116 protein-coding genes and 1 tRNA gene are annotated in these 115,343 nt (G+C 40.7%); 23 read left to right on the top strand and 94 right to left on the bottom strand.

Going from position 1 to position 115,343, the window contains the following annotated elements:
- The first annotated feature begins 260 nt into the window (after nt 1-260).
- Nucleotides 261-1,484 carry an HDOD domain-containing protein gene (locus HC000_RS05215; RefSeq protein ID WP_179807121.1) on the top strand — a complete coding sequence of 408 codons (1,224 nt, stop codon included), beginning with the start codon at nt 261-263 and terminating at the stop codon, nt 1,482-1,484.
- A gap of 63 nt (nt 1,485-1,547) precedes the next feature.
- On the opposite strand, the gene HC000_RS05210 is transcribed toward HC000_RS05215, so the two are convergent.
- The 10 genes from HC000_RS05210 to ccmA are packed head-to-tail and all read right to left on the bottom strand — an operon-like array spanning nt 1,548 to nt 9,258.
- Complete coding sequence (locus HC000_RS05210) at nt 1,548-2,279, bottom strand: VacJ family lipoprotein (protein WP_179807120.1); 732 nt, start codon at nt 2,277-2,279, stop codon at nt 1,548-1,550.
- Between the two features lie 9 nt (nt 2,280-2,288).
- Complete coding sequence (ccmI, locus tag HC000_RS05205) at nt 2,289-3,530, bottom strand: c-type cytochrome biogenesis protein CcmI (protein WP_179807119.1); 1,242 nt, start codon at nt 3,528-3,530, stop codon at nt 2,289-2,291.
- Nucleotides 3,531-3,992 (bottom strand): cytochrome c-type biogenesis protein, encoded by a 462-nt coding sequence (locus HC000_RS05200; RefSeq protein WP_179807118.1) that lies wholly within the window; start codon nt 3,990-3,992, stop codon nt 3,531-3,533. It abuts the gene before it with no gap.
- On the bottom strand, nt 3,992-4,561 hold the full coding sequence (locus HC000_RS05195) for a redoxin family protein (protein WP_179807117.1): 570 nt from the start codon (nt 4,559-4,561) through the stop codon (nt 3,992-3,994). The genes HC000_RS05200 and HC000_RS05195 overlap by 1 nt, the downstream gene beginning before the upstream one ends.
- Complete coding sequence (locus HC000_RS05190) at nt 4,558-6,528, bottom strand: heme lyase CcmF/NrfE family subunit (RefSeq protein ID WP_179807116.1); 1,971 nt, start codon at nt 6,526-6,528, stop codon at nt 4,558-4,560. The genes HC000_RS05195 and HC000_RS05190 overlap by 4 nt, the downstream gene beginning before the upstream one ends.
- Before the next feature lie 2 nt (nt 6,529-6,530).
- Nucleotides 6,531-7,010: a cytochrome c maturation protein CcmE gene (ccmE, locus tag HC000_RS05185; RefSeq protein WP_011327519.1), complete on the bottom strand. Its 480-nt coding sequence runs from the start codon at nt 7,008-7,010 to the stop codon at nt 6,531-6,533.
- Nucleotides 7,010-7,210, bottom strand: a complete 201-nt coding sequence (gene ccmD / locus HC000_RS05180; RefSeq protein WP_179807115.1) for a heme exporter protein CcmD — start codon at nt 7,208-7,210, stop codon at nt 7,010-7,012. Before ccmD ends, ccmE begins: the two co-directional genes overlap by 1 nt.
- Before the next feature lie 2 nt (nt 7,211-7,212).
- On the bottom strand, nt 7,213-7,950 hold the full coding sequence (locus HC000_RS05175; protein WP_011327517.1) for a heme ABC transporter permease: 738 nt from the start codon (nt 7,948-7,950) through the stop codon (nt 7,213-7,215).
- A 1-nt stretch (nt 7,951) separates the two neighbouring features.
- Nucleotides 7,952-8,638 carry a heme exporter protein CcmB gene (gene ccmB / locus HC000_RS05170; RefSeq protein ID WP_011327516.1) on the bottom strand — a complete coding sequence of 229 codons (687 nt, stop codon included), beginning with the start codon at nt 8,636-8,638 and terminating at the stop codon, nt 7,952-7,954.
- Nucleotides 8,638-9,258 carry a cytochrome c biogenesis heme-transporting ATPase CcmA gene (gene ccmA, locus HC000_RS05165; protein WP_089367884.1) on the bottom strand — a complete coding sequence of 207 codons (621 nt, stop codon included), beginning with the start codon at nt 9,256-9,258 and terminating at the stop codon, nt 8,638-8,640. The genes ccmB and ccmA overlap by 1 nt, the downstream gene beginning before the upstream one ends.
- 113 nt (nt 9,259-9,371) lie before the next feature.
- Here ccmA and HC000_RS05160 point away from each other — a divergent pair, with 113 nt between their 5' ends.
- Complete coding sequence (locus HC000_RS05160; protein ID WP_179807114.1) at nt 9,372-11,474, top strand: flagellar hook-length control protein FliK; 2,103 nt, start codon at nt 9,372-9,374, stop codon at nt 11,472-11,474.
- A gap of 3 nt (nt 11,475-11,477) precedes the next feature.
- Nucleotides 11,478-11,786 carry an EscU/YscU/HrcU family type III secretion system export apparatus switch protein gene (locus tag HC000_RS05155; protein WP_011327513.1) on the top strand — a complete coding sequence of 103 codons (309 nt, stop codon included), beginning with the start codon at nt 11,478-11,480 and terminating at the stop codon, nt 11,784-11,786.
- A 30-nt stretch (nt 11,787-11,816) separates the two neighbouring features.
- Here the strand turns inward: HC000_RS05155 and HC000_RS05150 are convergent, their stop codons facing one another.
- The 31 genes from HC000_RS05150 to HC000_RS05000 form a co-directional block, all read right to left on the bottom strand.
- Nucleotides 11,817-12,218 carry a DUF2802 domain-containing protein gene (locus tag HC000_RS05150; RefSeq protein WP_179807113.1) on the bottom strand — a complete coding sequence of 134 codons (402 nt, stop codon included), beginning with the start codon at nt 12,216-12,218 and terminating at the stop codon, nt 11,817-11,819.
- Nucleotides 12,219-12,236: 18 nt separating this feature from the next.
- The gene (locus tag HC000_RS05145; RefSeq protein ID WP_011327511.1) at nt 12,237-12,734 is read right to left on the bottom strand and encodes a chemotaxis protein CheW; all 498 of its coding nucleotides are present in this window, start codon (nt 12,732-12,734) and stop codon (nt 12,237-12,239) included.
- 24 nt (nt 12,735-12,758) lie between these two features.
- Nucleotides 12,759-13,508: a CheW domain-containing protein gene (locus tag HC000_RS05140; RefSeq protein ID WP_179807112.1), complete on the bottom strand. Its 750-nt coding sequence runs from the start codon at nt 13,506-13,508 to the stop codon at nt 12,759-12,761.
- A gap of 3 nt (nt 13,509-13,511) precedes the next feature.
- Complete coding sequence (locus HC000_RS05135; RefSeq protein ID WP_011327509.1) at nt 13,512-14,282, bottom strand: ParA family protein; 771 nt, start codon at nt 14,280-14,282, stop codon at nt 13,512-13,514.
- A gap of 12 nt (nt 14,283-14,294) precedes the next feature.
- Nucleotides 14,295-15,254 (bottom strand): flagellar motor protein MotB, encoded by a 960-nt coding sequence (locus HC000_RS05130; RefSeq protein ID WP_179807111.1) that lies wholly within the window; start codon nt 15,252-15,254, stop codon nt 14,295-14,297.
- An 8-nt stretch (nt 15,255-15,262) separates the two neighbouring features.
- Nucleotides 15,263-16,027, bottom strand: coding sequence for a flagellar motor protein (locus tag HC000_RS05125; protein ID WP_058372798.1), 765 nt, complete (start codon nt 16,025-16,027; stop codon nt 15,263-15,265).
- Nucleotides 16,020-17,195 (bottom strand): chemotaxis response regulator protein-glutamate methylesterase, encoded by a 1,176-nt coding sequence (locus HC000_RS05120; RefSeq protein WP_179807110.1) that lies wholly within the window; start codon nt 17,193-17,195, stop codon nt 16,020-16,022. The genes HC000_RS05125 and HC000_RS05120 overlap by 8 nt, the downstream gene beginning before the upstream one ends.
- Nucleotides 17,196-17,246: 51 nt before the next feature.
- The gene (locus HC000_RS05115) at nt 17,247-19,424 is read right to left on the bottom strand and encodes a chemotaxis protein CheA (RefSeq protein ID WP_179807109.1); all 2,178 of its coding nucleotides are present in this window, start codon (nt 19,422-19,424) and stop codon (nt 17,247-17,249) included.
- 15 nt (nt 19,425-19,439) lie between these two features.
- Nucleotides 19,440-20,201 (bottom strand): protein phosphatase CheZ, encoded by a 762-nt coding sequence (locus tag HC000_RS05110; protein ID WP_011327504.1) that lies wholly within the window; start codon nt 20,199-20,201, stop codon nt 19,440-19,442.
- 15 nt (nt 20,202-20,216) lie between these two features.
- Nucleotides 20,217-20,600: a chemotaxis response regulator CheY gene (cheY, locus tag HC000_RS05105; protein WP_011327503.1), complete on the bottom strand. Its 384-nt coding sequence runs from the start codon at nt 20,598-20,600 to the stop codon at nt 20,217-20,219.
- Between the two features lie 40 nt (nt 20,601-20,640).
- A complete protein-coding gene (locus HC000_RS05100) occupies nt 20,641-21,351 on the bottom strand; it encodes an RNA polymerase sigma factor FliA (protein ID WP_011327502.1) in 711 nt (236 codons plus the stop codon).
- 26 nt (nt 21,352-21,377) lie between these two features.
- On the bottom strand, nt 21,378-22,238 hold the full coding sequence (locus HC000_RS05095) for a MinD/ParA family protein (protein ID WP_011327501.1): 861 nt from the start codon (nt 22,236-22,238) through the stop codon (nt 21,378-21,380).
- On the bottom strand, nt 22,231-23,721 hold the full coding sequence (gene flhF, locus HC000_RS05090) for a flagellar biosynthesis protein FlhF (RefSeq protein ID WP_179807108.1): 1,491 nt from the start codon (nt 23,719-23,721) through the stop codon (nt 22,231-22,233). The genes HC000_RS05095 and flhF overlap by 8 nt, the downstream gene beginning before the upstream one ends.
- A 20-nt stretch (nt 23,722-23,741) precedes the next feature.
- Nucleotides 23,742-25,853, bottom strand: a complete 2,112-nt coding sequence (gene flhA, locus HC000_RS05085) for a flagellar biosynthesis protein FlhA (protein ID WP_058372793.1) — start codon at nt 25,851-25,853, stop codon at nt 23,742-23,744.
- A gap of 72 nt (nt 25,854-25,925) precedes the next feature.
- Complete coding sequence (gene flhB / locus HC000_RS05080; protein WP_089367878.1) at nt 25,926-27,056, bottom strand: flagellar biosynthesis protein FlhB; 1,131 nt, start codon at nt 27,054-27,056, stop codon at nt 25,926-25,928.
- Between the two features lie 9 nt (nt 27,057-27,065).
- Nucleotides 27,066-27,845, bottom strand: coding sequence for a flagellar biosynthetic protein FliR (fliR, locus tag HC000_RS05075; RefSeq protein WP_011327497.1), 780 nt, complete (start codon nt 27,843-27,845; stop codon nt 27,066-27,068).
- Nucleotides 27,846-27,847: 2 nt separating this feature from the next.
- Entirely contained in the window at nt 27,848-28,117 is a 270-nt protein-coding gene (gene fliQ / locus HC000_RS05070) for a flagellar biosynthesis protein FliQ (RefSeq protein ID WP_011327496.1), read from the bottom strand.
- A 41-nt stretch (nt 28,118-28,158) separates the two neighbouring features.
- Nucleotides 28,159-28,899, bottom strand: a complete 741-nt coding sequence (fliP, locus tag HC000_RS05065) for a flagellar type III secretion system pore protein FliP (RefSeq protein ID WP_011327495.1) — start codon at nt 28,897-28,899, stop codon at nt 28,159-28,161.
- Nucleotides 28,900-28,903: 4 nt separating this feature from the next.
- The gene (gene fliO, locus HC000_RS05060) at nt 28,904-29,287 is read right to left on the bottom strand and encodes a flagellar biosynthetic protein FliO (RefSeq protein ID WP_041454360.1); all 384 of its coding nucleotides are present in this window, start codon (nt 29,285-29,287) and stop codon (nt 28,904-28,906) included.
- On the bottom strand, nt 29,284-29,682 hold the full coding sequence (gene fliN, locus HC000_RS05055) for a flagellar motor switch protein FliN (RefSeq protein ID WP_011327493.1): 399 nt from the start codon (nt 29,680-29,682) through the stop codon (nt 29,284-29,286). Before fliN ends, fliO begins: the two co-directional genes overlap by 4 nt.
- 20 nt (nt 29,683-29,702) lie before the next feature.
- Complete coding sequence (gene fliM / locus HC000_RS05050; protein WP_011327492.1) at nt 29,703-30,794, bottom strand: flagellar motor switch protein FliM; 1,092 nt, start codon at nt 30,792-30,794, stop codon at nt 29,703-29,705.
- A gap of 9 nt (nt 30,795-30,803) precedes the next feature.
- Nucleotides 30,804-31,334, bottom strand: a complete 531-nt coding sequence (gene fliL / locus HC000_RS05045; RefSeq protein ID WP_179807107.1) for a flagellar basal body-associated protein FliL — start codon at nt 31,332-31,334, stop codon at nt 30,804-30,806.
- 57 nt (nt 31,335-31,391) lie between these two features.
- Nucleotides 31,392-32,972, bottom strand: coding sequence for a flagellar hook-length control protein FliK (locus HC000_RS05040; RefSeq protein WP_179807106.1), 1,581 nt, complete (start codon nt 32,970-32,972; stop codon nt 31,392-31,394).
- Between the two features lie 168 nt (nt 32,973-33,140).
- Complete coding sequence (fliJ, locus tag HC000_RS05035) at nt 33,141-33,590, bottom strand: flagellar export protein FliJ (RefSeq protein WP_041454359.1); 450 nt, start codon at nt 33,588-33,590, stop codon at nt 33,141-33,143.
- Nucleotides 33,590-34,924, bottom strand: a complete 1,335-nt coding sequence (fliI, locus tag HC000_RS05030; RefSeq protein ID WP_011327488.1) for a flagellar protein export ATPase FliI — start codon at nt 34,922-34,924, stop codon at nt 33,590-33,592. Before fliI ends, fliJ begins: the two co-directional genes overlap by 1 nt.
- An 18-nt stretch (nt 34,925-34,942) precedes the next feature.
- Nucleotides 34,943-35,758 (bottom strand): flagellar assembly protein FliH, encoded by an 816-nt coding sequence (gene fliH, locus HC000_RS05025; RefSeq protein WP_226898005.1) that lies wholly within the window; start codon nt 35,756-35,758, stop codon nt 34,943-34,945.
- Nucleotides 35,759-35,761: 3 nt separating this feature from the next.
- Nucleotides 35,762-36,802 (bottom strand): flagellar motor switch protein FliG, encoded by a 1,041-nt coding sequence (gene fliG, locus HC000_RS05020; protein WP_011327486.1) that lies wholly within the window; start codon nt 36,800-36,802, stop codon nt 35,762-35,764.
- The gene (fliF, locus tag HC000_RS05015; protein WP_179807105.1) at nt 36,795-38,510 is read right to left on the bottom strand and encodes a flagellar basal-body MS-ring/collar protein FliF; all 1,716 of its coding nucleotides are present in this window, start codon (nt 38,508-38,510) and stop codon (nt 36,795-36,797) included. The genes fliG and fliF overlap by 8 nt, the downstream gene beginning before the upstream one ends.
- A gap of 20 nt (nt 38,511-38,530) precedes the next feature.
- Nucleotides 38,531-38,863 carry a flagellar hook-basal body complex protein FliE gene (fliE, locus tag HC000_RS05010; protein WP_041454357.1) on the bottom strand — a complete coding sequence of 111 codons (333 nt, stop codon included), beginning with the start codon at nt 38,861-38,863 and terminating at the stop codon, nt 38,531-38,533.
- A 160-nt stretch (nt 38,864-39,023) separates the two neighbouring features.
- On the bottom strand, nt 39,024-40,484 hold the full coding sequence (locus tag HC000_RS05005) for a sigma-54 dependent transcriptional regulator (protein WP_179807104.1): 1,461 nt from the start codon (nt 40,482-40,484) through the stop codon (nt 39,024-39,026).
- Nucleotides 40,481-41,593, bottom strand: coding sequence for an ATP-binding protein (locus tag HC000_RS05000; protein ID WP_089368937.1), 1,113 nt, complete (start codon nt 41,591-41,593; stop codon nt 40,481-40,483). Before HC000_RS05000 ends, HC000_RS05005 begins: the two co-directional genes overlap by 4 nt.
- A 146-nt stretch (nt 41,594-41,739) precedes the next feature.
- Here HC000_RS05000 and HC000_RS04995 point away from each other — a divergent pair, with 146 nt between their 5' ends.
- Nucleotides 41,740-42,330 (top strand): DNA-3-methyladenine glycosylase I, encoded by a 591-nt coding sequence (locus tag HC000_RS04995; RefSeq protein WP_179807103.1) that lies wholly within the window; start codon nt 41,740-41,742, stop codon nt 42,328-42,330.
- A 313-nt stretch (nt 42,331-42,643) separates the two neighbouring features.
- Here the strand turns inward: HC000_RS04995 and HC000_RS04990 are convergent, their stop codons facing one another.
- Nucleotides 42,644-44,077, bottom strand: a complete 1,434-nt coding sequence (locus tag HC000_RS04990; RefSeq protein ID WP_179807102.1) for a sigma-54 dependent transcriptional regulator — start codon at nt 44,075-44,077, stop codon at nt 42,644-42,646.
- Between the two features lie 372 nt (nt 44,078-44,449).
- On the opposite strand from HC000_RS04990, the gene fliS reads away from it, so the two are divergent.
- Both fliS and HC000_RS04980 read left to right on the top strand, forming a co-directional pair.
- Nucleotides 44,450-44,851 (top strand): flagellar export chaperone FliS, encoded by a 402-nt coding sequence (gene fliS, locus HC000_RS04985; protein ID WP_179807101.1) that lies wholly within the window; start codon nt 44,450-44,452, stop codon nt 44,849-44,851.
- 6 nt (nt 44,852-44,857) lie between these two features.
- Entirely contained in the window at nt 44,858-45,157 is a 300-nt protein-coding gene (locus HC000_RS04980) for a hypothetical protein (protein ID WP_179807100.1), read from the top strand.
- 393 nt (nt 45,158-45,550) lie between these two features.
- On the opposite strand, the gene fliD is transcribed toward HC000_RS04980, so the two are convergent.
- From fliD to HC000_RS04900, 16 genes are all read right to left on the bottom strand, one after another.
- Nucleotides 45,551-46,963, bottom strand: a complete 1,413-nt coding sequence (gene fliD, locus HC000_RS04975) for a flagellar filament capping protein FliD (RefSeq protein ID WP_179807099.1) — start codon at nt 46,961-46,963, stop codon at nt 45,551-45,553.
- 80 nt (nt 46,964-47,043) lie between these two features.
- A complete protein-coding gene (locus HC000_RS04970; RefSeq protein ID WP_179807098.1) occupies nt 47,044-47,460 on the bottom strand; it encodes a flagellar protein FlaG in 417 nt (138 codons plus the stop codon).
- Nucleotides 47,461-47,598: 138 nt separating this feature from the next.
- The gene (locus HC000_RS04965; RefSeq protein ID WP_179807097.1) at nt 47,599-49,023 is read right to left on the bottom strand and encodes a flagellin; all 1,425 of its coding nucleotides are present in this window, start codon (nt 49,021-49,023) and stop codon (nt 47,599-47,601) included.
- Nucleotides 49,024-49,612: 589 nt separating this feature from the next.
- Nucleotides 49,613-50,869 (bottom strand): flagellar hook-associated protein FlgL, encoded by a 1,257-nt coding sequence (gene flgL, locus HC000_RS04960; RefSeq protein WP_179807096.1) that lies wholly within the window; start codon nt 50,867-50,869, stop codon nt 49,613-49,615.
- Between the two features lie 2 nt (nt 50,870-50,871).
- On the bottom strand, nt 50,872-52,884 hold the full coding sequence (locus HC000_RS04955; RefSeq protein ID WP_179807095.1) for a flagellar basal body rod C-terminal domain-containing protein: 2,013 nt from the start codon (nt 52,882-52,884) through the stop codon (nt 50,872-50,874).
- 1 nt (nt 52,885) lies between these two features.
- Entirely contained in the window at nt 52,886-53,881 is a 996-nt protein-coding gene (flgJ, locus tag HC000_RS04950) for a flagellar assembly peptidoglycan hydrolase FlgJ (protein ID WP_179807094.1), read from the bottom strand.
- 127 nt (nt 53,882-54,008) lie between these two features.
- On the bottom strand, nt 54,009-55,103 hold the full coding sequence (locus tag HC000_RS04945) for a flagellar basal body P-ring protein FlgI (protein ID WP_011327470.1): 1,095 nt from the start codon (nt 55,101-55,103) through the stop codon (nt 54,009-54,011).
- A gap of 12 nt (nt 55,104-55,115) precedes the next feature.
- On the bottom strand, nt 55,116-55,799 hold the full coding sequence (gene flgH, locus HC000_RS04940) for a flagellar basal body L-ring protein FlgH (RefSeq protein ID WP_011327469.1): 684 nt from the start codon (nt 55,797-55,799) through the stop codon (nt 55,116-55,118).
- A 16-nt stretch (nt 55,800-55,815) separates the two neighbouring features.
- Nucleotides 55,816-56,604, bottom strand: coding sequence for a flagellar basal-body rod protein FlgG (gene flgG / locus HC000_RS04935; RefSeq protein ID WP_011327468.1), 789 nt, complete (start codon nt 56,602-56,604; stop codon nt 55,816-55,818).
- Between the two features lie 21 nt (nt 56,605-56,625).
- A complete protein-coding gene (locus tag HC000_RS04930) occupies nt 56,626-57,369 on the bottom strand; it encodes a flagellar basal body rod protein FlgF (RefSeq protein ID WP_011327467.1) in 744 nt (247 codons plus the stop codon).
- 239 nt (nt 57,370-57,608) lie between these two features.
- Complete coding sequence (flgE, locus tag HC000_RS04925) at nt 57,609-58,973, bottom strand: flagellar hook protein FlgE (RefSeq protein WP_179807093.1); 1,365 nt, start codon at nt 58,971-58,973, stop codon at nt 57,609-57,611.
- 49 nt (nt 58,974-59,022) lie between these two features.
- Complete coding sequence (locus tag HC000_RS04920; protein ID WP_011327465.1) at nt 59,023-59,700, bottom strand: flagellar hook assembly protein FlgD; 678 nt, start codon at nt 59,698-59,700, stop codon at nt 59,023-59,025.
- A 13-nt stretch (nt 59,701-59,713) separates the two neighbouring features.
- Complete coding sequence (flgC, locus tag HC000_RS04915) at nt 59,714-60,145, bottom strand: flagellar basal body rod protein FlgC (RefSeq protein ID WP_011327464.1); 432 nt, start codon at nt 60,143-60,145, stop codon at nt 59,714-59,716.
- Nucleotides 60,146-60,150: 5 nt separating this feature from the next.
- Nucleotides 60,151-60,558 carry a flagellar basal body rod protein FlgB gene (gene flgB, locus HC000_RS04910; RefSeq protein WP_041454356.1) on the bottom strand — a complete coding sequence of 136 codons (408 nt, stop codon included), beginning with the start codon at nt 60,556-60,558 and terminating at the stop codon, nt 60,151-60,153.
- A 628-nt stretch (nt 60,559-61,186) separates the two neighbouring features.
- The gene (locus HC000_RS04905; protein WP_179807092.1) at nt 61,187-62,017 is read right to left on the bottom strand and encodes a protein-glutamate O-methyltransferase CheR; all 831 of its coding nucleotides are present in this window, start codon (nt 62,015-62,017) and stop codon (nt 61,187-61,189) included.
- 20 nt (nt 62,018-62,037) lie between these two features.
- Nucleotides 62,038-62,973 (bottom strand): chemotaxis protein CheV, encoded by a 936-nt coding sequence (locus HC000_RS04900; protein WP_011327460.1) that lies wholly within the window; start codon nt 62,971-62,973, stop codon nt 62,038-62,040.
- 138 nt (nt 62,974-63,111) lie between these two features.
- Here HC000_RS04900 and flgA point away from each other — a divergent pair, with 138 nt between their 5' ends.
- The 3 genes from flgA (at nt 63,112) to flgN (ending at nt 64,640) form a co-directional block, all read left to right on the top strand.
- A complete protein-coding gene (gene flgA, locus HC000_RS04895; protein ID WP_011327459.1) occupies nt 63,112-63,819 on the top strand; it encodes a flagellar basal body P-ring formation chaperone FlgA in 708 nt (235 codons plus the stop codon).
- A gap of 76 nt (nt 63,820-63,895) precedes the next feature.
- Nucleotides 63,896-64,216 (top strand): flagellar biosynthesis anti-sigma factor FlgM, encoded by a 321-nt coding sequence (flgM, locus tag HC000_RS04890; protein WP_179807091.1) that lies wholly within the window; start codon nt 63,896-63,898, stop codon nt 64,214-64,216.
- Nucleotides 64,209-64,640: a flagellar export chaperone FlgN gene (gene flgN / locus HC000_RS04885; protein WP_011327457.1), complete on the top strand. Its 432-nt coding sequence runs from the start codon at nt 64,209-64,211 to the stop codon at nt 64,638-64,640. Before flgM ends, flgN begins: the two co-directional genes overlap by 8 nt.
- Nucleotides 64,641-64,743: 103 nt before the next feature.
- On the opposite strand, the gene HC000_RS04880 is transcribed toward flgN, so the two are convergent.
- Complete coding sequence (locus HC000_RS04880) at nt 64,744-65,202, bottom strand: LPP20 family lipoprotein (protein ID WP_011327456.1); 459 nt, start codon at nt 65,200-65,202, stop codon at nt 64,744-64,746.
- Nucleotides 65,203-65,357: 155 nt separating this feature from the next.
- Between HC000_RS04880 and HC000_RS04875 the strand changes: the two genes are divergently transcribed.
- Nucleotides 65,358-66,551 carry a flagellar assembly protein FlgT gene (locus HC000_RS04875; RefSeq protein WP_011327455.1) on the top strand — a complete coding sequence of 398 codons (1,194 nt, stop codon included), beginning with the start codon at nt 65,358-65,360 and terminating at the stop codon, nt 66,549-66,551.
- Here the strand turns inward: HC000_RS04875 and HC000_RS04870 are convergent.
- Nucleotides 66,548-67,450 (bottom strand): LysR substrate-binding domain-containing protein, encoded by a 903-nt coding sequence (locus HC000_RS04870; protein WP_179807090.1) that lies wholly within the window; start codon nt 67,448-67,450, stop codon nt 66,548-66,550. The two genes, HC000_RS04875 and HC000_RS04870, sit on opposite strands and share 4 nt — an antisense overlap.
- A gap of 113 nt (nt 67,451-67,563) precedes the next feature.
- On the opposite strand from HC000_RS04870, the gene HC000_RS04865 reads away from it, so the two are divergent.
- Together HC000_RS04865 and HC000_RS04860 are read left to right on the top strand one after the other, a co-directional pair.
- Nucleotides 67,564-68,292 (top strand): glutathione peroxidase, encoded by a 729-nt coding sequence (locus tag HC000_RS04865; protein WP_179807089.1) that lies wholly within the window; start codon nt 67,564-67,566, stop codon nt 68,290-68,292.
- Nucleotides 68,293-68,362: 70 nt separating this feature from the next.
- On the top strand, nt 68,363-69,811 hold the full coding sequence (locus tag HC000_RS04860) for a dihydrolipoyl dehydrogenase (RefSeq protein WP_179807088.1): 1,449 nt from the start codon (nt 68,363-68,365) through the stop codon (nt 69,809-69,811).
- Nucleotides 69,812-70,307: 496 nt separating this feature from the next.
- Here HC000_RS04860 and HC000_RS04855 read toward each other — a convergent pair.
- The 11 genes from HC000_RS04855 to rppH form a co-directional block, all read right to left on the bottom strand.
- Nucleotides 70,308-70,382 (bottom strand) — tRNA-Arg (locus HC000_RS04855).
- Between the two features lie 58 nt (nt 70,383-70,440).
- Nucleotides 70,441-71,100, bottom strand: coding sequence for a FlgO family outer membrane protein (locus HC000_RS04850; RefSeq protein WP_179807087.1), 660 nt, complete (start codon nt 71,098-71,100; stop codon nt 70,441-70,443).
- Between the two features lie 11 nt (nt 71,101-71,111).
- Entirely contained in the window at nt 71,112-71,804 is a 693-nt protein-coding gene (locus HC000_RS04845; protein ID WP_179807086.1) for a FlgO family outer membrane protein, read from the bottom strand.
- Between the two features lie 13 nt (nt 71,805-71,817).
- Entirely contained in the window at nt 71,818-72,411 is a 594-nt protein-coding gene (locus tag HC000_RS04840) for a FlgO family outer membrane protein (RefSeq protein ID WP_179807085.1), read from the bottom strand.
- Nucleotides 72,412-72,462: 51 nt separating this feature from the next.
- Nucleotides 72,463-73,116: an SPOR domain-containing protein gene (locus tag HC000_RS04835; RefSeq protein ID WP_179807084.1), complete on the bottom strand. Its 654-nt coding sequence runs from the start codon at nt 73,114-73,116 to the stop codon at nt 72,463-72,465.
- A gap of 178 nt (nt 73,117-73,294) precedes the next feature.
- Nucleotides 73,295-74,173 (bottom strand): UTP--glucose-1-phosphate uridylyltransferase GalU, encoded by an 879-nt coding sequence (gene galU / locus HC000_RS04830; protein ID WP_179807083.1) that lies wholly within the window; start codon nt 74,171-74,173, stop codon nt 73,295-73,297.
- 23 nt (nt 74,174-74,196) lie between these two features.
- On the bottom strand, nt 74,197-75,048 hold the full coding sequence (locus HC000_RS04825; protein ID WP_011327444.1) for a thymidylate synthase: 852 nt from the start codon (nt 75,046-75,048) through the stop codon (nt 74,197-74,199).
- A 10-nt stretch (nt 75,049-75,058) separates the two neighbouring features.
- A complete protein-coding gene (gene lgt / locus HC000_RS04820) occupies nt 75,059-75,862 on the bottom strand; it encodes a prolipoprotein diacylglyceryl transferase (protein WP_089367854.1) in 804 nt (267 codons plus the stop codon).
- Between the two features lie 12 nt (nt 75,863-75,874).
- The gene (locus HC000_RS04815; RefSeq protein WP_179807082.1) at nt 75,875-76,684 is read right to left on the bottom strand and encodes a sulfite exporter TauE/SafE family protein; all 810 of its coding nucleotides are present in this window, start codon (nt 76,682-76,684) and stop codon (nt 75,875-75,877) included.
- A 67-nt stretch (nt 76,685-76,751) separates the two neighbouring features.
- Nucleotides 76,752-79,016: a phosphoenolpyruvate--protein phosphotransferase gene (gene ptsP / locus HC000_RS04810; protein WP_058372750.1), complete on the bottom strand. Its 2,265-nt coding sequence runs from the start codon at nt 79,014-79,016 to the stop codon at nt 76,752-76,754.
- Between the two features lie 28 nt (nt 79,017-79,044).
- Nucleotides 79,045-79,563, bottom strand: coding sequence for an RNA pyrophosphohydrolase (rppH, locus tag HC000_RS04805; protein WP_008111786.1), 519 nt, complete (start codon nt 79,561-79,563; stop codon nt 79,045-79,047).
- A 426-nt stretch (nt 79,564-79,989) separates the two neighbouring features.
- Between rppH and mutH the strand changes: the two genes are divergently transcribed.
- Nucleotides 79,990-80,661 (top strand): DNA mismatch repair endonuclease MutH, encoded by a 672-nt coding sequence (gene mutH, locus HC000_RS04800; RefSeq protein ID WP_011327439.1) that lies wholly within the window; start codon nt 79,990-79,992, stop codon nt 80,659-80,661.
- 412 nt (nt 80,662-81,073) lie between these two features.
- Here the strand turns inward: mutH and eno are convergent, their stop codons facing one another.
- The 5 genes from eno to rlmD all read right to left on the bottom strand — a co-directional run bounded on the left by eno (nt 81,074) and on the right by rlmD (nt 88,567).
- Nucleotides 81,074-82,372: a phosphopyruvate hydratase gene (gene eno / locus HC000_RS04795; RefSeq protein WP_011327438.1), complete on the bottom strand. Its 1,299-nt coding sequence runs from the start codon at nt 82,370-82,372 to the stop codon at nt 81,074-81,076.
- Nucleotides 82,373-82,481: 109 nt separating this feature from the next.
- Nucleotides 82,482-84,116, bottom strand: coding sequence for a CTP synthase (locus HC000_RS04790; protein WP_179807081.1), 1,635 nt, complete (start codon nt 84,114-84,116; stop codon nt 82,482-82,484).
- Between the two features lie 160 nt (nt 84,117-84,276).
- Nucleotides 84,277-85,074 carry a nucleoside triphosphate pyrophosphohydrolase gene (gene mazG / locus HC000_RS04785; protein ID WP_179807080.1) on the bottom strand — a complete coding sequence of 266 codons (798 nt, stop codon included), beginning with the start codon at nt 85,072-85,074 and terminating at the stop codon, nt 84,277-84,279.
- A gap of 2 nt (nt 85,075-85,076) precedes the next feature.
- Nucleotides 85,077-87,233 carry a GTP diphosphokinase gene (relA, locus tag HC000_RS04780; protein ID WP_179807079.1) on the bottom strand — a complete coding sequence of 719 codons (2,157 nt, stop codon included), beginning with the start codon at nt 87,231-87,233 and terminating at the stop codon, nt 85,077-85,079.
- A gap of 8 nt (nt 87,234-87,241) precedes the next feature.
- Nucleotides 87,242-88,567, bottom strand: a complete 1,326-nt coding sequence (rlmD, locus tag HC000_RS04775) for a 23S rRNA (uracil(1939)-C(5))-methyltransferase RlmD (protein WP_179807078.1) — start codon at nt 88,565-88,567, stop codon at nt 87,242-87,244.
- A gap of 102 nt (nt 88,568-88,669) precedes the next feature.
- On the opposite strand from rlmD, the gene barA reads away from it, so the two are divergent.
- A complete protein-coding gene (gene barA / locus HC000_RS04770) occupies nt 88,670-91,426 on the top strand; it encodes a two-component sensor histidine kinase BarA (protein ID WP_179807077.1) in 2,757 nt (918 codons plus the stop codon).
- A 62-nt stretch (nt 91,427-91,488) separates the two neighbouring features.
- Nucleotides 91,489-91,857 (top strand): VOC family protein, encoded by a 369-nt coding sequence (locus HC000_RS04765; protein WP_086995046.1) that lies wholly within the window; start codon nt 91,489-91,491, stop codon nt 91,855-91,857.
- A 135-nt stretch (nt 91,858-91,992) separates the two neighbouring features.
- Here HC000_RS04765 and pdxJ read toward each other — a convergent pair whose 3' ends face one another.
- The 10 genes from pdxJ to rpoE all read right to left on the bottom strand — a co-directional run bounded on the left by pdxJ (nt 91,993) and on the right by rpoE (nt 100,557).
- The gene (pdxJ, locus tag HC000_RS04760) at nt 91,993-92,724 is read right to left on the bottom strand and encodes a pyridoxine 5'-phosphate synthase (protein WP_011327431.1); all 732 of its coding nucleotides are present in this window, start codon (nt 92,722-92,724) and stop codon (nt 91,993-91,995) included.
- Nucleotides 92,725-92,746: 22 nt separating this feature from the next.
- Nucleotides 92,747-93,439 (bottom strand): DNA repair protein RecO, encoded by a 693-nt coding sequence (gene recO / locus HC000_RS04755; protein WP_011327430.1) that lies wholly within the window; start codon nt 93,437-93,439, stop codon nt 92,747-92,749.
- Nucleotides 93,440-93,461: 22 nt separating this feature from the next.
- The gene (gene era, locus HC000_RS04750; protein WP_011327429.1) at nt 93,462-94,394 is read right to left on the bottom strand and encodes a GTPase Era; all 933 of its coding nucleotides are present in this window, start codon (nt 94,392-94,394) and stop codon (nt 93,462-93,464) included.
- Complete coding sequence (gene rnc / locus HC000_RS04745) at nt 94,384-95,061, bottom strand: ribonuclease III (RefSeq protein WP_041454353.1); 678 nt, start codon at nt 95,059-95,061, stop codon at nt 94,384-94,386. Before rnc ends, era begins: the two co-directional genes overlap by 11 nt.
- Nucleotides 95,062-95,063: 2 nt before the next feature.
- A complete protein-coding gene (gene lepB / locus HC000_RS04740) occupies nt 95,064-95,999 on the bottom strand; it encodes a signal peptidase I (protein WP_058372740.1) in 936 nt (311 codons plus the stop codon).
- Nucleotides 96,000-96,015: 16 nt separating this feature from the next.
- A complete protein-coding gene (gene lepA / locus HC000_RS04735) occupies nt 96,016-97,806 on the bottom strand; it encodes a translation elongation factor 4 (protein ID WP_011327426.1) in 1,791 nt (596 codons plus the stop codon).
- A 122-nt stretch (nt 97,807-97,928) separates the two neighbouring features.
- Entirely contained in the window at nt 97,929-98,378 is a 450-nt protein-coding gene (locus HC000_RS04730) for a SoxR reducing system RseC family protein (RefSeq protein ID WP_011327425.1), read from the bottom strand.
- A gap of 20 nt (nt 98,379-98,398) precedes the next feature.
- Nucleotides 98,399-99,352: a MucB/RseB C-terminal domain-containing protein gene (locus HC000_RS04725; protein ID WP_179807076.1), complete on the bottom strand. Its 954-nt coding sequence runs from the start codon at nt 99,350-99,352 to the stop codon at nt 98,399-98,401.
- 4 nt (nt 99,353-99,356) lie between these two features.
- Nucleotides 99,357-99,974 carry an anti sigma-E factor RseA C-terminal domain-containing protein gene (locus tag HC000_RS04720; RefSeq protein WP_011327423.1) on the bottom strand — a complete coding sequence of 206 codons (618 nt, stop codon included), beginning with the start codon at nt 99,972-99,974 and terminating at the stop codon, nt 99,357-99,359.
- A gap of 1 nt (nt 99,975) precedes the next feature.
- Entirely contained in the window at nt 99,976-100,557 is a 582-nt protein-coding gene (rpoE, locus tag HC000_RS04715; RefSeq protein WP_011327422.1) for an RNA polymerase sigma factor RpoE, read from the bottom strand.
- A 244-nt stretch (nt 100,558-100,801) separates the two neighbouring features.
- Between rpoE and nadB the strand changes: the two genes are divergently transcribed.
- Nucleotides 100,802-102,409, top strand: coding sequence for an L-aspartate oxidase (nadB, locus tag HC000_RS04710; RefSeq protein ID WP_179807075.1), 1,608 nt, complete (start codon nt 100,802-100,804; stop codon nt 102,407-102,409).
- Here nadB and HC000_RS04705 read toward each other — a convergent pair.
- Nucleotides 102,387-102,641, bottom strand: a complete 255-nt coding sequence (locus HC000_RS04705) for a hypothetical protein (RefSeq protein WP_310735834.1) — start codon at nt 102,639-102,641, stop codon at nt 102,387-102,389. The genes nadB and HC000_RS04705 overlap by 23 nt on opposite strands.
- 154 nt (nt 102,642-102,795) lie before the next feature.
- Entirely contained in the window at nt 102,796-103,047 is a 252-nt protein-coding gene (locus HC000_RS04700; protein ID WP_011327419.1) for a succinate dehydrogenase assembly factor 2, read from the bottom strand.
- Nucleotides 103,048-103,211: 164 nt separating this feature from the next.
- Between HC000_RS04700 and ygfZ the strand changes: the two genes are divergently transcribed.
- The gene (gene ygfZ / locus HC000_RS04695) at nt 103,212-104,123 is read left to right on the top strand and encodes a tRNA-modifying protein YgfZ (protein WP_089367843.1); all 912 of its coding nucleotides are present in this window, start codon (nt 103,212-103,214) and stop codon (nt 104,121-104,123) included.
- Nucleotides 104,124-104,135: 12 nt separating this feature from the next.
- The gene (locus HC000_RS04690) at nt 104,136-104,621 is read left to right on the top strand and encodes a peptidylprolyl isomerase (protein WP_011327417.1); all 486 of its coding nucleotides are present in this window, start codon (nt 104,136-104,138) and stop codon (nt 104,619-104,621) included.
- 67 nt (nt 104,622-104,688) lie between these two features.
- Here HC000_RS04690 and HC000_RS04685 read toward each other — a convergent pair whose 3' ends face one another.
- The 3 genes from HC000_RS04685 to HC000_RS04675 form a co-directional block, all read right to left on the bottom strand.
- Nucleotides 104,689-105,165, bottom strand: coding sequence for a hypothetical protein (locus tag HC000_RS04685; protein ID WP_179807074.1), 477 nt, complete (start codon nt 105,163-105,165; stop codon nt 104,689-104,691).
- A 45-nt stretch (nt 105,166-105,210) separates the two neighbouring features.
- Nucleotides 105,211-105,993, bottom strand: a complete 783-nt coding sequence (locus HC000_RS04680; RefSeq protein ID WP_086995029.1) for a DUF481 domain-containing protein — start codon at nt 105,991-105,993, stop codon at nt 105,211-105,213.
- A 79-nt stretch (nt 105,994-106,072) separates the two neighbouring features.
- Nucleotides 106,073-106,393 carry an HI1450 family dsDNA-mimic protein gene (locus HC000_RS04675; RefSeq protein ID WP_011327414.1) on the bottom strand — a complete coding sequence of 107 codons (321 nt, stop codon included), beginning with the start codon at nt 106,391-106,393 and terminating at the stop codon, nt 106,073-106,075.
- A 548-nt stretch (nt 106,394-106,941) separates the two neighbouring features.
- On the opposite strand from HC000_RS04675, the gene HC000_RS04670 reads away from it, so the two are divergent.
- From HC000_RS04670 to HC000_RS04655, 4 genes are all read left to right on the top strand, one after another.
- A complete protein-coding gene (locus HC000_RS04670) occupies nt 106,942-107,733 on the top strand; it encodes a crotonase/enoyl-CoA hydratase family protein (protein ID WP_179807073.1) in 792 nt (263 codons plus the stop codon).
- 67 nt (nt 107,734-107,800) lie between these two features.
- Nucleotides 107,801-108,154 carry a CidA/LrgA family protein gene (locus HC000_RS04665; RefSeq protein ID WP_179807072.1) on the top strand — a complete coding sequence of 118 codons (354 nt, stop codon included), beginning with the start codon at nt 107,801-107,803 and terminating at the stop codon, nt 108,152-108,154.
- Entirely contained in the window at nt 108,147-108,890 is a 744-nt protein-coding gene (locus tag HC000_RS04660; protein WP_179807071.1) for an LrgB family protein, read from the top strand. The genes HC000_RS04665 and HC000_RS04660 overlap by 8 nt, the downstream gene beginning before the upstream one ends.
- A 37-nt stretch (nt 108,891-108,927) precedes the next feature.
- A complete protein-coding gene (locus tag HC000_RS04655; RefSeq protein WP_179807070.1) occupies nt 108,928-109,755 on the top strand; it encodes a mechanosensitive ion channel family protein in 828 nt (275 codons plus the stop codon).
- Nucleotides 109,756-109,773: 18 nt separating this feature from the next.
- On the opposite strand, the gene HC000_RS04650 is transcribed toward HC000_RS04655, so the two are convergent.
- The 3 genes from HC000_RS04650 to HC000_RS04640 all read right to left on the bottom strand — a co-directional run bounded on the left by HC000_RS04650 (nt 109,774) and on the right by HC000_RS04640 (nt 114,442).
- A complete protein-coding gene (locus HC000_RS04650) occupies nt 109,774-110,835 on the bottom strand; it encodes a CNNM domain-containing protein (protein WP_179807069.1) in 1,062 nt (353 codons plus the stop codon).
- Nucleotides 110,836-110,877: 42 nt separating this feature from the next.
- The gene (locus tag HC000_RS04645; protein ID WP_179807068.1) at nt 110,878-112,230 is read right to left on the bottom strand and encodes a magnesium transporter; all 1,353 of its coding nucleotides are present in this window, start codon (nt 112,228-112,230) and stop codon (nt 110,878-110,880) included.
- 544 nt (nt 112,231-112,774) lie between these two features.
- Complete coding sequence (locus HC000_RS04640) at nt 112,775-114,442, bottom strand: methyl-accepting chemotaxis protein (RefSeq protein ID WP_179807067.1); 1,668 nt, start codon at nt 114,440-114,442, stop codon at nt 112,775-112,777.
- 482 nt (nt 114,443-114,924) lie between these two features.
- Between HC000_RS04640 and HC000_RS04635 the strand changes: the two genes are divergently transcribed.
- The gene (locus tag HC000_RS04635; RefSeq protein ID WP_257025428.1) at nt 114,925-115,275 is read left to right on the top strand and encodes a hypothetical protein; all 351 of its coding nucleotides are present in this window, start codon (nt 114,925-114,927) and stop codon (nt 115,273-115,275) included.
- Nucleotides 115,276-115,343: the final 68 nt, after the last annotated feature.

The raw sequence follows: 115,343 nt of genomic DNA, 5'->3' as shown, positions 1-115,343 counted from the left end.
TCTTAAAATATTATAGTTAAGACAGTATTGGGATAAAAACCATTCTCTGTCACTATAGCATGGGTAATAGTTAAAATTCCAACATGTCAACTTTAGTGAATTAAAAACAAACAAAGCGTATATATTTAAATCAAAACCTCTGTAACTTATTAAAAGTATGTTATTAATCTAAGATAAGCTTATTTACATCATGCTATTTTTAATGTTTTGCCATATATTGTTACAATCAATAGTTATTTTTTATCTATACGGAATTTTTTATGTACTTTTACGCTGCACGCCAACCGATCTTAGATCGCGATAAAAAGCTTATTGGCTATGAATTACTATTTCGTGATGGTGTAAATAACGTGTTTCCCGATATAGATGGAGATGAGGCAACAACACGCCTAATAGAAGGCAGCCAGTTTAATTTTGGCCTTGAGGATTTAACTGACAATAAACCAGCATATATCAATTTTACTCTAGAAACTTTACTAAAAGGCTACCCTACTTTACTGAGTAAAGACGCTGTGGTGGTAGAGATACTCGAAACGGTGCAACCTGGTAAGCGTTTACTTGCTATTGTTAAAGACTTAAAAGAAAAAGGTTATACATTAGCCTTAGACGACTACATTCATCAACCTGTGTGGCGCCACTTTTATCCATTTATTGATATTATAAAAATTGACTTTTTAACCTGTAATATAGAAACAATTAAAACAATTATTGATGATTTAAAACCTTATCCACATCTAAAATTACTTGCTGAAAAAGTTGAAACCCATGAGGTGTATAACCAAGCATTGGAACTTGGCTTTGATTATTTTCAAGGGTTTTTCTTTTCAAAACCAGAGATGATCCAAAGTAAAGCGCTTCCCCCCTCTGGTATGACATTAGCCGAACTACTTTATGAGACCTCAACGCTTGATATGGATCTAAAAAAGATCACCGATATATTTGAGCGAGATGTAAATCTATCTTATAAGTTACTGCGTTATTCAAACTCTGCAGCATTTGCTAGACGTGCAAAAATAAGCACAATAAAACAAGCGCTTATCACCCTTGGTGCCAATGAAATTAAAAAGCTTTTATCTTTATTATTTGCAGCGCAAGTTTCAACAGATAAGCCTATGGAGCTAATTAGGTTATCGCTCACTCGGGCGCGTTTTAGTGAGTTACTGGCTATTTCGCATGGTAAGTTTAAAGACACTGGAATGGTTTTTTTAACCGGCATGATGTCGCTTATGGATGCTATTTTAGATGAAAGCATGCAAAGTGTGATGCAAAAGCTGCCATTATCTAATGAGATTAAAGCCGCTTTACTTAATGATGAGGGCTTGCTTGCAAGCTACTTAAACTTGGTTAAGTTTTATGAGCAAGGCAACTGGCTGGCAGCTAATCAGATCAGCCAACAACTTGGTTTAGATGATAAAGTACCCGATGCTTACCACGAAGCAATTAGCTGGGTGAACGAGCAAATGCAGTTAATGAGCAATGTTTAATAACAACTTTCTAATCACTAATGAGAAAATAAAACGCCAGCATTGCTGGCGTTTTTAATAGGTTTACAAACTTTCTAAAAAATCTTCATCAAAGTCATCAGGCTCTTCTTTGATTGGCGGGTTACCGTCGTAAAGTTCGTATAATTGGCGTTGAAAATAAATATCTTTAATGAATAAGTAAGGGTCTAGTGAATCGTTCAATAAACCTTCTTGCGCAATTAGTGATGCACGGGCCTCAACAGCCTTTAAAGCAAACACTATAATTGTTTGTGGTGTAGTTAACGCTATTTCAGGTAAAACAAAGTTATCAACCACATCACCGGTTAAGTTACGCGCTGTAGAAGGCCCCATAGCAGGTAGCATCAAGTAAGCACCATCCCCTGCTCCCCATACACCTAATGTTTGCCCAAAATCCTCATCTACATGTTCTAGCCCTAATGAGCTGGCCACATCAAATAACCCAAAAACACCTACGGTCGAGTTAACTAAAAAGCGCGCTAAGCTAACACTGGCATTACTTGGTTTACCCTGTAAGCCTGCGTTGATCATATCTACCGGTGCACTAATATTATTAGTAAAATGCACTAAGCTTTGACGCACTGGTACAGGAGTCACCGTGATATACCCTACGGCGGCCGGTCTTAATATATATGTGTCTAAAACATCCATATTAAAATCGTATATTGGGCGGTTAATATTTTGTAGTGGATCGCGCTCGTCCTTTTGGCTATCAGGTACTTGTGCACACCCGGCCAGCACTAACAAAAATATATAAATTAAACCATGTTTTAACATCGCATATCCTTAAGGTATTAATGTGTCTATTTGCAGTTGCAACTGACGGGTACTTTCACGTTTTAACGCTGCTGAATGCCCTTCTAACTCACCGCTACTTGGCATTACTGAGTCATCATTAGAGATACGTGCAGTAATAACTATATCTTCTGCGCTTGACAAGTTTAACCCTGCAACCATAGAGTTTGCATCACTTAGTTCAACTGTAATAGGAAATTGATACTCGTTAAGCTTAACAACCGCTATTGGCATTGGAGAGCCATTTAACGCTTTTGCAAAAACAAATAAAATTCCGTTTTCAGGTTGTTTATTTTTAAGCTCTGTACTTATATTTACTGTCACTTTAATTGCTGCACTCTTTGTAACGTCAACATTTTGTGCTTGCTGTTGTTCTATCTCACTAATACGCTGCGCAATCATATTATAGCGGGTATCTGCTTTATCCATACTGGCAAGTAATACTTCAAACGCTGCTTTTGCTTGTACCCAATCTTTACGTTCGTAAGCAATGAGTGCCAATAAAGAAATAGCATCTAAATTTTGCGGCTCTTCTTGCAGTACTTTTGAAAGCATACCTGCAGCACGTGTCATGCTTGCTTCACTGCCCTCAAGTAACAGCACTTGGCTGTAACTAATAAGCACCTGCATATTGGCAGGATTCATTTGCAACGCTTTATCAAACGACTGCTGCGCCATATCAAATTCGTTCAATGACATAGCCACACGGCCCAGTAACATCCAAGCAATTTCGTCATCCCCCGTTTGGCTAAGCTTAGTTCGCAGTGCCAATGCAAATGCTTGCAGCTCGTTTTCACTCAGCGGCTCGCCTTTTTGCATAACAGCTCGCTCACCGTACTCTGCCAAGTTATCCATAGCATCGTGCCAAGCCGATATTTGCTGCTGATTACCGGTCATAGAGTAAAAAATACCGGTTAGGGCAATCACAAACGCACCGCCTGTTAAGGCAAAAATACGATTATTACCACGGCTATTAAGTGACTTTTCTGGAGAGAGCTCATTGAGTAAGCGACGTTTGAGCTCGATCACTGACTCACTGTGATTTTGTGCATCAATTCGCTGGTTTTCTAAGTCGTTTTGTAGCTCAACTAAACGCTGTTCATAAATACTAATAAGTTCTGCGTTCGCATTGTGCGTAATGGTTTTAACACGCTCTTTTTTTAAAAAAGGCAACATCACAAACAACAGTGCGATAAGTGTGAGTAAAGTAAAAGACGCCCACATTAAAATCATTTAACTTTGCTCCTGACGTTTATTTTTAGCAATTAATTTAACTAATATTGCTTCGTCGTTGTTGCTCCAGCTTTGTTTTACCGATGCTTTGCGTTGGCGAATAACAATAAAACCAAAACCAAAAATTACAATCAATACCGGTAAAACCCACAGCACTAAAGTTGCAGGGGTTACTGGTGGATCGTAATGTACAAAGTAGCCATAACGATCGATCATATAATCTATTACTTCGTCTTTCGTTTTACCATCTTTTACTAAAGCTAATACTCGCTCGCGTAAATCTTTTGCTACTACCGCATCAGAGTCGGCAATATTTTGATTTTGACACTTAGGGCAACGTAACTCTTTGGTTAGCTCTTCAAAGCGAACCGCTTGCTCGTTACTGTCAAATTGGTAACGGTCTTGCTGAGCAAGCGCCCCCATACTGACAAAAAGGCTAAGGGTTAATAACAACCACTTCATTATTTGAGCTCCTGCATAATTGGTGCAAACTTAGCACGCCACACTCGCGGATTTATATCACCAATATGGTGTAACAAAATGGTGCCGCTTTTATCAACTAAAAAAGTCTCTGGCGCACCCGACACACCTAAATCTAACGACAGTGTGCGATGTAAATCTAAAATATTAAACTGATATGGGTCGCCAGCACGCGTTAGCATATTGGTTACGTCACTACGCAGTGCTTGCATATCAAATGGCCCGTCAAAATCGGCATCGTAACCTTGCACATAGTACAAGCCTATAATTTTAACGCCTTGCTCGCGCAATTTAGTTAAGTAGCCTAGCTCTGCTAAACATGTAGGGCACCAGGTACCCCATACATTTAATAAATAAACCTCACCTTTTAACTGCTCATTGCTCCACAGCTTATTATCTTGCATTAGATCTGGCAGGCTAAATTCTGGCATAGATTGCCCTAATCGCCCTGTTTGTATTTCCCTTGGGTTAGCAAATAACCCTTGGAATAAAAACACACAAATAAAAGCAAAAACCAGTAACGGTGCTATAGCTAAAAGCTTACGATTCATGCTTCGCTCTCCGCTGTTTCTTTTGTTGATTGAGGCGATGAGGTGCGATAGCGTTTATCAAATAAAATTACAAACCCTGCTAACGAAATTAATATACCGCCAATCCACATCCAACGCACAAATGGCTTATGATAAATTCGTAATGACCACGCGCCTTCGCTTAATTGCTCACCTAACGCTAGGTATAAATCGCGTGTGAAGCCTGCATCAATTGCTGCTTCTGTCATAAACTGCATACCAATATCGTAACGGCGTTTTTCGGCATGTAACTGAGTAACTAGCTTGTTATTTTTTAATACCGATACAACACCCGCATGGCCACTGTAATTAGCCCCGCGAACATTTTTTACCCCTTCAAAGCGGTATTGATACTGATTAAGCTGCACCGTATCACCTGGTTTCATTGATACGTCGCGCTCAACAGAGTATGCCGAAGTAAGGGTTACGCCAGCAATTACAAAGGCAATACCTATATGGCCAAGTACCATAGCCCAATAACCTAAACCTAAGCGTTTAAAGCCTTCTTTAAAGGTGCTATGAACGGTAACTTTACTGTACAAATCAATACCCGTTGTAATTACAATCCATACTGCTAACGTGGTTGCTAATAAGGTAAGCGGTGCAATCACATCATAGCTAGAGAATAACCAAGCAAAGGTAATAATAATGCTAACTAATACACCCATTAGTATTTTATTTTGTAAAAACGCCCATTTATTTTGCTTCCAGCGTAAAAACGGCCCAATACCCATTAAAATAGCAAATGGCACTAACAGTATTGCAAACATCTTATTAAAAAATGGTTCGCCAATTGAAATGCTGCCTAAGCCCATTTCTTTGTGTACCATAGGTAATAAAGTACCTAGTAATACAATTAAAGTAGCAACCACTAAAAATATGTTATTTAGCCACAGTGCTACTTCGCGCGATACTAATTTGTAACGCCCTTCGCTTCGCACTTGCGATACGCGCATGCCATAAAGTGCTAATGCGCCACCAACAACAATCGCTAAAAAAGCCAGTATAAATAAGCCTCTATCAGGGTCAGTCGCAAAGGCATGCACAGATACAATAATACCTGAGCGCACAATAAAGGTGCCCAGTAAGCTAAGCGAAAATGCTGCAATTGCTAACAGCACTGTCCATGATTTAAATACACCACGTTTTTCTGTCACACTCAATGAATGTAAAAGTGCCGTTGCTACTAACCAAGGCATTAAAGATGCATTTTCTACTGGATCCCAAAACCACCAACCGCCCCAGCCAAGTTCTGAATACGCCCACCAACTTCCTATGGTAATACCTAAAGTTAAAAAGCCCCACGCGGTCATAGTCCAAGGACGAGACCATTTGGCCCAAGTATTATCTAGCTTGCCAGTTAAAAGTGCCGCAATTGCAAAAGCAAACGCTACAGATAGCCCTACATAACCCATATAAAGTAACGGCGGGTGTATGATCATACCCGGATCTTGTAGTAGCGGATTTAAGTCGCGCCCCTCTACCGGAAAATAAGGTAATAAACGCTCAAATGGGCTTGAAAGCAATAAGGTGTACATCATAAAGCCAACACCTAAAAAGCCAAGCACACCAAGTACACGAGCACGCAATACCCAAGGTAGTGCTTTAGAGCGCAGTGCAACAACAGCTGTCCAACCTGCTTGCATCAATAACCATAATAAAATAGCGCCTTCGTGCCCACCCCAAGTTGAGGTTATTTGATAATACCAAGGCAAAGAGCTACTTGAATGATACGCCACATATGCAACCGTAAAGTCATTTGTAAGGCTGGCATAAATAAGGGCGGCAAACGAAATAAATACAAATACAAATTGCCCTACCGCTAACGAAGGGGCAGCACGCATTAAGCGTAAATTACCGGTATGTGCCCCCCACAGCGGAAAAACACATAATAAAACGCTTAGCACCATGGCAAGCGTTAAAGAAAAATAACCAAGTTCTGGGATCATTATTAATTACCACTATCTAGGTTGTATTTAGGTTTCTCGTGTTTAATTCCTTTTAACGCTTCTGCCACTTCAGCAGGCATGTATTCTTCATCATGCTTAGCAAGTACTTCAAATGCTTCTATTACATTGGGCTCCACAAGTACACCTTGTGCAACTATGCCTTGGCCTTCGCGAAATAGGTCAGGCAAAATCCCCTGATAACGCACTACCACGGTTGGGCCTGTATCAACTAAAGTAAAGCTTACTTTTAAACTTTGCTCATTGCGCTCTACCGAACCTGGTACAACCATGCCACCAATGCGTAGCTTTTGGCCTATTTGTGGTTTTTCTTTATTGGGGCCTTTACCGTCAACAAGCTCACTTGGGGTATAAAATAAATTAATGTTTTCTTGTAATGCATACAGTACCAAGCCTATTGAGGCACCAATACCAAACAGCACTGCAACAATAACTAAAAGGCGTTTTTTACGTCTTGGGTTCATTATATTTGCTCCTGATTAGCATTTTTAATACGAACTTCTCGCGCTATTTGTTGCTCTACCGATGCCATAATATGTTTAGTCTCTCTGAGTGAACTAAATAAAATACCTAATAAAATAAGTGCGCATGTACCAAAAGAAAGCCACACATAAAATCCATAGCCTCCCATTGCAATAAAATCAGAAAATGAGTCAAACTGCATAACTACCTCTTAGTTAACAACTGGCGCACCCATGGGCGATGCTTTTCACGTTGTAATATTTCATTTTTAAGACGAATTAAAGTAACAGTGCCAACAAAAGCCGCAAACGCCAAAATGTTTACCATTAATGGCCAAAACATACTGGGATCAATTGCTTTGGTATCTAGCTTGGTTATTGAGGCTCCTTGATGTAGGGTATTCCACCACTCAACAGAGTAATGAATAATAGGTAAATTAATAACCCCTACAATAGCCAATATAGAAGCGGCACGACCCGCTGCCTTTTTATCTTCAAAGGCATGGTACAAAGACAACACACCCAAATATAAAAATAATAAAATAAGTTCTGAGGTTAAACGCGCATCCCATACCCACCAAGCGCCCCACATAGGTTTACCCCATGCAGCACCGGTTATAAGTGCAATCGCAGTAATGCACGCCCCTACAGGCGCAATTGCAATAACTGCAAGTTCAGCGTTTCGTAACTGCCAAACCAGCGCAATAATGGCAGCAATTGCCATTGATGAATAAGCACCCATAGATAAAATAGCCGAAGGCACATGAATAAAAATGATACGGTAGCTGTCTTTTTGTTGGTAATCGGCAGGCGCAAAACCAAGCCCCCATACCCAACCAACTAACATACTAATAACCGTAACTACGGCAAAATAAGGCAATAACGTATTGCATAACTTATATGCACGCTCTGCTTTAGCATAGGGATGTAACCACTTCCACATATTAACTTACACTCACTTTTAATGCTGACGATATGGCGATTGGCGCACTAATAATAGCAATAACTAACATAGCGCCAAGAATGGCAAGCTGCCCACTATAATCCAGCGACATAGTACTGGTATCGATAGCTGACGTTGCAAAAATTAAAACCGGAATATACAAAGGCAACACCAATAAACTCATTAAAATACCGCCTTTTTGTAATCCTACAGTAAGCCCAGCCCCAATTGCGCCAATAAAGCTCAACAAAGGCGTACCTAATAATAGCGTTAGTAACGTAGCCATTAATGCTGTGTTATCTAAATTCAATAGTAGTGCAAACAGTGGGGTCATTAATACTAAAGGAAGCCCAGTGATCACCCAATGCGCGGCTACTTTAGCCAACACAGTTAACGATAACGGATACGACGATGCAATAAGTTGTTCAAGTGAGCCATCGTTATAATCATCTCTAAACAGCTTATCTAACCCCAACATAGTTGAGAGCAAAGCAGCCACCCAAATTATACCCGGCGCCATTCTTGCCAGTAGACCGGGCTCTGGCCCAATAGCTAACGGAAATAATGAAATAACAATTAAAAAGAACAAAATAGGATTGATAATTTCAGCGCGCTGACGAAAAGCAAGTTTAACATCTTTACTAAACACGGCTTTAAAAAGTAACCAATAGGAGTGTTGTCGGGTCATTAGTGACGATACTCCAAAGTGAGTGTTTGTAGGTCGCTAAAATGAGCCGTTAAATCTTGATGCGTGGTTAGCAATATAGCTCCGCCATTTTTTAAATGCTCAACAAAACGTTGCTGTAAAAAGGCAACACCACTTTTATCAAGTGCTGTAAATGGCTCATCTAAAATCCATAGCTTAGCTTCACTTAACCATAATCGAGCTAACGCAACACGGCGTTGCTGCCCAGCAGAGAGCGTTCTAACCGGTACATCTTCAAGGCCTACTAAGCCAAGCTTACTTAATAAAGGGTATAAATCACCTTCATTAGTGTAGCCATTAATTGCCAACCAATGTTTAACGTTTTCAAGCGCACTGAGCTGCACATTAACCCCGGTTTTATGGCCTATAAATAATAGGTCTCTGGCGTACTCTTCATAGTACTTTTTAATCGACTGATTAAGGTACAGAATATCGCCTTCATCAGGCATAGAAAAGCCCGCTATAATACGTAATAAAGACGTTTTACCAGCACCATTAGCACCTGCTAATTGCATGATTTGGCCGCTATTAAGGCTAAAATTAAGATCCGCAAACAAACAACGTTCTTGCTTGATGCAGGTGACGGACTTAATGTGTAACAAGATGACGATTCTCTCTGCCAAAAATTAGGCGTTAGTCTATCATAATGATAGGGTAATACGAATATTGCTTTAAAATCGATTCACTAAAAATAAAGAAAACTTGATTTAAAATAATGAATACACCTACGCAAATTACATTATCTAATTCATTGGTTAATAACCTAACCTCTAATGCGCCTAAGCATAACTTAACCTCGCTTCCTGGCGAGATGCTTGCGGCAAAAAACATTCAGTTTTCTAAAGAATCGATTACCCTAGATGTATTAATAAATAAGCACTGGCAAACTCTCAGGCTTGGTATTACAACTGCGCCAAAAAACTTAGACAAAATAGCCAGTGCGAGCATACAGCTCAGTAACGAGGGCAAGTCACTTACAATTACCCCCAACAATACAAGGCTTACACTTAATCAACCGGTGCAATTACAGCAATTTTTAAATTATATAAATACCGGAAGCGAGTTACAAAATAATCCTATGCCGGCGCAGGTCGTATTAACGCCTACACCCAAGCTGGTAATTGAAAAGCTTAATGCCAGCATTGCAATTAATAAAGAGGTAGCGCAACTACTGGCCGCCGAGCAACCATTAAAAATAATAATTAGCACTAATAATAAAGGCGCGCAGCTAGACGTTATCAATCGCTTTGCTGAATCCGTGCATACACAACCCATAACTCAAGCAAAACTAGCAAGTTTACTTGCGCAAAATTTGCCAAATGCACAGCTACAAGCAACCCCTAAATTTGCAATTTTAACGCATGCACAACAAGCAGGTTCATTTAAGCTTAATATAAACAATAATCAACTTAACCAACTTTCGCATACCGTAACAAACGTAAACTTGAGCAGCCAAGCCAACAAACTGTTAATTCAAACTAATATAAACAGTACCACTGTCATACTTAAAAACTCGTTCACAAAACCGTTTAATCAACTAACTTCAGCGCAGCAAAGCAGCGTATCAACAAGCAATTTAAATAACCCTACTAGTCCATTAATAGCGGCTAATAACAGCCCTATTGATTCTTGGTTAAAAAGTAGTTTTGGTGAACTAAAAACGCGTATAAGTGATGCAGTAAAATACTTCGAAAACAAACCTTTTGCCGCTATAAATCAAACGACAACTGGTATTAATAAACTAAATGTCGCCGAGCAGTTAAACCAGCAACCTAACCAGTTGCCACCTTTAGTGCAGTTAACCCAATTAATTAAATCAAGTGTTAGCTTATGGCAGTTGCCAACAAGCATGCTCTTTGCAACAACAAGCAATGGCAAACTAAGTTCGCAAAATCAATTACATCCTTTAGAAGCTAAATTACTCGCTCCACTGCTAAACCAACTCAGTGCAGCTAGCGCAATAAACACACCCAATAACACGCCGCTTTTAAGCAGCAAAATAGCAGATATTGCACAGCAGTTATCGCAGCAACCAGCCGACTTAACGCGCCTCGTAAATCAGGCATTTAATCGGATGGTTTCTAGTAATAATTTACACCCAACAACTATACAGCGCGAAATTCTTGCCACATTACAACCAACGCAACTGACAAACGACACGCTGCAAAGCAGTTTTAGTAAGGGATTAGAGCAACTTGCAGTAAGCATTTTAGCCGCGCCTATTATTAGCCAAACAACTACACCTATTAGCATTAATAATCAAACCGGCTTAGATGCACTACTGCAGGTGTTATTACCCACATTTAAAACCGGCAACTCTGGTGCTAAATTACTTGAGCAACTGCAACAAAGCCAAGTGCAAGCACTTGCGGGGGAGTTAACACAAGTTAAAAATACCCTTGGCCAAGTAAATGTTACCCCTGCTAATCAGCTAGCCGACTCAAACCCCTTGGTAAACTTTTTATTACCAATGAAATTACCGCCAGAAGCGGCGCAAACAGAAATAACATTAGGCCAATATAAAAAGCCCAGTGGCGATAAGCTAGCAGAAAAAAATGTCTGGTTTGTTAGGTTAAACTTTGATTATGCACAGCTTGGTCAGTTACAAATTACTGCCGAATTAATGGATAAAGCACTTGATTGCCAGTTATTTGCATCAAGCCAAGAAGTGACCGCTATGGCTCATCCGCATCTTGATAATTTAAGATCAAAATTAGCCAAGCATGGTTTGCAAGTAGGTGATCTTACTTTAAAGCAAGGCGATGCAAGCCATCAAGCTTTTTATAAATCGCATGCCATTATTAATATTAAGGTATAAAAAATGAGTGACTCAGCCAACAACAAATCTGCGATTGGGCTTTTATATGCAGCCGGAAACTCGCCAATGGTAAGTACCAAGGGCTTTGGTAAATTAGCTGATGAAATAATAGCAGCGGCTGAAAAAAAAGGCATTATGATCCATCAAGATGAAGCATTAGCCAAAACGTTATCACACTTAGAGCTTGGGGAAGAAATACCTAAAGAGTTGTATTATGTAATTGCTGAGCTAATTGCATTTTCGTATGTATTAAGAGGGCAATTTCCGCCAGGCTGGCAAGACTTTCAAGGTAAGTTAAATATTAAGGCGTAGCTTTAACAGCATTAAAAAGCAAAAAAGACGCTAAGCGCCTTTTTGTTTATGCAATGAAAACAGCAGTTCTGCTTCTGCTCTAGGTAATTCGCATTCACGAATTACTTCTTCTAAATCAGCTCCAAGTTCGACCATCTTTACAGCACGAGAATAAATTTTTGCATCTGGATCGTCATACTTTTGCGCTGCTTGTTGTTGAGTTAGCTCTTCATTTTGCTGTTCAACTTCAAGTACTCGCTTACCAATACTTAATAACCCAGTGCGCAACTCTTGTACCTCACTGCGTAAAATATTAATTTGCTCAGCCGAGTCTTTAAATTGCTGCAGCTGAGAGGTAAACTCACTTGCATAGCTGCTTTTAAATAGAATGATCATCGCCAATGCTATAAGGGCAACAGCTAACGCTATAATTGCTAAACTGAGTAATAACATAATTTTTAGTGGTAAAGCTTATAAATCGCTCAACTCATCCCATTCGTCGTCACTAAGTAGCTTATTTAAATCAACTAAAATAAGTAACTCGTTTTCGCGATTACACACACCCTGAATAAACTTAGCGCTTTCTTCTGTGCCTACATTCGGCGCACTGTCTATTTCTGAGCTGCGCAAATAAACCACTTCAGATACGCTGTCGGCTAAAATACCAATAACTTGCTCTTCAGCTTCAATAATTAAAATTCGCGAATTATCTGTTGCATCCGTACCGGCTAAACCAAAACGGGCACGAGTATCAATAACCGTAACCACATTGCCACGTAAATTAATAATACCAATCACGTACGAAGGTGCACCAGGTACAGGGGCTATTTCAGTGTAGCGTAATATTTCTTGCACTTGCATTACGTTAACACCGTAAGTTTCGTCTTCTAACTTAAACGTTACCCACTGTAGTATTTCATCATTATTATCTGCATTTTTATTTGCTGACAGTAACTTATCTTGGTTCATGCTGTTTCCCCGTAATGGTCATTACTACTGACGGCTGTCTAGGCCTTTCTCTAATAATGCATTTAAATTATTTACATCTATTAAAGCGCACATTTTTTCTTTAATAACACCGGCAAGCCATGGGCGCTTACTTTGGTTTGTACGCCATTTTACATCTTCTTTACTCAATGTAATGTTATTTATTAGCTTTTCTGCCAATAATCCCCACTGACTGTCGCCTAGTGTAATTAAATACTTGTAGTTAAGTGACGCCTCTAACTTTTCGTCATACTTTTCTGGCATAACCCAACGTGCGGTATCAACCACATTAAGTTTTTCATCTCTATTGAGCATAACGCCTTTAAACCACTTTGGTTTACCAAATAAATGATTTACTTCACTTAATTCATGTATACCGCCTAACGCTTTAAGCGGCACAGCTAGCGTTAATCCTGCCACTTCAAAAAATAAGGCTTGAAATTGCCCGTCAAAATAATCAGCTTGGCTTTGTGCGGCTAATATTTGCTCGGCCGACAGTGTTTGCTCAGCAGAGGTGACTAGGGCTTTGATTTCTTGCGCTATCGGCTTTTTAATAATTTCTGGCGCAACTTGCTCAAATACTGGCGTACTTTGTGTGCTCTGCGCTTCTAAATCTGGGTGTTCAGTTTTTTTATCCGTTACCTGCTCAAGTAATTTTGCAACGGGTTCAAGATTATCTACAGGCTGGTCTTCGCACAATAACGCGCCTAGATATTGAGTCATTACTTTTTCATTAGCAAATAATTGCTTACTCATTGATTAACCTTGTTCTATTAAATAGTCGAGCAATGCCTTGTAGGCATATACCCCGCGAGACCGTGGGCAAAATTCACTTGGAACTTGTTGCGCTAAACTGGCGTCTCTAAATTTGGTATCTACCGGAACAACGCCCGGCCACACTTTATCAGTATAAGTATTTTGCAGTGTTTTATATGCCTCTAACGAGGCTTTAGTGCGCTTATCGTACATGGTGGCAATTATAGTATATTCATAGCTTTTAGCTTGAGATGTTTGCATTAACTGCATAGTACGCATCATTCTGTCGAGCCCCTTTAGCGCTAAAAACTCGGTTTGTACCGGCACTAAAATGCGTTCACTCGCAGCTAGCGCATTAACCATTAATACGCCAAGTACTGGGGGGCAATCGAGGATTGCATAGTCGTAATATTCGCTTATTTTTGCAAGCGCTTTTTTTAATATTAATCCCATGCCGGTTTTATTGCCCATACTTCTATCTAGAGTAGCAATAGCCATAGTGGCGGGTAATATATCTAAGTTTTCAATACTAGATGGACATAATGCTTGGAGTATTTCTTCGCTTTGCATGCTAGTTCCGCGTACAAAAATATCGTATACGCTAACCTCTAAATCCTCAGAATCAATGCCAAAGTAATAGGTTAATGAGGCATGAGGATCGGTATCAATCAATAATACGCGCTTACCTTGAGATGCTAAAATACCTGCAAGGCTAACCGCGGTTGTGGTTTTCCCTACTCCACCTTTTTGATTTGCTACAGTCCAAATCTTCACATTGCATCCTAATTACAGTTCATTTCGAGTCGATATACGAATACCGCCATGGGGTAAACGAATTATTTTTATTGTATTATCGTCAGAGGGTAATTCTGCTTCAGGCTCAGGTTTAACGACTACTTGTTGCGGCTCAACGCTTACTACTTCTGCTGTTGGTGGCAACCCATATTTAGATAGGGCAATAACTACTTTGCGATTTTCAGCACGCCCTTGCTTAGTATCGTTAGTGGCAAAAGGAGAATATTGACCATATCCCTCAATCGCCATTCGCGCTGAATTTATACCTAGCCTTTCAAGCTCAACTAAAACGGCTGTTGCACGCGCCACCGACAACTCCCAATTCGAGCTGTACATTTCATTACCTATGGTTTGGTTGTCAGTATAGCCGCGTACTCTAATATAGTTATCTACCGGAGCAATTATATCTTTAATTATTTTAACAACTTGCTTAGCTCGAACTTGCGCTACACTACTGCCACTTGAAAATAGCATGCCAGAACTAAGCTCAATGATCAGCCAATCTTGGCTGAGTTCTAAACTTGCTTCACCATCGCGTATTTCATCTATTAATGACGATTGCAGCTTAGCCAACAAACTATCGAGTGGTTTGCCAAGGTGTTTTTGCTCAATATTACTGGTATCGCTTTGTCCGTCCAGCAGCTTTGGCCCATGTTCTTCTTTTAAAATACTTTCGCCGTAGAGCACCTCTTGCTCTGGGGTTACTCTGTCTGTCAATATTGCGTCGCCATTTACCCCAGTTCCTTGCTGCGAATGTTGACGGGCTGACTTATCAAATACATAACCAATCGAATCGGACAGCACTTGAAATTTCTCTTCTTTGTTAATTGCTATTGCGTACAAAACCACAAAAAAGGCAAACATAATCGTCATATAATCAGCATAAGACACCAGCCAACGTTCTGTGTGTTGACTTTTAGTAGTGGTGTTGCGCAAGCGACGACGTAACATAATAGGGGCTACTCAACCACGACATTTGGGCGGTCAACCCGATAGGCTTCAAGCTTTAATTCAATACTTACTGGGCTTTCGCCTTGGCTTATTGCAATTACGCCCTCGGCAAGCATTTCGTGATAAAGCATTTTTTGCTCAACCCGTTGCTTTAACTTATTAGCCATAGGTAAAAATAATAAATTAGCTAAACCCACGCCATAAATAGTTGCTATAAAGGCAGTGGCAACACCGGCTCCAAGCTTTTGCGGATCTGTAATAAACGACATTGCCTGAATAAGACCAAGCACGGCCCCTAAAATACCTATGGTCGGACTATAACCGCCCATAGCTTCATAAACACGACTTGCCTCTAGCAGACGTTCGCGCTCTAACAGTAAATCTATTTCTAACGTATCGCGCAGTTTTTGATCTGAGCAACCATCAACTAATAATCCAAGCCCTTTTGCAGCATAGGCATCTGGGTGGGTAAGCGCTTCGTTTTCAAGGGCTAAATAACCTTCTTGACGTGCTTTATGTGACCATCCTTTTACTTGCTCTATGGCATCTTCAATATTGTATTTAGGCGATACAAAAACCCAGTGCGTAATTTCTAGCATCTTTTTAAAAGTACTGGCTGATGTTTGTAACATTACAGCACCCAATGTGCCGCCCAGTACAATGATCAACGCAGGTCCGTTAAATAATGCCGATACCACACCGCCCTCTAACGAGTAACCTATAGCAATGGCGCCCAAGCCAATAAGTAAACCTAGTACGGAAAGCTTATCCACAGCCCACCTCTATCTTTAAACGTATTGCTACTTCATCTAATCGCAGACTTTCGCTCGCTAAACCAGCATTAGCAATTGCTTGTGGCATACCATAAACAACACAGCTTTTTTCATCTTGTGCCCAAATGGTTGCCCCTGATTGTTTAAGCATACGAGCGCCTTCACGCCCATCTGCGCCCATACCAGTTAATACTATAGCTAATACATCACCTTGATACGCTTTAGCGGCACTGGCGAAGGTTACATCAACGCTTGGTTTGTAACTAATGCGCTCGCTGTTATCTTCAAAAACTCGTAGTGTTCTACTTGCCCCACGACCATCAATCATCATTTGCTGGCCACCCGGTGCTAAGTAAGCCACACCTGCTTGCAGTCGATCTCCTTGCTGCGCTTCTTTTACCTGAATTTTACACAAACTATTTAAGCGTGCCGCAAAAGCCGGAGTAAACGCAGCAGGCATATGCTGAATTAATAATATAGGGTGCGGAAAGTTAGCAGGAAGCTGAGTTAATATAGTTTGCAGCGCAACAGGTCCACCGGTTGATGTGCCAATTGCAACTAGTTGATAGTGCTTGCCACTCGTGCGCTTTGTTACTATTGCACTGCGACTAGTTACTGGCGAATTATTAAAGCTTCGCTCTGGTTGTACTACTGTTGTTGCTGTTTTATTTGTTTGTGCAAACCTTGCTGCTAATGCGCTTGGCGCTGAAGTAGGTGTAAATAAAGGTTTGTTTATACTGGAGGGGCTAGGGCTAGCAACACGTCTAATACGTTGGCGGCCAATTTCTTTTACTTTGCTTTGCAGCAGCTTAATGGCATCTTCGTTATTGCGAGCAATGTCTTCAAATTTTTTCGGTAAAAAATCCATAGCACCAGCATCAAGTGCATCTAAAGTTGCAGTTGCACCGGAGCGAGTTAACGAAGAAAACATTAAAATTGGCGTCGGGTTACTGGCCATAATTTCTTTTACAGCACTTATACCATCCAACACCGGCATTTCTACATCCATAGTGATCATATCAGGACGTAAACTAGCTGCTTTTTCTACAGCATCTCGGCCATTTACGGCAAAGCCAATTACTTCAATCTCGCTATCTAATTCAAGAATCTCACTCACTCGACGGCGAAAAAAGCTCGAATCATCAACAACTAAAACTTTAACGGCCATTTTGCTCTCTTATTTTTATTGTGTAGACGTATAAAGTATACGTCTACTTTATTATTTACCTGCGTAGTGTTTTAACATACTCGGTACATCTAATATAAGTGCAATACCACCATCCGAAGTAATAGTGGCACCTGCCATTCCAGGCGTACCTTGTAATAAAGCGTCTAACGGCTTAATAACCACTTCTTCTTGACCAATTAACGAATCAACCACAAAGCCAACTTGTTGCGTACCTATTTGCACAATAACCACATGCCCTTGCGCTTTACGGCTTGTACGATCGGCACCTTTCACTAGCCAATGCTCTAAATAAAATAAAGGCACTGCCTTTTTACGAACAATAATAGTTAACTGACCATCAACCACATTCGTTTTAGTAAGGTCTAAGTTAAATATTTCACTTACCCCTGCTAATGGTAGTGCAAATGTTTGCTCACTCACTACCACCATTAAGGTAGGTAAAATAGCCAAAGTTAACGGTACTTTAATTTCAAGTATAGTGCCCACACCTAGTTCTGACTCTATGCTAACCGAGCCATTTAACTGGGTGATTTTAGTTTTAACCACATCCATGCCAACACCACGACCAGAAATATCAGATATTGCTTCTTTGGTAGAAAACCCTGGCGCAAATATCAGATTGTAAGCTTCGGTGTTAGACAAACGGCTTGCTTGCTCTTGATCAAGCACACCTTTTTTAATTGCTATTTGTTTTAGTTTTTCAGCATCCATACCTGCGCCATCATCTTTAATGGTAAGCAAAATATGATCCCCCTGCTGCGAAGCAGAAAGCGTAACGGTACCTGTTCTCGGTTTACCCGCAGCTTCACGATCATCTGGCATTTCTATACCATGATCAACCGAGTTACGTACTAAATGCACTAATGGATCGGCCAGTGCCTCAACTAGGTTTTTATCTAAATCGGTTTCTTCGCCAACCAGCAATAAATTAATATCTTTATTTAAGGTACGTGCTAAGTCGCGAACAACACGCGGAAAACGGCCAAATACTTTTTTGATTGGCTGCATTCGCGTTTTCATTACCGCGCCTTGCAAATCAGCTGTAACAACATCTAAGTTAGATATTGCTTTACTCATAGATTCACTTTCTGAACTGGTGGCTAAACTCACTAAACGATTACGTACTAATACAAGCTCGCCCACCATATTCATAATTTGATCAAGGCGTTTAGTATCAACCCTTACTGTTGTTTCAGCTTGTGCAGGCGGCGCTTTTTTAGCAACTGGCGCAGCGGTATTGGTATTAGCACTTGCTGCTACAACAGCCGCTTGTGGCTGCTTAACTTTATCAACTGCTACTGGTGAGGCTTTAACTACAGCTGCTTTAGGAGCCGTAACTTTATTTACAGGTGCAGGTGTTGCCGCGCTTTCTTTAGATTTTGGCGCCGCTCCCTTGCCATGTAGCTCATCTAGTAAAGCTTCAAACTCATCGTCACTTATTTCATCATCGTTAGTGCTAGCAGCCGGACTTTGAGCTGCTTGAGGTTTTGGAGTTTTATTTACCGCACCAAAACTTCCCACCCCGTGAAGCTCATCTAATAAGCTATCAAATTCATCGTCGGTAATATCGCCACTTAAGTCGCTGCTATTACTTAATGACTCTTTTATTGCAGGGCCTTTACTTTTGCCATGAAGTTCATCAAGTAAGTTTTCGAATTCATCTTCGCTAATTTCATCAATATGCGCATCGTTTGCTGTAGCGTTTGTTGCTGCACTGGGTGCATCAAACAACTCATCAAATGCAAAAGGGTCATCATCTAAATTAGCATCTTGCGTTATTACTGGCGCAATAGTGTCACCACCAAGCTCTTCTTCTGTGGGCGGTAAACCTAATTTATGTAATATTTCGAGTAACTGGGGATCGGCAGGCTCTGGTTGCTCACGATTTTTTATCGTAGCAAACATTTCGTTAATAGTATCAAGTGCTTGAAGTATAACATCCATTAGCTCAGAGTTAACTGTTCGCACTTTTTGGCGCAGTAAGTCAAACACGTTTTCTGCGCCATGGCAGGCATCTACCAGCTCTGACATCGCTAAAAAGCCCGCGCCACCTTTAACAGTGTGAAAGCCTCTAAAAATAGCGTTCAATAATTCAGTATCTTCTGGGTTATTTTCCAGTTCAACTAATTGTTCAGATAAAAGCTCAAGGATTTCTCCAGCTTCAACTAAAAAATCTTGTAATATATCTTCATCGACTTCAAAGCTCATGCAGTTACTCTCCTATTAGAAGCCCAAACTTGATAAAAGATCATCAACTTCGTCTTGATCAGATACAACATCATCACGCGATTCTTTATCAATAATAGGGCCTTCTGGGCCTGCTAATGCTTGTGCGGCAATCGAGTTTTCTGTTTTTTGTTGCTCTTGGTTATCGTTTTCATCTTGTGCTGCAAACGCAGTTAACAGATGAATTAAACTTTCTTCAACTTCGCGTACCAGCTCAATAACACGGCGAATTACTTGTCCGGTTAAATCCTGATAATCTTGAGCCATTAACACATTAGTCATTAATACTTGCAACTCATCGGTTTTAAGATGCGAGCTGTTCATAAATTTATCAATGCTATGACACAATGTTTTAAATTCACCAAGTTCAAGATCGCGGCTCATTAACCGATCCCAGGTTGGCTTGATATGCGAAATATCATCAGCTAATTGCTGGGCTAAAGGCAGGCTCGCTTCAACCGCATCCATGGTTTTGTTGGCGGCGTTTTCTGTCATTTCTATGACATAGTTAAGTCGCTTTTTAGCATCCGGAATGGCATCAGTGGTTAAATCTGTTATGCGGGTGTCAAGCTCAAAACCCTTTAAAGACTCGTGCAACTGGCGCGTTAATTTACCTACTTCTGCAAACAAATATGATTGTTCTTGAGAGGCAGTTTCTAAAATTAACTGATCAGCTTTATGTTGCTCACCGTTTTCTAAAAAAGTGACCAGCTGACGTGCTTGCTCTAAAGTAATCTGAGGCGCAGCAGGTGCTGACATAAGCCTCTCCCCTTATTAACCTAAGCGTTCGAACACTTTTTCTAATTTAGTTTTTAATGTACCCGCAGTAAATGGCTTAACAATATAACCATTAACACCTGCTTGGGCTGCTGCAATAATTTGCTCTTTCTTAGCTTCTGCAGTAACCATTAAAACCGGAAGATGCTTTAATTTGTCATCTGCGCGTATTGCTCTTAACAAGTCAATACCTTGCATGCCCGGCATATTCCAATCTGTTACTACAAAGTCAAATGATTGATTTTGCAACATAGGTAAAGCAGTTGAGCCATCATCTGCTTCTAAAACATTGGTAAACCCTAAATCACGCAATAGGTTTTTAATAATACGTCTCATCGTTGAAAAGTCATCAACAACAAGAATTTTTATGTTTTTATCCAAAACATCCTCCAGTGAGGCCTAAACCTGTATTTACTTACTTCTAATTTATCCAGTCATTGATTTTTGCTTTTAGCTTAATCATCGCCTGACCATGTATCTGACTTACACGCGACTCACTTACATCGAGTATCTGTCCAATTTCTTTTAAATTCATTTCATCGTTATAGTACAACGAAAGCACCATTGCATCTCGCTCTGGTAGGGATTTAATTGCACTTAATAAAGATTCATTAAACCTTTCATTTTTAACATTATTAAAGGGTTTGTCTAGTGCTAAATCGTGCCCAACAGGTGTTATAACATCCTCATCAATACCTAAATCTTCTATTCCCAAGATTTTACTGGAATTAACATCGGTTAAAATATGATGATATTGCTCTAGTGTAATTTCAAGCTTTTGGGCAACTTCACTGTCTGTAGGTTCACGATTCAGGCTGCTTTCTAATGCTGAAATAGCTTCTATAACCTGGCGGCTTTTACGATGTACTGAGCGAGGAGCCCAGTCTCCACGGCGCATTTCATCAAGCATAGCGCCCCGAATACGAATACCCGCAAAGGTTTCAAAACTAGCGCCTTTAGTGGCATCAAAGTTTTTTGACGCCTCTATTAATCCTATCATTCCTGATTGAATTAAATCATCGAGTTGTACACTAGGGGGTAAACGAGCAATTAAATGACATGCTACTTTTTTTACTAATGAAGCATGCTTTTCAACAATCATATTTAAATTTTGTGTTGATTCATATCCCATAGCTCTATTCACCAATGTAGTCATAGTTAGCCGTTAACGAGTTTCTCAATGAAAAATTCTAAATGACCCGAAGGCTGGTTCGGTATTGGCCACTTTGTTATTCTTGTTGCTAATGTTTTAAAGGCAAGTGCAGCTGGAGAACTAGGAAACAGTTCAACAATTACTTTTTGACGACGTGTTGCTTTGCGCATATTTTCATCATAAGGAACGGTTGCAACCAGCTCCATTGATATATCTAAAAATCGGTCTGTAACCTTTGATAGCTTTGCAAATAACTCTTGCCCTTCGCGTAATGAACGCACCATGTTGGCAACAATTTTAAATTTATACACGCCATGTTCGCGGCTTAATACTTTGATCAGTGCATAGGCATCGGTTATTGAAGTTGGCTCGTCACATACCACAACCAAAACATCTTGTGCAGCGCGAGAAAAACTCAGCACCATATCCGATATACCGGCAGCGGTATCAACAACTAATATATCAAAATCAGTATTGAGTTCGCTAAAAGCACGAATAAGCCCAGCATGTTCTGCAGGCGACAACTCAACCATACTTTGTGAACCCGACGTCGCTGGTACTATTTTGATCCCAGCGGGGCCTTCTACTAGTATTTCATCAAGCTCACATTCGCCAGATAACACATGCGATAAATTACGCTCAACACGTAGTCCAAGCATTACATCACAATTGGCTAAACCCAAATCGGCATCAAGCACTAACACTCTATTGCCTTGCTGACCTAAAGCGATCGCTGTATTTAACGATACATTTGTTTTTCCAACGCCACCTTTACCGCCAGTGACGGCGATAACCTTAACGCCGTTATTATTATTTTTGCTCATTTTACGCAGGCCGCTTGCTTGATCTAATACTGTGTTAATCATACATCTCTACTGTGCTCGACGCCACTGATTGGTGTCGTGAATGTTGTACTTTTGTTCTCTTTAAATATAATTGCTCAGCTTTTTTCACTAGTTTTTCTGCATTTGCAACTCGAATATCTTCAGGTACTCGTTGACCATTAGTAAGATACCCTATTGGCAGGCGATTTTGAATCGCAATACTAATTATCTCGCCTAAACTTAATGATTCGTCGAGTTTAGTGAAAATACAACCGCTTAACTGTACTTTTTTAAAGTGTCTTACGGTTTCTTGTAACACATTTATTTGCGCAGTGGCACTTAATACTAAGTAATTACGAATATCCACACGCTGATTACGCATTAAGGTATTTAGCTGCTCAGTTAAACGTAAATCACGTTGGCTCATACCTGCGGTATCTATAAGTACTAAGCGCTTGTTACGTAAATGATATAACACTTCAGCCAGTTCGTTCGCATCTTTAACTTGTTTAACCCCACAGCCTATAATACGGCCATATGTTGCAAGCTGCTCGTAAGCACCAATTCTGTAAGTATCGGTAGTAATTAGCGCTACTTTATCAGCACCATATTTTTGTGCACCTAATGCCGCGAGCTTAGCCACTGTAGTGGTTTTACCCACACCGGTTGGGCCAACTAATGCGTAAACACCACCTTGGCGCAAAATTTCGTTATTCGTGGTTTGCATCTGATCTTCAACCATAGTTAACAGCGCTTTCCAGCCCTGCTGACGCGGAACATCTTCAGGTACAAAACAAGCCATTTGCTCAGCAACTTCTTTATCGATTCCCATGCCTACTAAGCGGTCAATCATGCATGCGCGCGTTGGGTCACGGCGCGCCATATCTTGCTGCATTAAACCCGACACTTGGTGCTCTAATAACTGGCGAATTGCGTTCATTTCTTCACGCATTGTGCTCATTGCTTCACTTTCGGTATTTTTAGTCGTGTGTGTTTGCGCAACTGGCGTGTCTAATTCATCAAAATCACGGTCTAGGTCATCAAAACCTAAGCTGTCAGCTTGCGTTTGTGGGCGTGCTTGCGCGGCTTCTTCACGCGCAAACATATTTGTAGGGCGTTGTTTAGCGACCGGCTCTTGATAATGCTCTGAGGTATCTATACCTGATTGCGAAAACATTGAAGCCAATTCTGCTGAACGTGGACGCGGCGACTGGCGCTCTAATAATGCTTGTAAGCTGTCGGCTACTTTTGCTTGTGGCTCAGGTCTAGCACGCTGTGGCTCTGGTTTTACAAAGTTATGCATGCTGTGCGAGTGGACAGAATGTGCCGTACGCTGCTGCAGCGGCACACTTTGTTGTGGCGCGGCGGCTTTAGGGGCTGCTTTGTCATAATCAACCGCTGCGACAATTTCTACGCCGTTTGCGAGTTTTTTATTAGACATAATAACCGCATCAACACCTAGCTCATCTTTAACTTCTTTAAGTGCTGTGCGCATATCTTTAGCAAAAAAACGTTTAATCTTCATGGTTCAACCCCTTTAAAATCTTATTGTTGGCCTACTGAGCTAACAATCTTAATCTGCCTTTCGTCTGGTATCTCTTGATAAGACATCACTCGTAATCCTGGAATGGTGTACTTAACAAAACGAGATAACACAGTGCGTAACATTCCTGACGTTAACAGTATTGAAGGTTCACCGGCCATTTCTTGATTTTGATGCGCTTCGTTTAATGACACTTGAAGTCGCTCTGCAAGTCCTGGCTCTATTCCGGCACCTTCGTCGCCTGCATTTTGTAATGACTGATGCAACATCTGTTCCAACTCAGGCGCCAAGGTTATGACAGGGATTTCTGAAGACATGCCCACTGCATCTTGAACTATTAATCGACGCAGTGAAATACGTACCGCAGCGGTTAAAACATCTGGATCTTGGCTACGCGGGCCATACTCTACAAGGGTTTGTACTATTGAGCGCATATCGCGAATAGCTACACCTTCGTTTAATAAATTTTGTAAAACTTTAACTATGGTAGTTAATGGCAATACATCAGGCACCAAGCCTTCTACTAACCTTGGGTGACTTTTTGCTAGCATATCTAATAGATTTTGTACTTCTTCGTGGCCTAATAATAACGCCGCATTATTGGTGAGTAATTGGCTAATATGAGTGGCAACCACAGTCGCCGAATCAACCACGGTATAACCAAGCGATTGCGCTTCATCTTTTTGATCAGGCTTGATCCACACCGCATCTAAACCAAAAGCCGGATCTTTAGTTTCAATCCCTTTTATAGGACCAAATACTTGCCCCGGATTAATTGCCAATTCGTCGCCGTGTTTTAGTTCGCCTTCGCCACTTGATACGCCCATTAAGGTAATTCGGTATGCATTTGGGTCTAGCTCTAAGTTGTCGCGTATATGTACCGGGGGCACTAAAAAGCCTAATTCTTGAGAGAGCTTTTTACGCACGCCTTTAATACGGTTTAGCAATTCACCACCTTGGGATTGATCAACCAATGGAATAAGTCGGTAACCTACCTCTAAACCAATTACATCAACTTGCTGCACATCGTCCCAGCCTAACTCTTTTTGTTCTTGCTTATTGGCAATGCCTGTACCTACTGCGCTGCCATTAGCGGTTTCCTCAGCAAGTGCTGCTGCCGCTTTTAATTTATTTTGTTGAGTGTAGTAAGCTAAATAACCTAATAGTGCGCCCAAGCTTAAAAACGCTACGTGCGGCATACCAGGTACTAAGCCCATAATAATTAAAATGCCTGAAGCAATAAATAACGACTTTTCGTTACCGAGTTGTTTCTTAAATTGATCGCCCATGTTGTGCGACTCATTTTGACGCGTTACAACAATAGCAGTACCAATAGAGAGTAATAATGAAGGGAGTTGCGCAACCAAGCCATCACCTATGGTGAGCAAGGTATAAATTTCCATGGCATTGCCAAAGCTTAAATCGTGTTGGATCATGCCAACAAATAAGCCACCAACAATATTAATAATTAATATAACAATACCGGCAATAGCATCGCCTTTTACAAATTTACTGGCACCATCCATAGAACCATAAAAGTCGGCTTCGCGGGTTACTTCTTCGCGGCGCTCTCGGGCTTGCTCAGCGCTAATAAAACCCGCATTCATGTCAGCATCAATTGCCATTTGTTTACCCGGCATAGCGTCTAGGGTAAAACGCGCCGACACTTCAGAAATACGCCCAGCACCTTTAGTAATTACCACAAAGTTTATGATGATCAAGATTAAAAACACCACTAAACCTACTGCATAGTTACCACCAATAACCACAGAGCCAAAGGCTTCAATTACTTTACCGGCAGCATCACCACCATTGTGGCCCTCAAGTAATACTACTCGGGTGCTGGCAACGTTAAGTGCCAAACGCATAATAGTGGCGATTAGTAACACAGCCGGAAACATACCAAACTCAAGTGGTTTCATGGTGTATACAGTTACCAGTAACACCACCAAAGCAAGGGCAATATTAAAAGAAAATAATATATCAAGCAGGAACGGAGGAAGAGGTAAAATGACCATACCCAGCGCAGCAAGTACCATTAATGGTGTACCTACGCCTTTGGCATACTCTTTTTTATCTTTGTTAAGTTGTTGTAATACCGCTTTAAATCCCATAACCCTACAATTTCAAAAAATTGACACTACTTTGAAATTGCAATAACTATTCCAAGTTATAGGTTATTTAAATTAATACTGATAATCGTCAGGAATAGGCAGTTTTTTATTAAGTTTGGTGGGGCGTTTTCCGCGCCCTTTATTAAAGCGCTTAAGCTGAAACACATAAGCTAATACTTGCGCAACTGCGGTAAATAACTGATCCGGAATTTGCTCCCCCACTTCTGCAGTATGATAAAGCGCTCGAGTAAGCGACGGCGATTCTAAAATAGGCACTTCATTACCAATCGCTATTTTACGAATTTGCATTGCCATTTCATCAATTCCTTTGGCAACTACTATAGGTGCTCCGGCGCGTTCGGTGTCGTACTTTAAAGCCACAGAGTAATGGGTAGGGTTAGTTACAATAACATCGGCATCGGGCACATCTTGCATCATACGTTTTTGCGACATTTGCCGCTGGGTTTGTCTTATGCGCGCTTTTATTTGCGGGTCACCCTCTGAGTTTTTATACTCGTCTTTTACTTCTTGAAGGGTCATTTTAAGTTGTTTATTGTGATTATAACTTTGAAATGGCGCATCAATCGCAGCAATAATAATTAAGGTACAAGACAAGCCTAAAAACATCCAAGCCAATATTTCTAAGGCATGAATAATATTACCTGGGGCGCTTTCTACACTTAAGTGCAGTATTTCATCAAAAAAGGTATTAATTAAAAACACTGCAAAACTGGCAACTAAACCAAATTTTAACAGCGACTTTAACAGCTCCACCCCAGCTTGGGGGCCAAACATACGTTTAAAGCCTTTAGCGGGCGACATTTTACTAGCTTTAGGCGCAGCAGCTTGCCAACTAAAATTAAAGCCACCTAACATGGTGTTACCAATAAAAGCAGCTAATACAATAATAAATACAAACATTGCCATAGGGAACATCAGCGCATCGGCCACTTCGCCCCATACGGCAAACATTTTGGTGGTGTCGTAGGTTTCGTTACGGTTAAGGCTAAGCATTCTACCCATTACGTTATACAAACCTTTACCAATTTCGGGGCCGTACATGAGCAACGAAATAGCCGAAAAAATAAGCACAAACATAGTGCCCAGCTCTTTGGAGCGTGCTATTTGGCCTTTCTTTTTGGCATCCTCTACTTTTTTGGATGTGGGTTCTTCGGTTTTTTCTTGTCCAGAATCTTCAGACACAATAACCTCCTAAGGCGAGCAGCCCACTAATGAGCACATTAACTCGACCATTTTTAGCCACTGAAACTCAAACTGCGATACAAAATTACCTAAGGTCGCCCAAATAATGATAAGCCCAGCAACTAAAGTAAACGGAAAACCAATAGAAAAAATATTTAGCTGTGGCGCGGCGCGGGTCATAATGCCAAACGACATATTAATTACCAGCATAGCGGTAAGCGGTGCCAGTGATAGCACCAGCGCTGTAGTAAACATCCAGCCGCCCCAAGTTACTATGTCCCAGTAATGATCCACCGACCACCAATTACCATCAATTGGCAGCACTTCAAAGCTGTGTACCACCATTTGAATCATCATTAAATGACCATTAAATACAAAAAATAATAAGGTCGCTAAAATAAGGTAAAACTGCCCTACTGCAGGCACACTTAAACCATTGGAGGGGTCAACCACAGAGGCAAAACCAAGACCCGTTTGCATAGCCAATATTTGCCCAGCTAACACAAAGGTATTTAACAATAAGGTAGATGCAAAGCCAATCGCAATGCCTATTAGCATTTGCTGAATAACCACTAAAATCATTTCAAACGAAAACAAATTAGTAAAGGTAGCAGGCGGCAGCATAGGCACAGCAACAAAGGTAACAACAATTGCTAAGCCCATTTTTATACGTGTAGGTACGTTTTTAGCGCCAAGGCCAGCCATTACCATAATCATTGAGCTAATACGCACTAATGGCAGTAAAAAGTCACTCAACCATTGAATTACGACAGCAAACGGTAATTCCATACTTAGCCTGCAATTTCAGGAATAAGTAATACTAGGCGGGTAAAAAAGTCCATTAACTCTTGGGTAAACCAGTGGCCGCCAACAATAAGCGCACTTATAGTAATTAGTAAGCGTGGTAAAAAACTCAAAGTTTGCTCGTTAATTGAAGTTGCAGCCTGAAACACGGCAACCACTAAACCCACAATTAAGCCCGGCACTACAATAGCAGAAACCAATTTAATTACTAAAAACAGCGCGCTACTTAAAATATCAACAAATACTTCTGGTTCCACGGCGTACTCCTAGTGCGTAATTAGCTTAGTGTTAAGTAAGGTCATGTGCCTAAACCAAAGCTTTTTGCCAAGGTTCCCATCACTAAGCTCCAGCCATCAACCAACACAAACAGCATTATTTTAAACGGTAAAGACACTATCATTGGCGATAGCATCATCATACCCATGGCCATTAATACCGACGCCACCACTAAATCCACGATTAAAAAAGGAATAAAAAACATAAAACCAATAATAAAAGCAGTTTGCAGCTCACTGGTTACAAACGCCGGAATAAGTACAATTAAAGGAGTGGCTTCTGGCGAGTCTAACTGATCGTATCCCGCTATTTTGGCAAAGGTTTCTAAATCTTTAATACGCACTTGCGACAGCATAAAGGCTTTCATTGGCTCTTTTGCCAGCTCCAATGCTTCCATTGAAGTGACTTGCTCGCTTAGATAGGGCTCTATAGCGCGTTCGTTCACTTGCTGATAAATAGGCGCCATAATAAAAATACTTAAAAATAACGACATGCCTAGCAATACTTGATTTGAGGGGGTTTGTTGTAAACCTATGGCTTGGCGCAAAATAGCCAGCACTACAATTATACGGGTAAACGAGGTCATCATGATTATAGCCGCTGGAATAAAGCTCAGCGCGGTCATAATCGCCAATACTTGCAGCGTTACCGAGTAGTCTTGGGTGCCATCTGCATTTGTGGTAATGGTTAGTGCGTCTATTCCTTCTGCACTAACATTTGGTACAAACAGCATGACAAAAATAAGAAGCAGCCATTTAGTCATAATTTTAATTCTTTTTATTTTGATTTGCTTGTGGGTTTAAAAGCTTACTAAAGCGTTTTGCTAATTCTGGTAGCTCTTTTTCACTCAAAGGTGTGTCTAATTTATGTAAATAGTTAATGCTGTGCGGGGTAACCCCTAACAAATGTTGTGCGTTATCTATTTCTACCACCATTAAACGCTCACGCGAGCCCAGTGGTAAACTACGCACTACTTTAAACTCATCACTATTTGCTAAATTTGGATTAAACTTTTTCACAAAAAATGCCAGTACTATAATTAGCACCAGCACCATAACAAGCGATAACACCATAGAGAGAATATCGCCTGTGGGTGTTACCTGCTCTGCTTTTGTAAATACCGAGCTGGTTAAAGCAACAACCATACTCATCGTAATTTTTTGATCCGTTCTACTTGGCTAATTACGTCGGTTAAACGAATACCAAACTTATCGTTTACTACCACCACTTCGCCATGGGCAATTAAAGTACCATTAACCAGTACATCTAACGGCTCACCTGCAACACGGTCAAGCTCTACCACCGAGCCTTGGTTTAATTGTAATAAGTTACGAATATTAATTTTAGAGCGCCCTACTTCCATAGAAATAGTCACAGGTATATCTAAAATTGTATCGAGCTTGCGTTTTTCATCGCCACTGATCTCGTGTTTTGCATCGCTTAATTCATCGAGTTCAGTTACTTTTGCTTGGCCACTGTCATCAGTGCCCTCAGCTTCGGCTAAAGCTGCTGCCCATTCATCCATAGTGTCTTGATCATCGCTCATACATTTAACCTTTTAATCAATTACCAGTCTAAGTCTACACCGTCAGAGAGGTGTAAATCATCTTCTAGTTCTGCTAATTCTGCATCTGAATCAATTTTCTTGCCGCCTTTGGTAAATACATGCAGCTCAGATTTAACTGAATCAGGTCGTTTAATTTTTTCACTAATTTGCAGCGCAACACTATCGCGTGAGCGGCCCATTTTAGCTCTAAATGTCGGTAACTCTTCAACAAATACAGTTATATGCTCAGGCATTTCTACCGGAATAATATCACCTGCTTTGAGTTCCATTATTTGTTTTAGTGTTAAATCTACTTCCAATAACTGAGTAGATAGCTCAACCTCTACGTCCATTATTTCATCGCGTAGTGCCTTACTCCAACGTAAATCGGTGTCTTCGGTATCCGATTGCACACCCGCGTCAAGCAGCTCTCTAATTGGCTCCAGCATAGAATAAGGCAGAGCAATATGAAAGTCTCCCCCACCGCCATCCAATTCAATATGAAAAGAGCTAATAACCACCACTTCGGTTGGGCTTACAATGTTAGCCATAGCAGGGTTTACTTCAGAATCTAAGTATTCAAACGATACATCCATTACCGGTGCCCATGCTTCTTTATAATCTTCAAAGATTATTTTTAGTAACATTTGCACAATGCGTCGCTCTGTAGGGGTAAATTCACGCCCTTCAATTTTTGCATGGTAGCGGCCATCACCACCAAAAAAGTTATCAACCAAAATAAACACTAAACGTGCTTCCATGGTAATAAGGCCGGTGCCTTTTAAAGGTCTAAAACGCACCATATTTAAACTGGTTGGCACAAACAAAGTATGCACATACTCGCCAAACTTAATCATTTGTACGCCATTTATAGACACCTCAGCGGTGCGGCGCATCATGTTAAATAGGCTAATTCGCATATGACGAGCAAAGCGTTCATTAACAATTTCCAGTGTCGGCATTCGCCCACGTACGATCCGATCTTGCGAAGAAAAGTCATACTGAAGCGTATTGCCTTCACCGTCTTCACCTTCGGGTATATCTTCCTCGTCAACGTCATCAACACCATGCAATAACGCATCAATTTCGTCTTGGGATAATAAATCGCTCACGCTAGCCCCTTATTGCATCACAAAGCCGGTAAATAATACCCGCTCAATTACTTTACTGCCTTCAACGTCCATTAAGCTAGCTTGTACTTTTTCTAGTGCTGCAAAGCGTAAGTTTTCTTTACCTACACTGGTGCTTAGTTCGTCAGCCGTGGTCATAGAAAATATACTTAATAATGTACTTTCTATTAGTGGAATATGTTTTTTAGCGGTTTCTTCGTTTGATTCGCCGCGCACTAATAATTCCACTTTAATTTGCACAATTCTATCGCGACTAGAGCCCGGTATGTTAAATACAAAAGGTCTTGGCATTGCAACATAAAGTGCGCTGCCTATTTTGGCCGATGAGCCTGTAGAAGAGCTTGCTTGCTGTGCTGTAGCGGCTTCATCATTTAACGTTTCCGCTGGCGTGTCTGAGCCCGAAAGCAAAAAATAACCAACAACAGCTGCAACAATAACAAGCAATACAGCTGCAATAATTACTATGAGTTTCTTTTTGCTGTTACCTGTTTCTTCTATTTCTAAATTAGTCTCTTCAGCCATGACATTTCCTTTATTAGCAAAGGTACTTGCTTGTTTTAGTTATTATAATAGCAGTACTTAGGCATAGTAATCTATTGATGATGACGTTTGTTGTCGAGAACTTGGTATTTGTGTATTAATTTGCTCATCGTTTTCATCAGTAGTCAATTCATTATTAGCTAAACGACGACTATCGTTGTCATCATTTTGCTCTGCTCCTTGCCCTCCAGGCTCACCATAAGAAATAGTACTTTCGCCTAAATCTATACCTTGCTGGGCAAGCATTTCGCGTAAGCGCGGAAGCGATTGTTCAAGCGCTTCTTTAGCTTGCTGGTTTTGTACTACAAAGTTTATTTGTGCTTGCTCTGCATCGCTTCTGATGCGAATTTGCATACTGCCCATTTCTGGTGGGTCGAGACGAATTTCTGCTACTTTATTATTTATGCTAAGCATAGAGCTCACTCGCTCTTGCAACATTTTTGCCGCGTCACTTTTTATAATATTAAGCGCTTGCATAACACCTGGGTCCAAGCTTGCTTGTTTAACTTGCGCTGTGCTTTGTAATTGCCCAGCCTGCAACGCTTGCATATCAACTATAGTTTGCTCATACCCTACACTATCGTATAGGCCTAAACCATTTACCGTACTGGTAATTTGCGTCAATAATTGTGCTGCTCGGGGTGATAACTGTTCAGTGTTATTTTTTTGCAATGACTCTAACGATTTAGTGAGTTCTTTATCGCTAAGCGCATTTAATGCTGTTTTATCATCTGCAGATATTAATACTTTTTTATCAATCGATGCGCTTAGCTCTGCAATTGTTTGCTTAATACTTGCTAGCTGCTCACCTTGTGGCTGCTCATTTTTAATATAGCTATTTAACTGGCTCAGTAGCGCTTGTTTTTCTGGGGTGGTTAATGCATTTATTTGAGAATTTAAAGCCTGTTTAGCCGTGTCTGCTGCGCTTGCTTTATCACTTTCAACAACATATTGAGTAAGCATTTGCTTTAACGTTGCGAGGTTGTCGTTGCTATTGGGTTTGCTACTTGCCTGCAGCTGCGTAGTTAATTGCTCATGCTGCTCAGGTGTAAGTTTAGCAAGTAACGGATCTGATTTAATTGCCTCGCTATCTTTGCTTAGCAAGTTCATTACTGCGGCATCTACCGATTGTTTTTGCGCTGTTGTATCGCCTTTATTATTTGCCGTAGCCATACCTTGCGATAAGGGCATTAACTTTTCATTTGCCGCTTCAGCGCTTGCTGCAACATCGCTAAACACACCTTTTTGCGGTGCAATTACAATAGGGGCAAGCTGATCATCAGGCTTCCCTTTTAATTGCTTAGCGTCTTCACCTAAAGCCTCGGCTTTAGCATCAGCGTTCTTTTTAACTGAGGTGTCTATAGTGTGCGCAGCATTTATTTGCGCCAACATACTATCGCCCGAAACAGCATCGTCTTGTGTTTCAGGCTGCTCAGCCTTAGCATTGCTAGCGCCTGCTTTAGCTTTGCTGCTATTATTGTAAGCCGCTTTATTGGCATCTTCTAACTGATTAAAAAAACCAGTATCAGAGTCATCATTACGTCTTGAGTTACTCGTTTGTTTATTAGAGTAAGCGTCTTGCTCAGATACCGCTAACATTGAAATATCATTAATCGTCATAAATCACCTAATATAAAGCGGCAACAAACCACCCAATAATGCCTAAAATTATAGTTCACTTAACAACAAAGCAATTAACGTGCCTTTGTTTATAAGGTACAAGCTTTTGCTAAAGCGGTTTTTGTTAAAGCGATTAAGGTACTCGCTACTTATTAAAGTCGGTTGTTACTAAAGTCGATTGTTGTGTCGTTGAAAAAACTGATTAGCCGAAAATTCATCCAACATTTTTTGCTCATTTTTAGCCACTAGCACATCGGCCTTTAACTGTTGTTTTTCGATGAGTTTAGCGACTGCTTTAGCCTTAATTTGCTGCTTTAACCACAGGGTTTTACGCTGGCTAACCACTTGTTTTGCAGTGTTTACTGTATTGGCTTGTTGGCGAATTGCTTCTTCTATTTTAGCAATAAATGCATGAAACTGACTAAACCCAGCACTTGATAAGCCCGACTGCCCTTTAATGTGTAATTGCTGGGTGTATTCCAATCTAAAGTTATTTAAACCTTGGAGTTTTTGCTGGTTTGCCTGCAAATTTTGATTCGCCTGCAAATAGCTCATCCGCAGCGTTTCTTCTTTATCGTTTTCAATTTTTAGTAATAAATGCAGTTTGTTTTTAGCCATTATGCTTGCCCTAATAACTGCGCTAGCCCTTGCAGGCCGTCGTCGTAACTAATTACATCGCGCATGCCTTGCTGTAAAAAGGCATTTACTCTTGGCATCATATTTATGGCTTGATCAAGCATTTGATCTGTCCCTTTTTGATACGCACCTAAGGTGATCATGTCTTTATTTTGCTGGTACATAGAGTACACCTGCTTAAGCACTCGCGCTTGTTGCATGTGCGTCTCAGATACCACTTGCGGCATTACTCGCGAAATGGATTTTTCTATATCAATTGCCGGATAATGACCGCTGTCGGCCAGTTCCCGCGAAAGTACAATATGGCCGTCGAGTATGGCGCGCGCCGCATCGGCAATGGGGTCTTGCATATCATCGCCTTCACTTAGTACGGTAAAAAAGGCAGTAATAGAGCCTTGCCCTTCTCCGCCGTTACCGGCACGCTCCACCAGCGCTGGCAGTTTTGCAAACACCGAAGGCGGGTAGCCTTTAGTCGCCGGTGGCTCGCCTACTGCAAGTGCTATTTCACGCTGCGCCATGGCATAACGCGTTACCGAATCGAGCAATAACAAAACGTTTAACCCTTGATCGCGAAAGTACTCTGCAATAGTCACCGCACTTTCGCAGCCTTTTAAACGCATTAATGGTGAAGAATCTGCCGGTGCTGCTACAACCACCGAGCGTTTACGCCCCTCAACACCAAGTATTTCTTCAATAAATTCTTTTACTTCACGGCCACGCTCGCCCACCAGCCCCACCACAATAACATCGGCTTCACTACCACGAGTCATCATACCAAGCAGTACCGACTTACCTACACCCGAGCCTGCAAACAAGCCCATTCGCTGGCCTTGTCCTACTGTTATTACTGAATTTATAGCACGCACGCCTACATCCATAGGCTGGCTTATAGGTCGTCTTGAAAGAGGGTTTATCGGTTTTTGGGCAAACTTAAGATAGTGCTCGGCATTAATTTTACCTAAACCATCAAGAGGACGACCTAAGCCATCAACTACGCGGCCCAGCAAACTCATGCCTACAGGTAAACCTGTGTCGTTAAGTTGGGGGATCACCCGAGCACCAGGAAGCACCCCCGATATATGATCGTTTGGCATTAAATATAAAGTTTGGTCGTTAAAACCAACTATTTCGGCATCAACAAAGCCGTTCATAGTTTCTATTTTACATTGGCTACCTACAGGCGCACGTAAGCCTTTAGCCTCAAGGGTAAGGCCAACTACTCGCGTTAAAATACCCGCTACAGCAAGTGTTGGCGGTTTAATATGCTGTTTGTATTGAGATAAGCGTTCGCTTAATGAAACATCTAAAGCAGACATAACAGACCAATAAAATAGTTAGATACTACTGCTATGCAAAAAACTATCCAATGTTTCTTTGACACGCGTTTTAAGTGTCATATCAAGCGATGATTGCGCCGTTTTAACTTCGCAGCCGCCTCGCTCTAACGTTGGCTCTGCAATCAACTGCCAGTTATTATCTGTCACTGTTTGCTCGCCATAACTTTGCTTTATTAGCTCTAAATCTTCGGGGTGTAAATGAATGCGTACTTTTTCTTGCTCGGTATTAAGCGCATCAATACTGTGTTTAAGGGTGTGTAAAATAACATCAGGAGAGGTTTTTACTTCTTGATAAATAATGGCCTCTGCAAGCATAACGGCTAATTGCACTAATTGTTTTTCAGCTTGCTCATCTACTTTACTTAGCGGCGCGGTTAACCCCTCTAAAATACTACGTAGGCCAGTTAACTGCTCTTCTATTAGTGGTTTTACATCTTCTTGGCCTTGGGTTTTTCCCAGCTCTAAGCCTTCTTTGTAGCCAGCTTCTTTACCTTCGGTAACGCCTTTATCAAAACCGTCTATGTAACCTTGCTCGTGTCCTTGTTTTACACCTTCTTCAAACGCATCTTGTCTAATGCGCTCAAGTTCGGCCATAGTAAGCGCAGGTAACTCAGGTTCTTGCGGCTCTTCAATTAGCGACTCTTCAGCCATTTCTTTTCGATACAACTCAGCAAGCGGTGTACCAAAGGCAGTAGAGCGATTACCAAAGCTTTTTTCATCGGGTGCTACATCAGGAACATCCCAATGCTTTAATAGTTCATCGGCTTCATCTGCGTGCAGTGGACGCCCTTTGTGCATTGACGATTTAGTCATGGTTTATAAAAACTCCTCGCCGCCGCCGCCGCCAAGCTGTATTTCGCCCGAGTCAGACAATCGACGCGCCGTAGAGAGTATTTCTTTTTGCGCTGCTTCTACTTCACTAATACGCACTGGTGCCATTGCCTCTAAGTCATCGGCAAGCATTTCGGCAGCACGTTTAGACATATTACCGAGTATTTTTTCTTTAAGCGCATCGTCTGTACCTTTAATAGCTTTCATTAGTACGTCTTGTTGTACTTCGCGTAAAATTGCTTGAATACCACGGTCGTCTACGTCCATTAAGTTTTCAAACACAAACATAAGATCTTGAATTTGTTGCGACATTTCTTCGTCATGCTCACGAATAGAGTCCATTAACTGCCCTTCTACGTTGGTATCTAGGTAGTTCATAATATCGGCAGCCGCTTTTAAGCCACCCATTTTCGCAGCTTGCGCACCCGCTTGGCCTGCAAACTGTTTTTCCATAATTTCGTTAAGCTCTTGCAAGGCAGCTGGCTGCACTTCTTCAAGGTTAGCAATACGCATGGTTAAATCTAGGCGCACTTTATCAGGAAACTGCGCCAGTATTTCGGCAGATTGCTCAGGCTCTAAATAAGATAATACAATGGTTTGAATTTGCGGATGCTCATTACGAATAATGTTAGCTACTTGTTTCGAGTCCATCCACTTTAACGAATCAAGTCCTTTAGCGCCCGATCCCATTACTATTTGGTCAATTAAGCTAGCGGCTTTATCTTCACCTAATGCAGCAGTAAGCGCTTTTTTAATAAAGTCTTCTGATTGAAAACCAATTGTACTAAAGCTTTGAATTTGCTCTATAAATAAATTATGTACTGCGCTTATTTTAGCTTGCGATAGATCCTGCAAACCGGCCATCGCCATACCCACTTTTTGCACCTGTTTGGGCTCTAAGTGTTTGAGTATTTGCGCTGCATCTTCTTCAGATAAACTTAATAGCAGTATGGCCGCTTTATCTACGCCATCTAGCTTATCAACATCGAAAGCTGCTGGGAGTTGTTTTTGGTTTTGATCAGTCATCTTCTGTTAACCACGCTTTCACTACTTGTGATGATAGTTCTGGTTCATTAGCTACAAGGGCACGTACGGCTTTAAGTAAGTCTTCGTCACCATGTAAATCGGGTAGCTGCAGTGTACCATCGCTTGAGAAGCCAACTGAAGCAGAATCAAAGTCTTTATTTAGCATATCTAAGCTATTATCGCCAATATCAACCCCTGAGCTAAGTGCATCTTCATCGTACTCATCAAGCGTGCTGTCTGGGTAAATTAAGCGTTTTAGCATAGGTTTAACTACAGCCATAATCAACACAATAATAACCAATGCAGCCAGTACTAAGCGTACTATTTTCATAAACCAGTCTTGTTCCCATAAAGGTACTTCAAAACTCATATCTACGGCTTCTCGTACAAAGGGAACTGTTACTACTTCTAGGGCATCGCCGCGCTGTATATCAAAGCCAACACCACCTTGTAATAAACGTCGAATATTTGACAGTGCCTCAACCGAGCGCGGGGTCATGGTGGTTTCACCGTTTTCGCCCACTGTTGGCAAATAATCAACCGCTACCGATACACTAATTCTGCGAATCGTGCCGCTTTGTTGGCGCTTATGCGAAATAGTAGTATCGAGCTCATAGTTACGCGTGGCTTCTTTATGCGTACGACTCGGTGAAGTAGCACTTCCTGCGCCGCCTTGGCCTGCTACTTCTGGAATATCTGAATTTACCGGAGGCTGATTACTTAACGCGCCAGGAATACCCACAGCTAAGCCGCCTATGTTGTTTTCCTCAAACGTGGTTTCGCTTCTTACCGCTGGTAGGTCTGGGTTATAACGTTTTTGCGTTTCTTCTAATGAGCTAAAGTCCATACTCAAATCAACTTGCGCAGTGTAATTACTCAAACCAACAATAGGGATTAAAATGCTATCAATTTTTTCTAGGTATTCTTGCTCGCGCTTACGCTCTAGGTCGTACTCTTTACGAGAACGCGCAGAAAGTGAGCTTTGTGAGCCCGAATTTAATAAACGGCCATTTTGATCGGTAACCGTTACACGTGCAGGCTCTAATCCTTGCACTGCTGAGGCTATCATATCCACCACAGAGTCTACTTCTTCGCTGTTAAGCGAGCGTCCGCGTTTAAGCGTAAGTACGACCGTTGCTGATGGTTTTTTCTCTCTGCGGGCAAATACGTTTTCTTTTGGAATAGCTAACAGCACCTTGGCGCGAGTGATGTTATTTAGCTCTTCTATAGTGCGGGCAAGTTGTTGCTCTCGGCCATGCTTTAGGCGCTCGCGCTCTAAGCGCTGGCTTACACCAAAGCCCATGTCTTGCATTATTATGTCTGAACCAGAAGTAGGACCTTGATCCAAGCCTTCGCGAGTCATTAGTAATTTTATATTTTGGTATTCGCTTTCATCAACCGACACTACATTGCCATCTAGTTGATAATCTATTTTTTGCGCATCTAAAAAATCAAGCGTTTGAATTAGCTCTTCGGTGGGCATTTTACCTAATGGGCGCATATCTGGCTGACGTGCCCAAATAATCACAAAAATGGCAATTGCCAAACAAATCGCCAGTGCAATAACAAGGGTAACTTGACGCAATACATCAACACCGCTTAACGCACTTAAATAGCCCGACTTTTGTTCTTGTTGATCGTCACTATCGCTTTGCTCAATACCGCCACTAGCAAGTGCAAGATCTGTAGATTGATTAGATTGCGCCACAATTATTCTCCACTACCTGATTAAACAGGCATATTCATGATTTCTTTGTAAGCTTCAACAAGTTTATTACGCACTTGTACGGTCGCTTCAAATGCAACAGAAGACTTTTGCGAAGCAATCATTGCCTCAGCAAGTGATACGCTTCTGTCGCCCATTTCAACCGCTTTTACTTTTTGACCTGTGTCTTGCTGTAACTCATGCACAGTATTGAGCGCATTGCTAAGCATATCGCCAAATTGTGCTGATGACGTAGACTGAACTTGCGTAGGCAATTTATTAATTTGATTATTACGGCCCGCTTCTAAGGCCATTGATTGCATTTCTTGAAATACAGCGCTATTTTGAATTTTCATTATTTGTCTCTAACAATGCAGTTAACTCTTAAGGTTAATAAAGCACAAAACGTGCCACATAAATAAAGCTTTAAATACATGGTGTTACAGTTAGTTTTTACTTAGTCAGAGTTTTGACAGCCCTAAATTCAAGGTATTGAATTTAGGGCTTTTTTGAAGGTTATGCAGGAAGTGAAATACCTAAGTCGCGCATTTGCGCTAGTTTATAACGTAAAGTTCGCGGGCTAATACCCAAAGTTTCGGCTACGTCTTTACGCTTGCCTTGGCAACGCGCAAGTGTTTCTAAAATAATTCGATGCTCTTTATCTTTAAGCTCATCTTTATAACTGCCTGTATCTTGAGCGAGTAAATCTGATTTTTGCTCATTCGGTGTTTGATCATCAAGCTTTTCATCACCCGACTTTTCGTCATTAATAACGGCTGTTGTTTTACTATCGTAATAGGCGCTAGTTAACGCACTTTCACTAATTGCTGGCTCTACTACAAAGTTACTTGGGGCTAAATTTTCAATAAAAATAGCTTGCTCACCTATGCTGTTACCACTGCGCAGTATAAGCGCACGCTGAATTACGTTATCAAGCTCACGCACATTACCTGGCCATGTATGGCTAAGGAGCTTTTGCTCAGCTTGCTTATCTAAAATAGCCAGCGGCTGCTTAGCTTTTATTAAATGGCGTTCAATTAAGTGCTTCGCCAACACAATTATATCGCCAGGGCGCTCGCACAATGGCCGCCACATTAGCGGAAAAACGTTAAGGCGATAATATAAATCTTCCCTAAACTGATTATTCGCTACCGCTTGTTTTAAATCGCGGTTACTGGTTGCGAGTATGCGTACATCCAGCGTAATCGTTTTACGGCTACCTAAGCGTTCAACTTCACGCTCTTGTAATACACGCAGTAGTTTAACTTGTAAGCCTAAATCCATTTCGGTAATTTCATCAAGTAAAATTGTACCGCCCTGTGCTTGCTCAAACTTACCTGGGCATGCCTGAATCGCGCCAGTAAACGCGCCTTTTTCGTAGCCAAATAATGTTGCTTCTAGCATGTTTTCAGGAATCGCCGCACAGTTAATAGCCACAAAGGGCTTTGCAGCACGCGCTGATTTATCATGAATAAACCGCGCTAATACTTCTTTGCCCGAGCCACTTGGCCCCAGCACCATAACACTGGCGTCTGATTTAGCTACCCTGCTTGCAAGCTCCAGCAATTGAATACTCGTTGGGTCGGCAACAATAGGGCCGTCGGTTTCTTTAGGTTTTTCGGGCAAATAGCGGCTCACCATATTTAATAGCACCTCGGGTGCAAATGGTTTGGCCATATAATCAATCGCGCCTAAGCGCATTGCCTCTACCGCATCGTCAATAGTTGCGTAGGCGGTCATCATTAATACCGGTAAATCGGGGTAATTTAATTTAATACTGCGCAGTAAATCTAGGCCGCTCATAGCGCCCATTTGCACATCGCTCACCACTAACGAAAAGGATTCTTTTTTTAGTAGTAACATCGCCTGCTCTGCACTGTCGGCAGCAACGCATTCAATACCCGACATTTCTAGAGTATCTATTAATGCTTCGCGAAGCCCTGCGTCGTCCTCTACAACTAAAATAGTATTACTCATAACGATTCCTCTAATTTAGATGCTGCGCTAATTGGCAATAACAAGTTAAAACAAGCGCCGCCATGTACATTATTAGTCACCTCAATACGCCCTTGGTGCGCATTAGCAACAGAGCTAACAACCGCCAACCCTAAGCCTGTGCCTTGGCTGCTAGTGGTAAAAAATGGTTCAAACAGTTTATCTACCTGCTGTAGGTCAACACCTGGGCCATTATCACTCACGCTAATGCGTACAAAATCTGGGGTTTGCAAATCGCGCATTGCACTTACTTGCACTTGTGCCCCAGCACCTATAATTTGAATACTGTTATGAATCAGGTTTTGAATCGCACTGGCAAGCGCGGTTTTATTCCCTAAAATCGCAATGTCGGGCTCAGGTAAGCTTACATCAAGCTCACTGTTATTAAGCGTTACCATGGCATCTGCACCGGTTTTCACTTCGCTTAATAATTGCTGCATAGACACTTGCTCAACCACATGCTGGTCGCCACTTTTGGCAAATAGCAGCATGTCGTTTACTTGGTTTTCTAAATCTTTTAAACGCGACATTAACTTTGTTTGAAAGTTATCGCGAGATGCTTCGGGTAAGCGTTTTGAACCTAAATTAGCAGCATAAAGCATAGCCGCCGACAGCGGCGTACGTACTTGGTGCGCCAAAGATGCCACCATTTTACCCAGCGCACTTAAGCGCTGCATATGCGCAACCCGCTTTTGTAAGCGGCGGGTTTCGCTCAAGTCTGTCATTAAAATAAGTTGCCCAGGCTCTGGGGCAAGTGCAGTAATATCAAGTTTTATTAAGCGCCCGTCTTTTAAAGACACTTCGTGGCCATCATCTTGCTGAGGCCGAAAAGAGCGCTGAATAACACTAAACCACTTTTCGCCTTCAAGCGGCTCGCCAAGCATATCAATCGCAATTTGATTCGCTTTCGCTATCATGCCTTTACCATCAAGCACAATTACTCCTGCGGGCATAGTATCTACTAAATGCGAAAGCCAACTAGCCTGTTTACGCAGATCACTTAACTCCCCTATATACTCCTCTTGAAGTAAACATGGGTTATACTGATTTGCAGAAATAAACTGTGGTTTTAACACACTAGCAAGTGCCATAATCAAATCTCTAATTGATGCAGATACAGGGTTAAATGCACAATTTATACCACCTTTTATTACCATGTATATCATTGAGTTACACAGTAAAAATACGCGACATTAAAATGACGCGCAAATAAAAGCACCGCAACTAAGGAACTATAATGACCAAGCAATCTCGCTGCTCATGGCTCGACACCAGCAAACCCGACTACGTTGCATACCACGATAACGAATGGGGAGTGCCAGTGTATGACGATAAAAAACTGTTTGAATTTTTAACGCTGGAGTCGGCGCAAGCAGGATTGAGTTGGTACACTATTTTAAAAAAGCGTAATGGTTATAAAAATGCTTTTGCCGATTTTGATGTACACAAAGTAGCAGCATTTACCGATCAAGATATTGAGCAACTAATGCTTGATGCGGGTATTGTGCGCAATCGCTTAAAAATTGCTGCTACTGTAAATAACGCCAAATGCTTTATTAAAATTCAGCAAGAGTTTGGCAGTTTTAGTAACTATCAATGGCAGTTTGTTGGCAATAAGCCGCAAGTAAGTAATTTAAATTCTGCTGACAACACCCCAGCAATTACCACTGCCTCAAGCGCATTTGCTAAAGATTTAAAAAAGCGTGGTTTTAAGTTTTTAGGGCCAACAACCGTATACGCCCATATGCAAGCCTGCGGTATGGTTAACGATCACAGTAATAACTGTTTTAGAAAAGAAGAAGTTATGAGGCTAGGGGCTAGGGGCTAGGGGCTAGGGGCTAGGGGCTAGGGGCTAGGGGCTAGGCAAACAGTCTGATTTCAGGCTTTTAATCAAGCCTCTGTAATTATTACATTTAGTGAAATTTATTTTCACCAAGAGCTGTGCATAACAACACAAAAAAAGAACAGTACACCTATTTATAAGTCTCTATAGCTCAGCGTCTCTAACCCTCTTAGCGAATATTGTTACTAAGACTAAGTCGCACTACGTACGCGCGTCAGCAAGCTAAACGCTGTGCTTGGTTATTTTTTACCTAAAGCCTGAACCCTGACACCTAAAACCTGATAGCTGCCCTTAATTTTTAGTCTCTAGACAAGTTATATTTTTTCATTTTTTCGACCAAAGTAGTGCGGCGTACTCCGAGTATTTCGGCGGCGCGGGCAACTACATAATCAAAGCGCTCTAATGCTTGAGTAATTAAGTTAATTTCTAGCTCGGCTAAATATTCTTTAAGCTCAATCCCTTCGCTGGGTAACAAGCCTGAATCTGCTGCTGTAGAGTGTTCGGGTTCATCGTCATAATCGCTAAAGTCGGTGCTAAATATGTCGTTAAAGGCATCACGCTCCATTAACTCTTCTGGGTACTGCGGCTCATAGGCTTCAACTTCAATATAACGATACTTAGCCGGTAAATCAGGAACATCTACCACTTTTTCTGGGAACATTATCACCATTCGCTCAACTAAGTTTGCAAGCTCGCGAATATTACCCGGCCAACTATGCTCTTTTAAACTCTCGACCGCGCGCTCAGTAAACTTAGCGGTTGAGCCACTTTGCTCATTAACGCGGCGCATTAACTCTTTTAATAACAGCGGTATGTCATCGGCGCGCTGAGTAAGCGACGGGCTTTCAATGGGGAATACGTTTAATCGGTAGTATAAATCTTCACGAAACGTGCCTTGCTCTATCATAGTTTCGAGGTTGCGATGGGTTGCAGCAATAATGCGCACATCAGCCTGAATCGCTTTAGTGCCGCCTACTCGCTCATAACTGCGCTCTTGCAATACGCGCAGCAACTTAACTTGCATTTGCAGCGGCATATCGCCTATTTCATCTAAAAATAGCGTACCGCCTTGCGCCAGTTCAAAACGCCCTTTACGAGCAGAAATTGCCCCTGTAAATGCACCCTTTTCATGGCCAAACAATTCGCTTTCGAGCAACTCCCCCGGAATAGCACCACAGTTAACCGGTACAAAAGGCCCTTTAAGGCGTTTAGATAATAAATGCACGTTACGCGCCACTACCTCTTTACCTGTGCCCGACTCACCTAAAATAAGTACATTAGCATCGGTTTTTGCTACTTGCTCAATTAAAAAGCGCAGGTCTTTAACCGCAGATGTTTCGCCTACTAGGCCATCAAAAGTATTGTGTGGTTTACTGTGTTTGTGCTCAATAGGCAACATGCGCTGATATTGTTGGCAGTCGTGTAATAGTTGCGTGGTTATTTCGTGGCTAAATGGCTCACAAATCAGCCCCACTACATTAGCAATACTCAGTAAAGGCTTGAGTGTTTCGCCAATTAGCAAAAAAGGAAACGTAGGATAGCGTTTAATTAAACTTTCGTGATCGAGCGCCTGCAGTGCACCTAATATTACAATACATTCTTTACTTTGATACTTACTACACGCTTGCTCAAAGTCGGCTTCCGTTTGTAATTGCACCGCTTCACCAATAAAAGTAAGTGAGGCATATAATCCTATCGAGCGATTGTTATTATTATCTAAAATTAAGATCATATTTAGCTGGCCATTCATTTCACTAATTTATTTTGTTAATCAAATTGTAAGCCAGTTGAAATTGTATGCAAGCACTAGTGGCGACTTTTTGACATTAACGCCAAAAAACAGACACTTTAATTAAAGCAACAATACTTAAGGATTAACCATTAAGTATTAAGGTTGTAAATACCCCTACATTCGCATAATAAGTTAATCGCAAAGCTTAATACTTAAATTAGAGAATAAAGTCACTTTATAATAAAAATATTCACTAATATTTACTTAAGTTGCCACCTTAAATGCCGATAAGTAAATATATATAAAATGCTTGGCATTATAATTGCTGGCATTGTATTAATATTTTTAGTTATCAAAATTTAGGATCTTCTCATGGCACATGCATCAATTAAAAAATACGGTCAAGTTCGTGCAAGCAGTATTAGCGAAATGACACCTTACGAACAAATAAACCTAATTTTTAGTAACATTATTGGGCGCTTAGCTGCAACCAAAGGTTTTATTGAACGCAAAGAAATTGAAAAAAAGGGCGAAAATATTTCAGCCTGCATTTTACTTTTTGGCGCATTACAAGACGCACTTAATTTTGACGTTGAGCAAGGCTCAGAAATTTCAGACAACTTATTAGCGCTATACGACTATTGCCAGCGTACACTAACTAAAGCTAACTTAAATAACGATACAGCAGCAATTATGGAAGTTTCTAGCATAGTGAAAGAAATAAAAGAAGGGTGGGATAATATTCCTGCTAGCGAACGCTCTCCTGCAGTTTAATTTATTATGCCTTTAATTACTGACCAACAGCCAGCAGAGCAAATTAAACAATTGCTCTGCGAGCTTGAAACACTGGTAAATAACAACGATGCTGACGCAGCAGCTTTACAGCTTGAAGCGTTAAATACGTGCTTAAAAAGCTGGTGCGAAAGCGCTGAGCAGCCAAGTAGTGACGAGCTTATAACAACACAAGCGCATATTAATGCTATTTTAACTCAAGCTAATATCCATAAAGACGACTCGTTTAAAGCCTTGTTAAAGCATAAAAAGTCAGACAAAGCGATCAGCGCTTACAAAAACACTTAAAAGCACTTAAAAAGACAGTTAGCATAATAAGAAGTAAATTAAACGATGGTGTTGCCCACTGCTCTTCTCTAAAGCGCAGCGCCCTCTTAACCTCTTTGTGAATATATTTACTTAAATCAAATATGCATAGCGAGGAGAGGACGCGGGGAATGAGAAGTGAGTTAAACAAGTAATTTAGTGCCTTTTCTTCTCTAAAGCGCAGCGTCCCTTAGCCTCTTTGTGAGTAAATCACTTAAAGCCTTTTTGCACTGTTTTAATCTGTTTAACGCAAAAAGTGCGGTATTGTTGTTATTAAATAAAACCGCACCTTTAAAAACTGAAAACTACCTTTTCGCAAGCTCAGTGTTTGTATTAGCGTAAAACCTAGCCTCCTCCCTAAAGCCTAACCCTTAACTACTTAGACTTTCTAACTACGCCTGGCATATTATCTAACTGAGATTGAAGGTAACTACTGGTTGAATTTAAGCCTGCCACCAATAAATCCATGCTGTTGTACTGCGCATAAAGGCGCGACTCTAACGACTGCATTTTACGTGCAAACGATACTCGTTCGTCATCAATCCCGCGAAGCTGGCCTTCTTTACTTTTTATTCTGTTTTGAATTAAGCCATCAGACTTAGTATAAAAGTTCATTAACTCATCAAACGATTGGGCAAAGCCGCCTTCGTCTTTATTTTCACCAATAAAAAACTGCTGTACTAAATCAACATCATTTTTTACTTGCTCATCTAAGCGTTCGCTATCTAAGCTTAATTTACCATAGCGGTCGGCTTCAACACCTAACTGCGACAACGATAAAGAGTTACCATCACCTAAGTCAACACTGTTGGTAATTTCTTGCCTTAACTTTGACATAACACCGCGCAGCAGAGAATCACCCGCCATTACGCCTGCGCCATCTTCGCCAGATTTACCTAAGTTTTTACTCAGCTCTAACAGCTCGTTATAACTTTTAATAAAGCTATCTAGCCCTGCTTTAATATTATTGTTATTTTCTTTAACGGTTAGCTTACTTAGGTCATCGTCAACACCTTGTGCTTTTTTAGCGGTAATAGTCACGCCATCAATCACGTTTTTAAATTCGTTAGTGCTGCTAGTTACTGTTACTGTGCCGTCAATAGTTATTGACGCATCAGCAGCGGCAACCACTTCGCTCACATTTTTTATTCCTGCGGGTGCAGGGTCAAACGCTAAACGCGAAAGACCTAAGGTATCGGTGTTGTTAGCATCGTCATCAGCCACTGCTATTTTAATTTGGTTTTCAAGCCCACTGGTTTGAGCCGAAAACACTAAGCGCTGACCAGTATCATCGGTAATTATGGTGGCGTTAATGCTTTTATTATCTTTACTGTTGTTTATTGCATCGCGCACTTCGCTTAGCGTTGCAGTGTCTGATACTGCAATATCAAAGCTATTATCGCCCGAGCTTAACGTCATGGTGCCAGCACCAACAGGGTTGGTGGCATCAAATGCACTCGACATTATTTTATGCTCAGTGGCTAAATTATTTACTTTTACTGAGTAGCCACCTGGTTGAGCGTCTTTATCTGAGCTCAGCGATATAAAATCATCATTACCCGATGTCGTACGTTTTTGATAGTTATCGGCGTCGCCTAATGCACTCATCGACTCTTGTACTTTTTCAAGTGCAGCTTTAAGCGCACCCACAGCGGAAATATCGGTAGTTAAGTTAGCTTCTTTTTTATTTAAACGTGATTCAAAAGGCGCCTTTTCGGCATTAACCAATGCACCCACAATTTCAGATACTTGTAAGCCTGAACCTAACCCTGTAAACGAAATAGCCATGTTTATACCCCTTTACACTATTAAATAAAAAACAAAAAACTTAAAAAACGCAGCTACTATTTAGTTATATAAATATATAGCTATACTGTTTGATCAATTAATAAACCCGCAGTTTCAGACAACTTAGACACTAAACTTAACACTTCTTCCGAAGGGTATTGTTTAATTACATCGCCAGTGCTTTTGTCGAGCACTTTAATTACATCGCGGCCTGAATCTTCATCAACTTGAAATTGTAAACTACGATTCATTTCGCCCATAAAATCTTGCAATTGCTGCGCCACTTTTTCCAGCTGTTCACGCTCAAGCGGTTGTTGCTGCTGCGTAGCAGTGTCAGCATTACTTTGATATTGCTGTGCTTGTGAAGCACTTTTTTTAACATCGTCAATGGCACTAGCCGTTAGTATCGTAGCTGTTTGCTCTACTTTACTTTCGCTAGCTTGCCCTGTATTACTTGCCGTTACTAAAGCTTCTGCGCCTGAGGTAATTGTATTCATAACGCCTCCTAAATAGTTTTAAACATTGTACACTATTTATAAATTAGCTTAATTTAGTAAGTTAAACGACAAAAGGAGATGAACAAAGCCATCTCCTTTTTTAAATTACTAATACTGACTTTTGGTATTAGTTAGCTATTAACCTAATAAGCTAAGTGCTGCTTGTGGCAACTGGTTCGCTTGCGACAAGATAGACGTACCCGCTTGTTGCAATATTTGGTTTTTAGTCATTTGCGCTGTTTCAGTCGCAAAGTCAGTATCTTGTATACGGCTACGTGAAGCTGATACGTTTTCTTGAATATTTGCAAGGTTACTGATTGTATGGCCAAAACGGTTTTGTACAGCACCAATATCAGCTCTTTGACTATCTATTTGTGCTAAAGCCGCATCTATCACCGCAATTGCATTTTGAGAACCTTCACCTGTCGTTCCTGAAATATCAATATTAGCTACCTGGTCAAGCTTAGATGCTCCACCGCCTGCTGCAAGACCACCTCCTAATATTTCATTAGCAGTAGTACCTACAACTGAAAAACTATCAAATGATGAAAGAGAAAGCTCAGATGTAACACTAACCTCCGCATTTGTTGCACCAGCAACTACGCCACCCAAGGTAGCTGTCCCAGCCGTTGCACCTGATATTTCAACACCATCTACACCTTTTGCTGTAATATCAATTTCACTTGTGACTGTATTGAACGTTGCACTATGACCAGCTTTTCCTATATCAGCAGCTAGCTTTTTCATATCACCTTTATAGTCATTCAATGCAAAGGTATCAGTGCCTATAGTCAGCGTACCATTATCAGCCGATGTCAAACTACCGATAGAAGTAGATACAGTAGCTGTAGCTTTAACACCCGTTTTAGCATTATTTATCGCCGTAACTTGCTCTGTTGTTGTCGCGTCTGCAACTACACCTATTACCGCATTAGTGGCAGGTCCTTGTATTTCAAAAGCTGCATCAGCAGTTACATCACCAAAAGCAGTGGCTAGTGTCTTTGCTGCAGCGGCAGCACCATAAACTGTTCCTCCACCAGAAACGGTATTATTACCAATTTTTGTTGACGCTGTACTACTTAAGGAAAGTGAAATAACTTCGTTAGCGTTTGAGCCAACTTGAAAATCTCTAGTACCAAAATCACCATTCAATAACTGTTGACCACCAAAAGAAGTCGTTTTTGAGATACGCGTCAACTCTTCTTGTAATGCAGATACTTCCTTTTGAAGAGAGCCTCTATCATCAGAACTATTAGATCCATTCGCTGATTGAAGAGCAAGTTCACGCATACGCTGTAATATACTAGTCGACTCTTGCATTGCACCTTCAGCTGTTTGCGCCATTGAAATACCATCGTTAGCATTACGTTGCGCTACACCTAAACCATTTATTTGCGATGTTAAACGATTTGAAATTTGTAGGCCGGCGGCATCATCTTTTGCACTGTTGATACGCATACCTGATGATAAACGCTCCATTGATGTAGCTAAACCCTGACCTGATTTAGAAAGGTTACGCTGAGCGTTTAATGAAGATACGTTTGTATTTACTGATATAGCCATGATAAAACTCCTGATTACTTTCGTAATGTTGCTATTTTAATTTAACCAAGAGCTGTCACAAATGTATGTTCAAGCTCCGTACTGATTAAGTTAACGGCAGAGCAGAAATTATCTTTAGCTTTTTTTTAATAAAAACTAAATTAATTTAAACAAAAAATATAACTAACTAATAATAAAGGTGTTATACAACTAAGATGATAGCCTTTATTGATTGATGCGCTTTAAAATACGCGCTGAATTTAATTCCCCCCAACTTGGCTAATTGTTGAAAGTTAAAACTACCTTTTTGCACAAAGAGAAAACAATGAGAGTAAATGAGAACTAAATTGAAAAACTCGGAAACACATAATTGAGTGCTTTTTTCTTCTCTAAAGCGCAGCGCCCTCATAACCTCTTTGTAAATAAATTTACTAAACCCATTTGCACAAAGAACAGTAAATTTCAGATAGTCGAAAACCAAAAAGCGCGGTATAAAACCGCACCTCCATCAACAAAAACGCCTAGCTTGGCTAGTTTTTGCCTAAAACCTGACACCTGACACCTAAAACCTGATACCTGATACCTGACACCTAAAACCTGCTCTTAACCTTTAAATATAATCAAATAACGAAAGTTTGGCTAAGCGGCCAAAGGTGGCTTGCGATGCTTGTAGTGCGGTTTCTTGCTGAGTGAGTTCGCTAATTGCAGCAGCCATATCTACTTCAAGCAGGCTTGAACGATTACTTTGGTTTTGAATGTCTAGCGCAGAGTTAGAGTCGGTTACTCTTTCTAGCACATTCATCCGCCCACCTAAACTCGCTTGGGTAAACACAACTTGTTCGCTGGCATTTTGTAACTGCGTTACACCATCGTTAAGTACTTGCTGAAAATCATCCCCCGCAAGCGTGCCATTATTTAAACCTGTAATTAAACCCTGCAGTGTATTAAGTACGTTTTCTTTATGAGGCGGCTCGAGACTAAAGTCGAGCTGCCCAGGTGCAGCGCCGCTTAGCTGAATTTTCATTCCGGCAAACTCTATTGGCTCGTCGGTTACATTTCCGCTAACTGGTGGTACTTGCGCTACTCCATCACGTAAAATTTCATACTGCTGTGGATCGCCTGGGTTAGCACCAGCAGTAACCACTACATTAAAAGTATTTGCTGTGGCTGACACTAAAGGGTCTGGATCAGGGTTATATTGCTCTTTATGAAACTGATCGAAAACACCTTGTTTATCTACATAAACAGAACCCGTAAGCGTACTTGATGCATCGCCTGTGTTAGATGCTACATCGAGGCGTGCATTGGTTTTTTCAAAGGTGTCGTAGCCGTTGTCGCTAGATTTAATCGACACACCTTCGGCAATAGTAATTTTATGCTGGCCTTGATCGCCTTGGTAATTGTACTTGCCGCTAGCGGCATCAAACTGATACGGTTGCGTGCTGTCTTGGTAGCCTGAAAATATATATTTACCGTCTTCTGAACGGGTGTTCATTAAATTAGCTAACGTTTTTTGTATTTCGGTTAGCTCCGACGCTAACGACTTTAAATCGTCTTTACTGTACGCGCCATTACCTGCTTTTAAGGCAATATCTTTAGCTGCTTGAATACTTTCGTTAATACCTTGCAGTACGCTTTCTTCGGTTTTGAGTCGGCCATTGAGTTGGTTAATATTTTTTGTATATTGCTCATTACTTTGTATTTTATTGGTATACAGCATAGCTTGCGATATGTCGGCAGGCGCTTCTGAGGTAGATAAATACTTTTGCCTAGTATTTACTCGCTCTTGTGCGTTTGCTACGCCATTTTGATTTTGTAGTATTTTATTAATGCTGTTTTGATACATTAAGTTATTTGATAAACGCATAATTACCTCGTGGCACTAAGTAAAGTGTCAAAAATAGAACGTGCAGCAGAAAGCACCTGAGCTGAAGCCGCATAAGATTGTTGAAAGCGCAGTAAATTGGCCGCTTCTTCGTCAAGGTTTACCCCAGATAACGACTCGTACCAAGCCTCTGACTGCTGTGCGAGTGCGTCGAATGCTGCGCCGTTTGTTTTAGCTTGGCCTGTTACCACGCCAATGTCGGTTACTAATCCGGCATACGCTTGGTTAAACGTTTTATGGTTATCGGCATCTGAGCTTGAAACAACATTTTGACGCACCAAATCACCATTTTGTAAATCGGCTAATTTTAAGCCATTGCGGTTATCGTCAAAGCCGCCTTTGTTAAACTCTAACGTAAAGCTATCGCCTGTGGCTGGCGAGCCTTCAATATCAAAGTCAAAACCATAACCGTCATAAGGAGCACCAAGGCCAGCTAAAACATTTTTGCCTGGTGGTGCAATAGTAATTGGCACATTAGCGCCGTTTCCATCGCTAATTAAGTAATCATTTGTACCCGCTGCTTTAACAATGGTTATATCTCCATTAGCGAGTGCAGGAGGAGTGGTAGTTGTAAAGCCACCAGCGGTAACACTACTCACACTGCCAGCAGAAATAGCGCCGCTACCGGTGTTATTTATGTCATCGGCGGTGCGTATTGGCGATGCTAACGCTAGGTCTTCACCGCGCCCAGTGGCGAGGGTAATATTTGCTGCGGCTTCTGAATTGAGCTTAATTTGAAATTTATCGCCTTCATTACCTGCACCAGCCATAGTTAACTGCAAACCAAATAAATCAACACCTGGGTTATTTGCCGAGTTAATTTCACCGCCAACAAATGTTGCTGTTGTAGCGGCGCCTAATGGCTCGCCTTTATTATCTACTGGCTGAATACTCACTTCGTTTGGGTTTGCGGTATAAGTCACAATAAAATCACTGGCAGGTAAATTACTGCCTTTGCCGGGCTCTACTGTTGCACTAACCCCAGCATCACCGGTATTAGCTTGATAGGCAAAGCCTTTTGCCGTAGGAATAGTGAATATATCGCCACCCAATTTACCGTTAGCATCCATTCCCAAGTGATTTTGCTGATTAAATGCATCAGCTAACGCTAAACCCATTTGGCCTATTTGATTTTGCGCAGGTACTAAAATATCGTCTCTGAAGGCAAGTAAACCACCTATTTTGCCTTTTAATTTACTGGCATCAACTTCAAGCGGCACAGCTTTGCCGCCATTTACATCTAAGCGCAGTTCTTTAAAATTTGGATCGGGGTCGCCGCGCATCGAAAATAAGTTAAACGAGCCATTTTGCATTACAACCGCTTCACCGCTGCCCATAAAAACAAGTTTTTCACCATTGGGGCCGTCAAGCGTTTCAATGTCGATTAACTCTGATAAATCGCGAATCGCTTTATCGCGCTCGTTATATGTGCCGCTTGCAGCAGATGCGTTGTTAGTACCATTAACACCTGCTATTTGTTGGTTTAACGATCCTATTTTTTGAATTAAGGTGTTGGCTTCATCGGAGAATATTTCGAGCTGCTCATTTACAACATTTTTTTGATCCAGCACTATTCCCGACAATCTATCCATTTGGCTTATTAAGCTGTCGGCGTTAGTCATTACTAACGAACGTGCAACCGTTGACGATGGCTGATTAAGCGCTTCTTGCACGTTATTAAATAGCGAATTAATACCGGTCGATAAGCTATTCGCTTCTTGCGAAAATAACGTATCGACCCGGTTTGCTTCACTTACAAACTGATCAAAAAACGTTTTATTTGAGGTGTCTCGGTTTAATTGTTTTTGTGCAAATTCATTAAGTAACCTGTAGGTATTACCTTTGCCAACTTGATTGCCGATCATGGTGCCATGCTCTGTACGCTCGCGCACATAGCCGTCGGTATTTACATTGTTAATATTTTTACTGGTTGTTTGCAACAGATCAGTGTTTGCTCTTATTCCTGAATTAGCAATGTTTAATAAATTAAACGACATGTTACTTTACTCCTTGGCGGATCACGTTTGTTGCAATATTTTTTAGCTCGCTACTGTTAAGTACGCGCTTTATTTTATCCGCATAATTTGGGTCTGTTGCATAACCGGCTTGTTGTAATGAGTCTAAAAACGCTGCCGGTTTGCCGGTATTTTGTAATGCTTGTTGATAGCGTGGGTTTTGAGTTAAAAAATCAACAAAGTCGTTTACGCTGTCTTTTATTGAGTCGTAAGCTCTAAAACTGGCTTGTTTTTTAACTGCAGCGCCTTGTTCAAACTCTAAGGTTACTTTGTTGGCTTTTTCGCCCTGCCAGCTTTTATCTGACTTAATATTAAATAAGTTATTTGAGCTGTTACCGTCGCTTTTATTAATAATATGCTTACCCCAACCGGTTTCAAGTGCTGCTTGAGCCACCATAACGGCTGGGTTTAAACCAATTTTTTTAGCCGCTGTTTTAGCATGCTCCCATACCGAACTTACAAACTCTTCGGCCGTTTCAAAGTTTGGCTTAGCTACTTCTGGCTTTTCGGTGTTCATAGCGCTTTTATCTACAGGCTCGGTTACGGCTTTTTTACGCTGTTGCTGCGGCAACTCTATGCCAGCACGCTGATCGCTTAAAAGATCGTTACTGGTTCTGAGTACTGAAGCTGGGGTGTAATTTTTTGCCGTAGGAGAAAGTTGCTGCACTATTAAGTCGGCAAGCCCTAATGAGCCATTAGACGAGAGCTCTGATGAAAGTTGCTGATCGTGCATTTCTTCAAAAAACTTTACGCTACTTGAATTTAATGGGCTTTCTTTGTCTTCGAAGGCTTCGCTGGCTTTGCGCATGCTTTTAAGCAGCATTTGTGTAAATATGGCTTCAAATTGTGCCGCTGCTTTTTTGAGAGCCGCTTTTGAGGCATCACTAGACGCGTCGCCACTGTTTAGGGCGTCTTTACGCAAAGCGTTTAAGTTACCTAAATCAAAAAAGTTTTGCTTATCGAGATGATTTGTTTCCATCAGCTTTTTGACACAATAATGAATAATATATAAAACAATGCAAAAATTGAGCCAGAGGGGAAGGTATTAAGCAAAATGCCATCGGTTACCAGCTTTTAAAACTGACCACCGATAGCATTACGTTGTTTTAAATTACAACTAGCTGGCCGTTTATTGCGCCAGCTTCTTTTAGGGCTTCTAGTATTGCCATTAAATCGCCAGGCGCGGCGCCTACTTCGTTTATAGCGCGTACTAGGTCATCTAGGCTCACTCCGGGGTTAAATACAAATGCCCGTGAGTCGTCTTGTTTTATATCTATAATACTTTGCTGGGTAACAACGGTATCGCCATCGCTAAAAGCATTAGGCTGCGATACGTTTAGCTGCTCTGCAATAGTTACTGTTAAGCCACCGTGAGTAATAGCAGCTGGTTGCAACTTTACATTTTTACCAATAACAATAGTACCGGTACGCGAGTTAACAATAATTTTTGCCGCTGTATCTGCTGGGGTAAACTCTAGGTTTTCGAGCGTTGATAAATAAGACACGCGCTGCGAGGCGTCTCTTGGGGCAATAACTCTAATAGACGCTGCATCGAGTGCTTGGGCGCTATTTGGGCCTACTAAATCGTTTATGGTTTTTTCTAATCGCTTAGCGGTAGTAAAGTCTGGGCGATTTAAGTTAAAAGTAATATAGTCGTTTTGCATAAATGGGCTTTTAACTGCGCGCTCAACGGTTGCGCCATTTGGAATGCGCCCCACTGTTGGCGTGTTTATAACAACTTTACTGCCATCAAGCCCTTCTGCGCCTAAACCACCTACAATTAAACTACCTTGGCCAATAGCGTATACGTTGCCGTCGACCCCCTTTAAAAAGGTTTGCAATAAAGTACCACCACGTAAACTACCTGCACTACCAATAGACGATACGGTAATATCTATAGTTTGCCCGGGCTTTCTAAAAGGCGGTAGCTCTGCATGCACTGCAACCGCAGCCACGTTTTTAATTTTTGGTTTTAAGCTTGCTGGTAGCGTAATGCCAAAGCTGTTTAACATGCCTTTAAAGCTTTGCTCGGTAAATCGGCTTTGCTCGCCCGTACCAGGTAAGCCAACAACTAGGCCATAGCCTACTAATTGGTTTGAGCGTACGCCCTCAACCATAGACACATCTTTAATGCGCTCGGCCATGGCAGGAAGTTGCCAGCCAAGTAACACCATTAAACAAAAAACTTTAAATACATTCATAATGAATGTCCTCTAAAAAGGAAAAAGTGAGCTACTAAAAAAGCGTGTTAGCCAACCGGCACTTTGTGCTTCTTGAGTTTGCCCTTTGCCCGAATATTGAATTCGTGCATTAGCAATTCTATTTGACTGTACGGTATTGTCTGCAGTTACATCTTCTGGCCTTACTAATCCCTCTAAACGAATAAATTCTTCGCCTGAGTTTAACGTTAGCCATTTTTCGCCGCGAATAACTAAGTTACCATTAGGTAAAACACGCATTACGTTTACCGATATATCACCGGCTAAACTATTTGACTGATTTGATTTTGAGTCGCCTTTAAATGACGCGTCGCTGCCAATACCAAATTGAATGCTGTCGCCGCCAATATTTACCGGTAATCCGCCTAAACCAATAACGGGGTCGAGTTTTGCGTCTGACTGTTTATCAGTTTCTGTTTTTGCCGCTTTAGAGGCTTGCGTAGATTCTTGCAATTTAACCGTAATTATATCGCCGGTACGCAGTGCTTTTTTATCAGCGTATAAGTCGTTCGATAAATACGTATTAAACAGTGAGCCATTAGCAACTGCCGGTTCAACATTGGGTTCTGGGTACATGGGTGCGTAGTAAGGGTCGTCTTGTACTACATCACTATTTTGTGTAGACACACAGCCACTTAACAATAAAGTACCCGCTGCAAATAATATAATATTGCGCATAATAACCTCTAAAATATTATAATTGCTGATTGATGTAGCTCATCATTTCATCAACTGCCGAAATTACTTTTGAGTTCATTTCGTAAACACGCTGGGTTTCTATTAGGTTTACCAACTCTTCGGTTACGTTTACGTTTGACGTTTCTAGTGAACCTTGAATAATAGTGCCTAGCCCATCAACCCCAGGGTTACCCTGCACCGGCGCGCCACTTACCGCAGTTTCGGTGTAAAGGTTTTGCCCTATAGGCTCAAGGCCCGACGGATTAATAAAGTCACTAATGGTAATTTGCCCAATAACCACGTTATCGGCCTGCCCTGCAACACGTACAGATACTTCACCGTCTTGCGATACGGTGATTGATTGCGCGTCATCGGGTACGTTCATTTCTGGCTGAACTACATAGCCCGCACCCGAGGTTACAACTCGTCCGTCACCATCGGTAGTAAATTGCCCGTTGCGCGAATAAGCAATATTGCCATCTGGCTGCAGTACTTCAAAAAAACCTGAACCAGAAATCATCCAATCTAGTGAATTTTCAGTGGTTAGCATATTACCTTGCGAAAAGTTTTTTTGGTTAGCTACCACTTTAGCACCAGCACCTAGCATTAAACCTGATGGCATTTCGGTATCTTGTGATGAGCGACCGCCTGGCTGATTAATGTTTTGGTATAGTAAATCTTCAAAAACGGCGCGGCTTTTTTTATAACCAACTGTACTGGCGTTGGCTAAGTTATTTGAAATAACCGAAATGTCGGTTTGTTGGGCGTCAAGCCCAGTTTTACTGATCCACAATGCTGGATTCATAATCGTGTCCTCATTTTAAAGTTAAACTATGCGCAACAGCTGATCTTGCGATTGATCTATTTCTTCTGCTGTTTTCATTAGCTTTACTTGTAATTCAAATTGGCGTTGATGGCTGATCATATCGACCATTTCGTGCACTGGATTAACATTCGACATTTCTAATGCGCCGCTTATCACTTGTACGTTAGCTGAGGTTTCAACCGTTTGATTTGGTTTTGGTCTAAATAAACCATCGTTACCTTTTTCAAGTGTTGAATTATTTGCCTCAACCACTTTTAAACGATCAACCTCTTCTAAAAAGTTAGCCGGCGCACCTTGTGGGCGTACTTGTATGGCACCGTCTTTACTAAATTCTATTTTTTCAATCGGGACTGGCAAAATAATAGGGCCGCCTTCGCCAATTACTTGACGACCACCGCTGGTGACTAACATGCCTTCGGCGGTAATATTAAGCGTACCTACTTTTGTATAAGCTTCGTTGCCGGAGGCGTCTTGTACACTCAGCCAGGCGTTATCGCTCATGGCAATGTCGAGCTCGCGACCGGTTTGCTGTATGCCACCCGATGTCATGTTTGAACCTGGGCGCTCTTCCATAGAAAACACCCGCGATGGCAAACCTTCACCAAACGCTTGCATAGATCGAGCTTGGGCAAAGTCGGCTTTAAAACCTGTAGTGTTTGCGTTCGCCAAATTATTGGCTTTAAGGGCAAGCCCCATTAAGCTTTGCTTAGCGCCAGACGCGGCAATGTAGACCATTTTATCCATAACATCGACTCACTTAAAAATCTCTGTAAGAACAAATGCAATATATGCGCCATTGTTAAATACAGCAGTAAAACTGCACCGCCAAGCAATGTGGTATACCGCCGGTAGCTGCAGAAATTATAGGGATGAGGTTCTAGGGGCTAGGTTCTAGGTTGATACCTGACGCCTCAAACCTGCTCTTATAAACAAAAAAGGCTGCAATTAAGCAGCCTTGAATATTCAAATTAATAAATTGTGCTTTATCTAATTTGCAGAATACTTTGCTGAATTGTTGAGTTAACTTCCAGCGCTCGCGAGTTTGCTTGGAAATTACGCTGTGCGCTAATCAAATCAACTAGTTCGTTAGTTAAGTTTACGTTTGACTGCTCAAGCGCTGATGAGTTGATATTACCTAATGTGCCAGAGCCTGGTTCACCAGCAATAGGCTCGCCTGACGCTATACTCGCTTTCCAACCTGTGCTGCCCACTTGTTGTAAACCTTGTGAGTTTGAAAAACGTACCATAGCCACTTGGCCTAAAAATGTAGAGTCGCCATTACTGTACGAAGCCACAACTTTACCATCGGCACCAATATCAATACCCGCTAAACGGCCAACCGTTGCACCGTCTTGCTCAAGTGCTTTTACTTCAAAGCGACTTGCGTATTGAGTAGGTATTTTATTAGCTGTACCGGTTTCATCACGCCAGTTAATTTCAACAGGCGCTGGGAAGGTAGCGCCATTGGTTAATAAGTCAGAAAGCCCCGCTGCACCACCGCCACCAGCTGCAATTGACAATGGATTAAAAGTATTACTTACGTTTGGCGTGCCGTCTGTACTTTGCGGTAAGCCACTTGAGTCAAACTTAAAAGTAGTCATAGGAGTGTACGGAGCTACTGTTTGTTCAACACCATTGGCACCAAAGGATTTACCATCAAGTGTTGAATGTACGTTCCATTGATTTTCATTACCGGGTACTGCAGGGTCACTTTTCACAAAAAATAGCTGCAATACATGTGGCTCACCGAGTGAGTCATACACGGTTGTTGAGGTTGATGAATTATAAGTTGCACTTTCGGTAGGGTTAAACGCAATTGTAGGTGCAATTGATCGTGAATCTAAATTAAATGAGCTATACACGCTTGAAGTAGCACGCGGCGATCCTGACGAGTCAGGTATTTGTAAAGCCGATGAAGTGCTTAAACTCACTGATGTAGTATCGCCTGTTGAAGGGTCAACCGGAAAGCCTTGTAAAAAGCTGCCATTTGCATCTACCACAAAGTTGTCTTTGTTTAACTTAAATGCGCCGGCACGTGTGTAAGTAAAATCTTGTGCGCCTAGGTCTTGGCTGGTTGCAAAGTAACCTTCACCGGTAATCGCTAAATCTAACGAGTTATTGGTAAACTGTAATGATCCTTGGTGAAATTGTTGTGCAACCATAGTCGTTTGCACGCCGTCACCATTTTTTGTTTTACCCGAACTAAATACCGACGATGCATACACGTCAGCAAATTCTGCGCGCGACTCTTTAAAACCTGTAGTATTTACGTTGGCTATATTATTTGCCGTAACGTTTAAATCTTTTTGTGCGGCAGCAAGGCCGGATAATGCAATATTGAAGCTCATAATTGACCTCTAAACTATTTAATTTTTAGCCCGCTGGCTAATGAATCTTTTACGCGATTTCTGCAACATCAGTCAGCCTAACCGCACCTTCTTTAGTGTTAATAATGATGCCATTTGCACCATTAATATTCACACTCTCAATATTTTTAAAGGTAGCAATTGGCAGGCTCGAAAACTCACCATTAGTACTCCCTTCGGCTTTAATTTTATATTCACCAGGGGGTAGGCGCTCACCCGCTTCGTTTTTACCATCCCATGCAAAACGCACTGCACCTGCTGGTTGCGAGCCTAAATCTATGGTTCTAACTAACTGCCCAGACTCATCTTCAATTCGTAGCTTTAAGCTTTCAACTGGCTTTTCGGCAACAACTGAGCCTCGTGCATCACCTGCTTCATTTAAGTCTAGCGTGTCGGACTCTAAAAGCGCCTGCTTGCCTACTAATGTAGATGCTTGCAGTGCTGAATTTGATGTCATTGATGCAGCTAAAGCTTCAAAGTTAGAGTTTAAATTTGAAATTCCCTCAGCCATAGTAAAGCTAGTCATTTGCGCAATCATCTGATCGTTATCAGCCGGTTTACTCGGATCTTGAAACGACAGTTGCTGCGTTAGTAATGAGAAAAAATCTTCTTGGGTTAACGCATCACTTTTGTCTTTACTGGCTGCTTGTTTTTCTTGCCACCGTAAAGAGTCTAAATAGGATGAAGATGTACTAATATCGTTACTCATAACCTACCCTCTGTTACCGCTGGCCTAGCAGCAGTGTTTTACTTAACATTTGCTTTGCTGCATCGGCAACTTGCACATTTGTTTGATACGAACGAGAGGCAGAAATCATGTTTGCCATCTCCTCAACAACATTAACGTTGGGTTTATAGATATAGCCATTTTCATCCGCACTTGGATGGTTTGGGTTATATTCGATTTGTAATGGTTTGTTGCTCTCAACAATGCCTAATACTTTAACGCCAACAGCGGAGCCCTGTGGATTACTTGCTGATGCTGAAGCTTTAGTAAGCTCAGCAGCAAATACAGGTTGTCGCGCTCGGTAAGTTTTATCCTGAGAAGAACTAATAGTATTCGCATTAGAAATATTACTTGCGGTAGTGTTTAAACGCACATTTTGTGCGCTCATACCAGAACCAGCAATATCAAAAACATTATATAAACTCATAATTATTATCCTTGGCTACCGAGTGCTTTTTTCAGACCTTTAAATCTGCCGCTTAAAAATTGCAAGCTGGCCTGATACTCCATAGCATTCTGTGCATACAAGTTTCGTTCCACCTGTATATCAACTGAGTTGCCATCACCTGTATCTGGTTGATTTGCATTACGAAACATTTCTGAACCACCAACTTCTTTACTACCACCGGCAATGTGTTTACTGTTGGTTCTAACCATACTATTGCCGCCTTGTTGGTGTGACTTTGCCGTTTTTAGTGCAGAGGCAAAGTCTATATCTTTTGCTTTATAGCCCGGCGTATCAGCATTAGCGATATTGGTAGCGAGCATTTCGGCTCTTTGCGAACGGATCAACATAGCGTGCGGGTGCACACCAAGCGCTTTATCAAAACTGATAGCCATAACCATCTCCAAAAAATTGACTTAGCTTGAACAAAGCAAGAAATAAGCCATTTAACTAATTTTTGTTTAAAGTTATTTACTAAACTGATTAAACATAGCTATTTAAAGTGCGGGTTTTAGGGAGATTTTAAGGCAATAAGTAAATTGATATGAGCCAATACAGTTATTATAAAAAATGCCAGCAGTTAAAAACTCTAAAGCACATTTGCACAATGGATGCGAATGGGAGTAAATGAGCAGTGATTTAAACAGATAATTTATCTATTTTTTCTTCTCTAAAGCGCAGCGCCCTCTTAGCCTCCTTGTGAATAAAGCATTAAAATATTATTTTGCACAAAGAGAAAACAATGAGGGGAAATGAGGAGTAACTTAAACATATAATCTAGTGGTTTTACCTCTCTAAAGCGCAGCACTTCATAGCCTTTTTGTGGATATATTTGCTTAAATATATTGGCAAAATGCGCTTTAAATAAGGGGAGGTGCGAAGCTATAACTTATACAGAGTGCTTGGTAATACGCAAAGCTTGGCTAATTACTTGCTGATCACTAAAACGAAAAACGACGCTAGATGCGTCGTTTAAATAATGCTTAAAATGTGCAAGTTGCTCGCACTTCACCACACTTGCAGTTATTTCTTTTGATAAATAATACCAGGGTTACATCTAACCATATCAAAATCGTTACTTAAACCACTCATCGATTCCGACGCACCTAAAAGTAAATAACCTTTAGGATTAAGTGCTTGAGAAAATTTAGCAATAATTTTTGCTTTTACTTCTGGTGCAAAGTAAATCAACACATTGCGGCAAAATATAATATCAAACTTGCCTAAAAGCGCGTATGAGTCGAGTAAATTAAGGTGTCTAAAGTTAACCTGCTTTTTTATTGGATCAATAACCTGAGCCATACCATTGCCGCTGTCTTTAAAAAACTTTTTACGGCGTTCTGCCGATAAGCCTCTGGCAAGTGCAAGCGCGTCGTATTCTGCATTTTTACACATATCGAGCATAGTATTTGATATATCGGTAGCCACTATTTGCGCTCCCATGCGTAAAACCCCAGGAGAACTTGTCTGAAACTCAGCAACCGACATAGCAATTGAATATGGTTCTTGACCAGAAGAGCTTGCCGCAGACCATATTTTTAATGGTCTGTTAAGCCCTTTAAATTCTGGAAACAGTTTAGTTTTTAATAACTCAAACGGATATTGATCTCTAAACCATAGGGTTTCATTGGTGGTCATTGCATCAACTACTGCAGCGCGTAATTGGCGCTCATGCAAACCCAACGTTTTATTTACTAGCTGTGATAAAGACTCAACATTAAATCGCTTCATTAACGGCGCTAAACGGCTTTTAACCAAGTATTGTTTGTTTTCGCCTAATACAATACCGCACTGTTGTTCTAAAAATAAGCGAAATTGATCGTATTCACTTTGCTGTAAATCTTTACTATTCAAATCAATAACACCTATATTTATTAATCACAATGAACCCATTTTCTTACTGCTGTTGCGAGTTCGTCGGGATTAAATTTTGCAATAAAGTCATCTGCACCTACTTTTTCAACCATGGCCTGATTAAACACGCCACTTAACGAGGTATGTAAAATAACATGTAATGGTGCCAATTTAGGATCGGCTTTTATTTCGGCGGTTAATGTATAGCCATCCATTTCAGGCATTTCTACATCCGAAATAAGTAACCCTACACGTTCTGTAATATCGTTTACGCAGTCATGTTCGGCTATTTCTTTTAATCGCTTAAGTGCTTCTTTACCATTTTTGGCAAGCTCAGTTTGAACGCCAAGTGGCTCTAATGCTCGCTTAACTTGGTTTCGTGCTACTGCTGAGTCATCGGCAATAAAAACAATTCGCTCGCCTAAATCTTTTTTAATGTCACCTTGTGTAGCCGCAACATCGGCACTTACTTCGGTATTAACTGGGCAAATTTCGTTTAATATTTTTTCTACATCTAAAATTTCAACTAATTCGTTTTCTATTTCAGTTACAGCAGTTAAGTAAGAATACCGGCCTGCACCTGGCGGTGGCGGCATTATTTTTTCCCAGTTCATATTTACAATACGCTCTACACCGCCAACTAAAAAGCCTTGAACGGTACGATTATATTCAGCAATAATTATAAAACTGTCTTTAATATTTTCAATTGGACGCCCACCCACAGCCATAGAAAGGTCGATAACCGAAATAGTTTGGCCGCGAATATGGGCAACACCACGAATGTAAGCATTTGATTTTGGCATATTGGTAAGAGGAGGACATTGCAGTACTTCTCTCACTTTAAACACATTAATCCCAAAACGCTGACGCCCTCTGAGTTTAAATAGTAGTAGCTCTAAGCGGTTTTGCCCCACCAACTGGGTTCGTTGGTTTACTGAGTCTAAAATACCTGCCATTCAAATCTCCTAAAAAACAAACTATACGGAACGATAATTGCTTTGAATCTATAAAGTCACATAATACAACGGGAGCGTCTACTTTTTGACGCTAAATATTTATACCCTGTTTTAACCTATAAGCATAGCCGAAACATTATGAGTTTGTTAAAAAAAATCAGAAGATACAGTGTTTTTTATGTTCTTACTAGCCTCTGTTTAACTTTGCCTTTAGAGGCAAAAGTATTTAGCAAAGACATATTACAACAAATGGCTATAACTCATGTTGCTGCGCAAATTAACAACCTTGATGAAAATAAAATACAGCTTAGTGCGTTACCGCTCGACCCCCGCACTCCCGATCGCAGTTGCGAATCAGAGCCTGAGTTATTACTCCCCAGCGATCCGCCTTTTAATCGCCAAGTAACATTACAAATAAAATGTAACGACACTAACAACTGGGCCCAGTATGTACACGTAAGAGTAACCGAAACGGCTCCTGTTGTAGTTGCTAATGTAAATTTAGCTCGCGGCGAAGTAATAACTGCGGCGCATTTAAGTATTGAAATGCGCTCAACTCACTTTATCAGAGTACAATATTTAGATAACCCAGCATTATTAATAGGCAGCCGAAGTAAACGAAATATACGCAGCGGAATGCCACTTTTACTTAGCCAAATATGCATGGTGTGCAAAGGCGATGCTGTAAATATTAATGCTAATATTAAGGGCTTAAAAGTTAAAACAACCGGTATTGCACTTGAGGATGGTAGCCTTGGCGAGCAAGTTAAAGTAAAAAACAAAAAAACCGGTAAAGTTTTAAATGCACGCGTAGATGGTGTAGAGTCTGTACAAGTTAATATATAATTTAAATTTATACTAAAGTATCTTATGTATATGCCGATAACTTGGCATTAGTTGGGTAATATACAGGTTTAATATTATGGTAGGTCAAGTTAATAAAAGTAATCAACAAGCAAATGTGTTAACTAACACTAAGCAGCAAAAAGTTGATATACAAAGAGATAATGCAAATACGCAAGCTGCACAGTCTTCGGCGCCTAAAGCTGCCAGCGACTCTGTAAGCTTAACCCCGCAAGCTAAACAGCTAAAAACTCTGCAAGATAAAGCGCAGCAGTCTCCTGGTTTTGATACCGATAAAGTGGCAGAGCTTAAAAAAGCAATCACTGAGGGTAAATACCAAATAGACAGCGAAAAACTTGCAAAAAACCTAGCTGAATTTGAGTTTAACGTTTATGGCTGATCACAATAGTTTAATTACTATTAAACTAAATGAGCAACACAATTGCTTAGAGTCGCTTAATATTTTATTAAATGACGAGCTAACATCTATTGCCTCGCGCCGTGGTGAAGGTTTAAAAGAAATTGCCCAACAAAAAATGTCTTTTTTAACCACGCTAAGCAACCTCGATAAAGAGCTCAACAAGTTGATTGCCAATAACGATGAGCAAACAACCGAGATCACCGATTTAATTAAACTTATACGCAGCAAGCTTGAGCAATGCCAAAAGCAAAATGAAGTAAATGCCCACGCAGCGCATCAAGCACAATTAAGCGTTAAACAATTAAAAGATATTTTAATTGGTGCCCCCTCTTCTATGACCTACGACCAAGCCGGTAGTGTAATAAACACCGATAATAATTTGGTACGTAATTTAAAAGCTTAATTAAAAAACTTAATTAAAAATAACGTCCTACATAATAAAAAAGCCTTAACTGTTGATCAGCTAAGGCTTTTTTGTTTTTAGAGTTACTAACGTTTTTAGGGGGCTAGTAATAAGTTACTTTTTTAACTTCTCGGGGTTTAATTTCGCCTATGTACAGGTCGTGCACGCGCTTCATATTTAGTTCAAGCTCAGTTATATAGGTGTCGTCTACCGCGTAGGCTTTTATAACTTGTGCGCCTTTAATAATGCCCTGCACTTTGCTTTGTAGGTAATCGTCTTGTGCTATTGAACCTGCAACTGTAGTACCTGCGGTAATTTGTTGCCCATACACTTGCTCTGCAAGCTCTCGATACGCTTCTAGCTTAGAAGCTTTAATAGCCATTAACTGCTTTTGCGACTTATTAACACCCGACTGCAGGCTAATAGGTGCATAACCCACGGCTTTTAATACCGGATAATTGTTTGGCTCTACATATTTGTATTCAACGTGCTTATCAAACATATTGCTACACCCACTTAAGGTTATGCATCCTAACGTGATAAGTAATGGCATTACTCGCATAGTACCTAGCCCTAAAAAACAAATTAAATAATTATACGATACTTATGCAGGTTTAATGCCATTGACACTTAAGTGGTATTTACTCACAAATAATATTGGTACGCTCCTTGCTGTATAACTTATGCTAATAGCTAAAATTTAACTGGAGTAAATGTATGAATTCGTTTTTATCATCGGTATTTGCAGGATTAAGCGCAACTGCTTTATTAACGTTTTCGCCTTTTACTGCAGCGCAGTGGTATGAATCGACCGGCCATGCACAAGTTAAAAGTAGCGATGTAGGCGCAGCTAAATCTGCAGCAATTAAAGATGCCATTACACAAGCGTTAGTGTTCTCTGGTGCGCGGGTAAGCTCGGTACAAACCTTAGTAGACGGCGTGCTAATGCAAGATCAGCTTAAAATAAGCAGCCATGGCGAAATTCAAAAAATAGAACTTGTGAGCGAAGAACGTCATAATAATCAGCTAGCTATTACACTACGCTTAGATATTTTTGCGCAAACAGAGCAATGCCCACAAAGTAGTTTTAAAAAGTTTGTGGCCGTTACCCAAAGCCAGCTTAATCATCGTGAACAAGCCCGCATGGGTCAAATATTTGACATAGATAAAGCGGTTAGCAAAAATATTTATACCGCATTGCAAAAGTCAAAAATGAGCGCTGTACCAATCGCTTATTACAATAACGCTATAAAGGTCGATAAGTATTTTTCGCAGCAACACGACTACTCTAATGCGCAACTAGAAGATATTTCCTCGCGTAGTAACGCGCAGTACGTTTTATTAAGCCAAATAACCAATCTATCAACTAGCGATAAGCTCAATAGCGACTATGCCTTTTGGCAAGACGAAAGCTATCAACGTAGTTACCAAATAGAGTTTACCCTTTTTGATGGCACTACTTATGAACAGCTTTGGCAAAATAGCTATAAAAACCAAGCTATTTGGCCATTTGAAAAAACCGCTATTGTTGATGTTAACAGTAGTATGTTTTGGCAATCACCCTATGGGCAAAGCATAAACGATATAAACCAAACGCTAAGTTACGATTTACAATCAGCTATGGCCTGCTTGCCTACTCAAGGAAAAATTATGCACCTTGATCAGGGCAACATAGTGATTAACTTAGGTAAAGCGCACGGCCTTAAAAAAGGCCAACTACTTAGCATAGCGCACCACAATTACCTAACAGACGCGTTAGGCAATACTATGCCACATAAAGTGATTACCCTTAATAGCATTCGTGTTGAGCAGTTGTATCAACAAAGTGCCATTGCGGTAAGCATTAATAATGCACCACTTCCGGGCGTGCAAATTAACGATATAGTCGAAATAGTTAGCCAAAACCTTTAATTCAAGACTTTAGTTAATTTAGCCTTTAAATTAGGGTGAGCCGACAACCATTCACCCAATTGCTCAACCCCCGATAAATGCGGGTAATGCTTCCTACATGCAAATACTATATTGCGCTGCTGATTAGGGTAAATAGCCAAATAATTAACCCCTACTCGCTCAGTACAAGCCAATTTAGGCACAAATGTAACCCCGTCATCCATAGCCACCAGCGCCAGTAATGTTTCTAAACTATTACCCTGATACTGGCTCGACACATTAACTCCTGCCGAAAAACAAAACTGTTGGGCTTGATCTTTAAAGCAATGGCCATCACTTAACATTAATAGGCTGCATCCTTGTAATTCGCGCAGCGCTACTTTTTTTTGCTGAGCTAATGAATTATCGTGTGATACAGCCACTAAAAAATCTTCTTTGTATAAATTAACGCTATGGTACTTTTTGAGCTCGGGTACATCAGCCAAAATTGCAAAGTCGAGCTCACCGTCATCTAGCGCTTCTAAAATTGTAGCGGTTTGCATTTCAATAAACGAAAAGCGACTATTAATAAACGCCTCTTTCATTGAAGTGAGTAATACCGGCAGTAAATAAGGCGCAATGGTTGGAATAATACCAATAGTTAACTTACCCTGTAGCGGCTCGTTTGACGTAGCAGCAAGCTCTTTAAGTATTTGTGTTTGTTCTAAAATAACATTAATTTGTGTTAATAAACGCTCGCCTTTAGCGGTTAATGTTACCTGCTTAGTAGAGCGATCAAATAAAGTAACACCTAGCTCCTGTTCAAGTTTTTTTACTTGGCCACTTAAGGTAGGCTGGCTTACAAAGCACGCATCGGCCGCTTTACGAAAGTGCTTAAAGTGCGCTATGGCTTTTACATACTCTAAATCTTTTAAGTTCATATTCATTACCAGGCTGATAGCTTATACCTATCACTTTAATACAAACAAACGATTGGAACTATATTTAAATCACCGCCATAATGGCTATCAACAAATCAAGAGGAACAAAAATTATGTTAAACAATATTGAAGGCAAAAAAATCCCAAGCGTTACATTTGCAACTCGTCAAAACGATGAATGGAAATCAGTAACAACAGACGACATTTTTAAAGGTAAAACGGTTGTTGTATTTTCACTACCGGGTGCATTTACACCAACGTGTTCGTCTACTCATTTACCACGTTACAACGAACTGGCTGGCGTACTTAAGCAAAACGGCGTTGACGAAATTGTATGTTTATCGGTAAACGACACCTTTGTAATGAACGCATGGGCTGAGCATCAAGAAGCGCAAAACATTACTTTACTACCAGACGGTAACGGCGAATTTACTGACGGCATGGGCATGTTGGTAGACAAAAACGACCTAGGTTTTGGTAAGCGCAGCTGGAGATACTCTATGCTTGTAAAAGATGGCGTGATCGACAAAATGTTCATCGAACCAGATTTACCAGGCGACCCGTTTGAAGTATCTGACGCAGATACAATGCTTGATTACATCAACCCTAAGCAAGCTAAACCAGAGCCAGTAACTGTATTTACTAAACCTGGTTGTCCGTTCTGTTCAAAAGCTAAAGCGCTTCTTACAGAAAAAGGCTTTGCATTTGAAGAAATTGTTATGGGCTCAGGCGCATCACTAACAAGCCTTAAAGCAGTATCTGGCCGTGAAACCGTTCCACAAGTATTTATTGGCGGTAAGCACATTGGTGGCTCAGACGATTTAGAAAAATACTTTGCTTAATTAATAATTTTGCTCAATTAGTAAATATAAATAGGGGCACTGGTTGCCCCTATTTTATAAGGAAAAAATAATGAAAGAATTGCAAACCGACGTTGTTGTTATTGGTGCGGGTACTGCGGGTTTAAGTGCTTATCGTAATGCTAAACAATTTACAAATAACGTACTTATGATCGAATCAGGCCCTTACGGCACTACCTGCGCACGAGTTGGTTGCATGCCGAGTAAATTATTAATTGCAGCTGCTGAAGCTGCGCACTCAATCACAATGGCACCTGCATTTGGTGTACACAGCTCTGCACCACGTATTAATGGTAAAGAAGTGATGGCACGCGTTAAAAGCGAACGCGACCGCTTTGCCGGATTTGTAGTAGAAGCTGTAGATGAGCTTCCAAGCGATGACAAAATTCGTGGCTATGCTAAATTTTTAGACGCAAACCGCATACAAATAGATGATCACACCATAATTACGGCTAAACGCTTTGTTATAGCAACCGGCTCACGCCCTTCATACCCAGGCGTATTTAATAATTTTGGCGACAAATTAATTATAAACGACGACGTATTTGACTGGGACGACCTTCCAGAATCAGTAGCCGTATTTGGCCCAGGTGTTATAGGCCTTGAAATTGGCCAAGCACTGCACCGTTTAGGCGTTAAAGTAAAATTATTTGGTGTTGGTGGTGCAATTGGCCCCCTTACCGACCCAGTAGTAAAAGACTACGCAAACACCGTATTTGCCGAAGAATTTTTTGTTGATACCGACTCAAACGTATCCGACATGATGCAAGTAAACAACAAAGCGCAGCTTACTTACACCGACAAACAAGGTGCTAAACACACCGAGCAATTTGACTACGTACTTGCCGCAACGGGGCGCGTACCAAACACAGATAAACTCGGCTTAGAAAACACCGGTATTGAACTTGATGAGCGCGGCGTACCTGTTGCTAATGCTAAAACAATGCAATGTGGCGATTCAAATATATTTATCGCAGGCGACGCCAGTAATATGCTGCCACTATTACACGAAGCATCCGATCAAGGCCTAATTGCAGGCCAAAATGCTGGACGCTTCCCAGATGTACAACCTGGATTACGCAGAGCAAAAATTGCCGCCGTATTTAGCGACCCGCAAATAGCCATGGTTGGCGAAAGTTATAAAGAGATCACCACTCGTTTAGGCAGCTGCGACTGCTTTGAAATAGGCGAAGTAAGCTTTGAAAACCAAGGCCGCAGCCGCGTCATGCTTAAAAACAAAGGCTACATGCGTGTTTACGCCGAGCAAGGCACAGGGTTATTTTTAGGGGCAGAGTTTATCGGCCCACAAGCCGAGCATTTAGCTCACCTACTAGCATGGGCGGTGCAAAACAAAATGACCGTACCACAAATGTTAGAAATGCCTTATTACCACCCAGTGATCGAAGAAGGGCTACGCACAGCGCTGCGCGACTTAAACGCCAAACTTAAATTTGGCCCAGACATTGTAAATTCATGTATGGAATGTGGCCCAGGGGCATAAGCTTAGGGCTTAGGGCTTAGGGCTTAGGGCTTAGGGCTTAGGGCTTAGGGCTTAGGGCTTAGGGCTTAGGGCTTAGGGCTTACAAGGCTAAATAAAAATAATCAGCGAGTAAATTTATTTACTCGCTTTTTTATGCTCAACTTAAAGCGAGTGACAACCAATCGATAATGCAAAACAGCGATATTAATTGATAACATAATTTTTCGTTGGGTTTCGCTTCGCTCAAGCCAACCTACGTAAAAATTAACCACCCATGTTACGTTTAACACGACTCGCCAGCGCGACAAAACCTGAATAAAGTTTTTATATCACGACCTAGCTTTAACTTAGTGCTGTAATATTTATTCGACTGAAGTGATAAATTGAATTAGATGTTTAAAATACAGAAGTATTAATAATCTTTTTTTGAAAATGAATGCCTGAGTTAGCACAGCTACATATGTGCTAGATGAAGTTTGAACTTCAAAGCACCAACCCCGTAACTCATTGATTTTACTGGTAGCCCCTGCAAGAATCGAACTTGCAACTGCCCCTTAGGAGGGGGCCGTTATATCCATTTAACTAAGAGGCCTAAACTGAGGCTAAAATTATAACGGCATTGTCTTTTTTGGATCAAGTGAAAACTGAGTTTAATTACTTGATAAGTAGATATCTTCTTTGTTTAAAACGTATATTGGTATAAATTTTCGGCTACTGGCAACGACTTGTTTATTATTTACGTTTATAACTCGGGTATTCACTGTAACGCCATTGGCGCGGTATATTAACGTACCACCGAGTACATGGCTTGCCATATGCTTTTTGCTAAGGTTTTTTATGTCTCGTGAAAAAACAAAGTCGCCACGACGATTAACGTTTATTGCATCACTCGTTTTAAAATCAACCACCCCATAACCAAACTTTTGTAGTTGATGAATGAGTGTTTCTGATATTTGGTTACCCAGCTGGTTGCTGTTATTTAAGGTGGCATCTAAATCGACTATGCTTGTTACCGCTATATTTATGCTCTCATCAAGCTCACTGCTAGACTCTAGGGTGTCGACTAAATCAAGCGCCATTTGCTCTACATAATTAACCAGGGTTTTATGATGTTTTAACGGCGTAAATTGTCGCGACGAGTCGTATTCGCTCTGCGTTTGTAGCCCTTGTGCATGCTCATAACGAGCATTCACATCAAAATGAGTGTCTGCATTATTAGTTTTAACCTGCTTATTATTACCCGCAGTAGAGCACCCTGCTAATCCTAGCAGGATAAATAATGCGGTAACGCTATTTAATTTGTAACCCATTATTGCCTCACTCATTTACTGGCTTGTTTAAGCATAATGCCATCGGTTCTGTAGCTACTATTAAGTGCATCAACCACTGACTGAGGAATAAAGCCTTGCGCTGTTCCTACTACGGCTTTACTAGCTAAGCCAATAATACGTGCATTTACAAGCACACCACCTTGATGGCTTACTAAAGTACCGGCTAAAACATAGTTAAAGTTTTGATCTTGGTTTAGCTCAAGGTAGTCGCGGCTAAATACAAAATCGCCGCTTGGAGTTACGCGCATATAATCGGTAGTTTTAAAGTCGATAACAGGTATGCCAAAGCTGTGTAGTTCATGCATGAAACTTTCGGCAATTTGATTTCCTAACAAACTTGCGTCGTTGTAATCATCATCTAAAAACACAAAACTTGAAACGGCCAGTGGTGTTTTTTCGTTCACATATTGTAGGTTTTCTACCATGCTTTGCATTATGCCACGCACATAATGATTAATGTTTTTACGTGATAGCGTGCTCGATTTTGAATAATTAGTATGTTGCCCTAACCCCGACTGATATACCTGATTGTCGGTCATTGGGGCTGCCACTGCACGCTCGCCATTAGCCAATTGTACTGAGTTGTTTTGATTTTTTTGTGTGGTGTCTGAGTTCATGCCTGTTAGCATTTGTGAGCACCCAAAGCCCAATGGCAAACATAATGTAAGTAATAGCTTTTTCATTTTGTGCTCCTAATTAGTATTCGCTGCGATATAAGTAATTATCGCGTTGCTGAACTTTTTCACTGCCCCACATTACATTAATCGGGATTTCGGTACTGCCAGCCGATAAAACGTGTTTAGTGTTAATATTAACCAGTCGGGCATTAACAATGTAAGCATGTTGCTGGCGCGTAACTGTGCCGGTAATAATTAAGTCAATATTCTGACGTTCGCGTAGTTGAGTTACATCTCTGCTAAGCGCGCTATCAGCGTTAGATGATAAATTTATATTATTACTTAAACGGTACTCAACGGTGTTATATCCCAATTGAGTGAATTGCGTTAGCAGGCTTTCTTGAATTTGTTGGCTCAAACCTTCAGCTTGGCCGCTGGGAAGCTTTGAATCTAGCGCGTTTGCGTAATAAAAGCTGCTTACCCCTATGCGAGAATTACTGCTTAAAGGCCCTTTAAAGTGACTAAGCTGATAAGTTAAGTTATTTACGTAGTCGTTAACCGTATAAGGTGCCATGGCTGCTTTACGCGCAGGTGTGCTCACACTTGGTTCAGGCTGTGGTATTAAGCTACATGCTGCTAAGTTTACTAATAATAACGGTAATAAAAGGCGCATAGTTGCCATCCTCAAAAAACATGACAATAACAAAGCAATTACTATGCCTATTTATAGTTTTAATGGTTGTTCTGTGTAATTACTAACAATGCAGCCCACTTGGTGCTGCTTTAGTATGTCGCAATCTGCCGTTGCATTTTTTTGAAGTTTATAAGCGCCAATTTTTAAGCGATAAAAAGTAACCCCTTTAACCTTTGCGGTTTCTACGTTGGCAATAAATGGGCTTGCTAATAGTTTTGTAGCCTTAGATTTCACTTCATTATAACTTTGGGTTAATCGTATCCAATCGGTAACCGATGCGACCTGCAGGGCAAACAATGGCTGTATTACTTTAGGTTGTACGGTTGCTTTGGCTTGCACATTAACAGCCTCTTCTGACGCTGTAGTGTCTTGATTTAGGTTGCTCCTCTCTTGCTTTAAATTACTTTGTGTTGTCGACTCTCGTTGCGCTACCTCATTTAATTGGCTAATAAGTAACTTTAAATCGTGTTCAATAACAAGCAAACGTCTAACGCCTGCTTTGGCTTGTTGCCATTGTTGAGATGATGCTCTTAATTGCGCTAATTCTTCTGCCGAAATAGCAACCTCATTACTAGCCTTATTTGTGGTAGTAGCATTGTTTTGAGCCTCTTTAACTTTACTACTGCATCCGCAAAGTACTATAAGGCTAAGACTTAACAATTTTATTAAGTGTTTTTTTATCATGTGACTTTCCTATAGATTTTTATTACACATTAGCCTCAATTTCATTAAAAACATGATCACTTTAACGAATTAAATAACTCACTATTACTGTTTATCACTTACGCGATGAATAATTACTATACAACAAAAAAGACGCCATATAGGCGTCTTTTAGTTACTTTTATAAAAAGTAGGTATGTTAAATTAATGTTTTAATAAACGTTTTTAACTCGTCAGCAAATTCTTCACGACGCAGTGCAAACTCAATAGTTGCTTTAAGATAACCAATTTTACTACCACAATCGTGGCTGCGCCCTTTAATTGCGTATGCATCAACAGTTTCGTGTTGCATTAGCATGGCAATAGCGTCAGTAAGCTGAATTTCGTTACCAGCTCCTTGTGGGGTTTTAGCGAGTAATGGCCAAATATTTTTACTTAATACATAGCGCCCTACTACTGCAAGGTTTGATGGTGCTTCGTTAACTAGTGGCTTTTCTACCATGTTATGAATTGGCGAACTTTCGCCTTGTTTTAGCTCAACACTGCCTAAGTCAACAACACCAAATTGATCAACTTCAGCCATTGGAACTGGCTCTACCATTATTTGGCTATGTTGAGTTTGCTCAAAGCGGCTGATCATTTCGGCCAAGTTATCTTTACTAAGATCGCTTTCCATATCATCAATTATTACATCGGGTAAAATAACCACAAATGGTTCGTTACCTATAATTGGCGCTGCACAGTTAATTGCATGCCCTAGGCCTTTGGCCTCGCCTTGGCGTACTTGAATAATGGTTACATCTTTAGGACAAATAGACTGTATTTCGGCAAGTAGCTGTCGTTTTACTCGTTTTTCTAGTGTGGCTTCAAGCTCAAAACTGGTGTCGAAGTGGTTTTCGATTGAGTTTTTACTTGAATGCGTTACCAATACTATTTCTTTAATACCTGCGGCAACGGCTTCGTTAACTACGTACTGAATTAGTGGACGGTCAACAACCGGTAGCATTTCTTTTGGAATTGCTTTGGTGGCTGGTAACATGCGAGTTCCGAGGCCCGCTACGGGGATCACTGCTTTCATGGTGTTTTCCTTAATCTGTTTTGTTATACCGAAAATGGGTATTGAATAGCTTCGTGACACTCATAACCTGTCACTTCAAAGTCATCGCGTGTTACCCAGGTTTCTATATCGTTTAGTGATTTAATGTTTGGATTAATTTTTAACTGCGGCGATGCAAATGGCTCGCGTTTTAACTGCACATCGCGCATTAGCTCAAGCTGGTTTTCATAAATATGCGCGTTGGTAATTTTATGATACGCCTTACCCGCTTTATGCCCAGTAATTTGCGCCACTAATGCCAGTAATACAAAACACTGAATTTGATTAAAATTAAGCCCTAGCGGTACGTCGCAGCTGCGCTGAATTGACGTTAAATAAAGTGTGTCACCTAATAATGAAAACGTGTGGGTGTGCATACACGGGCGTAAACAGCCAAGCTCAAATTCGCCTGGGTTGTAAAAACTAATTATTTCACCGCGATCGTCTATACCATTTTTTAAGTTATTAATTACTTTTGCTAGTTGGTCTAGCGTTGAGCCATCTGGGCGCTGCCAAGCACGCCCTTGTACGCCATAAACACGCCCCATGTCGTCCTCACCTTTACGGTGCGGATTATTAAGCCAAGCGCTATTTTCGTTTGCGTTTGCATCCCAGGTTTTACAGCCTATTTCGCGAAACTGTGCCGCGCTATCGTAGCCACGCAAGTAACCGAGTAATTCGGCAATAGCTGCTTTGTAATAGCTTTTACGTGTGGTGATCATAGGAAACTGATTATTCGCCACATCGTACTCTAAATCGGCGTTGATCACAGTTAAACAGCGTGTGCCCGTACGTTTGTTTTCTACCCACTGGCCTTCATCAACAATACGCTGACATAATTGTAAATATTGTTTCATGGTATTTATTCTAACCCTTTACCGCTGTTTTTTGTGGTGCTTGCTTATAAGCCCAAATTAATAAGCCTAACCCGCCTACTATCATAGGCAGCGAGAGTATTTGCCCCATCGAGATAAAATCAGCAAATAAACCCAGCTGTGCATCTGGTTGGCGAAAGTACTCAATACAAAATCTAAAAGTGCCGTAACCTAGTAAAAACACACCCGCTACACTACCAGCTGGGCGAGGCTTTTTAATAAACCACTGTAAAATTAAAAATAATACTAAGCCTTCAAAAAATGCTTCGTATAGCTGCGATGGGTGGCGTGCTAACGGCCCGCCGGTTGGAAATACCATAGCCCATGGTACATCGCTTACTCGACCCCAAAGCTCACCATTTATAAAGTTACCTATACGTCCAGCTAATAAACCTACCGGTACAAGCGGTGCAACAAAGTCGCCTACTTGCAGTATTGACTTTTTACGTGTCCAAGCAAAAATAACAACCGCGGTTATCACTCCTAAGGTGCCACCATGAAACGACATTCCACCTTGATCTATCCTGAACAAATATAGGGGGTTTTCTATAAAATAGCTAAATTGATAAAATAATACATAACCAATACGCCCACCAAGAATTACCCCTAGCATGCCGTAAAATAGGAAGTCGCCTACTTGGTCTTTAGTCCAACCTGAATTTGGTTTTGCCGCTTGGCGATTTGCAAACCACATTGCAAATGCAAAACCTATTAAATACATTAATCCGTACCAACGTACGCTCAGTGGCCCGACAGAAAATATGATCGGATCGATTACAGGAAATTCCAGTGCCATAAAAATAAACCTTTAGCTAAAAACCATTTTAATTGCGATGATAACAAGTAACACCGCGAAAACTTTCTTTATTGTATTAACCGGTAAATAGTGGGTTGCTTTAGCGCCAATAGGCGCTATAAACCACGAGGTAATTACAATCCCAAATAATGCGGGTAAGTATACAAACCCTGCAAAACCGTGTTCTAAATCGGTAACCTGCCATCCGGCACTGATATAACCAATAGAGCCAAAAAAGGCGATAACAATTCCGCATGCTGCAGCGCAGCCTATGGCCTTTTTAATATCAACCGAAAAATAATGCAGTAAAGGCACTATTAGTGCGCCACCACCTATACCTATTAATCCAGATAGTGCCCCCATAATGGCGCATAAGCTGCCTAGAATAGGACCCGACGGTAAAGGTTTTTCTGACAAAGGTTTATTGCGAGCTGATAACACCATTCTTAAAGCAATAAATACCACGCTTACAGCAAATACTGTGCGTAATATTTGCTCGGGTATTAAGCTTGCAGCAAAGCCACTAATTAGCGCGCCAACAGCTACGCCCGACATAACCCAAGGTGCAATAACCCAAGGCACGTTATCATTTTTATGATGAGCCAGCGCTGAAGATGTAGAGGTAAACAAAATAGAAGCAAGCGATGTTGCAATGGCAATAACTAATACGTTTTCAGTAGCCGTTACATTAAAAGCGAGTAATAAGGCACTTAATACTGGCACAATAATTAAGCCACCACCAATTCCGAGTAACCCGGCTAAAAACCCGACAACACAGCCTAGTAGCGCGCAACTTGCAACCAATAATCCTAGATCATACATAGTTATCCCATATACCTTTTATTATGCGCGTATCTTAATGGATTCTGATTACAGTTAACACGAGAATTTATTTGGGGGTATAAAATAAGTTACCCAGCTCATGCTCTATCATAAAGCTGCGAGTTAAACGCAATACTTGCTTAGCCGACGATTGCGCTAAGCACTCTTTAAGTAATGCTTCCATTTCGCTGACATGTAAGCGCCTAAGCACCCATTTAACTTTATTTAATGATGATAAGTTCATACTTAAACGACGATACCCCATGGCAATAAGTAATATTGCGCCTTCAGGATCGCCGCCAAGCTCGCCGCATAAACTAAACGGTAGCTCGTATTGCTGGCACTCACGAGCCACTTTATTTAATACTCTGAGCACTGCAGGGTGATACGGGTTAAACAGTTCTGCAACCCGCGCGTTTGATCTGTCTACAGCGAGCAGGTATTGCGTTAAATCGTTACTGCCCACTGAGCAAAAATCGACTTTTTTAGACCAGTCTGCCAGCATAAATACACTCGACGGTACTTCAAGCATAATACCTATATCGGGTCGTTCAATTGTTTGCTCTGGGTATTGCTCGTTCAGCTCAAAATACGCTTGCTCAAAAAGAGCTAATGATTCGTCTACTTCTTCTGTACCACTTATCATCGGCAGCATTATTTTTAAATTACCTAAGCCTATATTTGCTTTAAGCATGGCTTTGAGCTGATCTAAAAATAGCTCAGGGTGATCTAAACTAATGCGAATACCACGCCAACCTAAAAAGGGATTTTCTTCGGTAATATTAAAATAATCGAGAACTTTATCGCCACCAATATCTAACGTTCGCATTACTACCGGATTAGGGTAATAACTATTAAGTACTTCTCGGTACCAGGTTTCTTGCTCTGATTGCGATGGAAACTGCCCTTTTTGCATAAACCAGGCTTCGGTGCGGTACAAGCCAACGCCGTCACAAATATGGGCACTGTTTTGCTGCGTGTTTAACTCCAGCCCCGCATTGAGTAGTAAACTTATGTGTTCACCATCAAGGGTGACCGCTGTAAAGTTTTGCTCGGCTAAAAAACGATTATTAAGTAAGTTGTCTTGGTGTTGTAATTCTGTGTATTCATCAATTAGCATTTGCGATGGGGAAATATATAACCGCCCCGAAAACGCATCCAAAATCATTGGTTTACTATTTAATTGCAGTAATGGAATATCTTCGATGCCCCAAATAGCAGGCACGCCCATAGCACGGGTTAATATTGACGCATGACTGTTTGCCGAGCCATTTATGCTCACCACCCCCACTAAGCGATCGTTAGGCACCTCAGCCAGCATGGCTGGAGTAAGTGTATGCGCTATAAGTATGGTATTGGGTGGATAATCTTTTATTGCGAATTCGGTATTAACAAGGTGGTGCAACACTCGCAGGCCAATGTCTTTAACATCAACCGCGCGCTCTTTTATGTATGGGTCTTGCATGGCATTAAACTGAGCGATTAAACGCTCAATTACTATTTTTAAGGCGCTTTTTGCACACCAACCTTGTTGCAACTCCATCTCAACGTTATGACCTAAGCTTTTAGCATCGAGTAATTGCTGATAAACATCAAAAACAGCCAAAGCCTCATGCGGAATAGAATCACTTAGTGTCATTGATAGTGTATTAAATTCTTTTCGGGTTGCCGCTACGGCTTGGGTAAATAAGCGTCGTTGCTCATTTACATCGCTTTCTTTTTCAAGCTCAATTGATTTAAAGTTAACTTTAGGAATAACTACAAATGCATGGCCAATACTAATACCCGGAGCACTCGACACCCCTTTTAATACTGAGGTTTGATGAGAAGACTCATCTTGACGCAATACTTCTTTTATTTCAGCATGCGCTAATTGTGAGGCAAGTTGCGCCGACAAAGTAATTAAAAACGATTCTTCATCTTGGCTAAATACACGTGCCATTTTTTGTTGTACTACAATAACGCCCAGTACTTTTTTTTGATGCACCACAGGCACAGACAAAAATGCATTATAGCCTTCTTCGTTAACTTCTGGGGAGAGCTTAAAGCGGGGATGAGATTTGGCAAAGGCAATATTAATTGCCTCCTCGCGCTGTGCCACCAGCCCTACTAGGCCTTCGGTAAAGCCAATTCTAAACTTACCCACCGCATCGGGGTTTAATCCTTCGGTGGCCATAAGTACAAAGTTATCTTGGCTGTAGTCAGCAAAATAAATAGAGCAGCACTGGGTTTGCATGGCTTCTTTAACCATTGTCACAAAGCACGCTAAAGCACTGTCTAAATTCGCTTGTTGCGAAACCGACTCTGCAATAGACCTAAGTGTTGCCAGCATGTCCTGCTCCTTTAATTTACTAAACTAACTACCTTTTATTTCGCCAATGATCTTTTTGCTGTTCGCGTTTATTAAAAGGCATAGCAAAAGGAGCAAACTCTTTCATTACACGCCGATAAACATCGCGTTTAAACGACACCACCTGCCTTACCGGATACCAATAACTTACCCAGCGCCAATCATCAAATTCAGGATGGTGGGTTTTAAGTAAATTTACATCCTCATCTTTACAGCGTAGTTTTAGTAAAAACCATTTTTGTTTTTGCCCAATACATACCGGACTTGAGTCTCGGCGTATTAATCGTTTGGGTAACTTATAGCGTAACCAATGTTTAGAACTTGCAACTATCTCTACATCTTCTGGTCGCAAGCCTACTTCTTCGTGTAATTCGCGGTACATGGTTTGCTCTGGCGTTTCACCATCGTCAACACCGCCTTGGGGAAATTGCCAAGAATGTTGACCATAACGTCTAGCCCAAAACACTTGTCCTTGGTTATTGCAAATTACAATTCCGACATTGGCACGAAAACCTTCGGCATCAATCACCTTAGTGCCTCATTTGTAAGTCGATTTTTAATGATTGTTCCACATTACCTGCTTTACGGCAAACAATATTGGAATATTTACTGTGGTTACTCACAGCTTGTGCATAACTTTTATAAAACACGCTCATTTAGCAAACAAATCCACAATATAAGATCGCAAAACTGGATTTCTCCACAGATTCTGTGGATAAACATGTTTATATATGTGTACTCATTCAAACAACCTTAGTGTCACTTAATGAAAACTGAACAGTTTATTTTTAAATTTTATTATAATTCATGGGCTTATATTTATTTAACTGTTTATTAAAGTGTGTAAAATTGCACCAAACCCAAGGTGCACAAAAAACACTCAAAGGCAAAGATATCCACGGCTGGACTGATTTGCTATCATGGCGATGGTATTTATTCAACTTAAATAAACAGTATGCGACCTATAAAACCACATTCAATTAATGACTTAATGCAGCGTGTTAATAATATTGCTGGGCTTACCCTTGGCCAATTAGCCAATGAGTATAACTTTAAAACGCCTGACGATTTACTCCGTGAAAAAGGCTGGACGGGGCAATTAATTGAATATGTATTAGGCGCAACTGCTGGCTCAAAACCACTGCCCGATTTTGAAGATTTAGGCATAGAGCTAAAAACATTGCCAATTTCTTATAAAGGCAAGCCGCTAGAAACCACCTTTGTATCGGTAACCCCACTCATTAACGTTACTGGCATGACCTGGCACGCAAGCAGCGTGCGTAAAAAACTAAACCATGTACTTTGGTTGCCTATACTAAGTGAGCGCGACATAGCCCCGTTTGATAGAACCATAGGCAGCGGCTTTTTATGGCAACCCACACCTGAGCAAGACGCTTTATTGCAACGCGATTGGGAAGAACAAATGGAGCTTATTGCGCTAGGGCGTATTGATGAAATATCGGGGCATTTAGGTGACGCAATTCAAATTCGCCCTAAAGCCGCGCACAGTAAAATAGTAACCGATGCTATTGGCCCTAATGGTAAAATTATTAAAACCCTGCCCCGTGGTTTTTATTTAAAAACCAGCTTTACCGGCGAAATTTTAAAACAGCAGTTTCAACTTTAATTTGTACAAATAGAAGTAAATTAGGGCGGCATAAAATTTAACTTGAGGCGACAACTAACTTGAAAAACTCCGTTGTGAGTAAATCATTTAAAATTTTTGCACAAAGAGAAAAAATGAGAGTAAATGAGCAGTGACAAGACACATTATTTAGTCTTTTTAGCTTCTCTAAAGCGTAGCGCCTCATAACCTCTTTGTGCATATATTCACTTAAAGTCTTTTCACACTACTTTTAACATATTTAAACTAAAAAGAGAGATAGAAAACCCCACCTAAAAAACCGTATTTAAACTGTTACTGACAGTTATCTCACTTCTGATTTTCTGGTTACTGTTTTACTTTTTTTACCTAGGCAAAAAAAATCCCCACCAAAGTGAGGATTTATAAGCTTAAACATCATATTCTAATTAAAGAATTACTGACCTTTAACTTCTTTTAAACCGTTGTACGGTGCTTTATCGCCTAATTGCTCTTCAATACGAAGCAATTGGTTGTACTTAGCAACACGATCAGAGCGGCTTAATGAACCTGTTTTAATTTGACCTGCGGCTGTACCTACTGCTAAATCTGCAATGGTTGAATCTTCTGTTTCGCCTGAGCGATGAGAAATAACAACTGTAAAACCAGCATCTTTAGCCATTTTAATTGCAGCTAATGTCTCAGTTAAAGAACCAATTTGGTTAAACTTTATTAAGATTGAGTTAGCAATACCGTTGTCGATACCACGTTTTAAAATCTTAGTATTGGTTACAAACAAATCGTCACCCACTAATTGGATTTTATCACCCATTAGTTTAGTTTGGTGTGCAAAGCCATCCCAGTCAGACTCATCAAGGCCATCTTCGATAGACACGATTGGGTACTGCTGAGTTAAATCTTGTAAGAAGAAGTTAAATTCTTCAGAAGTGAACTTTTTGCCTTCACCTTTAAGATTGTAAATATTTGCTTCTTTGTCGTAAAACTCAGAGGCTGCACAATCAAGCGCTAATGTAATGTCTTTACCTAGCTCGTAGCCTGCATTTGCAACAGCTACTTTAATTGCAGCTAGTGCCGCTTCGTTAGATGCAAGGTTTGGTGCAAAACCACCTTCGTCACCTACCGCTGTTGAGTGACCGTCTGCTTTAAGTACTTTAGCTAGGCTGTGAAATATTTCTGCGCCCATGCGTAGAGCTTCACGGAAGTTTTTAGCGCCAATTGGTTGGATCATAAACTCTTGAATATCTACAGAGTTATCTGCATGTTCGCCACCATTGATAATGTTCATCATTGGTAATGGCATAGAGTAAACACCCGGTGTACCGTTTAAGTCAGCAATATGCTCATAAAGCTCAACTTTTTTAGATTGTGCAGCAGCTTTAGCCGTTGCTAGCGATACTGCTAAAATTGCGTTAGCACCTAATTTTTCTTTATTTTCGGTACCATCTAAATCTAGCATTACTTGATCAACAGTGCTTTGCTCAAGTGCATTTTGGCCTGCTAAAGCGGTTGCGATTTCATTATTAATAAAACCAACTGCTTTTAATACGCCTTTACCTAAATAACGAGATTTATCACCATCGCGTAATTCTAATGCTTCGCGAGTCCCTGTAGATGCGCCAGACGGCGCCGCAGCACGGCCCCATGAACCATCAGCTAAATGTACATCAGCTTCAACAGTTGGGTTACCACGCGAATCCATAATTTCGCGACCAATTACTTTTACGATTACTGACATCTTGATTCCTCTATATTCCCAAAATGGTGAATTACTGCCAACTTAATTTAAACTAATTTGGTTGGCATTTAAAACAAATAAGCCGTGCAATATGCACGGCCTATTAATATTACGAAGACGCTTTTTGGTGGATGTGAGCCGCAGCTACAAACCCTTCAAACAGCGGGTGACCATCGCGTGGTGTTGAAGTGAATTCCGGGTGGAATTGCGCTGCAATAAACCAAGGGTGATCTTTATTTTCAATAATTTCTACTAGCTTTTTATCTTCCGATAAACCAGTAAAGCTTAAACCAGCTTTTTCTAGCTGCTCTACAAAGTTATTATTAACTTCGTAACGATGACGATGACGTTCTACTATTTCATCGCTACCGTATACTGCATGCACTTTAGAACCCGGTGTTAAATGACATTTTTGTGCGCCTAAACGCATAGTGCCACCTAAGTCTGATTTTTCATCACGCTGCTCTACTTTACCTTCAGCATCTAGCCATTCGGTAATTAAGCCAACCACAGGGCTTGCAGATTGCGCGTTAAACTCAGTTGAGTTTGCATCAGTAAGACCCGCTACGTTACGAGCATATTCAATTAGCGCTACTTGCATACCTAAACAAATACCTAAGTAAGGCACTTTGTTTTCACGCGCGTATTTAGCCGCTAATATTTTACCTTCAACGCCACGACTACCAAAACCACCAGGTACTAAAATAGCATCTAAGCGCGTTAGTGAATCAACGCCTTTGGTTTCTAAGTCTTGTGAGTCGATGTACTGAATATTTACCGTTAAACGATTTTTCAGACCGGCATGTTTTAATGCTTCGTTTACAGATTTATAAGCATCTGGTAATTCAGTATATTTGCCTACCATACCAATAGTTACTTCACCTGTAGGGTTAGACTCTTGATAAAGTACTTGTTCCCATTCAACTAAATCAGCTTCAGGAGCTTCTAAATGAAAACGACGACATACAAAGTAATCTAAATCTTGCGACTTTAATAACGCAGGAATTTTATAAATACTGTCTACGTCTGGTAGTGATATAACCGCTTTTTCTTCTACGTTAGTAAACAATGCAATTTTTGCACGTTCGTTATTTGGTAGTTTGCGGTCTGAACGACAAATAAGAATGTCTGGCTGAATACCAATTGAGCGCAGTTCTTTAACCGAATGTTGCGTTGGTTTAGTTTTCACTTCGCCTGCAGGGCCTAAAAATGGCACTAGCGTTAAGTGAATAAATAGCGCGCGCTCACGGCCAATTTCAGTACCCATTTGACGAATTGCTTCTAAAAATGGTTGTGACTCTATGTCACCCACTGTGCCGCCAATTTCAACGATTGCTATATCATGGCCTTCAGCGCCAGAATAAACACGTTGCTTAATATCGTTAGTAATGTGTGGAATTACCTGAATTGTTGCTCCAAGGTACTCGCCACGTCGCTCACGACGTAATACATCTTCGTATACACGCCCTTGTGTGAAGTTATTACGACTCGTCATTTTGGTGCGAATAAAACGCTCATAGTGACCTAAATCTAGATCGGTCTCTGCGCCGTCTTCAGTAACGTATACTTCACCATGTTGAATTGGGCTCATTGTGCCTGGATCAACGTTGATGTAAGGATCCAGCTTTAAGATAGTAACATTAATACCACGGGCCTCTAAAATAGCTGCCAATGATGCTGCTGCAATACCTTTACCCAACGAAGAAACAACCCCGCCGGTAACGAAGATAAATTTTGTACTCATGCGAACCCTAGAATATCAGGAATTAAAAGGAATATAATACCCAAACAAGTGATTTTGGAATATAAACAGGACGGGGAGAAATTGTACCAAAGCATAGCCAATCAATCCAGCTAAAATTAGAAATTGTAAGCACAAAAAACAGCCATAATTTTACTACACACTATTTGACTTTTTTGATCTCATCCCATGCTGCATCCATCTCATCAAGCGTGGCCGACTCTAAACATTTTCCTTGGGCATTTAAATAAGCTTGTACTTTTTCAAAGCGAGTTGAAAACTTGTCGCTGGCGCTACGTAGTAATTGCTCTGGGTCGCGCTTTACATGGCGCGCAACGTTTACTGTAGCAAACAGTAAATCGCCCAGCTCTTCTGCGCTGTGATCTGAATACGGATTGTGAGCGAGTGCTTCTTTTACTTCCTCTACTTCTTCGCTCACTTTATCCAATGCACCATGGTAACTTGGCCAATCAAAACCAAGAGCAGCCACGCGCTGCTGAATTTTTTTAGCTTTACTTAAGCTTGGCATATTAACGGGAATATCTTGCCACAGCGAAGGCGTAGCATCTGCGCTTTTGGCGCTGCGCTCTTGTGCCTTAATTGCTTGCCACTGCGCAGCAAGCTCATCATCGCTTAGCGCTGTTTGCTGGTCGAACACATGAGGATGACGGCGCGTAAGTTTAGCGTTTAATTGTGTCACTATATCGTTAAAATCAAATAACTTTTGCTCATTAGCAAGTTGAGCATAAAACACAATTTGAAAGAGTAAATCGCCAAGTTCATTTTTAAGCTCACCTAAATTGCCCGATTCAATGCAATCGGCCACTTCAAACGCTTCCTCAATAGTGTGTGGCACTATTGAGCTAAAAGTTTGCTTACGATCCCAGGGGCAGCCAATCTCAGGATCTCTTAGCGTTTTCATTATATGCAGTAGTTGCGCAAGCGCGGCGTTATCTGTCATATTTATTGCCCTCGCTTTGCACTGTGTACACCTTCAATTTGGTGTAACTTAGAAAGCACTCTATTAGTACCCGACAGATCGTGTACCTCTATTTGCATGGTAAATATAGCAATTTGATTATCATCAACGGTATTTACATTCATATTTAGCACATTCACTTTTTCGTTGGCTAACACTACACTTATGTCGCGAATTAAACCTGAGCGGTCGCTGGCCTCTATTCTAATACTTAGCGCATAGGAGTTATGAATATCGTCTGACCAGCTTACAGAAATAACTCGCTCTGGGTGCTGAGTTTTTAAATTATTAAACGAGTCGCAATCATCACGATGTACACCAATACCACGCCCTTGCGTTATATAGCCAATAATTTCATCCCCCGGAACCGGACGACAACATTTAGCAACATGACTCATTAAGCTACCTACGCCATCAACCACAATACCGTTATTATCGCCGGTTACTTTTGTTGGGTTTTTAAAACGTATTACCGGCTCGTCTTCGGGGCGATCGGTAACAAAGTTAAGCATTTGATTAAGGCGAATATCACCTGCGCCAATGGCGACCATTAAATCGTCGAGCTCTTTAAAGTTAAAACGCTTAATAGCGGGTGCTAAGTCTCTATAATTTAAATCGAGTTTTTGCAGTTCGTTATCGAGTATTTCTTTACCGGCACTAAGATTTTTGTCGCGATCGAGCTGTTTAAACCAATGGTGTATTTTGGCTCTAGCACGCGATGACTTTATATAGCCTAATGATGGGTTTAACCAATCGCGGCTGGGGTTTGGCTGTTTTTGGGTAAGAATTTCTACCTGATCGCCGGTGCTTAACTGATGGGTAAATGGCACAATTTTGCCAAATACTTTAGCGCCAATACAACGATGCCCCACATTAGAGTGAATATAATAAGCAAAATCTAATGGTGTTGCCCCCAGTGGTAAATCAAAAATATCGCCTCGTGGGGTAAATACGTATACGCGGTCTTCTACCACTTGATTTTTAAGCTCTTGTGCTAGGTCGCTGCCATCAACCACTTCTTCTTGCCATTGTAATAGTTTACGCAGCCAGCTAATTTTTTGCTCATAACCTGAGCCTCGCCCTGGCAATGCGCCTTCTTTATACATCCAATGCGCAGCAACACCCAGCTCGGCATCTTGGTGCATATCGCTGGTGCGAATTTGAATCTCTACCGTTTTGCCTTCGGGGCCAAATACCACGGTATGAATAGACTGATAGCCATTTTGCTTAGGTGTGGCAACGTAGTCGTCAAACTCTTTATGCAAATGACGCCAGTTAGTGTGCACTATGCCCAGCGCGCCGTAACAATCTTGCAGGCGCTGCACCACAATACGCATTGCGCGAATATCAAACAGTTGATCAAACTCGTAGTTTTTTTGCGCCATTTTTTTATAAATGCTGTAAATATGCTTTGGCCGCCCGTAAACCTCTGCTTCTATGCCCGCCTCGCTTAAGCGGCTTTTAACTTGCGCTACCATGTCTTCCATGTAGGCTTCACGCGCTAGGCGTTTGTCATCAAGCTGTTTGGCAATGTTTTTATAAATATTGGGGTGCAAATACCTAAACGATAAGTCTTCAAGCTCCCACTTTAATTGCCCTATACCTAAGCGGTTTGCCAGTGGAGCAAAAATGTCGGCGGTTTCTTTGGCGGCAATAACACGGTCTTCTTCTGCGGCATTTTTAACATTGCGTAAATGACATACTTGCTCTGCTAACTTAATAACAACCGCGCGCACATCCTCTACCATAGCAAGTAACATACGGCGAATATTATCAACCTGTACCGTGCCTTTGCCTTGGTGCGCCAAAGTGCTAATAGTAGCCATTTGTGCGACCCCGTTTAGCAATACCGCAATACTGCTACCTAGCTGCTCTTCAACAGTTTCAAGGGTGACTAAGTTATTTATAAAATACGGCGTTAAATAAGCAGTAGCTAATGAGTCTGCATCAAGATTAAGCTCGGCTAAAATTTCGACCATTTCAATAGCTGTGCTTTGTCGGGTGGTATTGTCGCACGCTAAACAAAGTGCCTGTGCTTTATTAAGCAACTCTACTTTTTCTGCCGACAGAGCAAGTAACTTTAAGCGACTAGCAAAGTCCCCGGTTTCATCCTGTTGATGTGATTGACGTGTAGCTACCATAATGCGCTTTACCTCCGTTGAAATAACGCCATAGTTTCAATATGCCCGGTGTGCGGAAACATATTCATTAGCCCAATTTTATGCAGTTCAAAGCCTGCTTGCGAAATAATAGCGCTGTCACGGGCTAAAGTAACAGGGTCGCATGAGACGTATAAAATAGTTTTAAACTGCTTTAAAGGAAGTTGTTCTAATACCGTTATTGCCCCAGTACGTGAGGGGTCTAACACCAGTACATCTAAATTTTTATTAAACCACGAAGCCGTTTCAATTTTATTTGTTAAATCAAAGCAATTAAATTGAGTATTAGTGATTGAGTTAGTGTGCGCATTTTGCGTTGCCATTGCAACCGCTGAAGCAACCCCTTCTATACCAATTACTGTTTTTGCTTGTTTTGCCAGCACTAGTGAAAAGTTACCAATACCACAAAATAAATCTAATACGTTTTCGTCGCCTTTTAGTGCCAGCCAATTTTGTGCTTGTTTAAGCATTGCTTGATTAACGCTAGCATTAACTTGGATAAAGTTATTTAAGCCAAATTCAAACTTTAACCCTAACTCTTCAAGTGCATAAAATGGCATGGCTAAATGTGAGTGTTCAATTACTTCACTTTCGCTTTGCCACACTAATTGCCATTGTTGCTCAGCGGCACTTTGTGCTACCAGTGCTTTTATACTCTCTGAAATAGGTTTTGTGTGGCGAATAATAACAAAGTTTTGCTCATCGCCTTGGCACAATTGCAAGTGAGATACACTGTGCAATGCCTTGTGTTGATTAATTAAGTTATCAAATACAGTAAATACATTTGCAAATACTTCACTTAGTACTGGGCACTCATTAATACTAATAATACTTTTAGAGCCACTTGCTCTATAGCCTACATGCATTTTTTTTGCTTTTTTATCAAACATTACCGCTAAACGAGCACTTCGTCTGTAATGAGTGGCTTTACTTAATAAGGGGGCTTGCCAGTTTAATTCATCAAGCTTGGCAAACTTTTCAAATAATTTGCTCACCGCTATTTGCTTTTCGACTACCTGTTGGCCGCTATCTAAATGCTGCAACTGACACCCACCACATTGATTATAATGCTCACAAAATGGTGCTACGCGATATTCACTCGCCTGTAATACTTTATGTGTTTGCGCTTCGCTGTAACGCGCTTTGTCGGCAACAATGGTGGCTTTTACTTGCTCGTTTGGCAAAGCATTACTTACAAAGCACACTTTATTATTGTGTTTCGCTATGCCGCGACCATGGTGATCCATGGCGGTGATATCGAGCACTAAAGACTGTTGTTTTAGCGGTTTTTTTGTTGCTTTAAATATTTGCGCCATTAGGCATTACCTTAAACATTTGATGAATCGACTCCAATTGCAGAATACCTCATTATCCGTATATACTCTGAGCATGCTGATAACAATAATAACGCTCCCAATATGACTAAATTAGGCTTACGCGATTCTGTTTTAACACTCACTCTGATCCCCACGGTGATCATTGGATTGTTACTCGGTGGTTATTTTACAATAAATCGTTACATTGAGCTTGATGAAATTTTATATCAACAAGGGACTACTATTTCAGAGCCCCTTGCTATTGCACTTGAGCAGCCATTACTTGAAAAAAACAAACAACTACTAAATCGTGTCATTAGCTATACCCACAATAAGCACTCCCCAGTAGTAAAAGCGATTGCATTATTTGACGACAATAATAAGCTAATAATAACCAGTAACTATCATCGCTCGTTTGATGACTTGCTCAACAACGAGCAACTAAATAATCTTAATGCCACTCAAGTTCATAAAACAGATGATTTAATTACCTTTTTTACACCCATTATTAATCACACAAGTCCTGATACAAAATGGGATAAATCGATATTTCAAACCTCACTAGGAACTGTAGTATTACAGTTAAATAGAGATCAAGCAGTTATCGGTCAGCAAAGGGCCTTACTGGTCAGTGGTATTGTTATTATACTAGCCTTGGTCTTGGCCGCTATTTTAGCACTTAAACTTAGCCATATGTTTATGAGCCCTCTTAATAAATTAGTACTGGCAACCGATAGGCTCGTAGAAGGTAAAAGAGAAACTGGTTTAAACGAGTCCATGATTGGTGAGTTTGAGTTACTCCGCGAAGGGTTAAATACTATTTCTTACTCTATGGTGATGCAAAAAGATGAAATGCAAAAAAACATTGATCAAGCCACCAGTGATTACCGCGAAACATTAGAGCAGTACGAAACGCAAAATATTCAGCTCACTATGGCAAAAAAAGAAGCTCAAGATGCCAACCGAGTTAAATCTGACTTTTTGGCAAAAATGAGTCATGAGCTACGCACCCCTTTAAATGGCGTGATTGGTTTTACGCGTCAGCTGCATAAAACGCCATTAAATAAAAACCAAAAAGATTACTTAGATACCATTGAGCTGTCGGCTAATAGTTTAATGACCATTATTAGCGATATATTAGACTTTTCAAAATTAGAAGCGGGCGCTATGGAACTTGAGTCTATTCAGTTTCAGTTGCGCGATACCGTTAACGAAGTAATGACGCTGTTAGCCCCAAGCGCCCATGATAAACAGCTTGAGCTGTCTATTTATATTAGCCCGCAAGTGCCCGATCACCTAACCGGTGATCCTACGCGATTAAAACAAGTTTTAATTAATTTATTAAGTAACGCAATTAAGTTTACCGAAAAAGGCGCTATAAAAGTCGACATTAGCCATAGACTACTCGATGATGAGCGCACCTCAATTTTAGTTTCAGTGGCCGATACAGGCGTAGGTATTCCTGTTGATAAGCAAGATGCATTATTTACCGCCTTTGGCCAAGCCGATTCAAGTATTACCCGTAAATTTGGTGGCACTGGCTTGGGGCTAATTATCACCAAGCATATTGTAGAGGCCATGAGTGGTAAAATTACACTTAACTCAGCCCCTGGTAATGGCACCTGCTTTACCTTTAATGGCGTATTTAGACTGCCTAATCATGTGTTTGCCAGTGACTTACCAACTAAATCTTTGCTCGGTAAGCATGTTTTATATTTAGAGCCACACGAGCACACCCATCATGCTGTTTTATCTTTGCTTAACGAATGGCAAATAAGTGTGACCGGCTGCTTTAGCGATGCAGAATTTTTAGCTGCAATCGACAATAAAGAGCAGCAATATGATATTTGTATCATTGGTGATATGGCCTCGGTTAACGATATGCAGCGTTTAAAGGCTCATGTAAAAGCGGTGCGTGAATCAACCGACTATTTATATTTAATGCTCAACACGGTATCGCATAGTATGCGTGAAGCCTTTATTGGCAGTGGCGCTGATGCCTGCTTAAGTAAACCACTTAACCATCGTAAATTGTGTGAACTACTTGCCGCGCCGTATCGATTAGATCACCCGGTGCACAACATTGAGCAAAATGAGCAAACACTCTTGCCGTTAAAAGTATTAGTAGTTGACGATAATGACGCTAACTTAAAATTAATTTATACCTTACTTAATGAGCAGGTTGAGCTAATAGACACAGCGCACAATGGCTCGCAAGCTTACAGTTTAAGTAAAAGCCATAAGTACGACGTAATATTTATGGACATACAAATGCCAATTATGGATGGTATTACTGCCTGTAAGTTAATTAAAGAATCATCATTAAACGAAGATACGCCCATCATTGCCGTAACCGCACATGCACTGCATAGCGAAAAAGAGCAGCTATTAAAAGACGGTTTTGAAGGGTATTTAACTAAACCGATTGATGAGGACATGCTCAATCAAATTATTTGCGATCACAGCCCACAACTACCGGTTAGCCGCGATAAACTAAAAAACATGCCACAAAGCCCGCCCCCTTTTAAGAGTGTGCGCCTTGATTGGGGCATAGCACTGCAACATGCTGGCGGTAAAAGTGAGCTGGCATTAGAAATGCTCAATATGTTATTACTCAGCGTGCCCGAAACACTTAGCCTATTAGCACAAGCTATTGCCGATGAAGACTGCAAACAAGTACTGAGCATTATTCATAAGTTACATGGTGCGTGTTGCTACACTGGCGTTCCTAAATTAAAGTCGTTGGCCGAAACAATCGAAACCGCGTTAAAAAGTAACTGCGTATTAGCCAGCATTGAACCTGAGTTATTTGAACTACAAGACGAGCTAGAGAACTTACTACTTGATGCTAAAAATTAAAGGCTCGAAACTATAATACGATAGCTATTGCGCCATCAGTACAATAAATAGGAAGAGACTTTATGAGCAATAACAAGGTAATTGGTAGTATTGAATGGCGCGATCTTACTGTGGCTGATGCACAACAAATCAGCGACTTTTATGCACACGTTGTTGGTTGGCAAAAAGAGCCTGTAGATATGGGCAGTTACAATGATTTTAATATGAATAACGCACAAGGGACAATAGCAGGCATTTGCCATGCAAAGGGCGATAACGCCGACTTACCAGCACAGTGGTTAATGTATGTTCGCGTAGAAAATGCTCAGCTTAGCGCACAAAAAACGCTGGAGTTAGGAGGTGAAATTATTAAAGGGCCGACTGAATATGGTGGCGAAAGCTATTTTATTATTCGCGACCCAAGTGGCGCTATTTTGGCAGTATATTCATAGCTTTTATTAGCTTTAATAATACTCAACCAAGCTAGTTGGTAATTTACATAATAGCGAGGCTCAAAACCCGAAGCTTCATGCACCTAATAGTACTAAGTAGCAAGAAGCTTCAAGTAGCTTATTTAAAGCGAGGCTTTAGGCACGCGCTTCAAGCATTAAGCGTTTCATATCGCGTACGGCTTTATCTAGCCCATCAATGGCGGCGCGAGCAATAATGGCGTGACCAATATTAAGCTCATAAATTTCTTCCATTGCGGCAATTGGTTTTACATTATGGTAATGCAAACCATGGCCCGCATTGACAATTAAGCCAATACTGGCTGCGTATTTAACGCCTTGGCGAATATGTTCAAGCTCTTTGCTTATTGCCTCATCGGTTGTAGCATCTGCATAAGCACCGGTATGAATTTCAACATACGGAGCGCCTGTTGCTTTAGCTGCATCTAGCTGCGCTTTATCGGCATCAATAAATAACGAAACTTTAATACCTGCGTCGCTCAAGGTTTTTGTTGCTGCGGTAATTTTTTCAAGATTACCCGCCACATCAAGTCCGCCTTCGGTGGTTAGCTCTTCGCGTTTTTCTGGCACTAGGCATACGTACTCAGGTTTTACCTCAAGTGCAATATTGATCATTTCATCGGTTACGGCTGTTTCAAGGTTCATGCGTGTTTGTATGGTTTTAGCCATTACATACACGTCACGGTCTTGAATATGACGGCGATCTTCACGTAAATGAATAGTGATACCGTCGGCTCCTGCATGCTCAGCTACACTTGCTGCATGTGCTGGATCAGGGTAGCTAGTGCCACGTGCTTGGCGAAGTGTTGCAATATGATCAACGTTTACACCCAAAAGAATATCTTTCATTATTTTACCTGTAAAATTACGTTTATTGAGAGGCCGCAAATAACTCACGACTTTTTAATGGTTTATTACCAAGTAGTGGCTTTAATAAGTAGCGGCTTAATTGCTTTGCCATATATAACACATCTGCTTGGCTAAAGTCATGATTAGCTATGGCATTAAGTTGCAAACCGCTAAATCCAGAGCGCGGATCGTCTTGTACTAAAAAGCCAACTTCTGCAAAATAGCTATACGTTCGCTTTTCATCTATGGGTTCACCGCTGGCGTCAAAACTAAAATCGACGCCATAACCTAATAGTTCTAATAGTTGAAATTCGTAAGAACGCAGTACTGCTTGTAAATTAGCACCGCTATTAAGGTTTTTTAAGTGCGTATTATAAAGCTGAAAAACCTGATCAATCGGTTCATTAATTGGCACAATTCGATTAGTTAATTCATTTAAATAAAAGCCGCAATAAAGCTCATCACCTTTTAAAAAAAGTGGCGTTCCGTGCAGTTCAAATTTGTTGATGTATTTTAAATCGTACTTGCCGTTGTAATGTACCAACAAGGCTTGGAAAGGTTGTAATTGCGCTTTATGTTTAGTGGCCTGGCGGCCACTAATACGGGCTAGCATTCTAAGTTGGCCAACGCCTTCTACTAGCATATCAAGCATTACTTGGGAGTCACTATAAGGACGCCGATGTAATAAATACGCTCTGTAGAAGTCGCTATCCATAATTTAAACTGCTAGCAGATTATTAGTCTTCACCATAACCTAGGCTTCTTAATGCGCGCTCGTCATCAGCCCAACCCGATTTAACTTTAACCCAAAGCTCTAAAAACACTTTATTATCGAGCATTTCTTCAAGATCTTTACGTGCTTCGCGACCAATGGTTTTTAGCTTTTCGCCTTTATTACCAATCACCATACGCTTTTGTGTTTCGCGCTCAACGAGTATTAAACCATTGATATGCCAAATACCGTTTTCTTGCCATTTAAACTGCTCTATTTCAACAGTAACAGAATACGGTAGCTCCTCGCCCATAAAACGCATTAGCTTTTCACGAATGGTTTCTGCTGCCATAAAGCGCATTGAACGGTCGGTTACGTAGTCTTCTGGAAAATAAAATTCACTTGGCTGAAGGCGTTTAGTTACTTCAGCTTTGATCAAGTCGATATTTTTACCTTGCTCAGCCGACACTGGCATAATACCAATAAAGTCAAACTTGTCGCCTAACCACTTCATATGAGGCAGCACTAGGTCGCGATCTTTTACTAAATCTATTTTATTGATCACCAATAATACCGGCTTACCACTTTGCGATACTTTATTAAGTACCATGTCGTCATCGGCATTCCAGTGGGTGCCTTCAACTACAAATATAATAAGCTCTACATCACCAATTGAACTTGATGCTGCGCGGTTCATTAAGCGGTTAATAGCACGTTTTTCTTCAACGTGTAGGCCTGGTGTATCAACGTAAACAGCTTGATGCTTACCTTCGGTATGAATACCCATAATACGGTGGCGTGTGGTTTGTGGCTTACGTGAGGTAATACTAACCTTTTGCTCAATAATTTTATTAAGTAAAGTAGATTTACCTACGTTAGGGCGCCCTACTATTGCGATCATGCCGCAAAACGTATCTATATCGCCATCGTGTGGTTGTATTAAGGTATCAAGGTTCATTTTTGAGTATCTTCAATGCTTTTTCAGCAGCTTTTTGTTCGGCTTTACGACGCGAGCTACCAACAGAAATAATGCTATCCATGCCATCAACAATACATTCAACCGTGAATGTTTGATTGTGTGCCTGGCCTTTTGTATCAACAACTGTATAGCCCGGTAACGATAGTTTACGAGCTTGCAAATGCTCTTGCAGCAGGGTCTTAGGATCTTTTTGATTAAGCCCTGGTGAAATAGCATTTAAACGCTCTTCATACCAAGATAAAATTAATTCGCCACAGCGTTCAATATCCGAATCTAAAAACACAGCGCCAATAATCGCCTCTACGGCATCGGCAAGTGTTGACTCGCGACGAAAGCCGCCACTTTTTAGCTCGCCTGGACCTAAGCGTAAATAATCCCCTAAGCCAAACTCTAAGCCAAATTCAGCCAATGTTTGACCACGCACTAAGGTAGAGCGCATACGGCTTAAATCGCCTTCACGCGCTTTAGGAAACTTAGCATACAGCGCATTTGCAATCACAAAGCTTAAAATTGAATCGCCTAAAAATTCTAGTCGCTCGTTATGCTGACCTTTATGACTACGATGCGTCATTGCTTGCTCAAGCAAGCCTTGATCTGCAAATATGTAGTCTATTGTTTTGTATAGTTCTGTTACATTTTTTTTCATTGCTATTGAATATTACCTAGGCGTTCAAAACGAACACCAGTTGGAACCCATCCTGGTAAAATGTCATCTGGGCCATTATCAAATTCAAAACTCATCCATATAAAGACAGCTTTACCCACCAAGTTTTCTTTTGGCACAAAACCCCAAAAGCGACTATCTTGGCTGTTATCGCGATTATCACCCATCATAAAATAATGATCAGCAGGAACAACCCATTCATCGGTAGGTGTACCTGGTTGCTGATAATAACGCCCTTTACGTTCAGGCGCCTGAGGGTTAATTAAAATATCATGGCTTAACGTAGTTAAGTTTTCATTTAAACGCGCTAATGCCATTGAGCCTTGCTTAAATTCGTCATCATTAATTAATTTAAAATCAATTTTATTAAATTCATTACAAAGCAGCTCACCCTGCTGGGTTTCACCAGCTTTACAATTAGGTTGAATATATAAACGCTTATCACGATAAACAATTTTATCGCCAGGCAAGCCTATTGTGCGTTTAATAAAATCGACCTTTTCGTCTAGCGGGTATTTAAAAACAATAATATCACCACGCTCAGGCTCACCTACATCAACTAATTGGCTGCGCCATACTGGGTCTTTAATTCCGTACGAATACTTTTGCACTAAAATAAAATCTCCTACTAATAAAGTAGGCATCATTGAACCTGAAGGTATTTGAAACGGTTCAAACATAAACGATCTAAATATAGTGATAGCAGCAATCATCGGAAAAATCGACTTTGCTGTTTCAGTAAGCATAGGCTCTGGTGCAATTAATGCGGCAGTTTCTTCATCTAATTTACCACCAGCAGAAGCCTCTGCCATAGCCAAATGCGCATTTCGTTTCGGCGCAAACATTAAGTGGTCTATTAACCATATTAGACCTGAGCCTAAGGTTAATAGCACCAATAAAACTGAAAAATAGCCAGCCATTTATAATCCTTTGTTTTTATTTACCAACTTTTAAAATAGCTAAAAACGCTTCTTGAGGCACTTCAACGTTACCTACTTGCTTCATGCGTTTTTTACCATCTTTTTGCTTTTTAAGTAGCTTTTTCTTACGACTCACGTCACCGCCGTAACACTTAGCAATTACGTTTTTACGCATCTGTTTTATCGTAGTACGGGCAATAACATGTCCGCCAATAGCTGCTTGAATCGCAATATCAAACATTTGACGTGGAATTAGCTCTTTTAGTGCATCGGCTAATTGGCGACCACGTGATTGCGCACTATCGCGATGAGCAATGATCGCCAGCGCGTCGACGCGCTCTGAGTTGATTAAAATATCAACACGTACCATATCTGATGTTTGGAAATGCTTAAAGTTGTAATCAAGCGATGCAAAGCCACGACTGGTTGATTTTAACTTATCAAAAAAGTCCATAACTACTTCTGCCATAGGCAGTTCGTAAGTTACCGCAACTTGCTTACCATGATATGACATTTTAGTTTGCATGCCACGCTTATCAACACACAAGGTAATAACACTACCTAAGTATTCTTGCGGCACTAAAATATTGGCTTCTACAATCGGTTCACGAATTTCTAAAATATCGTTTACCGCAGGTAAATCAGATGGGTTATCAATTTGGAAAGTCCCGTCTTTTTTAGTCACTACTTCATAAATTACGGTTGGTGCTGTGGTAATTAAATCAATATCGTATTCACGTTCTAAACGCTCTTGAATAATTTCCATGTGTAGCATGCCTAAAAAGCCACAACGAAAACCAAAACCAAGTGCTGTTGAGTTCTCTGGTTCGAAAAATAACGACGCATCGTTTAAGCTTAATTTATTAAGCGCATCACGAAACGATTCATATTCATCAGAAGCAATTGGGAACATACCTGCATACACTTGTGGTTTTATTTTTTGAAAACCAGGTAAACGCAATGGTGCCGCATTTTTTTGATGAGTAATAGTATCGCCAACAGGTGCACCATGTATTTCTTTAATACCAGCAATTACAAAGCCTACTTCACCGGTTCTTAAAATACCTGTGTTAGTTTGCTTTGGTGTAAATACACCTACCTGATCGGCTGTGTGTACGTGATCGTTCGACATGATTTTAATTTTGTCGCCCGCGCGCAGTTCACCGTGCTTAATGCGCACTAATGATACAACACCTTGGTATGGGTCAAACCATGAGTCAATTATAAGTGCTTGAAGAGGAGCATCTTTATCGCCAACCGGTGGCGGTACATCTTTAACTATCATTTCAAGTACTTCGGCAATACCAACGCCAGTTTTAGCGCTACATTGCACAGCATCTAGGGCATCAATACCAATAATATCTTCAATTTCTTCAGCCACACGAAGCGGATCGGCTTGTGGTAAATCTATTTTATTAAGTACAGGAATAACTTCTAAGTTCATTTCAATGGCAGTGTAACAATTTGCCAGTGTTTGTGCTTCAACACCTTGACCAGCATCTACAACGAGTAACGCACCTTCACATGCTGCTAATGAGCGTGATACTTCATAAGTAAAATCAACATGCCCTGGGGTGTCGATAAAGTTAAGCTGGTAGATCTCGCCGTCATTGGCTTTATAATTCAAGGTTACACTTTGCGCTTTAATGGTAATACCACGTTCGCGCTCAATATCCATTGAATCCAAAACCTGTTTTTGCATTTCACGGTCGGTTAAACCACCACAAACTTGGATCAAACGATCTGAAAGGGTCGATTTACCATGGTCAATGTGGGCGATGATCGAAAAATTACGGATATGCTTCATAAAATGGATTCTAAACTCTATTTTAATGGACTAAGTAGATATACCTAAACAACTTGAAAATATTTGTTTTTATATTTTCAAGTTGTTGTGGCGTAAGCGGGCAATTTTACATTTAATTGGCATCAATCACCATCTATTTGAGTTAAAGGAAGGCTAATTGGATGAATTTTTATCACTTTGATATCATGCCTGAATGATTTAACCCACATTTTAGCCATTAAAAAGCCAATACCGCCACCCAAAGCAGCAGCTAAAATTTGCCATCCTTCGGTAACTAACAGTAATTCAGCGGCAACTAGCGCAAAGCCTAGGCTTAAAAATAGCGGCAACATATATACAGTAAAGGCGTGTTTAACAACGTGGCTGTCATCAAGCGACAAGGTTATTTTTTGTCCCACCACTACGGGCGTGTCAAATTTATAGGGAAAGGTTTTTTTAGCACTGCCAAATAACTTACTAAACACCTGCGATCCACAACGACCATTACAGCCTTCGCATGCTTGTTTTTGTTGTGCCTCTAAATGTGCAATGTGGCCACTAAGGGCCACAACTTTTAAGGTTTGTTCTATCATAACAACTCTTTATAAATCGTTTATAATGCGCGGGTCACCGACTCTGCAATTTTTTTGGCCGTTAAACTAGGAATATTACCCACCACCGAAACATCAAAATTACCGCCGTTGTGCACATAAACTGTGGTTGCCCCAGAGGTGAGTGAGCCACTTAAGCGCTTACCCGGCAAAGGTCTTTGTATAAATACCGACACTTCTACAAAGCCATCTGAAAATAAATAGTAGTCGGTTAATTCATTATTTAAATCTAATTTATGGCGGTCTGATTTTAATAATTCAAAGCCTGCTGGCAACCAGTCTATTTTCCACGTTTTTGCCGTATCACTGACCAATGTTTCGAGTGATTTATTTGGTAACGGGGTTGGAAAGTTGCGATTAAGTATTTCCAGCAACATACTAGCAGGCTGCTCTGTAACACTTATGTGGGTAAGTTGCAGTTGCTCTAAAGCTTCGCCTTGATGATTAACATAGGCTGCTTTTAGTAATAAAGACGATTCCATATCAAGCCAAATCCAGTAGTTATATTTGTCTTCATCTTTAGATTCTATACGTACTAACTGAGCTGCTCGTCCTGATATACGCCCTTTTCCACCAAGTACAAAGTCATAATGGCCACTTAAACGCTCAACGTTTTTAAACAGTACTTCAGGAATTGGCCCTGCAATTGAATCAGTTGTAAGTGAATAAGGCTCTGATTGCGGCTCAAAATAAGTAACTTGGTTGTCAACGCGTACCATTTCTAGGCCCGCGCCATTGAGTAAACTTAAGTGTTCTATCTCAATGTCATCTTGTTTTGCATGTAACCAACGGTAGGGTTCCATGGTTTTACCTTTAACAACCACAAACGAGGCGTCAAAGTTACGGGTATGAACGGCATTAGCCATTTTAAGCAGTAAATCTTTGGCAGGATTGGTGTCGCTGGCAAAGGTATTAAAGCTGATTGCCAGCGACAGAATAAAAGTAATTACTTTCATTTAATTAGTTGTTTTCCTCTGGTTTTTTTGCATCCGTTTGCGCAGCCTCTAATGAATGTGCAACACGAGCTTGGCGTTGATGCTCTAAAACAAGTGCGCCAATACGTTGCTGCTGCAATTCACGCAAACCATTTTCTGCGTTTTTAAGCGCGGGCTCCGATGAATAACTCACTGGTGATGCAGTACCTGTAAAAGGTGTTGTTTGCAGCAATGGAATTTCGCTTTGTTGCGCGCCATCGCCCTGTGGCAACATATTTACGCCTACAATAGCAAACATAGCAACACTTGCTGCAATCGCAAGTTGTGCCACTGGCTTGCGCCAATTAAATGCCACAACTTTATTGTCGTTTATAGTATCACTTTGCGGCGCAGATTGCGCTTTAGACTGACTGAAATCTGCATATACTGGTTCGCTTTCGAGTGCTAACGCAACACGCTTGCTAATATCAATATGAATATCGCTGTGATCTTTTTGAGCTCGCATTGCATCACCAATTAACGCATAACGGCCAAAGGTAGCAACGTCTTGCTCTGCAATTTTTGCATCTGCTAGTTGTTGCTCGCCGTCAAGTAATGCAGATAACGATTCGTCATCTAACCTGTTAACGTGTGCTTTTATCATACTAAGACTCGCCTATTAATGGGTTTAATTTGTTATCAATTGCTTCACGGGCACGAAATATACGCGAACGTACCGTCCCGACTGGGCAATCCATTACCACAGCTATTTCTTCATAGCTCATCCCTTCAATTTCTCTGAGGGTGATTGCGGTTTTAAGATCTTCAGGCAAACTATCAATCGTATTAAAAATAACAGCGCGTACTTCTTCGCTCAGCAGTAAATTTTCAGGAGATGCGTTAGAACGCATTGAGTCCGCGCAGTCATAAAATTCGGCATCTTGTGCGTCTATATCACTTGCTGGCGGTTTACGCCCCTGAGCTACTAAATAATTTTTAGCACAATTTACTGCAATACGGTACAACCAAGTATAAAAGGCACTATCGCCCCTAAAGTTAGGAAGCGCACGATAAGCTTTTATAAACGCTTCTTGTGCTACATCTGCAATATCACCCTGATTTGACACATAACGTGAGATCAAACCGGCAATTTTGTTTTGATACTTCTTTACTAATAGGTTGAAGGCGTTTTTATCTCCTTGCTGAACCCTTTTTACTAGCGCTAAATCTTGATCCTGCTCGCTCATTCGAGCCGGTACTCCTGTGTCTAATTTTTGCTTATCATTCATAGTGTCGCCATTGTTCACAGATACTCTGACTCTTACATGAATAAAAAGTTCTGCTTTATATTGTTTTTTTATTAAATAGTCGTAAATAACCGTAGTTAGAGCCAAAATTACTACTTGGTATGATGGCAAATATGATACAACTACCACTATTGAAAACAAACATTGCTCTATATGGGCATTGTAACCGCAAAGTACCTCTGACATGAACCAAAATAAACATCACATTGCAGATGTCGCTATTATCGGTAGCGGCGCAGCGGGCTTATCACTTGCCTTATCTTTAGCTAACTATTGTAACGTTACCGTAATCAGTAAGGGAGCACTCACTGAAGGTTCCACACTCTATGCCCAAGGTGGTATAGCCGCGGTATTTGATAAGAAACATGACAGTATAGAGTCACATGTGCAAGACACGCTCGATGCGGGCGGTGGCTTATGCGACAAAGAAGCAGTGCACTATACCGCTAGTAATGCCCACGATTGTTTGCAATGGTTAATTAATCAAGGCGTACCGTTTGATATAGAGCTGGATAGCCATGGTAAAGAGCGTTTTCATTTAACGCGTGAAGGCGGCCACAGCCACCGACGCATTTTACACGCCGCCGACGCTACTGGTAAAGCCGTACAAACTACATTAATCAGCCAAGTTCAAGCCCACAAAAACATCACCCTGTTAGAGCATTACAACGCCATTGATTTAATTACAGATAAAAGCGGCAATAAAGCTAGCTCGCATATAAATGGCATGTATGTATGGAATAAAAACGCCAAAAAAGTAGAAACAATTGCGGCTAAATTTGTTGCTTTAGCTACAGGTGGTGCTAGTAAAGTGTATTTGTATACTTCAAACCCTGATGTTTCCAGTGGTGATGGTATTGCTATGGCATGGCGTGCGGGTTGTAGAGTGGCGAACATGGAATTTAACCAGTTTCATCCAACCAGTTTGTACCACCCTGAATTACAAAACTTTTTAATTACCGAAGCAATGCGTGGTGAAGGCGCTTATTTAAGACGCCCCGACGGCAGCCGATTTATGCACGAGTTTGATGAGCGTGAAGAGCTTGCTCCTCGCGATATTGTTGCTCGCGCTATCGACTTTGAAATGAAACGTTTGGGTGCCAATTGCGTATTTTTAGACATTAGTCACAAAGATAAAAATTTTATTATTGAGCACTTCCCCACTATATATGCAAAGTGTCTAAGTGTCGGGCTCGATATTACCAAAGATCCTATTCCTGTTGTACCTGCAGCGCATTATACCTGTGGTGGAGTAATGACTGACTTTAATGGTAAAACCGATTTAGATAACTTATATGCAGTAGGTGAAGTTGCTTATACCGGCTTACATGGTGCTAATCGTATGGCGAGTAACTCATTACTAGAGTGTATTGTGTTTGCCCATGCGGCTGCAAAAGACATTTTAAGCAAAATTGAACATGCACCAGAGCCCATTAACCTGCCGCACTGGGATGAAAGCCGCGTAGCTAATTCAGATGAAGAAATAGTGATTACTCACAACTGGCATGAACTAAGGTTGTTTATGTGGGACTACGTGGGTATTGTGCGCTCAACCAAACGCTTAGAGCGTGCACTACATAGAGTTGAGTTGTTACAGCAGGAAATACATGACTATTACGCTAACTTTAGAGTTAGTAATAACTTGTTAGAGCTGCGTAATTTGGTACAAGTTGCCGAACTAATTATTCGCAGTGCACTTGAGCGTAAAGAAAGCCGTGGCCTGCACTACACTATTGATTACCCAGAGCAAAACGCTAATCCAACACCTACTATTTTAACTCCACAGCGTTAATTGCATTAAGTGTAGCGCGTTTTAGGCGCGCATAGCTTTGTACATCAACACTATTGGCTGTAATAATCAGCCAATAGTTGTTATTAAAACCCTTAATATAAAGCCAAACACTATTGCCAATTAAGCGGCTTTTAGCACTTATTTCGCCTTGAATTAACCGTGTGTTATTTTCAAACCTAAACTGCTTTGGGGCTAAAATAATAACGCCTTCGAGTGGCTGTACAGCCTGCATTTTTAGCCATACAAGTATGGCCGCTACAAAGTTAACAACTATGCAAAAAATTATTGCCTCAAGTGAACTTAAAAATAAGCACAGCAATAATGTTAAAACACAAAAAAAGACCACAATAGGTTTATGGTCTGTTTTGTTTGCTGTAACTGTAAACCTATACACGAACTCGGTCTAAAATAAGTTGCACCATGCTGTTGAGCTGCTCATCTTTACATTCTTTATGGCCCATAAACCAAGCAAATAAGTCAGGATCTTCTTCGGTAAGTAAACGCTGAAAAATAGCTTGCTGTTCAACGCTAAGTGAATCAAAAGCATCCTCTACAAAGGGCATAAACAATACATCTAGCTCTAGCATGCCACGGCGACAAGCCCAACGGATACGTGCTTTACTATGAATTTCAGTCATTTTAAACCTCATATTTAATTGACCTGAGTTTAACAAATACCAATTAATTTAGCAGCTCTTAATCACTTATTAAAATAATAAAAACCCGTACAGAGTTAGCTGCTGTACCCAAGGTTGTATCTACGTTATTATGTTACCTCATTAAATAGTCAAAGAAGGTGTTTATGTCGATTGTTCATGCGTGTGCTTTATCTCATCAGCTTATTAGCTTCTCTGGCGCAGATAAATTATCTTATCTTCACGGACAAATCACTCAGGATATCAACAAGCTAACCAACAATAATTATCTTTGGGCCGGGCACTGTAGCGCCAAAGGTAAGTTATGGGGCGTGTTTAAATTATTTTCTCATCAAGATCATTACTATTTAATTGGCTCTAAGGCTGAAGTAGAGTGCTCTTTAGCCGAGTTAAAAAAATATGCGGTATTTGCTAAAGTAGACATTAACGTAGCACCACAGCGATTAATTGGCTTAATTAGCGACGACTTTACTGAGTTACTCACACAACTTAATATCGAATTTGCGGCGCAAGACACTGCATGCGATTTTAGCCATGGTAAAGCTCTTAAGCTTACCGGCAATCGACTTTTACTAATGGTAGATGAGCAATTTAACTTGCCTGATAACGTAGTAACGCTTGAAAACGATATGCTATGGCAACAAGCTGCTATTTTAGCCGGCGAGCCACAGCTTAATGAGCAAGCGATTGGTGAATACGTGCCGCAAATGGTTAACTTGCAAGCAATAGGTGGCATTAGCTTTAAAAAAGGCTGTTACGCAGGGCAAGAAACCGTAGCGCGAATGAAATACTTAGGTAAAAATAAGCGTGCTATGTATATCGTTTCAGGGCAAAGCGATGGGTTACTTACTGAGTTGGATCTAGAAAGACAACTAGGCGAAAACTGGCGCCGCGCTGGTAAACTTATCAGCCAGAGCTTTAATGAACAAAGTAAAACACTTACTGGCCTTGTAGTGTTGCCAAACGATACTGATGTTACTCAGGTACTTCGTGCAAAACACACTCCTTCGGTAGAGCTAAACATTCTTCCTCTACCCTACTCTCTTGAAGATGAATAAATAGGACTGACTATGATCGTTGCAGCAAACAAAGTGGTAAAAATGCATTATTCGGTATTAGATAATGACGGCAATACCATTGATAACTCGTTCGATGGCGAACCACTAATTTTTATTATTGGCACCGGCTATCTAATTTCAGGCCTAGAAAATGCTCTGCAAGGCAAACAAGCTGGCGACACGTTAAGCGTAAAAGTTGAACCTGATGAAGGTTACGGCGAACGTAGTGACAACTTAATGCAAGCTGTGCCTAAAGAAATGTTTGAAGGCATGGAAATTGAAGTGGGTATGCAGTTTCGTGCATCAACCGATGATGGCGATCAATCAGTCATGATCATCGACATTCAAGACGAAGAAGTTATTGTAGATGGTAATAACCCACTGGCTGGTATTACGCTTAACTTTAATGTAGAAATTTTAGAAGTACGCGATGCAACCGAAGAAGAACTAAGCCATGGTCATGTACATGGTGAAGGCGGTTGTGGTCACGACCACTAAAATGCCCTAAGCAAATAAAAAAGCGCCTAAGGCGCTTTTTTTGTTACTAAACTCAATTTAATTACATTTAAACCGCAGCAGGTTTAACATCATCGGTAGCTGCTTTAAGTGTTTCTGCAGGTGCTATTTTACCTTCAAGCGCTGTGAGTAAGCCTTGCTGATCATTAGTACCCACTCTGTATAAAGTGCCATCTTTAAGGGTAAGTTGAATAGCACTAAAACCAGACACTGTATATATCCAGCCATCGTGGGTAATACGAATACCAATACCATGACGATACGAGTTTTGCACCGCTTTAGCTTCTGCAATATCTGCAAGTGCAATACTTTGCCCAGCAACACCAGGACCAAATGCCCAACTAATATGAGTGTCATTTACTTTTACGGTTAAGCCATGAAACAAAAAACCCACCAGCACTAAAATACCGGCAAACACCATAAGTGGGCCATCAGCCCCAATTAAATTCCAAGCAAGGGCTACAAAGCCACCAATCCAGGCTAATACAAAAAATATAAATAGCGCATACTGCTTATGCTGATACATAACACTCTCAAAATTAAATAACGATACGATTAAAAATAAAACAACTTAAAAGCTATAAACTAATGTTGCGCTGAGCTCTGAGTCAAACTTGAGCTTATTTTCTTCAGGTTTGGAATTATAACGATACATATAAGCAAACTTAAGTGATACCCCACCAATTACTTGGCTGATCAAGGCTGTTTCTGATTTTAATCGTGAATTAAGCCCCGACAAAGACTGCTCTATACTTACATCTTGGTTAAAGCGCGTTCGCTCAGAAACCAACCGCTCCCATTGCATAGCAAAGCGCACTAAATAACCTACTTTGTTTTTATCATCTTCGCTAACATCAGACTGCTCCTCAGCCACAGAGCGATACAAACCAGGTCCTATATCAATATCAACTTTATTTTTAACGCCTTGGTAAACGCGCGCACCATAACCTGTTGCTACAGTACTTTTAAACGCTAGACCGCTAAATTTATCTTCTTCGTAATCGCCATAAATAAAAAATGAGGAATTCTTAACGCCTACTTTGTAGTTACCTTGCGCTGATATAAACACCCGGTTAGCGGTCACATCAGACTTTCCGGTGTCATCGTTATGATCGCGTTTGTATAAGGAATCTATTTTAAATTGATTACGCCAGCTTTCAAAATCTTGATAAAGGTTACCTTTGAGTTTAAAACTGGTCGAATTAGTATTGCCTTTACTTAATATAAAACCAAATTCGGTGTCGCCGTAAAGCATTTCGCCTTTATGTAAATCATGAATTTCTTCATCCGAGAGTTGTCCGTATTCATGAAAATCTTCAAAAGGATCGACAGCCCAACTTGGGCGGCAAACCATTAAAAAAATTAAGAATAAAAACTTACGCAAAACACTCTCTCTTGTAGGTGATCATAAAACAACTTTAACTAAAACTGAGTTACTCAGTCTCTTTCCATAAAATGTGACAAAAAGGCGCGTCTTTATCACGGCTAATTAAAATTTTAGCGAATAATACATCGTCATTTTCAAATTCTAAGCCTACTAACACCTGCAAAAAATGATCAGCTTCAACTTCTAGAGCAACAAAATCCTGCCATTGCTCATCGGGCTCGCCCTCTTCAATAAAACCAAGTTCTTCTCTGTATTGATTAAAAGTTTCAACGTCTTGCTCATTCAGGTTGCTTGGTGCCAACTCTAAAAAAATATCGTACGCTTGATGAGTTGCTTCTTCTTCTGTGTATAAACGCGGGCCTGACATGAGTAGTTAACCTTTGAGCTTTTAAAGTATGATCATAATACCAAAAGTTATCGTTGTTTTGAGAAAAAAACGCTGAAAAAACTGACTTTCTTCAGTCTCTTAATTGTTATAAGTAAAATCAATCAATTGAGACCTGCCGCTGAGTAATAAATTCATTTTATTTTAGGGTCTGTTGACCTTTGCGGATTAAAATTTGTTCAAACTAGGGGCGATTTAATCACGGCGCGAGGTTTGTAACCTAGTGGGCTAAGTAAAAACCGAGCAAAGCTTCCGCGTCCTGCTCACGCCCCTTACCTACATCCATGTAGGCAACAAAGAGTCAATCGCCCCTAGGCAGAACCCTTCGGGCAGCGCATGTTTGGCATTGATGCTACGTTATCGCCTATTTATGGGGAATAACCACACCACATAGGCTCTGCCTTGCCTAAATACCAAACACACTGCTGCAAATTTAACCTTGAAAGATAAACAGCCCCTAATCAACCACGCTCACTTTACTTAACTTAAATAACATCATAAGCTCAGGCAACAGGTCAGAGGAGTGCAAAATGATAAAGTTAGAAAAACAACAAGGCATTGCAATTGTCACACTAAACAGAGCTCAAAAACAAAATGCTTTAAGCTTTGCTATGTTTGTTGAGCTTAATAAAATAATAAAAAAGCTTAAAAAAGATCGTAGCATCCGCGCCGTAGTTTTAAAAGGCGATGGCGATCACTTTTGCGCGGGGTTAGATATAGCCGCAGTTATGGCGTCGCCGCTTAATATTATTAAATTATTATTTAAATGGTTACCTGGCAATAAAAATTTAGCCCAGCGGGTAGTATTGGGTTGGCAATCGCTTAGCGTGCCGGTTATTGCACAAATTAATGGCAACTGCCTTGGCGGTGGATTGCAAATAGCACTCGGCGCTGACTATAGAATAGTGCACCACGATGCCCAATTTGCCATTATGGAAGCGCGTTGGGGATTATGCCCAGATATGGGGGCTAATGTTGTAATGAGCGGTTTAGTAAAACGCGACCAAGCACTATGGCTTGCCAGCCATGCTGATCCTATAAGTGCACTACAAGCAAAAGAGCTTGGCTTGGTCACTCAAGTAACTGATGACACCGAGGCCGCCACACAAAAAATGTTGGAAATACTATTAGCCCGCTCCCCCGACACTCTGGCGGCAATTAAGCGCGTTACCCAGCAAAGCTATAAAACTCAGCAACGCAACATACTCGCCAAAGAAACCTTTAGCCAAATTAGATTATTACTTAGCCCAAATACCAAAAAGGCAATTGCTAAAGCAAAGGGTAAAACCGATATTCATTATGCCAACCCTAAACGCTGGTAAGATGATGCATGCATAAATAACAGGGATTTGTTAAAGTTAAATTCCTGACTTTCCAATGAGCTCTCTAATGAAATATGTGTTAAGTAGCGCAATTATTTTACTCTGCTTAGCGGCGGCTAAATTCATTATGCACAGTATTGGCGGCAGTTTTCCTGCGCCTTTACTAGCAATGGTTATTTTATTGCTGCTACTGTTAACTGGCATAGTAAAAGAGCATCAATTAAAGCCCTGCGCTTCACCTATTTTAAATATTATGCCCATCTTTTTTATTCCTGCGGGGGTTGGCTTTATTGAGCACCTTGGCTTAATAAAGTCGCATTGGCCTTTTTTAGTTGCCATTGTATTGCTAATCCCTATTAGTACCTTATTGTTAGTGAGTAGTGTTATTGCCTACTTTAAAGGACGCGTAAATAATGACTGAGCAACTAAAATCGCTAACAACACAACTAACTCCAGATTTATGGTGGCTTAGCGTACCGTTTATTATTGCGCTGTTTTTATTATTAAGGCTACTTAACCAGCGGGTTAAGCATGTTATTTTAAAATCACTTACTAACCCTGTATTTTTAAGTATAGCTATTATTGCTTTACTCTTGGTTAATTTAAACTTGCCTTACACTAAATTTGCTAGCCACAGCCAATTACTAAGTTGGCTGTTAGAGCCCGCTATTGTGGCACTAGCATTACCTTTATATCAGCAGTTTGTTCATGTACGTAAAAACTTACTCTTAATTGTAACCACTTGTAGTTTAGGGATTATTAACGCCACTGTAGTGGCTTTTTTACTCAGCATGATATTTGCTGTACCCACACAACTTAGCGCCTCAGTTGCAGCATTGAGTGTAACAACTCCTATAACGCTAACTGTAACCGAGTCATTAGGCGGTATTGACTCGCTCGCTGCTGCCTTGGTTATTTTTATTGGTTTATTGGGTGCTTTATTTGGCTTTGTACTTTTTAAACTAATTAAAATTTATAACCATGAAGCGCAAGGCGTTGCCATGGGTACTGCCTGTCACGCTATTGGCACCGCAGCAGCATTGGTTGAGCATCCTAAAATAGGTGCATTTTCATCGGTTGCCATGGCATTAAGTGCGCTTTTAACGGCTGTAATAGTACCGTTTTTATATCCAATCTTAGTCAACACTTTGCTATAGTTAGCAAAAATATTTAACAGCCATCTTAAGAGCATATATGATCAGCCCAGAAATAGAACAGTTTGAAAAATACTACGCCATGCTTACCGAGTATTTAGTTACCTATAGCATGCAAATTGTAGGTGCTATTTTCATACTCTTAATTGGCTTATGGGTTGCGCAAAAGCTTGCCAACGTAGTGGCTAATTTAATGGCTCGCCATAATATTGACGTCACGTTAACTAACTTTGTGAGTAACCTAGTTAAAGTGTTGCTCATAATAATTGTCATTATTATTGCGCTGGGCAAAATAGGCATTAGTGTTACCCCTTTCGTGGCCGCTATTGGTGCTGCGTCGCTTGGTGCGGGTTTGGCAATGCAAGGTATGTTGTCTAATTATGGTGCTGGCCTTGCTATTATTGCCACTCGCCCTTTTGTGGTTGGCGACACTATAGAGGTTAAAAATGTCAGCGGGCAAGTTAAAGTAATAGAGCTGGGGCATACAGTACTTATTGACGAAGAAAAGGTAGAAATAACCATACCCAATAAGCATATCCTCGGTGAAATACTCCATAACTCGTTTAAGTTTTCATTGGTAAAAGGCGAAATAACCATTGCTTACAGCGCGTGCTCAAATACCGCAGTTAAACTAATTGAAGATGTTGTGAATGGCCATGAGCTTGTGGCTAAAGTGCCCAATGCACAAATTGGTATAGAACGCTTTGCCGACAATGGCGTAACTATTAGCTACCGCTACTGGGTACCAACCACTAAAATAATCGAAACCAAGTTGGCTATTAATGGTGGGGTTTATAGCGCTATGAATAAAGCGAATATTGAAATACCTTTACCGCAGCGCATTGTTAGTATTATTAAAAGTGATTAATTTATAAACCTAAACCGTTTAAAGCGGTTTAGGTTTATCTATACTGGGGTTTAATTCAAGTTTAGGCGCACTCATACCTTTTAGTAATCGGCCAAAAATATCAGCCCCAGTAATAATGCGTTTTTCATCGCCCCATACCAGTACTACATCGTGCTCAATTGCCCCATCGAATGACTTGTCTAATGAATGACTGGCGCGAATTTTTAAAATAACGTCACTTAAGCGCATACTTTCATCGATCACTATTATTGGTCTGTGGCAAAAGTGGTACGGATCAAATGTGTCTGGCTCAAACAAAGCTGCGCGTAAAAATCCATCCGCATCAACCACTAACAAAGGATCACCGGCCTGATTAGTAATAATTACCCAGTTGTAACCAGACTTGTGCAGTTTGCGTAAAAATTCATTATCGGCACTGAGTATTAGTTCAGGAAATATTGGTAAATCAAGCTTGGTTGGTAACGCTATGATTGAGTCGGGATCTATCACTTCGCCTTCTTGAGTAACACTTATTTCATCTAAACTAAAAAAGTTAAGTGCACCAATACCTTCTACGTGCTGTACATCAGCCTCTTCAGCTTCTATGTGCTTACGAATAATACCTCTGAGCTCACTCTCTGCAAAGTAGGTAATACCTTCTTTGCCTAACCAAGCATCGAGTATTAGCCCTGTAGGCTTAGCAACGACATAAAACAGTAATTGATAAAACTTAATTAACGGCGACAACATGCTGGCCATTTTTAACGCATTACGTGAAAAATACGCCTGTGGTGTTATTTCGCCAATAATAGTAATAGCAATAGTTGAGAATAAAAAAGAACTTGCACCCATTAATACCGAGTCAGAAAGTAACGTCAGCAGTACGTTAATACCTACGTTACCCCACAAAATAGTCGAGAGTAAAAAGTTTGAATCGTTACGCAGTGCCATTACTTTTATCGCAGCGGCGTTACCTTTACTGCTTTCCATTTCGAGTTGTAATCTACTTAGCGAAAAAAACGCCAAGTTTAAACCCGAAAATATTGCTGACTGCGAAATACACAGTGCAATAGCACACCAAATCATGACATCAAAAGTCATTGTTTTTCCTATTTATTTACGCGTTCCTTGCGATACAAGGCACTATAACAGTAGCAAACTACCTAAACCTAAAAAGGTAACAAAACCAACTATATCGGTTACTGTAGTTAAAATAACTGAGCCCGAAAGCGCAGGATCTATTTTCATTTTATCTAAAATAGAAGGGATCACTACACCGGCTAACGATGCTGCAACTAAGTTAAGCAAAATAGCCACGGTAATAGTAATACTTAGCATAACGTCGTTAAACCACAAAAAGGTCAATGCGCCAATAACAAAAGCCCATACAAAACCATTTACCGCGCCCACTCTTAGCTCTTTTTTAAGTAGCGCTGCGCGGTTAGAGTCGGTTACCTGGCCAAGTGCCAAGCCACGTACAATAACGGTGAGCGTTTGACTCCCGGCAATTCCGCCCATAGAGGCCACTATTGGCATTAATACCGCTAAAGCCACTACTTGCTCTATAGTTGCACCAAACAGGCCAATAAACCACGAGGCTAAAAATGCAGTCGCCAAATTTATACCTAACCAAATACCCCGGTTTTTAGCACTTTTTCGCACACTCGCAAATAAATCTTCGTCTTCACGCAGACCACCCGCTTTAGCGGCAGCCTCGTCGGTTATTTCTTGGCGTAACTCATACGCTGAAGCAATGGTTAAGCGGCCCAGTAATTTGTTATCAACATTAACAACCGGCATTGCCATTTTTTCGCTATGAATAACCACTTCCGCAGCTTCGTATAAATCATCATCTGCATGCAGCGATACATAGTCATGGTTTGCTAAAGTAATTAAACTGTCGTTGTCATTGGCTTTTATTAAATCATTAATTGCCACTTCACCAATTAAACTGCCCTTACGGCTTACTAAATAAATAACCTCTGTGAACTGCGGCAACCCTTTATGGAGTAACTTTTTAGCGCCTCCCGCAGTTAACTTTTCAGACACTTTTAAAAAGTCAAAACCTAACCAGTGACCTATTTGCTCAGAAGGGTATTGCTGCGCTAATTCATATTGCTTTGTTTGTGCTTCATCGAGTTGTTTTTTTGCATACTCAACAAATCGCTCAGGAATTACTTCTTCAAGCTCAAGCAGTTCTTCTACATTAACTTCGTCTAATAGTTTAAAACCGTCGCTATCATCTAAAGTTTGCAGTAACCATAAGGTGCTGTCATCGCTTAAATTAACAAATATTTCGTGTTGCGTGTCTTCATCTAACAACTGCCAAATTTCAAGGCGCAGCTCTTTAGGGATTGCTTCAAAAAGCAATGATAAATGCTCAGTTGATAATGTTAATTGTGCGTCTATTAATAACTTATTTTTGCGCTCTGTGGTGTCGCACTGTAATAAGTCATTTATGAGTTGGGGTAGTTTATCAACCGGATACTCAATCATCTTAAGCCTTAAAGTTTAGTAGGTTATATTAATAAATAGTCACTTATTAATATGTATTGCTATTAGTGTAACGTAGCGGGCATAAAATATTGAAAAAATATGCAAACTCATCCGCTTTTTTTCGCATTGTATGCGTAAAAATAACCAGCGGTTAATGTTTTTTTTTATTTTTTAAATTTAATTATACAAGCACAATCACGACTTACTTTTGATATGATTTCAGATGCTTAAGTGTAGGCAATTTCATACATCTTCATTAACTAACCTGAACTCTGGTTAAGAGATTTACTAACATATTGAATCATCGTTATATTTAATTTTATTTTCTCTAGCCAGAGGTTTTCAGTGAAAACAAGGCGAATTTACGCGTCAATAGCTGGCCTATTGCAAGTAAATTCAACGCAGTTAGCGCTGAAAATAGCTGCTTGAGATAAGTTTATTATCCGGAGCTCAGGTTAACTAGGAAGGATTTTTTGCAGCAGGCAAAATAAAAGCCGTAACTAAAAATTACGGCTTTATAAATGATTAAATTTAAAAATATGTCTTAAATTTTAAACTGCCCTACCAACTCGCCTAAGCTTTCACCACGACCAGCTAAATGTAAACTTACCGATGACGTTGTTTTACTTGACTCTGTTAGCTCATTTACAATTTCTTGAATAGCAAAAACATTACGGTTTATCTCTTCAGTTACACTACTTTGCTCTGTTGCAGCTGTTGCTATTTGGGTACTCATATCGTTTATAGTGGTAACCGATGTAGTAACCGCGCCTAAGCTTTCTGAAATAGCACGTGATGACTCAACTGAGCGATTACAGCTTTGCTGACTTGCTTGCATAGCGTTAACCGCCGCAGTAACTAAGTTATGCAGCTCACTAAGCATTTCGCTAATTTCTAACGTACTTACTTGTGTACGACTTGCTAAGCTTCTTACTTCATCAGCAACGACTGCAAAACCTCTGCCCTGCTCACCCGCACGAGCCGCTTCAATTGCTGCGTTAAGTGCCAGTAAATTTGTTTGCTCTGCAATACCACCAATAACGCTTAATACACTATTAATCTTTTTAGATTGCTCACTTAATGAATCAACCTGCTCTGCAGCTGTATTTATTTCGGCCATTAAGTTTGATACTTCACTTAAAGATATATCAACACATTCTTGCGCTCTTGCTACTTCTTGCGTTGCTGCCTGAGTTGACACCGCAACTTGGGTCGTATTTTGCGCCACTTCGTGAGAGGTTGCAGACATTTCAGTAATCGCGGTCGCGACTAAATCAGTTTCATGATTATGTTTTAATAACTTATCTTCAATCACCAAAGTTTGCGTATTTATATCTACTGATGCTGTTTTAACATCGTTAGTTACATCAACCACACTGGCTATAATATCGTGCAATTTACTCACGAATATATTAAACGACTCACCTAATTGGCCAATTTCGTCGTGGCTGTCAATTTCTAAACGTCTAGTTAAGTCGCCTTCACCTTTAGCTATGTCATCAAGGCTTTGCACCATTCTTTGTATTGGTTTAAGCATATGGTTGGCAGCAAATAAAGCACCCGCAATAGTTAATAACAAACAAAAGAACGCAATGATCAATAAGGTGGTTACTTTTTCGTTCATGCTTTTTTGCATAGATAGCTCAAAGCCTTCAAGCTCTGCTTCTATGTCGTCCATATAAGCGCCAGTGCCTAGCATCCAGTTGGTTCCAGGGATCATCGCTGCATAACCAATTTTTTCAACTAAGCCGTTGGTATTTGGTTTTTGAAAATGATAGGTAAATGCTCCGCCACCCTGGCGTGCTTGTGCAAGTAAGCCCACAATGATTTTTTTACCATTGGGGTCAGTCATGGCTATTTTGTTTTGCCCTTCTATCGCATCACCTAACATGGCATGAAAAACACTCACGCCATTAGTGTCATAAATAAAGAAATAGCCGTCTTCGCCAAAGGTTAGTTTTCTTAATGCATTTTTAGCATCTTGCTCAGTGCCATTTGCAAGCTGGTGCTGTACTACTTGACTACCAATTTCAATTTCAGTTTTTAATAGCGTTTGTTTATCTTTTAATAACTTACTTTTAAAAGTGTCAAAGCTGTGCTGCTGACTTTGCATTTCTAAATAGTACGAACTTGATAAAAAGCTGACCAATAATAATATTAGCGGCAAAATAGCTAGTAGTAACAATTTGCTTTTCAAGCTTAAATTACTCATTTCTTCTCCAAATAAACACATTGCAAGCTGTAAAAGCCCTACTCTTATTTTGTAACTTAGTCGCTGCAAAATTTATAATTTACTCTAGCCCCCCTTCATCACATAAACGGCTAAGTCTATTTAATTTAGGTAGGTACTTACTTAAAAGTATAACTAATGGCTAGTGATTATAGTCGTAGTTACTTTGGTTTAATACAAAAAGACGCCATTGTCATTAATAAACCTAAGCTGAATAGTAATAAAGTTGCAACTTACTCTAGTATAATTAATAGCTTTTAAAGTAAGTAAAACACCTAATACAGGTAAAATATTTAATTAATTGCCGCAACGATGAGCAAGCACAACATAAACAATTTAAATTTGTTTAGTTTTTTTGCTTTTTGTAACATATAATTCAAATATTAATACTAAACTCCTATAACAAATCAGGTATAATTATTTTAATTGCACCTTGGCTGTTTATTAATTAAAACAAAGAGTTAATGAAGTATTTATTTTTTATACTGCTATTTATCACCGCAAATGTAACTGCTAAACCTGAGACTAATAATAGTATCGCTTTTTATTACTCTGCACCTATGCCCTTAGCTGAAATGACTTTTTATTCGCGTGTAGTAGTGCAACCCGAGCTAATAACCAAGCACGAGCTGAACTGGCTCAAACAGCGTAACATTGCTGTTTATGCTTATTTAAGTGTTGGCGAGTCGTTTTCAAAAAGTGAGTCTTCACTTAGTGTTAATCCTAATTGGAATAGCCATATTAGCGACTTAACTGCAGCGCAGTGGCAACAGCATATACAAAATAGTGCGCTATCACTAAAGGCACACGGCTAGCGCATTTTAATCCCAGACTCTAGCAGGGTTGAGCGGTAATCATCGTCTAGCCCTGCCATTTTCTTTTT

Origin of the sequence: Pseudoalteromonas sp. MIP2626 (assembly GCF_013414205.1) — a bacterium.
GTDB classification, from domain to species: Bacteria; Pseudomonadota; Gammaproteobacteria; order Enterobacterales; family Alteromonadaceae; genus Pseudoalteromonas; species Pseudoalteromonas nigrifaciens.
The sequence above is the reverse complement of the archived record's forward strand: the minus strand, read 5'-3'. Positions and strand labels throughout refer to the sequence as shown.

Coding starts and splice junctions, on each gene's coding strand:
- HC000_RS05215 (WP_179807121.1), top strand. CDS start 261: ATGTACTTTTACGCTGCACGCCAACCGATCTTAGATCGCGATAAAAAG.
- HC000_RS05210 (WP_179807120.1), bottom strand. CDS start 2,279: ATGTTAAAACATGGTTTAATTTATATATTTTTGTTAGTGCTGGCCGGG.
- ccmI (WP_179807119.1), bottom strand. CDS start 3,530: ATGATTTTAATGTGGGCGTCTTTTACTTTACTCACACTTATCGCACTG.
- HC000_RS05200 (WP_179807118.1), bottom strand. CDS start 3,992: ATGAAGTGGTTGTTATTAACCCTTAGCCTTTTTGTCAGTATGGGGGCG.
- HC000_RS05195 (WP_179807117.1), bottom strand. CDS start 4,561: ATGAATCGTAAGCTTTTAGCTATAGCACCGTTACTGGTTTTTGCTTTT.
- HC000_RS05190 (WP_179807116.1), bottom strand. CDS start 6,528: ATGATCCCAGAACTTGGTTATTTTTCTTTAACGCTTGCCATGGTGCTA.
- ccmE (WP_011327519.1), bottom strand. CDS start 7,010: ATGAACCCAAGACGTAAAAAACGCCTTTTAGTTATTGTTGCAGTGCTG.
- ccmD (WP_179807115.1), bottom strand. CDS start 7,210: ATGCAGTTTGACTCATTTTCTGATTTTATTGCAATGGGAGGCTATGGA.
- HC000_RS05175 (WP_011327517.1), bottom strand. CDS start 7,950: ATGTGGAAGTGGTTACATCCCTATGCTAAAGCAGAGCGTGCATATAAG.
- ccmB (WP_011327516.1), bottom strand. CDS start 8,638: ATGACCCGACAACACTCCTATTGGTTACTTTTTAAAGCCGTGTTTAGT.
- HC000_RS05160 (WP_179807114.1), top strand. CDS start 9,372: ATGAATACACCTACGCAAATTACATTATCTAATTCATTGGTTAATAAC.
- HC000_RS05155 (WP_011327513.1), top strand. CDS start 11,478: ATGAGTGACTCAGCCAACAACAAATCTGCGATTGGGCTTTTATATGCA.
- HC000_RS05150 (WP_179807113.1), bottom strand. CDS start 12,218: ATGTTATTACTCAGTTTAGCAATTATAGCGTTAGCTGTTGCCCTTATA.
- HC000_RS05145 (WP_011327511.1), bottom strand. CDS start 12,734: ATGAACCAAGATAAGTTACTGTCAGCAAATAAAAATGCAGATAATAAT.
- HC000_RS05140 (WP_179807112.1), bottom strand. CDS start 13,508: ATGAGTAAGCAATTATTTGCTAATGAAAAAGTAATGACTCAATATCTA.
- HC000_RS05130 (WP_179807111.1), bottom strand. CDS start 15,254: ATGTTACGTCGTCGCTTGCGCAACACCACTACTAAAAGTCAACACACA.
- HC000_RS05120 (WP_179807110.1), bottom strand. CDS start 17,195: ATGGCCGTTAAAGTTTTAGTTGTTGATGATTCGAGCTTTTTTCGCCGT.
- HC000_RS05115 (WP_179807109.1), bottom strand. CDS start 19,424: ATGAGCTTTGAAGTCGATGAAGATATATTACAAGATTTTTTAGTTGAA.
- HC000_RS05110 (WP_011327504.1), bottom strand. CDS start 20,201: ATGTCAGCACCTGCTGCGCCTCAGATTACTTTAGAGCAAGCACGTCAG.
- HC000_RS05100 (WP_011327502.1), bottom strand. CDS start 21,351: ATGGGATATGAATCAACACAAAATTTAAATATGATTGTTGAAAAGCAT.
- HC000_RS05095 (WP_011327501.1), bottom strand. CDS start 22,238: ATGATTAACACAGTATTAGATCAAGCAAGCGGCCTGCGTAAAATGAGC.
- flhF (WP_179807108.1), bottom strand. CDS start 23,721: ATGAAGATTAAACGTTTTTTTGCTAAAGATATGCGCACAGCACTTAAA.
- flhA (WP_058372793.1), bottom strand. CDS start 25,853: ATGGGATTTAAAGCGGTATTACAACAACTTAACAAAGATAAAAAAGAG.
- fliR (WP_011327497.1), bottom strand. CDS start 27,845: ATGGAATTACCGTTTGCTGTCGTAATTCAATGGTTGAGTGACTTTTTA.
- fliP (WP_011327495.1), bottom strand. CDS start 28,899: ATGACTAAATGGCTGCTTCTTATTTTTGTCATGCTGTTTGTACCAAAT.
- fliO (WP_041454360.1), bottom strand. CDS start 29,287: ATGAGTATGGTTGTTGCTTTAACCAGCTCGGTATTTACAAAAGCAGAG.
- fliN (WP_011327493.1), bottom strand. CDS start 29,682: ATGAGCGATGATCAAGACACTATGGATGAATGGGCAGCAGCTTTAGCC.
- fliL (WP_179807107.1), bottom strand. CDS start 31,334: ATGGCTGAAGAGACTAATTTAGAAATAGAAGAAACAGGTAACAGCAAA.
- HC000_RS05040 (WP_179807106.1), bottom strand. CDS start 32,972: ATGACGATTAATGATATTTCAATGTTAGCGGTATCTGAGCAAGACGCT.
- fliJ (WP_041454359.1), bottom strand. CDS start 33,590: ATGGCTAAAAACAAACTGCATTTATTACTAAAAATTGAAAACGATAAA.
- fliI (WP_011327488.1), bottom strand. CDS start 34,924: ATGTCTGCTTTAGATGTTTCATTAAGCGAACGCTTATCTCAATACAAA.
- fliH (WP_226898005.1), bottom strand. CDS start 35,758: ATGACTAAATCGTCAATGCACAAAGGGCGTCCACTGCACGCAGATGAA.
- fliG (WP_011327486.1), bottom strand. CDS start 36,802: ATGACTGATCAAAACCAAAAACAACTCCCAGCAGCTTTCGATGTTGAT.
- fliE (WP_041454357.1), bottom strand. CDS start 38,863: ATGAAAATTCAAAATAGCGCTGTATTTCAAGAAATGCAATCAATGGCC.
- HC000_RS05005 (WP_179807104.1), bottom strand. CDS start 40,484: ATGAGTAATACTATTTTAGTTGTAGAGGACGACGCAGGGCTTCGCGAA.
- HC000_RS05000 (WP_089368937.1), bottom strand. CDS start 41,593: ATGGCACTTGCTAGTGTGTTAAAACCACAGTTTATTTCTGCAAATCAG.
- HC000_RS04995 (WP_179807103.1), top strand. CDS start 41,740: ATGACCAAGCAATCTCGCTGCTCATGGCTCGACACCAGCAAACCCGAC.
- HC000_RS04990 (WP_179807102.1), bottom strand. CDS start 44,077: ATGATCTTAATTTTAGATAATAATAACAATCGCTCGATAGGATTATAT.
- fliS (WP_179807101.1), top strand. CDS start 44,450: ATGGCACATGCATCAATTAAAAAATACGGTCAAGTTCGTGCAAGCAGT.
- HC000_RS04980 (WP_179807100.1), top strand. CDS start 44,858: ATGCCTTTAATTACTGACCAACAGCCAGCAGAGCAAATTAAACAATTG.
- fliD (WP_179807099.1), bottom strand. CDS start 46,963: ATGGCTATTTCGTTTACAGGGTTAGGTTCAGGCTTACAAGTATCTGAA.
- HC000_RS04970 (WP_179807098.1), bottom strand. CDS start 47,460: ATGAATACAATTACCTCAGGCGCAGAAGCTTTAGTAACGGCAAGTAAT.
- HC000_RS04965 (WP_179807097.1), bottom strand. CDS start 49,023: ATGGCTATATCAGTAAATACAAACGTATCTTCATTAAACGCTCAGCGT.
- flgL (WP_179807096.1), bottom strand. CDS start 50,869: ATGCGTTTATCAAATAACTTAATGTATCAAAACAGCATTAATAAAATA.
- HC000_RS04955 (WP_179807095.1), bottom strand. CDS start 52,884: ATGTCGTTTAATTTATTAAACATTGCTAATTCAGGAATAAGAGCAAAC.
- flgJ (WP_179807094.1), bottom strand. CDS start 53,881: ATGGAAACAAATCATCTCGATAAGCAAAACTTTTTTGATTTAGGTAAC.
- HC000_RS04945 (WP_011327470.1), bottom strand. CDS start 55,103: ATGAATGTATTTAAAGTTTTTTGTTTAATGGTGTTACTTGGCTGGCAA.
- flgH (WP_011327469.1), bottom strand. CDS start 55,799: ATGCGCAATATTATATTATTTGCAGCGGGTACTTTATTGTTAAGTGGC.
- flgG (WP_011327468.1), bottom strand. CDS start 56,604: ATGAATCCAGCATTGTGGATCAGTAAAACTGGGCTTGACGCCCAACAA.
- HC000_RS04930 (WP_011327467.1), bottom strand. CDS start 57,369: ATGGATAAAATGGTCTACATTGCCGCGTCTGGCGCTAAGCAAAGCTTA.
- flgE (WP_179807093.1), bottom strand. CDS start 58,973: ATGAGCTTCAATATTGCATTATCCGGCCTTGCTGCCGCACAAAAAGAT.
- HC000_RS04920 (WP_011327465.1), bottom strand. CDS start 59,700: ATGAGTAACGATATTAGTACATCTTCATCCTATTTAGACTCTTTACGG.
- flgC (WP_011327464.1), bottom strand. CDS start 60,145: ATGAGTTTATATAATGTTTTTGATATTGCTGGTTCTGGTATGAGCGCA.
- flgB (WP_041454356.1), bottom strand. CDS start 60,558: ATGGCTATCAGTTTTGATAAAGCGCTTGGTGTGCACCCGCACGCTATG.
- HC000_RS04900 (WP_011327460.1), bottom strand. CDS start 62,973: ATGGCAGGTATTTTAGACTCAGTAAACCAACGAACCCAGTTGGTGGGG.
- flgA (WP_011327459.1), top strand. CDS start 63,112: ATGAGTTTGTTAAAAAAAATCAGAAGATACAGTGTTTTTTATGTTCTT.
- flgM (WP_179807091.1), top strand. CDS start 63,896: ATGGTAGGTCAAGTTAATAAAAGTAATCAACAAGCAAATGTGTTAACT.
- flgN (WP_011327457.1), top strand. CDS start 64,209: ATGGCTGATCACAATAGTTTAATTACTATTAAACTAAATGAGCAACAC.
- HC000_RS04880 (WP_011327456.1), bottom strand. CDS start 65,202: ATGCGAGTAATGCCATTACTTATCACGTTAGGATGCATAACCTTAAGT.
- HC000_RS04875 (WP_011327455.1), top strand. CDS start 65,358: ATGAATTCGTTTTTATCATCGGTATTTGCAGGATTAAGCGCAACTGCT.
- HC000_RS04870 (WP_179807090.1), bottom strand. CDS start 67,450: ATGAACTTAAAAGATTTAGAGTATGTAAAAGCCATAGCGCACTTTAAG.
- HC000_RS04865 (WP_179807089.1), top strand. CDS start 67,564: ATGTTAAACAATATTGAAGGCAAAAAAATCCCAAGCGTTACATTTGCA.
- HC000_RS04860 (WP_179807088.1), top strand. CDS start 68,363: ATGAAAGAATTGCAAACCGACGTTGTTGTTATTGGTGCGGGTACTGCG.
- HC000_RS04850 (WP_179807087.1), bottom strand. CDS start 71,100: ATGGGTTACAAATTAAATAGCGTTACCGCATTATTTATCCTGCTAGGA.
- HC000_RS04845 (WP_179807086.1), bottom strand. CDS start 71,804: ATGAAAAAGCTATTACTTACATTATGTTTGCCATTGGGCTTTGGGTGC.
- HC000_RS04840 (WP_179807085.1), bottom strand. CDS start 72,411: ATGCGCCTTTTATTACCGTTATTATTAGTAAACTTAGCAGCATGTAGC.
- HC000_RS04835 (WP_179807084.1), bottom strand. CDS start 73,116: ATGATAAAAAAACACTTAATAAAATTGTTAAGTCTTAGCCTTATAGTA.
- galU (WP_179807083.1), bottom strand. CDS start 74,173: ATGAAAGCAGTGATCCCCGTAGCGGGCCTCGGAACTCGCATGTTACCA.
- HC000_RS04825 (WP_011327444.1), bottom strand. CDS start 75,048: ATGAAACAATATTTACAATTATGTCAGCGTATTGTTGATGAAGGCCAG.
- lgt (WP_089367854.1), bottom strand. CDS start 75,862: ATGGCACTGGAATTTCCTGTAATCGATCCGATCATATTTTCTGTCGGG.
- HC000_RS04815 (WP_179807082.1), bottom strand. CDS start 76,684: ATGTATGATCTAGGATTATTGGTTGCAAGTTGCGCGCTACTAGGCTGT.
- ptsP (WP_058372750.1), bottom strand. CDS start 79,016: ATGCTGGCAACACTTAGGTCTATTGCAGAGTCGGTTTCGCAACAAGCG.
- mutH (WP_011327439.1), top strand. CDS start 79,990: ATGCGACCTATAAAACCACATTCAATTAATGACTTAATGCAGCGTGTT.
- eno (WP_011327438.1), bottom strand. CDS start 82,372: ATGTCAGTAATCGTAAAAGTAATTGGTCGCGAAATTATGGATTCGCGT.
- HC000_RS04790 (WP_179807081.1), bottom strand. CDS start 84,116: ATGAGTACAAAATTTATCTTCGTTACCGGCGGGGTTGTTTCTTCGTTG.
- mazG (WP_179807080.1), bottom strand. CDS start 85,074: ATGACAGATAACGCCGCGCTTGCGCAACTACTGCATATAATGAAAACG.
- relA (WP_179807079.1), bottom strand. CDS start 87,233: ATGGTAGCTACACGTCAATCACATCAACAGGATGAAACCGGGGACTTT.
- rlmD (WP_179807078.1), bottom strand. CDS start 88,567: ATGGCGCAAATATTTAAAGCAACAAAAAAACCGCTAAAACAACAGTCT.
- barA (WP_179807077.1), top strand. CDS start 88,670: ATGACTAAATTAGGCTTACGCGATTCTGTTTTAACACTCACTCTGATC.
- HC000_RS04765 (WP_086995046.1), top strand. CDS start 91,489: ATGAGCAATAACAAGGTAATTGGTAGTATTGAATGGCGCGATCTTACT.
- pdxJ (WP_011327431.1), bottom strand. CDS start 92,724: ATGAAAGATATTCTTTTGGGTGTAAACGTTGATCATATTGCAACACTT.
- recO (WP_011327430.1), bottom strand. CDS start 93,439: ATGGATAGCGACTTCTACAGAGCGTATTTATTACATCGGCGTCCTTAT.
- era (WP_011327429.1), bottom strand. CDS start 94,394: ATGAACCTTGATACCTTAATACAACCACACGATGGCGATATAGATACG.
- rnc (WP_041454353.1), bottom strand. CDS start 95,061: ATGAAAAAAAATGTAACAGAACTATACAAAACAATAGACTACATATTT.
- lepB (WP_058372740.1), bottom strand. CDS start 95,999: ATGGCTGGCTATTTTTCAGTTTTATTGGTGCTATTAACCTTAGGCTCA.
- lepA (WP_011327426.1), bottom strand. CDS start 97,806: ATGAAGCATATCCGTAATTTTTCGATCATCGCCCACATTGACCATGGT.
- HC000_RS04730 (WP_011327425.1), bottom strand. CDS start 98,378: ATGATAGAACAAACCTTAAAAGTTGTGGCCCTTAGTGGCCACATTGCA.
- HC000_RS04725 (WP_179807076.1), bottom strand. CDS start 99,352: ATGAAAGTAATTACTTTTATTCTGTCGCTGGCAATCAGCTTTAATACC.
- HC000_RS04720 (WP_011327423.1), bottom strand. CDS start 99,974: ATGATAAAAGCACACGTTAACAGGTTAGATGACGAATCGTTATCTGCA.
- rpoE (WP_011327422.1), bottom strand. CDS start 100,557: ATGAGCGAGCAGGATCAAGATTTAGCGCTAGTAAAAAGGGTTCAGCAA.
- nadB (WP_179807075.1), top strand. CDS start 100,802: ATGAACCAAAATAAACATCACATTGCAGATGTCGCTATTATCGGTAGC.
- HC000_RS04705 (WP_310735834.1), bottom strand. CDS start 102,641: ATGCAGGCTGTACAGCCACTCGAAGGCGTTATTATTTTAGCCCCAAAG.
- HC000_RS04700 (WP_011327419.1), bottom strand. CDS start 103,047: ATGACTGAAATTCATAGTAAAGCACGTATCCGTTGGGCTTGTCGCCGT.
- ygfZ (WP_089367843.1), top strand. CDS start 103,212: ATGTCGATTGTTCATGCGTGTGCTTTATCTCATCAGCTTATTAGCTTC.
- HC000_RS04690 (WP_011327417.1), top strand. CDS start 104,136: ATGATCGTTGCAGCAAACAAAGTGGTAAAAATGCATTATTCGGTATTA.
- HC000_RS04685 (WP_179807074.1), bottom strand. CDS start 105,165: ATGTATCAGCATAAGCAGTATGCGCTATTTATATTTTTTGTATTAGCC.
- HC000_RS04680 (WP_086995029.1), bottom strand. CDS start 105,993: ATGGTTTGCCGCCCAAGTTGGGCTGTCGATCCTTTTGAAGATTTTCAT.
- HC000_RS04675 (WP_011327414.1), bottom strand. CDS start 106,393: ATGTCAGGCCCGCGTTTATACACAGAAGAAGAAGCAACTCATCAAGCG.
- HC000_RS04670 (WP_179807073.1), top strand. CDS start 106,942: ATGATAAAGTTAGAAAAACAACAAGGCATTGCAATTGTCACACTAAAC.
- HC000_RS04665 (WP_179807072.1), top strand. CDS start 107,801: ATGAAATATGTGTTAAGTAGCGCAATTATTTTACTCTGCTTAGCGGCG.
- HC000_RS04660 (WP_179807071.1), top strand. CDS start 108,147: ATGACTGAGCAACTAAAATCGCTAACAACACAACTAACTCCAGATTTA.
- HC000_RS04655 (WP_179807070.1), top strand. CDS start 108,928: ATGATCAGCCCAGAAATAGAACAGTTTGAAAAATACTACGCCATGCTT.
- HC000_RS04650 (WP_179807069.1), bottom strand. CDS start 110,835: ATGACTTTTGATGTCATGATTTGGTGTGCTATTGCACTGTGTATTTCG.
- HC000_RS04645 (WP_179807068.1), bottom strand. CDS start 112,230: ATGATTGAGTATCCGGTTGATAAACTACCCCAACTCATAAATGACTTA.
- HC000_RS04640 (WP_179807067.1), bottom strand. CDS start 114,442: ATGAGTAATTTAAGCTTGAAAAGCAAATTGTTACTACTAGCTATTTTG.
- HC000_RS04635 (WP_257025428.1), top strand. CDS start 114,925: ATGAAGTATTTATTTTTTATACTGCTATTTATCACCGCAAATGTAACT.